122 protein-coding genes, 4 tRNA genes and 2 pseudogenes (2 of these 128 only partly in view) are annotated in these 110,575 nt (G+C 68.7%); 96 read left to right on the top strand and 32 right to left on the bottom strand.

Translation table 11 applies throughout. The annotated features are described in order from the left end of the window. From OG413_RS06560 to OG413_RS06540, 5 genes are all read left to right on the top strand, one after another. Positions 1 to 1,514, top strand: partial view of an NADH-quinone oxidoreductase subunit N gene (locus OG413_RS06560; protein ID WP_266809935.1) — the 3' portion only. The gene continues 43 nt to the left of window position 1, outside the view; the window shows 1,514 of its 1,557 coding nt (coding positions 44-1,557); the start codon falls outside the window, past its left edge; the stop codon is at positions 1,512 to 1,514. Between the two features lie 126 nt (positions 1,515 to 1,640). Next, positions 1,641 to 2,102, top strand: coding sequence for a large conductance mechanosensitive channel protein MscL (gene mscL, locus OG413_RS06555; protein WP_266803438.1), 462 nt, complete (start codon positions 1,641 to 1,643; stop codon positions 2,100 to 2,102). A gap of 338 nt (positions 2,103 to 2,440) precedes the next feature. Further along, positions 2,441 to 3,304 carry a zinc metalloprotease HtpX gene (gene htpX, locus OG413_RS06550; protein WP_266803437.1) on the top strand — a complete coding sequence of 288 codons (864 nt, stop codon included), beginning with the start codon at positions 2,441 to 2,443 and terminating at the stop codon, positions 3,302 to 3,304. Further along, entirely contained in the window at positions 3,301 to 3,693 is a 393-nt protein-coding gene (locus OG413_RS06545) for a YccF domain-containing protein (protein WP_266803436.1), read from the top strand. The genes htpX and OG413_RS06545 overlap by 4 nt, the downstream gene beginning before the upstream one ends. Positions 3,694 to 3,778: 85 nt before the next feature. Continuing rightward, entirely contained in the window at positions 3,779 to 4,051 is a 273-nt protein-coding gene (locus OG413_RS06540; protein ID WP_266803435.1) for a GlsB/YeaQ/YmgE family stress response membrane protein, read from the top strand. Positions 4,052 to 4,081: 30 nt separating this feature from the next. On the opposite strand, the gene OG413_RS06535 is transcribed toward OG413_RS06540, so the two are convergent. The 3 genes from OG413_RS06535 to OG413_RS06525 all read right to left on the bottom strand — a co-directional run bounded on the left by OG413_RS06535 (position 4,082) and on the right by OG413_RS06525 (position 6,169). Further along, positions 4,082 to 4,768: an alpha-ketoglutarate-dependent dioxygenase AlkB gene (locus OG413_RS06535; protein WP_266803434.1), complete on the bottom strand. Its 687-nt coding sequence runs from the start codon at positions 4,766 to 4,768 to the stop codon at positions 4,082 to 4,084. Between the two features lie 104 nt (positions 4,769 to 4,872). Then, on the bottom strand, positions 4,873 to 5,439 hold the full coding sequence (locus tag OG413_RS06530; protein ID WP_266803433.1) for a methylated-DNA--[protein]-cysteine S-methyltransferase: 567 nt from the start codon (positions 5,437 to 5,439) through the stop codon (positions 4,873 to 4,875). A gap of 241 nt (positions 5,440 to 5,680) precedes the next feature. Continuing rightward, positions 5,681 to 6,169 carry a YajQ family cyclic di-GMP-binding protein gene (locus tag OG413_RS06525; protein ID WP_266803432.1) on the bottom strand — a complete coding sequence of 163 codons (489 nt, stop codon included), beginning with the start codon at positions 6,167 to 6,169 and terminating at the stop codon, positions 5,681 to 5,683. A 327-nt stretch (positions 6,170 to 6,496) separates the two neighbouring features. Here OG413_RS06525 and OG413_RS06520 point away from each other — a divergent pair. Then, positions 6,497 to 6,578, top strand: a tRNA-Tyr gene (locus OG413_RS06520). Positions 6,579 to 6,683: 105 nt separating this feature from the next. On the opposite strand, the gene OG413_RS06515 is transcribed toward OG413_RS06520, so the two are convergent. Both OG413_RS06515 and OG413_RS06510 read right to left on the bottom strand, forming a co-directional pair. Next, positions 6,684 to 7,340: an SDR family oxidoreductase gene (locus tag OG413_RS06515; RefSeq protein ID WP_266803431.1), complete on the bottom strand. Its 657-nt coding sequence runs from the start codon at positions 7,338 to 7,340 to the stop codon at positions 6,684 to 6,686. Between the two features lie 34 nt (positions 7,341 to 7,374). Next, positions 7,375 to 8,673 carry an amidohydrolase family protein gene (locus tag OG413_RS06510; RefSeq protein WP_266803430.1) on the bottom strand — a complete coding sequence of 433 codons (1,299 nt, stop codon included), beginning with the start codon at positions 8,671 to 8,673 and terminating at the stop codon, positions 7,375 to 7,377. Positions 8,674 to 8,983: 310 nt separating this feature from the next. Here OG413_RS06510 and OG413_RS06505 point away from each other — a divergent pair. From OG413_RS06505 to OG413_RS06470, 8 genes are all read left to right on the top strand, one after another. After that, positions 8,984 to 9,056 (top strand) — tRNA-Thr (locus OG413_RS06505). Between the two features lie 46 nt (positions 9,057 to 9,102). After that, positions 9,103 to 9,178, top strand: a tRNA-Met gene (locus tag OG413_RS06500). 86 nt (positions 9,179 to 9,264) lie between these two features. Continuing rightward, positions 9,265 to 9,429: a 50S ribosomal protein L33 gene (gene rpmG, locus OG413_RS06495; RefSeq protein WP_003956487.1), complete on the top strand. Its 165-nt coding sequence runs from the start codon at positions 9,265 to 9,267 to the stop codon at positions 9,427 to 9,429. 102 nt (positions 9,430 to 9,531) lie between these two features. Continuing rightward, positions 9,532 to 9,984, top strand: a complete 453-nt coding sequence (locus tag OG413_RS06490; RefSeq protein WP_266803429.1) for a MaoC family dehydratase N-terminal domain-containing protein — start codon at positions 9,532 to 9,534, stop codon at positions 9,982 to 9,984. After that, complete coding sequence (locus OG413_RS06485) at positions 9,984 to 10,412, top strand: MaoC family dehydratase (protein WP_266803428.1); 429 nt, start codon at positions 9,984 to 9,986, stop codon at positions 10,410 to 10,412. The genes OG413_RS06490 and OG413_RS06485 overlap by 1 nt, the downstream gene beginning before the upstream one ends. Before the next feature lie 232 nt (positions 10,413 to 10,644). Then, on the top strand, positions 10,645 to 11,193 hold the full coding sequence (locus OG413_RS06480; protein ID WP_266809933.1) for a TetR/AcrR family transcriptional regulator: 549 nt from the start codon (positions 10,645 to 10,647) through the stop codon (positions 11,191 to 11,193). A 75-nt stretch (positions 11,194 to 11,268) separates the two neighbouring features. Further along, the gene (locus tag OG413_RS06475; RefSeq protein WP_266803427.1) at positions 11,269 to 12,699 is read left to right on the top strand and encodes an MFS transporter; all 1,431 of its coding nucleotides are present in this window, start codon (positions 11,269 to 11,271) and stop codon (positions 12,697 to 12,699) included. A gap of 181 nt (positions 12,700 to 12,880) precedes the next feature. Further along, on the top strand, positions 12,881 to 13,936 hold the full coding sequence (locus OG413_RS06470; protein ID WP_266803426.1) for a UDP-N-acetylmuramate dehydrogenase: 1,056 nt from the start codon (positions 12,881 to 12,883) through the stop codon (positions 13,934 to 13,936). 56 nt (positions 13,937 to 13,992) lie between these two features. Here OG413_RS06470 and OG413_RS06465 read toward each other — a convergent pair whose 3' ends face one another. Next, positions 13,993 to 14,628 (bottom strand): NAD(P)-dependent oxidoreductase, encoded by a 636-nt coding sequence (locus OG413_RS06465; RefSeq protein ID WP_266803425.1) that lies wholly within the window; start codon positions 14,626 to 14,628, stop codon positions 13,993 to 13,995. Positions 14,629 to 14,715: 87 nt separating this feature from the next. Here OG413_RS06465 and OG413_RS06460 point away from each other — a divergent pair, with 87 nt between their 5' ends. Continuing rightward, positions 14,716 to 15,312, top strand: a complete 597-nt coding sequence (locus tag OG413_RS06460; RefSeq protein ID WP_266803424.1) for a TetR/AcrR family transcriptional regulator — start codon at positions 14,716 to 14,718, stop codon at positions 15,310 to 15,312. Here OG413_RS06460 and OG413_RS06455 read toward each other — a convergent pair. Beyond that, positions 15,305 to 16,330, bottom strand: coding sequence for an adenosine deaminase (locus OG413_RS06455; RefSeq protein ID WP_266803423.1), 1,026 nt, complete (start codon positions 16,328 to 16,330; stop codon positions 15,305 to 15,307). The genes OG413_RS06460 and OG413_RS06455 overlap by 8 nt on opposite strands. A gap of 125 nt (positions 16,331 to 16,455) precedes the next feature. Next, complete coding sequence (locus tag OG413_RS06450; RefSeq protein ID WP_266803422.1) at positions 16,456 to 17,682, bottom strand: pyridoxal phosphate-dependent aminotransferase; 1,227 nt, start codon at positions 17,680 to 17,682, stop codon at positions 16,456 to 16,458. A gap of 213 nt (positions 17,683 to 17,895) precedes the next feature. Between OG413_RS06450 and OG413_RS06445 the strand changes: the two genes are divergently transcribed. From OG413_RS06445 to tuf, 16 genes are all read left to right on the top strand, one after another. Continuing rightward, a tRNA-Trp gene (locus OG413_RS06445) sits at positions 17,896 to 17,968 on the top strand. Between the two features lie 106 nt (positions 17,969 to 18,074). Further along, positions 18,075 to 18,362, top strand: a complete 288-nt coding sequence (secE, locus tag OG413_RS06440; RefSeq protein ID WP_266803421.1) for a preprotein translocase subunit SecE — start codon at positions 18,075 to 18,077, stop codon at positions 18,360 to 18,362. Between the two features lie 73 nt (positions 18,363 to 18,435). After that, positions 18,436 to 19,353 (top strand): transcription termination/antitermination protein NusG, encoded by a 918-nt coding sequence (gene nusG / locus OG413_RS06435; RefSeq protein ID WP_266803420.1) that lies wholly within the window; start codon positions 18,436 to 18,438, stop codon positions 19,351 to 19,353. A 176-nt stretch (positions 19,354 to 19,529) separates the two neighbouring features. Beyond that, positions 19,530 to 19,964, top strand: coding sequence for a 50S ribosomal protein L11 (rplK, locus tag OG413_RS06430; protein WP_024494105.1), 435 nt, complete (start codon positions 19,530 to 19,532; stop codon positions 19,962 to 19,964). 80 nt (positions 19,965 to 20,044) lie between these two features. Further along, entirely contained in the window at positions 20,045 to 20,767 is a 723-nt protein-coding gene (gene rplA, locus OG413_RS06425; protein WP_073718410.1) for a 50S ribosomal protein L1, read from the top strand. A 174-nt stretch (positions 20,768 to 20,941) separates the two neighbouring features. After that, positions 20,942 to 21,862, top strand: coding sequence for a hypothetical protein (locus OG413_RS06420; protein ID WP_266803419.1), 921 nt, complete (start codon positions 20,942 to 20,944; stop codon positions 21,860 to 21,862). 276 nt (positions 21,863 to 22,138) lie between these two features. Continuing rightward, a complete protein-coding gene (gene rplJ, locus OG413_RS06415; protein ID WP_073718408.1) occupies positions 22,139 to 22,699 on the top strand; it encodes a 50S ribosomal protein L10 in 561 nt (186 codons plus the stop codon). Between the two features lie 85 nt (positions 22,700 to 22,784). Then, on the top strand, positions 22,785 to 23,168 hold the full coding sequence (gene rplL / locus OG413_RS06410; protein WP_266803418.1) for a 50S ribosomal protein L7/L12: 384 nt from the start codon (positions 22,785 to 22,787) through the stop codon (positions 23,166 to 23,168). 600 nt (positions 23,169 to 23,768) lie between these two features. Next, positions 23,769 to 27,251 carry a DNA-directed RNA polymerase subunit beta gene (gene rpoB / locus OG413_RS06405; RefSeq protein ID WP_073718406.1) on the top strand — a complete coding sequence of 1,161 codons (3,483 nt, stop codon included), beginning with the start codon at positions 23,769 to 23,771 and terminating at the stop codon, positions 27,249 to 27,251. A gap of 128 nt (positions 27,252 to 27,379) precedes the next feature. Continuing rightward, positions 27,380 to 31,279 carry a DNA-directed RNA polymerase subunit beta' gene (locus OG413_RS06400; RefSeq protein WP_266803417.1) on the top strand — a complete coding sequence of 1,300 codons (3,900 nt, stop codon included), beginning with the start codon at positions 27,380 to 27,382 and terminating at the stop codon, positions 31,277 to 31,279. Positions 31,280 to 31,478: 199 nt separating this feature from the next. Next, positions 31,479 to 32,210, top strand: a complete 732-nt coding sequence (locus OG413_RS06395) for a hypothetical protein (RefSeq protein WP_266803416.1) — start codon at positions 31,479 to 31,481, stop codon at positions 32,208 to 32,210. 11 nt (positions 32,211 to 32,221) lie between these two features. After that, positions 32,222 to 32,653, top strand: coding sequence for a hypothetical protein (locus tag OG413_RS06390; protein WP_266803415.1), 432 nt, complete (start codon positions 32,222 to 32,224; stop codon positions 32,651 to 32,653). A 255-nt stretch (positions 32,654 to 32,908) separates the two neighbouring features. After that, positions 32,909 to 33,280 carry a 30S ribosomal protein S12 gene (gene rpsL / locus OG413_RS06385; RefSeq protein ID WP_003948652.1) on the top strand — a complete coding sequence of 124 codons (372 nt, stop codon included), beginning with the start codon at positions 32,909 to 32,911 and terminating at the stop codon, positions 33,278 to 33,280. A gap of 2 nt (positions 33,281 to 33,282) precedes the next feature. Then, on the top strand, positions 33,283 to 33,753 hold the full coding sequence (gene rpsG, locus OG413_RS06380; RefSeq protein ID WP_003966970.1) for a 30S ribosomal protein S7: 471 nt from the start codon (positions 33,283 to 33,285) through the stop codon (positions 33,751 to 33,753). A 38-nt stretch (positions 33,754 to 33,791) separates the two neighbouring features. Further along, positions 33,792 to 35,921, top strand: a complete 2,130-nt coding sequence (gene fusA / locus OG413_RS06375) for an elongation factor G (protein WP_266803414.1) — start codon at positions 33,792 to 33,794, stop codon at positions 35,919 to 35,921. Between the two features lie 161 nt (positions 35,922 to 36,082). Then, positions 36,083 to 37,276, top strand: a complete 1,194-nt coding sequence (gene tuf, locus OG413_RS06370) for an elongation factor Tu (protein WP_266803413.1) — start codon at positions 36,083 to 36,085, stop codon at positions 37,274 to 37,276. Between the two features lie 122 nt (positions 37,277 to 37,398). Here the strand turns inward: tuf and OG413_RS06365 are convergent, their stop codons facing one another. The 3 genes from OG413_RS06365 to OG413_RS06355 form a co-directional block, all read right to left on the bottom strand. Beyond that, positions 37,399 to 38,121: a trypsin-like serine protease gene (locus OG413_RS06365; protein ID WP_266803412.1), complete on the bottom strand. Its 723-nt coding sequence runs from the start codon at positions 38,119 to 38,121 to the stop codon at positions 37,399 to 37,401. A 229-nt stretch (positions 38,122 to 38,350) separates the two neighbouring features. Further along, a complete protein-coding gene (locus OG413_RS06360; RefSeq protein WP_266803411.1) occupies positions 38,351 to 39,907 on the bottom strand; it encodes a hypothetical protein in 1,557 nt (518 codons plus the stop codon). A 78-nt stretch (positions 39,908 to 39,985) separates the two neighbouring features. Next, positions 39,986 to 40,480 carry a GNAT family N-acetyltransferase gene (locus OG413_RS06355; protein ID WP_266803410.1) on the bottom strand — a complete coding sequence of 165 codons (495 nt, stop codon included), beginning with the start codon at positions 40,478 to 40,480 and terminating at the stop codon, positions 39,986 to 39,988. 78 nt (positions 40,481 to 40,558) lie between these two features. Between OG413_RS06355 and OG413_RS06350 the strand changes: the two are divergent. Beyond that, positions 40,559 to 41,352, top strand: a pseudogene (locus OG413_RS06350) (SDR family oxidoreductase). Positions 41,353 to 41,432: 80 nt separating this feature from the next. Beyond that, positions 41,433 to 41,693, top strand: a complete 261-nt coding sequence (locus tag OG413_RS06345; protein ID WP_266803409.1) for a hypothetical protein — start codon at positions 41,433 to 41,435, stop codon at positions 41,691 to 41,693. Positions 41,694 to 41,759: 66 nt separating this feature from the next. Here OG413_RS06345 and OG413_RS06340 read toward each other — a convergent pair whose 3' ends face one another. Continuing rightward, entirely contained in the window at positions 41,760 to 42,818 is a 1,059-nt protein-coding gene (locus tag OG413_RS06340; protein ID WP_266803408.1) for a hypothetical protein, read from the bottom strand. Between the two features lie 313 nt (positions 42,819 to 43,131). Beyond that, positions 43,132 to 43,569 carry an ATP-binding protein gene (locus OG413_RS06335; RefSeq protein WP_266803407.1) on the bottom strand — a complete coding sequence of 146 codons (438 nt, stop codon included), beginning with the start codon at positions 43,567 to 43,569 and terminating at the stop codon, positions 43,132 to 43,134. Positions 43,570 to 43,733: 164 nt separating this feature from the next. Here OG413_RS06335 and OG413_RS06330 point away from each other — a divergent pair, with 164 nt between their 5' ends. From OG413_RS06330 to truA, 33 genes are all read left to right on the top strand, one after another. Next, positions 43,734 to 44,630 (top strand): helix-turn-helix transcriptional regulator, encoded by an 897-nt coding sequence (locus tag OG413_RS06330; protein WP_266803406.1) that lies wholly within the window; start codon positions 43,734 to 43,736, stop codon positions 44,628 to 44,630. After that, on the top strand, positions 44,627 to 44,836 hold the full coding sequence (locus OG413_RS06325) for a DUF397 domain-containing protein (RefSeq protein WP_266803405.1): 210 nt from the start codon (positions 44,627 to 44,629) through the stop codon (positions 44,834 to 44,836). The genes OG413_RS06330 and OG413_RS06325 overlap by 4 nt, the downstream gene beginning before the upstream one ends. Positions 44,837 to 45,306: 470 nt before the next feature. Further along, complete coding sequence (gene rpsJ, locus OG413_RS06320) at positions 45,307 to 45,615, top strand: 30S ribosomal protein S10 (RefSeq protein WP_003948644.1); 309 nt, start codon at positions 45,307 to 45,309, stop codon at positions 45,613 to 45,615. A gap of 13 nt (positions 45,616 to 45,628) precedes the next feature. Beyond that, on the top strand, positions 45,629 to 46,273 hold the full coding sequence (gene rplC, locus OG413_RS06315; protein WP_014047781.1) for a 50S ribosomal protein L3: 645 nt from the start codon (positions 45,629 to 45,631) through the stop codon (positions 46,271 to 46,273). Positions 46,274 to 46,277: 4 nt separating this feature from the next. Next, on the top strand, positions 46,278 to 46,928 hold the full coding sequence (gene rplD / locus OG413_RS06310) for a 50S ribosomal protein L4 (RefSeq protein WP_073718389.1): 651 nt from the start codon (positions 46,278 to 46,280) through the stop codon (positions 46,926 to 46,928). After that, complete coding sequence (gene rplW, locus OG413_RS06305; protein ID WP_266803404.1) at positions 46,928 to 47,260, top strand: 50S ribosomal protein L23; 333 nt, start codon at positions 46,928 to 46,930, stop codon at positions 47,258 to 47,260. Before rplD ends, rplW begins: the two co-directional genes overlap by 1 nt. A gap of 39 nt (positions 47,261 to 47,299) precedes the next feature. Continuing rightward, positions 47,300 to 48,136: a 50S ribosomal protein L2 gene (gene rplB, locus OG413_RS06300; protein WP_073718388.1), complete on the top strand. Its 837-nt coding sequence runs from the start codon at positions 47,300 to 47,302 to the stop codon at positions 48,134 to 48,136. A 12-nt stretch (positions 48,137 to 48,148) separates the two neighbouring features. Beyond that, a complete protein-coding gene (rpsS, locus tag OG413_RS06295; RefSeq protein ID WP_015610726.1) occupies positions 48,149 to 48,430 on the top strand; it encodes a 30S ribosomal protein S19 in 282 nt (93 codons plus the stop codon). Between the two features lie 42 nt (positions 48,431 to 48,472). Beyond that, positions 48,473 to 48,820: a 50S ribosomal protein L22 gene (gene rplV, locus OG413_RS06290; RefSeq protein ID WP_004571827.1), complete on the top strand. Its 348-nt coding sequence runs from the start codon at positions 48,473 to 48,475 to the stop codon at positions 48,818 to 48,820. Beyond that, the gene (gene rpsC / locus OG413_RS06285) at positions 48,820 to 49,656 is read left to right on the top strand and encodes a 30S ribosomal protein S3 (RefSeq protein WP_266803403.1); all 837 of its coding nucleotides are present in this window, start codon (positions 48,820 to 48,822) and stop codon (positions 49,654 to 49,656) included. The genes rplV and rpsC overlap by 1 nt, the downstream gene beginning before the upstream one ends. A gap of 5 nt (positions 49,657 to 49,661) precedes the next feature. Beyond that, complete coding sequence (rplP, locus tag OG413_RS06280; protein ID WP_014047785.1) at positions 49,662 to 50,081, top strand: 50S ribosomal protein L16; 420 nt, start codon at positions 49,662 to 49,664, stop codon at positions 50,079 to 50,081. Beyond that, a complete protein-coding gene (gene rpmC / locus OG413_RS06275; protein ID WP_014047786.1) occupies positions 50,081 to 50,305 on the top strand; it encodes a 50S ribosomal protein L29 in 225 nt (74 codons plus the stop codon). The genes rplP and rpmC overlap by 1 nt, the downstream gene beginning before the upstream one ends. After that, positions 50,305 to 50,589 (top strand): 30S ribosomal protein S17, encoded by a 285-nt coding sequence (rpsQ, locus tag OG413_RS06270; RefSeq protein ID WP_073718385.1) that lies wholly within the window; start codon positions 50,305 to 50,307, stop codon positions 50,587 to 50,589. Before rpmC ends, rpsQ begins: the two co-directional genes overlap by 1 nt. A gap of 109 nt (positions 50,590 to 50,698) precedes the next feature. Continuing rightward, a complete protein-coding gene (gene rplN / locus OG413_RS06265; RefSeq protein WP_003966950.1) occupies positions 50,699 to 51,067 on the top strand; it encodes a 50S ribosomal protein L14 in 369 nt (122 codons plus the stop codon). Positions 51,068 to 51,069: 2 nt separating this feature from the next. After that, entirely contained in the window at positions 51,070 to 51,393 is a 324-nt protein-coding gene (rplX, locus tag OG413_RS06260; RefSeq protein ID WP_266803402.1) for a 50S ribosomal protein L24, read from the top strand. Further along, positions 51,393 to 51,950: a 50S ribosomal protein L5 gene (gene rplE / locus OG413_RS06255; protein WP_073718383.1), complete on the top strand. Its 558-nt coding sequence runs from the start codon at positions 51,393 to 51,395 to the stop codon at positions 51,948 to 51,950. The genes rplX and rplE overlap by 1 nt, the downstream gene beginning before the upstream one ends. A gap of 2 nt (positions 51,951 to 51,952) precedes the next feature. Continuing rightward, positions 51,953 to 52,138, top strand: a complete 186-nt coding sequence (locus OG413_RS06250) for a type Z 30S ribosomal protein S14 (protein WP_024491590.1) — start codon at positions 51,953 to 51,955, stop codon at positions 52,136 to 52,138. 224 nt (positions 52,139 to 52,362) lie between these two features. Next, the gene (gene rpsH / locus OG413_RS06245) at positions 52,363 to 52,761 is read left to right on the top strand and encodes a 30S ribosomal protein S8 (RefSeq protein WP_266803401.1); all 399 of its coding nucleotides are present in this window, start codon (positions 52,363 to 52,365) and stop codon (positions 52,759 to 52,761) included. A 21-nt stretch (positions 52,762 to 52,782) separates the two neighbouring features. Next, entirely contained in the window at positions 52,783 to 53,322 is a 540-nt protein-coding gene (rplF, locus tag OG413_RS06240) for a 50S ribosomal protein L6 (RefSeq protein ID WP_073718381.1), read from the top strand. Between the two features lie 3 nt (positions 53,323 to 53,325). Continuing rightward, complete coding sequence (gene rplR / locus OG413_RS06235; RefSeq protein WP_073718380.1) at positions 53,326 to 53,709, top strand: 50S ribosomal protein L18; 384 nt, start codon at positions 53,326 to 53,328, stop codon at positions 53,707 to 53,709. A gap of 47 nt (positions 53,710 to 53,756) precedes the next feature. Then, positions 53,757 to 54,359: a 30S ribosomal protein S5 gene (rpsE, locus tag OG413_RS06230; RefSeq protein ID WP_073718379.1), complete on the top strand. Its 603-nt coding sequence runs from the start codon at positions 53,757 to 53,759 to the stop codon at positions 54,357 to 54,359. Next, a complete protein-coding gene (gene rpmD, locus OG413_RS06225; protein WP_015610734.1) occupies positions 54,359 to 54,541 on the top strand; it encodes a 50S ribosomal protein L30 in 183 nt (60 codons plus the stop codon). The genes rpsE and rpmD overlap by 1 nt, the downstream gene beginning before the upstream one ends. A 1-nt stretch (position 54,542) precedes the next feature. Beyond that, complete coding sequence (rplO, locus tag OG413_RS06220; RefSeq protein WP_014047794.1) at positions 54,543 to 54,998, top strand: 50S ribosomal protein L15; 456 nt, start codon at positions 54,543 to 54,545, stop codon at positions 54,996 to 54,998. A 222-nt stretch (positions 54,999 to 55,220) separates the two neighbouring features. After that, positions 55,221 to 56,540 (top strand): preprotein translocase subunit SecY, encoded by a 1,320-nt coding sequence (gene secY / locus OG413_RS06215; RefSeq protein WP_073718378.1) that lies wholly within the window; start codon positions 55,221 to 55,223, stop codon positions 56,538 to 56,540. Continuing rightward, positions 56,540 to 57,199: an adenylate kinase gene (locus OG413_RS06210; RefSeq protein WP_266803400.1), complete on the top strand. Its 660-nt coding sequence runs from the start codon at positions 56,540 to 56,542 to the stop codon at positions 57,197 to 57,199. Before secY ends, OG413_RS06210 begins: the two co-directional genes overlap by 1 nt. 123 nt (positions 57,200 to 57,322) lie before the next feature. Beyond that, positions 57,323 to 58,159 (top strand): type I methionyl aminopeptidase, encoded by an 837-nt coding sequence (gene map / locus OG413_RS06205; protein ID WP_073718376.1) that lies wholly within the window; start codon positions 57,323 to 57,325, stop codon positions 58,157 to 58,159. Positions 58,160 to 58,345: 186 nt separating this feature from the next. After that, the gene (infA, locus tag OG413_RS06200; protein WP_014047798.1) at positions 58,346 to 58,567 is read left to right on the top strand and encodes a translation initiation factor IF-1; all 222 of its coding nucleotides are present in this window, start codon (positions 58,346 to 58,348) and stop codon (positions 58,565 to 58,567) included. Between the two features lie 60 nt (positions 58,568 to 58,627). Beyond that, a complete protein-coding gene (rpmJ, locus tag OG413_RS06195) occupies positions 58,628 to 58,741 on the top strand; it encodes a 50S ribosomal protein L36 (protein ID WP_003956441.1) in 114 nt (37 codons plus the stop codon). A gap of 195 nt (positions 58,742 to 58,936) precedes the next feature. Further along, positions 58,937 to 59,317 (top strand): 30S ribosomal protein S13, encoded by a 381-nt coding sequence (gene rpsM, locus OG413_RS06190; protein ID WP_073718375.1) that lies wholly within the window; start codon positions 58,937 to 58,939, stop codon positions 59,315 to 59,317. A 105-nt stretch (positions 59,318 to 59,422) separates the two neighbouring features. Continuing rightward, positions 59,423 to 59,827: a 30S ribosomal protein S11 gene (gene rpsK / locus OG413_RS06185; protein ID WP_006376016.1), complete on the top strand. Its 405-nt coding sequence runs from the start codon at positions 59,423 to 59,425 to the stop codon at positions 59,825 to 59,827. 144 nt (positions 59,828 to 59,971) lie between these two features. Next, on the top strand, positions 59,972 to 60,994 hold the full coding sequence (locus tag OG413_RS06180) for a DNA-directed RNA polymerase subunit alpha (RefSeq protein WP_003966937.1): 1,023 nt from the start codon (positions 59,972 to 59,974) through the stop codon (positions 60,992 to 60,994). Between the two features lie 264 nt (positions 60,995 to 61,258). Then, on the top strand, positions 61,259 to 61,771 hold the full coding sequence (rplQ, locus tag OG413_RS06175) for a 50S ribosomal protein L17 (RefSeq protein WP_073718374.1): 513 nt from the start codon (positions 61,259 to 61,261) through the stop codon (positions 61,769 to 61,771). A gap of 88 nt (positions 61,772 to 61,859) precedes the next feature. Continuing rightward, complete coding sequence (gene truA / locus OG413_RS06170; protein WP_266803399.1) at positions 61,860 to 62,714, top strand: tRNA pseudouridine(38-40) synthase TruA; 855 nt, start codon at positions 61,860 to 61,862, stop codon at positions 62,712 to 62,714. Between the two features lie 103 nt (positions 62,715 to 62,817). On the opposite strand, the gene OG413_RS06165 is transcribed toward truA, so the two are convergent. After that, the gene (locus OG413_RS06165) at positions 62,818 to 63,672 is read right to left on the bottom strand and encodes a hypothetical protein (RefSeq protein ID WP_266803398.1); all 855 of its coding nucleotides are present in this window, start codon (positions 63,670 to 63,672) and stop codon (positions 62,818 to 62,820) included. A 90-nt stretch (positions 63,673 to 63,762) separates the two neighbouring features. Here OG413_RS06165 and OG413_RS06160 point away from each other — a divergent pair, with 90 nt between their 5' ends. From OG413_RS06160 to glmM, 4 genes are all read left to right on the top strand, one after another. Beyond that, the gene (locus OG413_RS06160; RefSeq protein WP_266803397.1) at positions 63,763 to 65,391 is read left to right on the top strand and encodes an ABC-F family ATP-binding cassette domain-containing protein; all 1,629 of its coding nucleotides are present in this window, start codon (positions 63,763 to 63,765) and stop codon (positions 65,389 to 65,391) included. A 228-nt stretch (positions 65,392 to 65,619) separates the two neighbouring features. Further along, positions 65,620 to 66,063 carry a 50S ribosomal protein L13 gene (gene rplM / locus OG413_RS06155; protein ID WP_073718370.1) on the top strand — a complete coding sequence of 148 codons (444 nt, stop codon included), beginning with the start codon at positions 65,620 to 65,622 and terminating at the stop codon, positions 66,061 to 66,063. Positions 66,064 to 66,143: 80 nt separating this feature from the next. Further along, complete coding sequence (gene rpsI / locus OG413_RS06150; RefSeq protein ID WP_266809931.1) at positions 66,144 to 66,644, top strand: 30S ribosomal protein S9; 501 nt, start codon at positions 66,144 to 66,146, stop codon at positions 66,642 to 66,644. Positions 66,645 to 66,856: 212 nt separating this feature from the next. Next, positions 66,857 to 68,215, top strand: coding sequence for a phosphoglucosamine mutase (glmM, locus tag OG413_RS06145; protein ID WP_266803396.1), 1,359 nt, complete (start codon positions 66,857 to 66,859; stop codon positions 68,213 to 68,215). A 64-nt stretch (positions 68,216 to 68,279) separates the two neighbouring features. Here the strand turns inward: glmM and OG413_RS06140 are convergent, their stop codons facing one another. Together OG413_RS06140 and coaA are read right to left on the bottom strand one after the other, a co-directional pair. Beyond that, positions 68,280 to 69,218 (bottom strand): DUF389 domain-containing protein, encoded by a 939-nt coding sequence (locus OG413_RS06140; RefSeq protein ID WP_266803395.1) that lies wholly within the window; start codon positions 69,216 to 69,218, stop codon positions 68,280 to 68,282. 14 nt (positions 69,219 to 69,232) lie between these two features. Further along, complete coding sequence (gene coaA, locus OG413_RS06135) at positions 69,233 to 70,228, bottom strand: type I pantothenate kinase (RefSeq protein ID WP_073718366.1); 996 nt, start codon at positions 70,226 to 70,228, stop codon at positions 69,233 to 69,235. A gap of 269 nt (positions 70,229 to 70,497) precedes the next feature. Between coaA and OG413_RS06130 the strand changes: the two genes are divergently transcribed. The 3 genes from OG413_RS06130 to OG413_RS06120 all read left to right on the top strand — a co-directional run bounded on the left by OG413_RS06130 (position 70,498) and on the right by OG413_RS06120 (position 73,952). Beyond that, complete coding sequence (locus tag OG413_RS06130) at positions 70,498 to 70,917, top strand: helix-turn-helix domain-containing protein (RefSeq protein ID WP_266803394.1); 420 nt, start codon at positions 70,498 to 70,500, stop codon at positions 70,915 to 70,917. Positions 70,918 to 70,927: 10 nt separating this feature from the next. Next, positions 70,928 to 71,344 (top strand): VOC family protein, encoded by a 417-nt coding sequence (locus OG413_RS06125; RefSeq protein ID WP_266803393.1) that lies wholly within the window; start codon positions 70,928 to 70,930, stop codon positions 71,342 to 71,344. A 223-nt stretch (positions 71,345 to 71,567) separates the two neighbouring features. Beyond that, positions 71,568 to 73,952 (top strand): excinuclease ABC subunit UvrA, encoded by a 2,385-nt coding sequence (locus OG413_RS06120; RefSeq protein WP_266803392.1) that lies wholly within the window; start codon positions 71,568 to 71,570, stop codon positions 73,950 to 73,952. A gap of 142 nt (positions 73,953 to 74,094) precedes the next feature. Here OG413_RS06120 and OG413_RS06115 read toward each other — a convergent pair whose 3' ends face one another. After that, positions 74,095 to 74,649 carry a CGNR zinc finger domain-containing protein gene (locus OG413_RS06115; RefSeq protein ID WP_266803391.1) on the bottom strand — a complete coding sequence of 185 codons (555 nt, stop codon included), beginning with the start codon at positions 74,647 to 74,649 and terminating at the stop codon, positions 74,095 to 74,097. 249 nt (positions 74,650 to 74,898) lie between these two features. Between OG413_RS06115 and OG413_RS06110 the strand changes: the two genes are divergently transcribed. The 7 genes from OG413_RS06110 to OG413_RS06080 all read left to right on the top strand — a co-directional run bounded on the left by OG413_RS06110 (position 74,899) and on the right by OG413_RS06080 (position 80,901). Continuing rightward, the gene (locus OG413_RS06110) at positions 74,899 to 76,122 is read left to right on the top strand and encodes an MFS transporter (RefSeq protein WP_266803390.1); all 1,224 of its coding nucleotides are present in this window, start codon (positions 74,899 to 74,901) and stop codon (positions 76,120 to 76,122) included. Between the two features lie 119 nt (positions 76,123 to 76,241). Next, complete coding sequence (locus OG413_RS06105; RefSeq protein ID WP_266803389.1) at positions 76,242 to 76,805, top strand: RNA polymerase sigma factor; 564 nt, start codon at positions 76,242 to 76,244, stop codon at positions 76,803 to 76,805. After that, positions 76,802 to 77,617, top strand: a complete 816-nt coding sequence (locus OG413_RS06100; protein ID WP_266803388.1) for a zf-HC2 domain-containing protein — start codon at positions 76,802 to 76,804, stop codon at positions 77,615 to 77,617. The genes OG413_RS06105 and OG413_RS06100 overlap by 4 nt, the downstream gene beginning before the upstream one ends. A gap of 86 nt (positions 77,618 to 77,703) precedes the next feature. Next, a complete protein-coding gene (locus OG413_RS06095; RefSeq protein WP_073718357.1) occupies positions 77,704 to 78,510 on the top strand; it encodes an ABC transporter ATP-binding protein in 807 nt (268 codons plus the stop codon). Then, positions 78,507 to 79,907 carry a hypothetical protein gene (locus OG413_RS06090; RefSeq protein ID WP_266803387.1) on the top strand — a complete coding sequence of 467 codons (1,401 nt, stop codon included), beginning with the start codon at positions 78,507 to 78,509 and terminating at the stop codon, positions 79,905 to 79,907. The genes OG413_RS06095 and OG413_RS06090 overlap by 4 nt, the downstream gene beginning before the upstream one ends. Then, on the top strand, positions 79,904 to 80,479 hold the full coding sequence (locus OG413_RS06085; RefSeq protein WP_266803386.1) for a hypothetical protein: 576 nt from the start codon (positions 79,904 to 79,906) through the stop codon (positions 80,477 to 80,479). Before OG413_RS06090 ends, OG413_RS06085 begins: the two co-directional genes overlap by 4 nt. A 215-nt stretch (positions 80,480 to 80,694) precedes the next feature. After that, positions 80,695 to 80,901 (top strand): hypothetical protein, encoded by a 207-nt coding sequence (locus OG413_RS06080; protein WP_266803385.1) that lies wholly within the window; start codon positions 80,695 to 80,697, stop codon positions 80,899 to 80,901. A 196-nt stretch (positions 80,902 to 81,097) separates the two neighbouring features. Here OG413_RS06080 and OG413_RS06075 read toward each other — a convergent pair whose 3' ends face one another. From OG413_RS06075 to OG413_RS06060, 4 genes are all read right to left on the bottom strand, one after another. Then, the gene (locus tag OG413_RS06075; protein ID WP_266803384.1) at positions 81,098 to 81,451 is read right to left on the bottom strand and encodes a beta/gamma crystallin domain-containing protein; all 354 of its coding nucleotides are present in this window, start codon (positions 81,449 to 81,451) and stop codon (positions 81,098 to 81,100) included. A gap of 565 nt (positions 81,452 to 82,016) precedes the next feature. After that, entirely contained in the window at positions 82,017 to 82,625 is a 609-nt protein-coding gene (locus tag OG413_RS06070) for a hypothetical protein (RefSeq protein WP_266803383.1), read from the bottom strand. Between the two features lie 330 nt (positions 82,626 to 82,955). Continuing rightward, the gene (locus OG413_RS46870; RefSeq protein WP_323137814.1) at positions 82,956 to 83,648 is read right to left on the bottom strand and encodes a hypothetical protein; all 693 of its coding nucleotides are present in this window, start codon (positions 83,646 to 83,648) and stop codon (positions 82,956 to 82,958) included. After that, on the bottom strand, positions 83,645 to 83,878 hold the full coding sequence (locus OG413_RS06060; protein WP_266803382.1) for a hypothetical protein: 234 nt from the start codon (positions 83,876 to 83,878) through the stop codon (positions 83,645 to 83,647). Before OG413_RS06060 ends, OG413_RS46870 begins: the two co-directional genes overlap by 4 nt. Before the next feature lie 92 nt (positions 83,879 to 83,970). Here OG413_RS06060 and OG413_RS06055 point away from each other — a divergent pair, with 92 nt between their 5' ends. The 3 genes from OG413_RS06055 to OG413_RS06045 all read left to right on the top strand — a co-directional run bounded on the left by OG413_RS06055 (position 83,971) and on the right by OG413_RS06045 (position 85,641). Then, a complete protein-coding gene (locus OG413_RS06055; RefSeq protein WP_266809927.1) occupies positions 83,971 to 84,810 on the top strand; it encodes a helix-turn-helix transcriptional regulator in 840 nt (279 codons plus the stop codon). Further along, the gene (locus OG413_RS06050) at positions 84,807 to 85,016 is read left to right on the top strand and encodes a DUF397 domain-containing protein (protein ID WP_266803381.1); all 210 of its coding nucleotides are present in this window, start codon (positions 84,807 to 84,809) and stop codon (positions 85,014 to 85,016) included. The genes OG413_RS06055 and OG413_RS06050 overlap by 4 nt, the downstream gene beginning before the upstream one ends. Before the next feature lie 133 nt (positions 85,017 to 85,149). Continuing rightward, positions 85,150 to 85,641 (top strand): MarR family winged helix-turn-helix transcriptional regulator, encoded by a 492-nt coding sequence (locus tag OG413_RS06045; RefSeq protein ID WP_266803380.1) that lies wholly within the window; start codon positions 85,150 to 85,152, stop codon positions 85,639 to 85,641. Between the two features lie 26 nt (positions 85,642 to 85,667). On the opposite strand, the gene OG413_RS06040 is transcribed toward OG413_RS06045, so the two are convergent. Then, positions 85,668 to 86,306: a LysE family translocator gene (locus tag OG413_RS06040; protein WP_266803379.1), complete on the bottom strand. Its 639-nt coding sequence runs from the start codon at positions 86,304 to 86,306 to the stop codon at positions 85,668 to 85,670. A 225-nt stretch (positions 86,307 to 86,531) separates the two neighbouring features. On the opposite strand from OG413_RS06040, the gene OG413_RS06035 reads away from it, so the two are divergent. Beyond that, a complete protein-coding gene (locus tag OG413_RS06035; RefSeq protein ID WP_266803378.1) occupies positions 86,532 to 86,741 on the top strand; it encodes a DUF397 domain-containing protein in 210 nt (69 codons plus the stop codon). Between the two features lie 157 nt (positions 86,742 to 86,898). Here the strand turns inward: OG413_RS06035 and OG413_RS06030 are convergent, their stop codons facing one another. Further along, on the bottom strand, positions 86,899 to 87,177 hold the full coding sequence (locus OG413_RS06030) for a helix-turn-helix domain-containing protein (RefSeq protein ID WP_266803377.1): 279 nt from the start codon (positions 87,175 to 87,177) through the stop codon (positions 86,899 to 86,901). Positions 87,178 to 87,238: 61 nt separating this feature from the next. On the opposite strand from OG413_RS06030, the gene map (OG413_RS06025) reads away from it, so the two are divergent. Beyond that, positions 87,239 to 88,006, top strand: coding sequence for a type I methionyl aminopeptidase (map, locus tag OG413_RS06025; RefSeq protein WP_266803376.1), 768 nt, complete (start codon positions 87,239 to 87,241; stop codon positions 88,004 to 88,006). Between the two features lie 106 nt (positions 88,007 to 88,112). On the opposite strand, the gene OG413_RS06020 is transcribed toward map (OG413_RS06025), so the two are convergent. Continuing rightward, a complete protein-coding gene (locus OG413_RS06020) occupies positions 88,113 to 88,841 on the bottom strand; it encodes an SDR family oxidoreductase (RefSeq protein ID WP_266803375.1) in 729 nt (242 codons plus the stop codon). Between the two features lie 75 nt (positions 88,842 to 88,916). On the opposite strand from OG413_RS06020, the gene OG413_RS06015 reads away from it, so the two are divergent. After that, the gene (locus OG413_RS06015) at positions 88,917 to 89,294 is read left to right on the top strand and encodes a MerR family transcriptional regulator (RefSeq protein ID WP_266803374.1); all 378 of its coding nucleotides are present in this window, start codon (positions 88,917 to 88,919) and stop codon (positions 89,292 to 89,294) included. Between the two features lie 44 nt (positions 89,295 to 89,338). Here OG413_RS06015 and OG413_RS06010 read toward each other — a convergent pair whose 3' ends face one another. Continuing rightward, positions 89,339 to 89,926: a DinB family protein gene (locus OG413_RS06010; protein WP_266803373.1), complete on the bottom strand. Its 588-nt coding sequence runs from the start codon at positions 89,924 to 89,926 to the stop codon at positions 89,339 to 89,341. A gap of 147 nt (positions 89,927 to 90,073) precedes the next feature. After that, positions 90,074 to 90,309: pseudogene (locus tag OG413_RS06005) on the bottom strand (MFS transporter); the annotation flags it as partial. A gap of 138 nt (positions 90,310 to 90,447) precedes the next feature. Between OG413_RS06005 and OG413_RS06000 the strand changes: the two are divergent. After that, complete coding sequence (locus tag OG413_RS06000) at positions 90,448 to 90,963, top strand: DinB family protein (RefSeq protein WP_266803372.1); 516 nt, start codon at positions 90,448 to 90,450, stop codon at positions 90,961 to 90,963. A 75-nt stretch (positions 90,964 to 91,038) separates the two neighbouring features. Here OG413_RS06000 and OG413_RS05995 read toward each other — a convergent pair whose 3' ends face one another. Beyond that, positions 91,039 to 91,194, bottom strand: coding sequence for a hypothetical protein (locus tag OG413_RS05995; protein ID WP_266803371.1), 156 nt, complete (start codon positions 91,192 to 91,194; stop codon positions 91,039 to 91,041). Between the two features lie 251 nt (positions 91,195 to 91,445). Between OG413_RS05995 and OG413_RS05990 the strand changes: the two genes are divergently transcribed. Beyond that, positions 91,446 to 91,907, top strand: coding sequence for a hypothetical protein (locus tag OG413_RS05990; RefSeq protein WP_266803370.1), 462 nt, complete (start codon positions 91,446 to 91,448; stop codon positions 91,905 to 91,907). Between the two features lie 814 nt (positions 91,908 to 92,721). Beyond that, a complete protein-coding gene (locus OG413_RS05985) occupies positions 92,722 to 93,651 on the top strand; it encodes a hypothetical protein (protein WP_266803369.1) in 930 nt (309 codons plus the stop codon). A 111-nt stretch (positions 93,652 to 93,762) separates the two neighbouring features. On the opposite strand, the gene OG413_RS05980 is transcribed toward OG413_RS05985, so the two are convergent. Next, positions 93,763 to 94,428 (bottom strand): GNAT family N-acetyltransferase, encoded by a 666-nt coding sequence (locus tag OG413_RS05980; RefSeq protein ID WP_266803368.1) that lies wholly within the window; start codon positions 94,426 to 94,428, stop codon positions 93,763 to 93,765. A 208-nt stretch (positions 94,429 to 94,636) separates the two neighbouring features. Here OG413_RS05980 and OG413_RS05975 point away from each other — a divergent pair, with 208 nt between their 5' ends. Continuing rightward, positions 94,637 to 96,205, top strand: coding sequence for an MFS transporter (locus OG413_RS05975; RefSeq protein ID WP_266803367.1), 1,569 nt, complete (start codon positions 94,637 to 94,639; stop codon positions 96,203 to 96,205). Between the two features lie 161 nt (positions 96,206 to 96,366). On the opposite strand, the gene OG413_RS05970 is transcribed toward OG413_RS05975, so the two are convergent. Beyond that, positions 96,367 to 96,975, bottom strand: a complete 609-nt coding sequence (locus OG413_RS05970; protein WP_266803366.1) for a helix-turn-helix domain-containing protein — start codon at positions 96,973 to 96,975, stop codon at positions 96,367 to 96,369. A gap of 89 nt (positions 96,976 to 97,064) precedes the next feature. Between OG413_RS05970 and OG413_RS05965 the strand changes: the two genes are divergently transcribed. Both OG413_RS05965 and OG413_RS05960 read left to right on the top strand, forming a co-directional pair. Next, entirely contained in the window at positions 97,065 to 97,694 is a 630-nt protein-coding gene (locus tag OG413_RS05965; protein WP_266803365.1) for a cyclopropane-fatty-acyl-phospholipid synthase family protein, read from the top strand. A gap of 65 nt (positions 97,695 to 97,759) precedes the next feature. Continuing rightward, complete coding sequence (locus OG413_RS05960; RefSeq protein ID WP_266803364.1) at positions 97,760 to 98,260, top strand: DinB family protein; 501 nt, start codon at positions 97,760 to 97,762, stop codon at positions 98,258 to 98,260. A gap of 72 nt (positions 98,261 to 98,332) precedes the next feature. On the opposite strand, the gene OG413_RS05955 is transcribed toward OG413_RS05960, so the two are convergent. Continuing rightward, positions 98,333 to 98,908 carry a TetR/AcrR family transcriptional regulator gene (locus OG413_RS05955; protein WP_266803363.1) on the bottom strand — a complete coding sequence of 192 codons (576 nt, stop codon included), beginning with the start codon at positions 98,906 to 98,908 and terminating at the stop codon, positions 98,333 to 98,335. 70 nt (positions 98,909 to 98,978) lie between these two features. Here OG413_RS05955 and OG413_RS05950 point away from each other — a divergent pair, with 70 nt between their 5' ends. The 3 genes from OG413_RS05950 (at position 98,979) to OG413_RS05940 (ending at position 101,671) form a co-directional block, all read left to right on the top strand. Continuing rightward, the gene (locus tag OG413_RS05950; protein WP_266803362.1) at positions 98,979 to 99,872 is read left to right on the top strand and encodes an NADP-dependent oxidoreductase; all 894 of its coding nucleotides are present in this window, start codon (positions 98,979 to 98,981) and stop codon (positions 99,870 to 99,872) included. 153 nt (positions 99,873 to 100,025) lie between these two features. Beyond that, on the top strand, positions 100,026 to 100,376 hold the full coding sequence (locus OG413_RS05945; RefSeq protein ID WP_266803361.1) for a YciI family protein: 351 nt from the start codon (positions 100,026 to 100,028) through the stop codon (positions 100,374 to 100,376). Positions 100,377 to 100,378: 2 nt separating this feature from the next. Further along, positions 100,379 to 101,671 carry an RNA polymerase sigma factor gene (locus tag OG413_RS05940; RefSeq protein ID WP_266803360.1) on the top strand — a complete coding sequence of 431 codons (1,293 nt, stop codon included), beginning with the start codon at positions 100,379 to 100,381 and terminating at the stop codon, positions 101,669 to 101,671. A gap of 217 nt (positions 101,672 to 101,888) precedes the next feature. On the opposite strand, the gene OG413_RS05935 is transcribed toward OG413_RS05940, so the two are convergent. Both OG413_RS05935 and OG413_RS05930 read right to left on the bottom strand, forming a co-directional pair. Beyond that, positions 101,889 to 102,626 carry a hypothetical protein gene (locus OG413_RS05935; RefSeq protein WP_266803359.1) on the bottom strand — a complete coding sequence of 246 codons (738 nt, stop codon included), beginning with the start codon at positions 102,624 to 102,626 and terminating at the stop codon, positions 101,889 to 101,891. A gap of 46 nt (positions 102,627 to 102,672) precedes the next feature. Beyond that, positions 102,673 to 106,179, bottom strand: a complete 3,507-nt coding sequence (locus OG413_RS05930) for a DNRLRE domain-containing protein (RefSeq protein WP_266803358.1) — start codon at positions 106,177 to 106,179, stop codon at positions 102,673 to 102,675. A gap of 637 nt (positions 106,180 to 106,816) precedes the next feature. Between OG413_RS05930 and OG413_RS05925 the strand changes: the two genes are divergently transcribed. Continuing rightward, positions 106,817 to 110,575, top strand: the 5' portion of a protein-coding gene (locus OG413_RS05925; protein ID WP_266803357.1) for a polymorphic toxin-type HINT domain-containing protein. Its footprint extends 4,005 nt past the window's final position; only the first 3,759 of its 7,764 coding nucleotides appear in the window; the start codon lies at positions 106,817 to 106,819; the stop codon falls past the right edge of the window.

The following is a 110,575-nucleotide window of genomic DNA, read 5'->3' as shown; positions in this document are numbered from 1 at the left end:
CCATCGACTGGCTCGCCATCGCGCCCCCCGCCGTCGTGGCCGCGGTCGCCCTGATCGTCCTCGTCGCCGACCTGTTCGTCCCCGGACACCGCAAGTCGCTCCTCGGGTACGGCACCATCGCCGGGCTCGTCGCCGCACTCGCCCTGCTCATCCCGCTGCGCGCCGGGGACCGCTCCACCTTCTGCGTCACCGACGGCGCCCAGGCGTGCAGCTACACCGCCGACCACTTCGCCCTCGTCATCCAGGCCCTCGTGCTCGGCGGCGCCCTGCTCACCGCCCTGCTCTCCCTCGACGACACCCGCAAGCTGCCCGCGGGCGAGTTCTGGTTCCTGCTGCTGTCCTCCGCGGCGGGCGCGGCACTCCTGCCCGCCGCCCGCGACCTCACCACGCTCGTGGTCGCCCTCGAAGTCGCCTCCCTGCCCGCCTTCGCCCTGGTCGGCATCAAACGCGGCGACCGGCGCTCCTCCGAGGCCGCACTGAAGTTCTTCCTCTCCTCGGTCGTCGCGACCGCCGTGATGCTTCTCGGCGTCAGCTTCGTGTACGCGGCCACCGGCACCATGCACCTCACCGAGATCGCCGCCCACCTCGACGACGTGCCCGGTCAGCTGGACACCCTCGCCAAGGCGGGCGTCGCCCTCACGCTCGTCGGCTTCGCCTTCAAGACGGCCGCCGCGCCCTTCCACTTCTGGGTGCCCGACACCTACGTCGGCGCCCCCCTGCCGATCGCCGCCTACCTCTCCGTCGTCGGCAAGGCCGTCGGGTTCTCCGGCCTCATCCTCGTCACCGTGATCGCGTTCCCCGCCTACGCCGACGTCTGGGGACCGGCCCTCGCCGTCCTCGCCGCGCTCACCATGACCATCGGCAACGTCGCCGCCCTGCGCCAGAACGCCACCCGCGCCCGCAGCGCCGTCCGCCTGCTCGCCTGGTCGTCCGTCGCCCAGGCCGGCTATCTCCTGGTCCCGATCGCCGCCGCCGCGTACTCCAGCGACGAACAGATCGGCTCCACCGTCGCGTACGCACTCATGTACGCCGTCGTGAACCTCGGCGCGTTCGCCGTCGCCGCCCTGGTGGCCCGTACGAACCCCGGCAACCGGCTCACCGACTACCGCGGCCTGTACGCCACCCGCCCGCTCGCCGCACTCGCGATGGGCTTCTTCCTGCTCTGCCTGGCCGGTCTGCCGCCCGGCATCATCGGCCTCTTCGCGAAGGTGACGGTCTTCTCGGCCGCAGTCGACGCGGGACTCGACTGGCTCGCCGTCGTCATGGCCGTCAACGTCGTGATCGCCCTCTACTACTACCTTCAGTGGACAGCGGCCCTCTTCCGCACTCCGGAAGCGGCGGACGCACCCGACAACACGGCAACGGACAGCGGCGGCGCCCCGGCGCCCGCCCCGCACCGGCTTCGCGCCCCTGCGCCCCTGGTCACGGCGATCGTCCTCACCACCCTCGCGGGCGTGGTCCTCTCCGGCGCCCCGCAGCTCGTCCTCAGGTTCGCCGCGGTCAGCCTCTTCTGACCGGCCGGGGACGTCACCCGGCCGCCCAAGATCGGTTTGCCCACGGCGGCCCCCACAGGGCAGGGTTCATGCCTGCATACGTCACGTAAAGGACGTCACGTAGCGGGCACGGAAGAGGGAAAAGCAGTGCTGAACGGGTTCAAGGACTTCATCCTGCGCGGAAACGTCATCTCGATGGCGATCGGGCTCGCCGTGGGAGCAGCGTTCACCGCGGTCGTCACCGGCTTCAGTACGGCGTTCATCACCCCGCTGATCGGCCTCGCCACCGGCTCGGTCGGTGACTTCAGCGCGGCGGAGTTCGTGGTGGAGGGCGCCATCTTCCCGTACGGAAAGTTCCTCGCCGCCGCCATCGCCTTCCTCATCACCGCCGCGGTCCTCTACTTCTGCGTCGTCGTCCCCATGGCCAAGGTCCAGAACCGCTTCACGGCCAAGGCCGACGAGAAGGCCGACATCAAGGCCGCCGTGCGCGACTGCCCCCGCTGCTTCACCGAGATCCCCTCCATCGCCTCCCGCTGCGGACACTGCACCAGCGAGGTCGAGCCCGACGCCGAGGCCCTCGTGCTCGCCGGACTCCCCGCCCAGCGCTGACCCGCCCGGCGCTGATCACGCCCGGCACCGACCCCCTCGGCACCGACCCCCTCGGCACCGACCCCCTCGGCACCGACCCCCTCGGCGCCGAACCCGCTTCGGCGCCGCCCCGGCTCACCGCCGGCCCGCCCCACCGCGACACCCGTACGGCCCAGCGGCGGCCCGTACGGGCACGGAGCCCGAACCGGCCGGAACAGCCGGACGGGCCACGCCCTCCGGCCGCGCGCACAAGGGAACTAGCTCTCCTCGCCTGGCGTTGACCAGTACGGGAGGCTCCACTGGAGAGTGGAGCACCACCAAGCAAGGGTTCCCCTGCTGCACCACTTGGAGGGCGTACCGTGCACCGCCGGCACAACGGGCTGAGAACCGCCGTACTCCTCGGGGGCCTGTCCGCACTCATCATCGTCATCGGCAGCTTCTTCGGCCGTACGGGCCTGATCGTCGCGCTCGTCGTAGCGGTCGGTACCAACGCCTACGCGTACTGGAACAGCGACAAGCTGGCCCTCAGGGCCATGCGGGCCCGGCCCGTCAGTGAATTCGAAGCGCCGCAGCTCTACCGCATCGTCCGGGAACTCTCCACCGAGGCCCGCCAGCCCATGCCCCGGCTCTACATCTCCCCGACCCAGGCGCCCAACGCCTTCGCGACCGGCCGCAACCCGCGCAACGCGGCGGTCTGCTGCACCGACGGCATCCTCCAGATCCTCGACGAACGAGAGCTGCGAGGAGTCCTGGGGCACGAGCTCAGCCATGTCTACAACCGCGACATCCTGATCTCGTCCGTCGCCGGAGCCCTGGCCTCCGTCATCATGTTCCTCGTCAACTTCGCCTGGCTGATCCCCATCGGCCGGTCCAACGACGACGAGGGCCCCGGCATCCTGGGCATGATCCTGATCATGATCCTGGGTCCGCTCGCCGCATCGGTCATCCAGCTGGCCGTCAGCCGCTCCCGCGAGTACGAAGCCGACGCCTCCGGCGCCCAGCTCACCGGTGACCCCCTCGCGCTCGCCAGCGCCCTGCGCAAGCTCGACGCCGGTACGAAGCAGCTCCCGCTGCCCGCCGAACCGAGGATCGAGACCGCGAGCCACATGATGATCGCGAACCCGTTCCGTCCCGGCCGGGGAATGGCCAAGATGTTCTCGACGCACCCGCCGATGGCGGAGCGAATCGCCCGACTCGAGCAGATGGCAGGTCATCGCCCGTGAAGACAATCCTGAACGTCATATGGCTCGTCCTGTGCGGCTTCTGGATGTTCCTCGGCTACATCGCCGCGGGGCTGCTGCTGTGCATCACGATCATCGGGATCCCCTTCGGCCTCGCGGCCTTCCGCATCGGCGTCTACGCCCTGTGGCCCTTCGGGTACACGGTCGTGGACCGCCGGGACTCCGGCGCGCCCTCCTGCGTCGGCAACGTCCTCTGGCTGGTCCTCGCCGGATGGTGGCTCGCACTCGGCCACATCTTCACCGGCATCGCGCTGTGCGTCACGATCATCGGTATCCCGCTCGGCATCGCGAACTTCAAGCTGATCCCGGTCTCCCTCATGCCCTTCGGCAAGGAGATCGTCCGCACCGACCAGCCCTTCGCCACCCGGTAGAACACCCGGACAGGGCCACAGGCAACCGTCCGCACGCCCCTGACGTCTTGGATTTCAAGACCAGACAAGGGGTAGGTGCGGCAGCATGAGCATTATCGGTTGGATCATTCTCGGGCTGCTCGCGGGCGCCATAGCCAAAATCCTGCTGCCGGGCCGGGACCCGGGCGGCATCATCGGCACGACCCTCATCGGCATCGTGGGTGCCTTCGTCGGGGGCTGGCTGTCCAGCCGATTCCTCGACCGCCCCATCAGCAACGACTTCTACGACACCGCGACATGGGTGGCCGCCATCGTGGGCTCCCTCGTCCTGCTCATCGCCTACCGGCTGCTCTTCGGCAACTCACGCGAACGCCGTTGACCACGGCCGGCCGCCCCCGGCGCCCGGCCGTTAATGGAGCCCCGTCTCGCGCAGCGTCACATTGAGCCGGCCGGCCCGCAGTCCGGCCGCCGGGTCGGCCGTCCCCGCGTACACCTTCGGCACCCCGTGGAACGCGAAACGTGATGGTCCACCGAAGACGAACAGATCCCCGGACGCCAACTCCACGTCGCTGTAAGGCCGTCCGCGATCCTGTGTGTTCCCGAACCGGAACACACAGGTGTCGCCCACGCTCAGCGACACCACAGGAGCACCGGAGCGCTCCTCCTTGTCCTGGTGCATGCCCATCCTCGCCGCACCGTCATAGAAGTTGATCAGCGCGGTGTCCGGCGCGAACGACGCGGCGGCGTCCGCGTCCCCGTAAGCCTCCGCCACCGCCGCCCGCCCCAGATCGGCCAGCCATTCGGGGAACGGGGCCACGCGCGCCCCGTTCACATCATCGGCGGTACGCCCGTAGCGGTACGGCTGCCAATGCCACCCCAGGCACACCGTGCGCACCGACATCACCCCGCCCCCCGGCAACACCGTGTGCCGCAACGGAACAGGGCCCCGCGCCCACTCCCGGCAGGCGGCCACCAACTCCCGTCGGCGGTCCACCGACAGCCACTCCGGCACATGGACGGCGCCCGGCGCGACGACCCGCCGCGGCCGGGGAAACAGGCCGTCGGACGACGACGGCGGATCCACCCGTGCGACCACGCGGACCACCACCTTCAGACTTCAGAACCTCGTACCGCCCACGCACCGTCCATGGCGCCAGGCAGGGCTCTCGGCACCCACAAGGGTCTCAGGGCCCCACCGGCTCAGCGTCGCGGCACCGAGGCGCCCTCAAGCCCCAGCAGCCGCTCCTTGCTCTCCAGTCCGCCCGCGTAGCCGCGCAGTGCCCCGTCCGCCCCGATCACGCGATGGCACGGGCGCACGACCAGCAGGGGATTGCGCCCGATCGCCGTCCCCACGGCTCGCACCCCCGCGCCGGAGGACCCCACGAGCGCGGCGATCTGCCCGTACGACACCGTCTCCCCGTACGGGATGGTGTCCAGCGCCTGCCAGACCCGCCGTTGGAACTCCGTACCCACCCCGTCCGCGTACGGGATGTCGAAGCGGGTCAGCCGCCCTGCGAAGTACGCCTCCAATTGTGCGGCGATCCCGGAGAACAGCTCGGGAGCCTGCCGCCAGCCGTCCTGGACGACGGCGCCGCCCTTCTGGCCGGGCAGGGACAGCGACACCAGCGCGACACCATCCGACGTACCCGGCGAATCCGCCGCCGTCCCGGCGTCCGCCCCTCCCGTCCCCGCCGTTCCCGCAGGCATCTCGCCGACCAGAAGCAGCTCGCCCAGCGGGCTGCCGACCTTCGCGTACACCGTTGTCATGACTCGTCATCCTCCTTGCCGGGCGAACCGCGCCCGCGGACCGAAGGCCGTGCGCGCTTCCCGTACCGCCAAGTCTGCGCCTGCCACCGTGCGGGCACTGGCGGAATTCGGACATCGCGTCCCGGGCTTCACCAGGCCCCGTCCGCCCCCGGGGACGCCTGCGGGGCGGCCCGCGCCGACCGGCACGCCCGCCCCGCCCCCACATCGCCGCGAACCGCGGCGGCGGGACCGTTCCGCCTGCCTACCGGTAGTTGGCGAACTGCACCGCGAACTCGAAGTCCTGGCCCTTGAGCAGCGCCTGGACAGCCTGCAGGTCGTCCCGGCTCTTCGAGCTGACCCGCAGCTCGTCGCCCTGGACCAGTGCCTTGACGCCCTTCGGGCCCTCATCGCGAATGATCTTCGCCACCTTCTTGGCGTTCTCCTGGGAGATGCCTTCCTCGATCGTGGCGAAGATCTTGTACTCCTTGCCGGAAAGCTGCGGCTCGCCCGCGTCCAGCGACTTCAGCGAGATGCCGCGCTTGATCAGCTTGGACTGGAAGATGTCGAGGATGGCCTTGACCCGCTCCTCGCCGTTCGCCTCCATCAGGATCTTCTCGCCGGACCATGAGATCGAGGCGCCCGTGCCCTTGAAGTCGTAACGCTGGGAGATCTCCTTGGCGGCCTGGTTGAGGGCGTTGTCGACCTCCTGCCGCTCGACCTTCGAGACGATGTCGAAACTGGAGTCGGCCATGACGTGTGGCTCCTTGCGTCGAATGCGTTGGGGTACAGCCCGAAGCCTAAGGGCTGCCCTGCTCATCCCCGGCGGGCGCGCGACGATGGCTGCGGCAGCTCGCGGCGTTGTCGGAACGCCCGAATACCTCCCGTACGCGAACGTCCATCCGCCGTGCGGTGCGCCGCATCCGACGCCACGCGCCGATCCACCAGGGATGACGGGACAGCCGCTGGCCGCCGCCCGCCCCGAGTGCTGATCAATCAGGTGGCGGAGCACCCCTGGGCATCGGGTATCGTTTACGTCGTCGCCAAGGAGCACCCAGTGGGGTTCCGACGCGTCGTTCGAGGCGGTGTGCCCGAGTGGCCAAAGGGAGCAGACTGTAAATCTGCCGGCTCAGCCTACCCAGGTTCGAACCCTGGCGCCGCCACGCGAACAGAGCCCCCGACCAGCACGTCTGGTCGGGGGCTCAGTCGTTTCCGCCTGTCCTGTCCGCAGGCTCGCGCCGCGGACAGGCGGATAGGGGGCGGCCGGATCAGTTGCCCGCGACGTCCTTCACCGCGACCGTCACCGGCACGTTTCCCGAGATCAGTTCCAGCGTCAGGCCCGCCGTCGCGGGGGTGTCCAGCAGCTCCAGCAGGGACGCCGCCACATCGTCGCGGGGCACCGGTCCGCGCCCGGTCGACGCGGCCAGCAGGACCTGGCCGGTGCCCGCGTCGTTCGTCAGCATCCCCGGGCGCAGGATCGTCCAGTCGAGTGCGGTCCTGGAACGTACGTCCGCGTCGGCGGCACCCTTGGCCCTCAGGTAGGCGTCGAAGACCTCGTTGCCCGGGTGTTCCGGGTCGGCGCCCATCGAGGAGACGACGATGTAGCGCCGCACTCCCGCGAGTTCGGCCCCGTCCGCGAACAGCACCGCCGCGCCGCGGTCCACGGAGTCCTTGCGCTCCAGGCCGCTGTTCGGGCCCGCACCGGCTGCGAAGACCGCCGCGTCGGCGCCGCGCAGGACCTCCGCGGCCTGCTCCACGGAGGCCGATTCGAGGTCCAGTACAACCGGTTCGGCGCCCACTGCTCCGAGATCGGCGCTCTGTTCGGGATTGCGGATGATGCCGACGGCTTCATCGCCGCGTGCGGCGAGCAGACGCTCCAGCCGCAGCGCGATCTGACCATGTCCACCTGCGATGACAATGCGCATACTCACGACCGTACGCCGGAGCGCGGCGGCGCGCTCACGGCCTGCCGCCGGGCGCGGAATCGGGGCGGCCCTGACGGGGAAGGCCGAGGGCGACGGTCGCCTCGGAGTCGCAGAACTCGCGTACGGCGCTGGTGCGGGCGACCACGCGGCCCCGGTGCACCACGATCCTGCTGTAGGCGAGCGAGAGGACCGCGGCGATCCGCTCCCCGCGCACGGCGAGGAGTTCGGCCGGGAAACCGGCCTCGACCCGGACCTCGGGAAGGCCCATGGCCGCTCTGGCGGTGGCGGAGACGGTGTCGTAGGCGTGCTCGGCGCGCAGGCCGTTCTGCGAGGCCAGGAGGTAGGCGGCTTCGAGGGGGTCGCCGCGGCCGACCGGGTTGGCCGCGTCGCGCAGCGCGCCGCTGCCCGCCGCCACGCGTACGCCGGCGGCGCGCAGGAGGCATACGGGAGCCGTTCCGCGGCGTTCCGCGCCGGAGCAGCCGCCCTGGGGGAGGCAGATGACCGTGACCCCGGCGGCGGCGAGCTGGTCGGCGGCCCGGGTGGCGGCTTCGAGCGGGAGCTGGGCGAGGCCGGCGCAGGGCCCGACGGAGACGCCGGGGCGGAGCCCGCCGGCCATGGCGGCGAGGCGGGCGAGGCGGGCCGGGTCGTCACCGTCGGTGTGCAGGTCGACGGGGCAGCCGTGCTCGGCGGCGATCTCCAGGACGGCTTCGGTGTAGCCGGTGGGGTCGGGGTCGAGGTCGGGGCAGCCGCCGACGACCCCCGCGCCCATTTTCACGGCGTCGCGGAGCATGGCGAGGCCGTCGGCGCCCGCGATGCCGGTGAGGAGGCGGGGGACGGCCACGGCGGTGAGGTCGGCGAGTCCGCGCAGCGCCCGCCGGGTCTGGAGGACGGCTTCGAGGGCCGCGAGGCCCTGGACGTCGCCGATGCGGACGTGGGAGCGCAGCGCGGTGGTGCCGTGGCCGAGCTGGAGCAGGGCGGCTTCGGTGGCGCGGCGCTGGATGTCCTCGGTGCGGTGGGAGGCGGGGCCGGGGCCGTCGGGTCCCGTGCTGTCGGCGGTGAGCGCGGTGTCGCTGTGGGCGTGGGGTTCGGCGGGCGCCGGGAGCAGGAGGTACCCGCGCAGGTCGACGCGTGGGCTGCGGCTGGTGAGGCTGCCCGCGGTGCCGACGGCTTCGATGCGGCCGCCACTGAGCCGTACGTCCACGGTGCGGCCGTCGGTGAGCCGGGCGCCGGAGAGCACGAGCGCGGGGGTGTCGGCGGTGAAGGCGTCGGAGGTGGCCGCGTCGGCGCTTTCGGGCGCGTTGTCGTCGGGCCGCCGCGGCTGGCTGTCGGGCATCGCGCTCCTGGGAGGGGGTGCAAGATCACATGGAGTGGATCGAGCCTAGGGGGGTGCCAGGCCCACTTCGAGGAAGAGCGCAATAGTCGTACCGGTGTGCCTCGCGGGGGCGTCACGTCTCCGCTCCCGGCCGTTTCGGAAGCCGCGGCCGGGTCGCGATGAGCCCTGATCAAGGCCCGATCAAGGCCCGATCAAGGTCCGATCGAGGCCCGATCAGGGGGTCGGGCAGGGTGTCGATCAGGGGCCGGACGTGGGCCGTCGAAACGGATTTGGGCGATCGGCGGAGGACCGTGTAATGTCTTCATCGCTCGCCCCAATAGCTCAGTCGGTAGAGCGTCTCCATGGTAAGGAGAAGGTCTGCGGTTCGATTCCGCATTGGGGCTCTGGTGATCGGGAAACCCCGCTTCGGCGAGGGGACTCATTCATCAAAGCGGTGTAGCTCAGTCGGTAGAGCAAGCGGCTCATAATCGCTGTGTCACCGGTTCAAGTCCGGTCACCGCTACCAACGGTAGCCGATTGTTGGGTCGGTCCTTCGATCGGCTACTCTTTTATGCGTTCATCCGTCCATCCGTCCGTCCAAGGAGCACTCACGTGGCTGCCACCGACGTCCGCCCGAAGATCACGCTGGCCTGCGTGGAGTGCAAGGAGCGGAACTACATCACCAAGAAGAACCGGCGTAACAACCCGGACCGTCTTGAGATGAAGAAGCACTGCCCGCGCTGCAACTCGCACACCGCGCACCGCGAAACCCGCTGAATCAGGCTCGTACACGAGGCCGTCCCCTCTGGGGGCGGCCTCGTGTCGTTGTATGGGGTAGTCCCTGCCCTTATTCGTCTTTCATCAGGAGGTAGCGAGCTCATGGCGCTCGACCAGTCCTTCGTGGGGCGGACCTATCCGCCCACCCCGGCGTACGAGGTCGGCCGGGAGAAGATCCGCGAGTTCGCCGAAGCGGTGGGCGACACCAATCCGGTGTACGTCGATCCGGCGGCCGCGGAGGCGCTCGGGCATTCCGATGTGATCGCGCCGCCCACCTTTGTCTTCTCGATCACTTTCAAGGCCGCCGGGGTGGTCGTGCAGGACCCGCAGCTGGGCCTGGACTACAGCCGTGTGGTGCACGGTGACCAGAAGTTCACGTATGTGCGTCCGGTGCGGGCGGGGGACCGGCTCACGGTCACGTCGACGATCGAGGGCATCAAGTCCCTGGCGGGCAACGACATCCTGGACATCCGGGGCGACGTGCACGACGAGTCCGGTGAGCTCGTCGTGACGGCGTTGACGAAGCTGGTGGCGCGCGCCGCCGAGGAGGCGTGATGACCGCGAAGATCAGTTACGGGTCGGTCGAGGTGGGGACGGAGCTGCCGTCGCAGTCGTTCCCGGTGACGCGGGCGACGCTGGTGCAGTACGCGGGTGCCTCGGGCGACTTCAATCCGATCCACTGGAACGAGAAGTTCGCCCGTGAGGTCGGGCTGCCGGATGTGATCGCGCACGGCATGTTCACGATGGCCGAGGCGATCCGGGTGGTCACGGACTGGGCCGGGGATCCGGCGGCGGTCGTCGAGTACGGGGTGCGGTTCACCAAGCCGGTCGTCGTGCCGAACGACGACAAGGGCGCACTGGTCGAGGTCAGCGGCAAGGTCGCCGCGAAGCTGGACGGCAACCAGGTCCGGGTGGACCTGGTCGCCATGTGTGACGGCAAGAAGGTGCTGGGAATGTCCCGGGCCGTGGTCAGGCTCGCCTGACACGTCGGGGTCTCGACCCGTCGGCGCTGGGCACGAGGCTGCCGTACATGGGGTGGCTGTGCACGAGGTGGCTGTTTACGAGGTGGCTCCCCGCGAAGTGCCTTGCGTAAGGGGCGTCCCTCCAGAGGGGCGCCCCTTACGCATGCCGCCCGCACCGGGCCGGGACGCTGAGTGGTTTCGCACCGGGCTTGCCAAGTTAGTGATTGAGCAATAACTTACCTGCATGGCAAGAATGAGTGCGGAGGAGCGGCGCGAGAGCGTCGTTCGTGCGGCGATCACCGAGTTCGCGCGCGGTGGCTACAACGGCACGTCGACCGAGGCGATCGCGAAGCGGGTCGGTGTCTCGCAGCCGTATCTCTTCCGGCTCTATCCGAACAAGCGGGCCATCTTCCTCGCCGCCGCCGAGCGCTGCCTCGAAGACACCCATCAGGTGTTCATGACGGCCGCCGAAGGGCTGGAGGGCCAGGAGGCGCTGCACGCCATGGCCGCGGCGTACCAGCGGCTCATCGTCGACGACGCCGACAAGCTGCTGATGCAGATGCAGATCTACGCGGCCATCGCGGCGGCGGAGGCGAGCGGGGACCACGAGTTCGGCGAGACGGTGCGGGCCGGCTGGGGGCGGATGTGGGACGACCTCCATATCGTCCTCGGGGGGGATCTGGGCGAGACGACGACGTTCCTGGCGTACGGGATGCTCGTCAACACGCTCGCCTCGCTCGGCTTCCCGGCCGACCATCGCACCTGGTCGGGGCTGTACGAGTCGGCCAGGCCGCCGGGGTGAACAGCGCGACCCGGGTTCGGCCCGGTTTTCTGTCCGTGAAAGTTAGTAATCAATAACTAATGCTCTGGGGGAGCAGTGAACCAGCACACAGCCAGTCGCGGGAGAGCCGTCTGGGCCCTCGTCATCACCAGCGTCGCCGGGTTCATGGCGGCGCTCGACAACCTCGTCGTCACCACCGCGCTGCCGTCCATCCGCGAGAGCCTCGGCGGTGAGCTGAAGGAGCTGGAATGGACGGTGAACGCGTACACCCTCACCTTCGCCGTGCTGCTGATGACCGGTGCCGCGCTCGGTGACCGGTTCGGCAGGCGGCGGATCTTCATCGCCGGGCTGTCCGTCTTCACCGCCGCCTCGGCCGCCGCAGCCCTGTCGCCCGGCATCGACGAGCTCATCGCCTTCCGCGCGGTCCAGGGCGTCGGCGCGGCGATCATGATGCCGCTGACCCTCACGCTGCTGAGCGCCGCCGTCCCGGCCGCCCGGCGGGGCATGGCGCTGGGCATCTTCGGCGCGGTCACCGGCATGGCCGTCGCGAGCGGGCCGCTGATCGGCGGCACGCTCACCGAGCACATCTCCTGGCACTGGATCTTCTGGCTGAACGTCCCGATCGGCCTGGCGCTGCTGCCACTGGCCCGGTGGCGCCTGGCCGAGTCGTACGCCCCCAAGGCCCCGCTCGACATACCCGGCACGGTCCTGGTCAGCGCGGGCCTCTTCGGCATCGTCTACGCCCTGGTCAGCACCACGAGTCACGGCTGGACCAGCGCCACCGTGCTGACCGGGCTGATCGTGGGCACGGCACTGCTCGGCGCGTTCGTGTACCACGGCTTCCACGCGAAGAACCCGATGCTTCCGATGCGGCTCTTCCGCAGCCGCGCCTTCTTCGGGATCAACATCGCGAGCATGCTGATGTTCCTCGGGATGTTCGGATCGATCTTCCTGCTCAGCCAGTTCCTGCAGAACGGGCTCGGCTACTCGCCCACCGAGGCCGGTCTGCGGATGCTGCCCTGGACCGGGATGCCGATGCTGGTCGCGCCGATCGCCGGTTATCTCTCCGACCGGTACGGCGGCCGTCCCGTCGTGGTGACCGGGCTGGTGCTCCAGGCCACCGGCCTCGCGCTCTTCGCGCTGATGATCTCGCCGGGCATGAGTTACGTCTCCCAGCTGCCCGCCCTGATCATCGGCGGCATCGGCATGGCGATGTACTTCGCGCCCGCCGCCAGCCTGGTGCTCTCCAGCGTCCGTGACGGTGAGCAGGGCATCGCCTCCGGCGCCAACAACGCGCTGCGGGAGGTCGGCGGCGCGCTCGGAGTCGCCGTGCTGGCCTCGGTCTTCTCGGCGCGGGGCGGATACGGATCGGCCCGCGCCCTCGCGGACGGAACCGGTCCGGCCGTCTGGATCGGCGCCGGAGTGGTGGCCCTCGCCGCGCTCGTCGCCCTCCTCATCCCTGCCCGGCGCGGTGCGCAGGTGCCGGAGCCCCGTCCGGCCGAGGCTCCGGCCTCCGTCGCGGCCTGAGCCTCCTGCGGGGCAGGCGCGGTCCGTCGTCCGGGCGCGGTGACGTCGTGCGGTCACGGTGACGTCGTGCGGTCACGGTGACGTCGTGCGGTCCGGCCCGTGCGGCCCGACCGGTCCGTGAGGCTCATGCGGTCCGCGGCCCCGCCGAAGAGGCGGGGCCACGGACCGTACCCTTGTCCCCGTGCTGGAACTCCACGATGCCCCCCTCGCCCCCCTGACCACCTTCCGGCTCGGCGGCCCCGCGGCCCGCCTTCTCACGGCCACGACCGACGCCGAGGTGATCGCCGCCGTGCGCGAGGCCGACGGGAGCGGCACGCCGCTCCTGGTCATCGGCGGCGGATCCAACCTGGTCATCGGCGACAAGGGCTTCGACGGCACCGCCCTGCGCATCGCGACCGAGGGCTTCGCCCTGTCCGGTACGACGCTGGAGCTGGCGGCCGGCGAAGTGTGGACCGACGCCGTCGCCCGCACGGTCGAGGCCGGTCTCGCGGGCATCGAGTGCCTGGCCGGGATCCCGGGATCCGCGGGCGCGACGCCGATCCAGAACGTCGGTGCCTACGGTCAGGAGGTGTCCTCCACGATCACGGAGGTCGTCGCCTACGACCGGTACGCACGCGAAACGGTCACGATCCCCAACGCCGAGTGCGCGTTCTCGTACCGGCACAGCCGCTTCAAGGCGGAACCTGATCGCTTTGTCGTGCTCCGTGTCCGTTTCGAGCTGGAAGATGCGGCAGGCCAGTCCGCGCCCCTCAGGTACCCCGAAACGGCACGGGCCATGGGCGTCGAGCAGGGCGAGCGCGTTCCCGCCGCGGCGGCTCGCGAAACGGTGCTGCGTCTGCGCGCGGGCAAGGGCATGGTGCTGGACCCGGAGGACCACGACACGTGGTCGGCCGGCTCCTTCTTCACCAACCCCATCCTCGAACCGGCGCAGTACGAGGCCTTCCTGGGCCGGGCCGAGCAGCGGCTCGGCGACGGCACGACGCCCCCGGCGTTCCCCACCGGGGACGGCCGTACCAAGACCTCGGCGGCCTGGCTGATCGACAAGGCGGGCTTCACCAAGGGGTACGGCACCGGCCCGGCCCGTATCTCCACCAAGCACACCCTCGCCCTCACCAACCGCGGTGGCGCGACCACCGAGGACCTGCTGGCCCTGGCCCGCGAGGTCGTCGCCGGGGTCCACGAGGCATTCGGCGTCACGCTGGTCAACGAACCCGTGACCGTCGGCGTGAGCCTGTAGAGGACGGGCGGGGGCGGCGGGGCGGCGGCTTCGGGAGCCGGAGCGGGCGCCGAAGCTCAGTAGGCGACGCCCACGCCCTGCTTCAGGGCCGCCGGATCGTCGATCAGCGCCAGCATCGCGTGCGCCACGTCGGCCCGCGCGATGACCCGGCCGCCGCGCGGGGTGCCGCCGACGACCTTCCGGTACGTCCCCGTGCGCGGCCCGTTCGTCAGCCTCGGGGGCCGTACGGACGTCCAGTCCGTCGCCGAGCGGGCCAACGCCGCCTCCATCAGCGCCAGATCGGCGTACACCTCCCGCAGGACCGCCCCGACCACCTTGCGCGTCAGCCGGTCCCGCAGCGGGTCGTCCGCCGGCGCGGGCCCGACCGGCGCCGCGCTCACGACCACCAGCCGCCGCACCCCCTCGGCCTCCATCGCCGCCAGCACCTGCCCGGTCAGCCGCTCCGTGATCCCGTCGGCCTTCCGGCCGCCCGCCCCCAACCCGGAGAGCACCGCGTCCCGGCCGGCCACCGCCCGGCGCACCGCGGCCGTGTCGTCGAACCGCACCACCTCGTGGAACGCGGCCCCGGCCAGCCCTTCCGGGAGCTTCGCCGGGTCACGGGCCACGATGGTCACCTCGTGGCCCGCCTCGATCCCCTGGCGGACGATCTCCTGGCCGATGCCGCCCGTCGAGCCGAACACTGTGAGCCTCATGGCGAGCCCTCCTCGGGTGGGTGAGTATTCACTCACCTCTAGGGTGAGTGGGTACTCACCCGCACGTCAAGGTTGGCTGGAGCACGCATGGAGCAGAAACCGGCCCGTGTCCGCATAGTCGACGCCGCGTACGAGCTGATGCTCGGCATCGGCCTCGCCAGGGTCACCACCAAGGAGATCGCCAGGGCGGCGGGCTGCTCGGAAGCGGCGCTGTACAAGTACTTCGCCGGCAAGGAGGAGCTGTTCGTGACGGTGCTCGGCGAGCGGCTGCCCAAGCTCGGCGCCGTCCTGAGCGCCCTGGCCGCCGAGCCGGGGGAGGGCGACATCGAGCGGAACCTCACCGAGATCGCCCGCCAGGCCGCGCTGTTCTACGAGCAGAGTTTCCCGATGGCCGCCTCGCTGTACGCCGAGCCCCAGCTCAAGCGCCGCCACGAGGAGGCCATGCGCGAGCTGGGCACCGGACCGCACAAACCCATCCAGGGACTCGACGCCTACCTCCGTGCCGAACAACGGGCGGGCCGCGTCCGCGCGGACGCCGACACCTACGCGGCGGCCTCGCTGCTGCTGGGAGCCTGCGCCCAGCGGGCCTTCGCGTACGAGATGGCTCCCGGCGGCACGCCCCCGCAGCCGCTCGACGCGTTCGCCGCCTCGATCGCCCGCACCCTGCTCGGCGGAATCAGCTAGCCGAGGGCGGTCGCAGCCACGCGTCGATCCCGCTCAGCATCTTCTCCGCCACGTCGGCCGGCGCCGCCGACCCCCGCACGGACTGCCGGGCCAGTTCGGCCAGCTCCTCGTCGGTGAAGGCGTGATGGTGGCGTACGAGGTCGTACTGCGCGGCCAGCCGGGAACCGAACAGCAGCGGGTCGTCCGCCCCCAGCGCCAACGGCACCCCCGCGTCGAACAGGGTGCGCAGCGGTACGTCCGCGGGCTTCTCGTAGACCCCGAGCGCCACATTGGAGGACGGGCAGACCTCGCAGGTCACCCCGCGCTCCGCCAGCTTCCGCAGCAGCCGGGGGTCCTCCGCCGCGCGTACGCCGTGTCCGATCCGGGTCGCGCCGAGGTCGTCGAGGCAGTCGCGCACACTGGCCGGCCCGGCCAGCTCGCCGCCGTGCGGGGCCGCGAGGAGTCCGCCCTCGCGGGCGATGGCGAAGGCGCGGTCGAAGTCGCGGGCCATCCCGCGGCGCTCGTCGTTGGAGAGCCCGAAGCCGACGACGCCCCGGTCCGCGTACCGCACGGCGAGCCGGGCCAGGGTCCGGGCGTCCAGCGGGTGCTTCATCCGGTTCGCGGCGATCACCACCCGGATCCCGAGCCCGGTCTCCCGGGAGGCGCTGTCCACGGCGTCCAGGATGATCTCGATCGCCGGGATCAGGCCGCCGAGCAGCGGGGCGTACGAGGTGGGGTCGACCTGGATCTCCAGCCACTGGGAGCCGTCCGCGACGTCCTCCTGGGCGCTCTCGCGCACGAGCCGCTGGATGTCCTCCGGGGACCTGAGACAGGACCGGGCGATGTCATAGAGCCGCTGGAAGCGGAACCAGCCCCGCTCATCGGTCGCCCGCAGCCTGGGCGGCTCGCCACCGGTCAGCGCCTCGGGCAGGTGTACGCCGTACTTGTCGGCTAGTTCGAGCAGGGTGGCGGGCCGCATCGACCCGGTGAAGTGCAGGTGCAGGTGGGCCTTGGGCAACAGACGTACATCACGCTCCATCGGTAGATCCTGCCGCACGAGCGGGCCGGAGCGGAAGCCGCTTTCCCTCTTGGGGCGCCGATCGAACAAAAAGTGCCCCCCGGCCGCGGCCGGGGAGCACTTTCCGGGGTGAGGGAGTGACCGGGTCAGTCCTTGGCCTCGCCCAGCAGCTTCTGGAGCCGGGAGACGCCCTCGACGAGGTCGTCGTCGCCCAGGGCGTACGACAGCCGCAGGTAACCCGGCGTACCGAAGGCCTCGCCCGGTACGACGGCGACCTCGGCCTCGTCCAGGATGAGCGCCGCGAGCTCCACGGAGGTGGCGGGGCGCTTGCCGCGGATCTCCTTGCCGAGGAGCTCCTTCACCGACGGGTACGCGTAGAACGCGCCCTCGGGCTCCGGGCAGAGCACGCCGTCGATCTCGTTGAGCATCCGCACGATGAGGCTGCGGCGGCGGTCGAAGGCGGAACGCATCTCGGCGACCGCGTCCAGCGGGCCGGAGACGGCGGCCAGCGCGGCGATCTGGGCGACGTTGGAGACATTGGAGGTGGCGTGCGACTGAAGGTTGGTGGCGGCCTTCACGACGTCCTTCGGGCCGATGATCCAGCCCACGCGCCAGCCGGTCATCGCGTACGTCTTGGCGACACCGTTGACCACGATGCACTTGTCGCGCAGCTCGGGCAGGATCGCCGGGAGCGAGGTGAACTTCGCGTCGCCGTAGACGAGGTGCTCGTAGATCTCGTCGGTCAGCACCCACAGGCCGTGCTCGACGGCCCAGCGGCCGATCGCCTCGGCGTCGGGCTCGCTGTAGACGGCGCCGGTCGGGTTGGACGGCGAGACGAACAGGACGACCTTCGTGCGCTCGGTGCGCGCGGCTTCGAGCTGCTCGACGGAGACCCGGTAGCCGGTGGTCTCGTCGGCGACGACCTCGACCGGGACACCGCCCGCGAGACGGATGGACTCGGGGTAGGTGGTCCAGTACGGGGCGGGGACGATGACCTCGTCGCCCGGGTCGAGGATCGCGGCGAACGCCTCGTAGATGGCCTGCTTGCCGCCGTTGGTCACCAGGACCTGGGAGGCGTCGACCTCGTAGCCGGAGTCGCGCAGTGTCTTCTCCGCGATGGCGGCCTTGAGCTCCGGGAGCCCGCCGGCCGGGGTGTAGCGGTGGTACTTCGGGTTGCGGCAGGCCTCGACCGCGGCGTCGACGATGTAGCCGGGGGTCGGGAAGTCGGGCTCACCGGCGCCGAAGCCGATCACCGGTCGCCCGGCGGCCTTGAGGGCCTTCGCCTTGGCGTCGACGGCGAGGGTCGCGGACTCGGAAATCGCACCGACGCGGGCGGAGACCCGACGCTCGGACGGAGAAGTTGCAGCGCTCATGCTCCCCATGTTCCCAGACTGGAATTGCCGTCGGCACAGGGGTTTCAGGGACCGGACAGGACCTGGACAGCATGCGGACAGGACCGGTCGGTTCCTGTCTGTTCGACGCGAGGGCCCCGAGCACGTACACTCACCTGTCGTTGGCCTTCACCAGCCGCACCGTTCCCGCACCCGACCACCGGGGAGGATGCGGTAGGTTGGTGGAAACCACAAAGGGTCGTAGCTCAATTGGTAGAGCACTGGTCTCCAAAACCAGCGGTTGGGGGTTCAAGTCCCTCCGGCCCTGCTACACACTCCTTCGCCAGGATGTGTGCGCATGTACGTACTTCATTGCACAGCCGTGCGGCTCCACCGGGCGCGGCACGGCCACGACCCGGAATCAGGTGAGTAGCGTGACGGACGCCGTGGGCTCCATCGACATGCCTGATGCCGAGGATGAAGTCCCCGAGTCGAAGAAGAAGGCTCGGAAGGGCGGCAAGCGCGGCAAGAAGGGCCCCCTGGGGCGCCTCGCGCTGTTCTACCGCCAGATCGTCGCAGAGTTGCGCAAGGTCGTCTGGCCGACTCGTAACCAGCTGACCACGTACACCGCAGTGGTGATTGTGTTCGTCGTTGTCATGATTGGTCTTGTTACCGTGATTGACACGGGATTCGCGCGGGTCATCAAGTACGTTTTCGGCTGATCTGCGGGAGGCGTCCGACAGGGCGCCCCTTTCGCATGTTCCACCCATTTGTATCCAGGAAGAAGCAGCCATCGTGTCTGACCCGAACCTGAACGACGCCGTCGAGCCCAAGGCTGGCGCCTTCGAGTCCGCCGAGGACGAGCTCGACATCGTTGAGGCGGCGGATTCTGTGGAGCCGGACCAGGCCGAAGCTGCTGATGAAGCTGCGGGCGAGCCCGCCGAGCAGGCCGCCGTGCACACCGAGTCGGAGGAGTCCGACGAGGTCGACGCTTCCTCCGACGAGGACGCCACCGACGAGGACGCCGACAGCGACGACGCCGAGGCTGCCGACGACGAGAGCGCCGACGAGGAAGAGGCCGAGCCGGCCGCCCCCGTCGACCCCGTCACCGCCCTGCGCGACGAGCTTCGCGGTCTTCCCGGCGAGTGGTACGTCATCCACACGTACGCCGGGTACGAGAAGCGCGTGAAGGCCAACCTGGAGCAGCGCGCCGTCTCGCTCAACGTCGAGGACTTCATCTACCAGGCCGAAGTGCCCGAGGAAGAGATCGTCCAGATCAAGAACGGCGAGCGCAAGAACGTCCGCCAGAACAAGCTCCCGGGTTACGTCCTGGTGCGCATGGACCTGACGAACGAGTCCTGGGGTGTTGTCCGCAACACTCCCGGCGTCACCGGCTTCGTGGGCAACGCCTACGACCCGTACCCGCTGACCCTGGACGAGATCGTCAAGATGCTCGCCCCCGAGGCCGAGGAGAAGGCGGCCCGCGAGGCGGCCGAGGCCGAGGGCAAGCCGGCTCCGTCCCGCAAGGTCGAGGTCCAGGTGCTGGACTTCGAGGTCGGGGACTCGGTCACCGTCACCGACGGCCCGTTCGCGACGCTCCAGGCGACGATCAACGAGATCAACGCCGACTCGAAGAAGGTCAAGGGCCTGGTCGAGATCTTCGGTCGCGAGACCCCGGTCGAGCTCAGCTTCGACCAGATCCAGAAGAACTAGCACCTCCCGCCGGTTTCTGGACACATGCCTACCGAGCAGGTCAGACAGGCTTCGCAGCCCGTCTGACCTGCTCGGTTTTTGGTCGCGCAGCTATACCCGTTATCGTTGTGCGGTATGCCTCCATCCGGATGACCGGACTGGCGGCGAAAAACTCTCAACTGGACCCGGAGAGAGCAATGCCTCCCAAGAAGAAGAAGGTCACGGGGCTTATCAAGCTCCAGATCAACGCCGGTGCGGCCAACCCGGCGCCGCCGGTCGGCCCCGCACTGGGTCAGCACGGCGTCAACATCATGGAGTTCTGCAAGGCCTACAACGCCGCGACCGAGTCGCAGCGTGGCATGGTCGTGCCGGTGGAGATCACGGTCTACGACGACCGCTCCTTCACCTTCATCACCAAGACTCCGCCGGCCGCCAAGCTGATCCTCAAGGCCGCAGGTGTGGACAAGGGCTCCGGCGAGCCGCACAAGACCAAGGTTGCCAAGCTCACGGCTGCCCAGGTCCGCGAGATCGCCACGACGAAGCTCCCCGACCTGAACGCCAATGACCTCGACGCCGCGTCGAAGATCATCGCTGGCACCGCCCGTTCCATGGGCATCACGGTCGAAGGCTGATTCAGCCCCGTAGCCCTCAGTGGTAGGACCAAGCGCTGGTCCGCACCACGACTCCACACCCTGAAACCACAGGAGTAGAAGTGAAGCGCAGCAAGACCCTCCGCGCTGCGGACGCGAAGATCGACCGGGAGCGCAACTACGCCCCCCTCGAGGCCGTCCGTATCGCCAAGGAGACCTCCGCCACCAAGTTCGACAGCACCGTCGAGGTCGCGTTCAGCCTGGGTGTTGACCCTCGCAAGGCCGACCAGATGGTCCGTGGCACCGTGAACCTGCCGCACGGCACCGGCAAGACCGCCCGGGTCCTGGTCTTCGCGACCGGTGACCGTGCTGCGGCCGCGGAAGCCGCGGGCGCCGACATCGTCGGCTCCGACGAGCTCATCGACGAGGTGGCGAAGGGCCGTCTGGACTTCGACGCCGTCGTCGCCACTCCGGACCTCATGGGCAAGGTCGGCCGCCTCGGCCGCGTGCTCGGTCCGCGTGGTCTGATGCCGAACCCGAAGACGGGCACCGTCACCCCCGATGTCGTGAAGGCTGTCAACGACATCAAGGGCGGCAAGATCGAGTTCCGCGTCGACAAGCACTCGAACCTGCACTTCATCATCGGAAAGGTCTCCTTCGACGAGACCAAGCTGGTGGAGAACTACGCAGCGGCGCTGGACGAGATCCTCCGTCTGAAGCCGTCCGCCGCCAAGGGCCGCTACATCAAGAAGGCCACGCTGGCCACCACGATGGGCCCCGGCATCCCGCTGGACTCCAACCGCACCCGCAACCTCCTCGTCGAGGAGGACCCGGCCGCCGTCTGAGCCACCGTGCTCACCAGGTAGTCGCGTCACACGCGTGCTTTGTGACGGGCCCCGCAACCTTTCGAGGTGCGGGGCCCGTCCTCGTATCCGAAGGATGCGTCCGGTAGTACGACCAACTGTCGGTCCTCTGTGCCAGTGTGGGACGTCAGGACGAAGCGAGGGGTGGAGCGGCAGATGACGACGACCAGGACTGTACGGCGGGTGTGCGTGGCCTTCGCGTCGGTGGCGGCGCTGACTTCGGTGGCGGCCTGCAGCGGTTCCAACGACGCCGGTGGCACCGGCAAGGAGGGGACGGGCGCGGGCGGCGCGGTGAAGGGCGAGCAGGTCGCCGCGCTGCGCCAGGTGCAGGAGAAGACCGGTGGAGCCAAGTCGGCCAAGGTCGAGGGCACCACCGTGATGGGCAGCGACATGTCGATGACGCAGAGCGGAGTCATTGACTGGAGCAAAGGGCTCACGGGCTCCCTGAAGATCACCTACACCGGGGGCACGATGGGCGATGCCCTGAAGAAGTCCGGTGGCGACGGCTCGATGCAGGCCCGGTACCTCAAGGACGAGTACTACGCCAACATGGGCGACGCCTTCGCCGCCAACATCGGCGGCAAGCACTGGGTCCGGTACGCCTACAAGGACCTCGCCGAGATGTCCGGGGCCTCCGGCGGGGTGATGAAGGACCAGATGGAGAGCAGCACCCCCGAGCAGGGCGTGAAGGCGCTGCTGGCCTCCGGCGACGTGAAGAAGGTCGGCCAGGAGGACGTACGGGGGGTGCCCACGACGCACTACTCCGGGACGGTCGACGTGGCGGAGCTGACCGCGAAGAGCGGGGCCCTGGACAAGGCACAGGTCGCGGCGCTCAAGAAGCAGCTCGACCAGGCCGGCATCACCACGGAGACCGTGGACATCTGGGTCGACAAGAACGACCTGCTGGTGAAGAAGACCGAGCGCGGTCAGATGAAGACCGGCGAGCTCAATACGACGGTCTACTACAGCGACTACGGGACCGAGGTCGCGGTGGAGAAGCCCCCGGCCGCCGACACGGTCGACTTCGCGGACATCCTGAAGCAGCAGGGCGCCGCCGCGGGCGCGGACGCGTCCTAAACCTCACGCACCCACCCGATCCGGGACGGATTTGCCCGACGCGGCCCCGGTCGCGTACTCTCGTGAAGAAGCCAAAGACCGCTGGTCGTCGCTGTGCTCTCGCAAGAGGGAACAGTGACCGAAGGATCCGCTGAGAACGGACGACCTGCGCAGGTGACTGTGGAAAGCTCCCGGACTCTGTCCGGTCGAGCTACGCCCTGGCACTTGTGCTGGGGCGTTTCGTCTTTTACGGCACCTTCTGAGCGGTCCTCATCACCCGGAAGGAGGCCGACGCTCATGGCAAGGCCCGACAAGGCTGCCGCGGTAGCCGAGCTGACGGACCAGTTCCGCAGCTCGAACGCCGCCGTGCTGACCGAGTACCGGGGTCTCACCGTGGCACAGCTCAAGGAGCTGCGCCGTTCGCTCGGTGAGAACGCCCAGTACGCCGTGGTGAAGAACACGCTGACCAAGATTGCGGCCAACGAGGCCGGGATCAACACGCTGGACGACCTGTTCTCGGGTCCGACGGCGGTTGCCTTCGTCACCGGTGACCCGGTGGAGTCGGCGAAGGGTCTTCGTGACTTCGCCAAGGACAACCCCAACCTCATCATCAAGGGCGGTGTCCTTGACGGTAAGGCGCTGTCCGCCGATGAGTTCAAGAAGCTCGCGGACCTTGAGTCCCGCGAGGTTCTGCTCGCCAAGGTGGCCGGTGGAATCAAGGCGTCGATGGCCAAGGCCGCGGCGACGTTCCAGGCCCCGCTGTCGGAGTTCGTCCGCACCGCGGACGCCCTTCGCGCCAAGGTCGAGCAGGGCGGTGCCGGTACGCCGGCTCCCGCCGACGCCGAGGTGGCGGAGTAACCCTCCGCTCCACGGCTCGCAGCGGGCCCGTACGCCCGCCTTCATATACACCCGGCACCTGCCGACTTAGTGGAAGGACGCCATCATGGCGAAGCTGTCCCAGGACGACCTGCTCGCGCAGTTCGAGAACCTGACCCTCATCGAGCTCGCTGACTTCGTCAAGGCCTTCGAGGAGAAGTTCGACGTCAAGGCTGCCGCCCCGGTCGCCGTCGCCGCCGCCGGTGGCGCTGCCGCCGCCGCGGACGCCCCGGAGGAGCAGGACGAGTTCGACGTCGTCCTCACCGGCGCCGGCGAGAAGAAGATCCAGGTCATCAAGGTCGTGCGTGAGCTGACCTCGCTGGGTCTCAAGGAGGCCAAGGACCTCGTCGACGGCACCCCGAAGCCGGTCCTCGAGAAGGTCGCCAAGGAGGTCGCCGAGAAGGCTGCCGACTCCCTCAAGGCCGCCGGCGCTTCCGTCGAGGTCAAGTGACCCTGCGAGTCATCTGACTCCTCAGGACCGTCTCTGCCGCAAGGCGGGGATGTCACATCGCAAAGGGCGATCACCCATCCGGGTGGTCGCCCTTTGGCGTGCCCGTGGCGGGTGCCTTGCTCTTCCGGCGGTGACGAGTATGGTGATCTTCGCCGTGCGCCTCTCAGGGGGCCTCCTACGGCGTCCAGGGGCGGCTGGAGAGGATCGCTGGGGATCGGTCCCGGCTCGGGGGCCTTGACGAACCGCACGAGGCGCGCAATTCTCAGGGGCGCGTCATCACATCGATCCGAATCCGAGGCATGGATCGAGAGTGAAGAGGGCAGTAAAGAAGAGCGCACCCCGCGCAAGGACTAGGCATAGGTGTTGAGAACAGCTGTTGAGAGCAACGTGGGTCTCTGAGAACCCCGACTGGACATCAGTGTGGCGCTTGGCTACACTGACCCTTTGCGCTGCCTGTTAGCTGCCTCCTGCCCGTCACCAGGGGCATGCCCACGCTTGAGCACCGATGGCTGATCCTCCCTTACCTGGGATATCTGTCTTTGTGTCCAACTTGGGACCGGTACGCGCGTAGTGAGTCCGAGCCCTCGGAAGGACCCCCTCTTGGCCGCCTCGCGCAACGCCTCGACCGCGAATACGAACAACGGTGCCAGCACCGCCCCGCTGCGCATCTCTTTTGCAAAGATCAAGGAGCCCCTCGAGGTTCCGAACCTCCTCGCGCTGCAGACCGAGAGCTTTGACTGGCTCCTCGGTAACGCCGCCTGGAAGGCTCGCGTCGAGGCTGCTCTGGACAGTGGACAAGACGTCCCCACCAAGTCCGGCCTGGAGGAGATCTTCGAGGAGATTTCGCCGATCGAGGACTTCTCCGGGTCGATGTCGCTTACGTTCCGCGACCACCGCTTCGAGCCCCCGAAGAACTCGATCGACGAGTGCAAGGAGCGCGACTTCACGTTCGCCGCGCCGCTCTTCGTCACGGCCGAGTTCACCAACAACGAGACCGGCGAGATCAAGTCCCAGACGGTCTTCATGGGCGACTTCCCGCTCATGACCAACAAGGGCACCTTCGTCATCAACGGCACCGAGCGTGTCGTCGTGTCGCAGCTGGTCCGCTCGCCGGGTGTCTACTTCGACTCCTCCATCGACAAGACGTCCGACAAGGACATCTTCTCGGCCAAGATCATCCCGTCCCGGGGTGCCTGGCTGGAGATGGAGATCGACAAGCGCGACATGGTCGGTGTCCGCATCGACCGCAAGCGCAAGCAGTCCGTGACCGTTCTCCTCAAGGCTCTCGGTTGGACCACCGAGCAGATCCTCGAAGAGTTCGGCGAGTACGAGTCCATGCGCGCCACCCTGGAGAAGGACCACACCCAGGGCCAGGACGACGCGCTGCTCGACATCTACCGCAAGCTGCGTCCGGGCGAGCCGCCCACGCGCGAGGCCGCTCAGACGCTGCTCGAGAACCTCTACTTCAACCCGAAGCGCTACGACCTCGCGAAGGTCGGCCGCTACAAGGTGAACAAGAAGCTCGGCGCGGACGAGCCGCTGGACGCCGGTGTGCTCACCAGCGACGACATCATCGCGACCATCAAGTACCTGGTGAAGCTGCACGCCGGGGAGCTTGAGACCGTCGGTGAGTCCGGCCGGACGATCGTCGTCGAGACCGACGACATCGACCACTTCGGCAACCGTCGTCTGCGTAACGTCGGCGAGCTCATCCAGAACCAGGTCCGTACGGGTCTCGCCCGTATGGAGCGCGTCGTGCGTGAGCGCATGACGACCCAGGACGTCGAGGCGATCACGCCGCAGACCCTGATCAACATCCGGCCGGTCGTCGCCTCCATCAAGGAGTTCTTCGGCACCAGCCAGCTGTCGCAGTTCATGGACCAGAACAACCCGCTGTCGGGTCTCACCCACAAGCGCCGCCTGTCGGCTCTTGGCCCGGGTGGTCTGTCCCGTGAGCGGGCCGGCTTCGAGGTCCGTGACGTGCACCCGTCCCACTACGGACGCATGTGCCCGATCGAGACCCCTGAAGGCCCGAACATCGGTCTGATCGGTTCGCTCGCCTCGTACGGACGCGTCAACGCGTTCGGTTTCATCGAGACGCCGTACCGCAAGGTCGTCGACGGTCAGGTCACCGACGAGGTCGACTACATCACGGCCGACGAGGAAGACCGTTACGTCATCGCCCAGGCGAACGCGACGCTCTCCGACGAGCTGCGCTTCACCGAGCCCCGCGTCCTGGTCCGCCGTCGTGGCGGAGAGGTCGACTACGTGCCCGGCACGGACGTCGACTACATGGACGTCTCGCCGCGCCAGATGGTGTCCGTCGCCACCGCGATGATTCCCTTCCTGGAGCACGACGACGCCAACCGTGCCCTCATGGGCGCGAACATGATGCGGCAGGCGGTGCCGCTCATCAAGTCGGAGGCCCCGCTCGTCGGCACCGGCATGGAGTACCGCTGCGCCACCGACGCCGGTGACGTGCTCAAGGCCGAGAAGGACGGTGTGGTCCAGGAGGTCTCCGCGGACTACATCACCGTCACGAACGACGACGGCACGTACACCACGTACCGCATCGCCAAGTTCATGCGCTCCAACCAGGGCACCTCGGTCAACCAGAAGGTTGTCGTCTCCGAGGGTGACCGGGTCATCGCCGAGCAGGTCCTCGCCGACGGTCCGGCCACCGAGAACGGCGAGATGGCCCTCGGCAAGAACCTCCTCGTGGCGTTCATGCCCTGGGAGGGTCACAACTACGAGGACGCGATCATCCTGTCGCAGCGCCTCGTGCAGGACGACGTCCTCTCCTCGATCCACATCGAGGAGCACGAGGTCGACGCCCGTGACACCAAGCTCGGCCCGGAGGAGATCACCCGGGACATCCCGAACGTCTCCGAAGAGGTCCTCGCCGACCTCGACGAGCGCGGCATCATCCGTATCGGTGCCGAGGTCGTCGCCGGTGACATCCTCGTCGGCAAGGTCACGCCCAAGGGTGAGACCGAGCTGACCCCCGAGGAGCGCCTGCTCCGCGCGATCTTCGGTGAGAAGGCGCGCGAGGTGCGCGACACCTCGCTGAAGGTCCCGCACGGCGAGATCGGCAAGGTCATCGGCGTCCGCGTCTTCGACCGCGAAGAGGGCGACGAGCTGCCGCCGGGCGTGAACCAGCTGGTCCGCGTCTACGTCGCGCAGAAGCGCAAGATCACCGATGGTGACAAGCTCGCCGGCCGTCATGGCAACAAGGGCGTCATCTCGAAGATCCTGCCGATCGAGGACATGCCGTTCCTGGAGGACGGCACCCCGGTCGACATCATCCTCAACCCGCTGGGTGTCCCGTCCCGAATGAACCCGGGACAGGTCCTCGAAATCCACCTCGGCTGGCTCGCCAGCCAGGGCTGGAAGGTCGAGGGCAGCGAGGAGTGGATGGAGCGTCTGAAGGCGATCGGTGCCGACGACGTCGCCGCCGGTACCAACGTCGCGACCCCGGTCTTCGACGGTGCCCGCGAGGACGAGATCTCCGGCCTCTTCGAGTCCACGATCCCGAACCGCGACGGCAACCGGATGGTCCAGCCCTCCGGCAAGGCCAACCTGTTCGACGGCCGCTCCGGCGAGCCGTTCCCCGAGCCGGTCTCGGTCGGCTACATGTACATCCTCAAGCTCCACCACCTGGTCGACGACAAGCTCCACGCCCGTTCGACCGGTCCGTACTCCATGATCACCCAGCAGCCGCTGGGTGGTAAGGCTCAGTTCGGTGGACAGCGCTTCGGTGAGATGGAGGTGTGGGCGCTGGAGGCTTATGGCGCCGCTTACGCCCTCCAGGAGCTGCTGACGATCAAGTCCGACGACGTGACCGGCCGCGTGAAGGTCTACGAGGCGATCGTCAAGGGCGAGAACATCCCCGAGCCGGGCATCCCTGAGTCCTTCAAGGTGCTCATCAAGGAAATGCAGTCGCTCTGCCTCAACGTGGAGGTGCTGTCCTCGGACGGTATGTCCATCGAGATGCGTGACACGGACGAGGACGTCTTCCGCGCGGCGGAGGAACTCGGTATCGACCTGTCCCGGCGCGAGCCGAGCAGCGTCGAAGAGGTCTGACGGGTTGGCCGGCCGGATCCCTGTGATCCGGCCGGCTCTCCCCGGACCCGTTCAGACCATTGCTGAAGTGCCCCATTTCTCGCTTTGACGCGAGGGGCTCGAACCCCCGAAAGAGGGATTGACGACAAGTGCTCGACGTCAACTTCTTCGACGAGCTGCGGATCGGCCTTGCCACCGCGGACGACATCCGGACCTGGTCGCACGGCGAAGTGAAGAAGCCGGAGACCATCAACTACCGCACGCTCAAGCCCGAAAAGGACGGACTCTTCTGCGAGAAGATCTTCGGTCCTACCCGGGACTGGGAGTGCTACTGCGGCAAGTACAAGCGTGTCCGCTTCAAGGGCATCATCTGTGAGCGCTGCGGCGTCGAGGTCACTCGCGCCAAGGTGCGTCGTGAGCGGATGGGCCACATCGAGCTTGCCGCTCCCGTCACCCACATCTGGTACTTCAAGGGCGTCCCGTCGCGCCTCGGCTACCTGCTGGACCTCGCGCCGAAGGACCTCGAAAAGGTCATTTACTTCGCCGCGTACATGATCACGTTCGTGGACGAGGAGCGTCGTACCCGCGACCTGCCGTCCCTGGAGGCGCACGTCTCCGTCGAGCGTCAGCAGACCGAGAACCGTCGCGACTCCGACCTGGAGGCCCGCGCCAAGAAGCTTGAGACCGACCTGGCCGAGCTTGAGGCCGAGGGCGCCAAGGCCGACGTACGCCGCAAGGTGCGCGAAGGTGCCGAGCGTGAGATGAAGCAGCTGCGTGACCGTGCGCAGCGCGAGATCGACCGTCTCGACGAGGTGTGGAACCGCTTCAAGAACCTCAAGGTCCAGGACCTGGAGGGCGACGAACTCCTCTACCGCGAGCTGCGTGACCGCTTCGGCACGTACTTCGACGGCTGCATGGGCGCCGCCGCGCTCCAGAAGCGCCTGGAGTCCTTCGACCTGGATGAAGAGGCCGAGCGGCTTCGCGAGATCATCCGCACCGGCAAGGGCCAGAAGAAGACCCGTGCGCTCAAGCGCCTCAAGGTCGTCTCCGCGTTCCTGCAGACCAGCAACAAGCCCAAGGGCATGGTGCTCGACTGCGTGCCGGTCATCCCGCCGGACCTGCGTCCGATGGTGCAGCTGGACGGTGGCCGCTTCGCGACCTCCGACCTGAACGACCTGTACCGCCGTGTGATCAACCGCAACAACCGCCTCAAGCGTCTCCTTGACCTCGGTGCCCCCGAGATCATCGTGAACAACGAGAAGCGGATGCTGCAGGAGGCCGTCGACGCGCTGTTCGACAACGGCCGCCGCGGTCGCCCGGTCACCGGTCCCGGTAACCGTCCCCTGAAGTCCCTCAGCGACATGCTGAAGGGCAAGCAGGGCCGTTTCCGTCAGAACCTCCTCGGCAAGCGCGTGGACTACTCCGCGCGTTCCGTGATCGTCGTCGGCCCGCAGCTCAAGCTGCACCAGTGCGGTCTGCCGAAGGCCATGGCGCTGGAGCTCTTCAAGCCGTTCGTGATGAAGCGCCTGGTGGACCTCAACCACGCGCAGAACATCAAGTCGGCCAAGCGCATGGTCGAGCGTGGCCGCACCGTCGTGTACGACGTCCTCGAAGAGGTCATCGCCGAGCACCCGGTGCTGCTGAACCGTGCACCCACCCTGCACCGCCTCGGCATCCAGGCCTTCGAGCCGCAGCTGGTCGAGGGCAAGGCCATCCAGATCCACCCGCTCGTCTGCACCGCGTTCAACGCGGACTTCGACGGTGACCAGATGGCCGTGCACCTGCCGCTCTCAGCGGAGGCGCAGGCCGAGGCCCGCATCCTGATGCTGTCCTCGAACAACATCCTGAAGCCGGCCGACGGTCGTCCCGTCACCATGCCGACCCAGGACATGGTGCTGGGGCTGTTCTTCCTCACCACCGACGGTGAGCTCCGTGACACCAAGGGCGAGGGCCGCGCGTTCGGCTCCACGGCCGAGGCGATCATGGCGTTCGACGCCGGTGAGCTGGCGCTCCAGTCGACCGTCGACATCCGCTTCCCGGTGGGCACCATGCCGCCGCGTGGCTGGGTGCCGCCGGTCGCCGAGGAGGGCGAGCCGGAGTACCAGCCGGGCGACACCTTCCGGCTGCGTACGAGCCTGGGCCGCGCGCTCTTCAACGAGCTGCTGCCCGAGGACTACCCGTTCGTCGACTACTCGGTGGGCAAGAAGCAGCTCTCCGAGATCGTCAACGACCTGGCCGAGCGCTACCCCAAGGTCATCGTGGCGGCGACGCTCGACAACCTGAAGGCGGCGGGCTTCCACTGGGCGACGCGTTCCGGCGTCACCGTGGCCGTTTCGGACATCGTCGTGCCCGAGGCCAAGAAGGCCATCGTCAAGGGCTACGAGGAGCAGGACGAGAAGGTCCAGAAGCAGTACGAGCGCGGTCTGATCACCAAGGACGAGCGCACGCAGGAGCTCATCGCGATCTGGACCAAGGCGACCAACGAGGTTGCCGAGGCGATGAACGCGAACTTCCCGAAGACGAACCCCATCTTCATGATGGTTGACTCGGGTGCCCGAGGAAACATGATGCAGATGCGTCAGATCGCCGGTATGCGTGGTCTGGTGTCGAACGCGAAGAACGAGACGATCCCGCGTCCCATCAAGGCGTCGTTCCGTGAGGGCCTCACCGTTCTGGAGTACTTCATCTCCACGCACGGTGCCCGTAAGGGTCTGGCGGACACCGCCCTGCGTACCGCCGACTCGGGTTACCTGACCCGTCGTCTGGTGGACGTCTCGCAGGACGTGATCATTCGCGAGGAGGACTGCGGCACCGACCGCGGCCTCAAGCTGAAGATCGCGGTCAAGGGTGCCGACGGCGTGCTCCGCAAGACGGACGACGTCGAGACCTCGGTCTACGCCCGCATGCTCGCCGAGGACGTCGTCGTCGACGGCAAGGTCATCGCGCCTGCCAACGTCGACCTCGGTGACGTCCTGATCGACGCCCTCGTGGGCGCCGGCGTCGAGGAGGTCAAGACCCGTTCGGTCCTGACCTGTGAGTCCGCGGTCGGCACCTGTGCCTTCTGCTACGGACGCTCGCTCGCCACCGGCAAGCTGGTCGACATCGGTGAGGCGGTCGGCATCATCGCCGCCCAGTCCATCGGTGAGCCCGGTACCCAGCTGACGATGCGTACCTTCCACACCGGTGGTGTGGCCGGTGACGACATCACCCAGGGTCTGCCCCGTGTCGTCGAGCTCTTCGAAGCCCGTACGCCCAAGGGTGTCGCCCCGATCTCGGAGGCGGCAGGCCGCGTCCGGATCGAGGAGACCGAGAAGACCAAGAAGCTCGTCGTCACCCCGGACGACGGCAGCGAGGAGACGGCGTTCCCGATCTCCAAGCGTGCCCGTCTGCTCGTGGGCGAGGGCGACCCGGTCGCGGTCGGCCAGAAGCTCACCGTGGGTGCCACCAACCCGCACGACGTGCTGCGCATCCTCGGCCAGCGTGCGGTCCAGGTCCACCTGGTCGGCGAAGTCCAGAAGGTCTACAACTCGCAGGGCGTGTCGATCCACGACAAGCACATCGAGATCATCATCCGGCAGATGCTGCGCCGTGTGACGATCATCGAGTCCGGCGACGCGGAGCTGCTTCCGGGCGAGCTCGTCGAGCGCTCGAAGTTCGAGGTCGAGAACCGTCGTGTGGTCACCGAGGGCGGTCACCCCGCCTCCGGCCGTCCGCAGCTGATGGGTATCACCAAGGCTTCGCTCGCCACCGAGTCGTGGCTGTCGGCGGCGTCCTTCCAGGAGACGACCAGGGTTCTGACCGACGCGGCGATCAACGCCAAGTCGGACTCCCTGATCGGCCTCAAGGAGAACGTCATCATCGGTAAGCTCATCCCGGCCGGTACGGGTCTGTCCCGCTACCGCAACATCCGGGTCGAGCCGACCGAGGAAGCCAAGGCCGCGATGTACTCGGCCGTCGGCTACGACGACATCGACTACTCGCCGTTCGGCACGGGCTCCGGCCAGGCCGTTCCGCTGGAGGACTACGACTACGGTCCGTACAACCAGTAAGCGAGTCGTCAGCGACTGACCACAGGGCGGTCACCCCGGACAACGGGGTGGCCGCCCTGCGGCGTGGGTAGGCCCTCGGTGACCCGTACGCGCAGCCGGGAGCCGTTGAGGGCTTCACGGGCGGATATGGCCGGCGGGGCAGGCCAGGCTTGGGGACGGTGGGGGGACCGCTGTGGAGACGGCACGAGTCTTTTTCGGGATGGCAGCTGCGCTGGCAGTGCCCTGGGGCGCCGGATGGCACCGCTCCAGGCCGGGCGCCGGCCTTCTCTTCGTGGGCCTGTACGGGCTCTACTGCATCGCCCCCTACACCGGCCACGTCCAGGCCTGGTCGGCCCTCGGAACAGCCGTGCTGGTCATGCTCGGGTCCTTTCTGTGGCAGCACCCGCCGGCGCTGCCTTCTCTCGGCTTCTCGCTGCAGGTGCCACTGACCTCGGGTTCCGGAGCCCGTACGCGCAGAGCGGGAGCGGTTCTGATGGCAGGCGCGGCGTTACTGGCTGCGTGGACCGGCGGCGTGAAGACGGCCTCGCTCGTGTCCGACCTGGTGCTCAGCGACCGAGCCGCGGTTCAGGTGTCCGCGCTGCTGCTGGCCGTCTTCGGTGGCGGTGCCCTGGCGAAGGCGGCGACGGCCTCCGTACGGGCCGAGGTCGAGGCGATGCCTGAAGGGCCGGAGAAGAGCAAGGCCGTGGAGTTCATGGGCGGGAGCCGGCGCATCGGACTGCTGGAGCGCGGGTTGCTCTTCGTCTTCATCGCGGCGGGCCAGCCGGAGGCCGCAGCTCTGGTGCTGGCGGCGAAGTCCCTGGCGCGGGTGCCCACGAACGACCACGGCAAGCATGCTTCCGAGTACTTCCTCATCGGTACGCTGGCCAGCGTCATCGCGTCGCTGGCGATGGGGATGGCCGCGCGTGCCGCGGTGGGGCTGCCGGTCCTCTAGAAGGAGAGCCATTGAACCTCTGCGATCATCCGCTCGTCGGAAAGCTCACCTCGCTGGGGCTGGCGCGGGGGGACTTCGTGGTGGCCGGCAGCGGCCCGCTGCTGGCACACGGACTCAGGAGCTCGGTGGGCGATCTGGACATCGTCGCCAGAGGTTCTGCCTGGAAGCGGGCCATCGAGCTGGCCGACCCGGTGCCGGCCCCCTCCGGGCACGGGCAGATGGTGCTGCTGTTCGACGGTGGCCTGGAGATCTTCGACCGCTGGCTTCCGGGATCGGCGGGACCCGATGAGCTCATCGACGGCGCCGAGTGGGTGCAGGGCCTCCCCTTCTGCCCGCTGCGGGAGGTGCTGAAATGGAAGCGGACCTCGCTGCGCCAGAAGGACCGGGAGGACATTCTCCTGATCCAGAAACACCTGGACGGGGAAGTACTGGATCTTGAATGAGCCCCGGCGTGTCATGGTGGACAGCATTTGTTTTGACCGGAGTGCGTGAGGTAGGTACGCTCAAGCCTTGTGCCTGGGGTGTGCCTGGGCTCGGGTGCGTGTCCTCAACCGCATGGCGAGTCCGTAAGTGGCCACCGCAATCTGCGCCCCTTCTGCCCCTAGGGCAGGAGCCTGCAGTATTCGACACACCCGACCGCGTGGGTCGGCGATGTTCCAGGTTAGTTTCACGAACGGCACACAGAAACCGGAGAAGTAGTGCCTACGATCCAGCAGCTGGTCCGGAAGGGCCGGCAGGACAAGGTCGAGAAGAACAAGACGCCCGCGCTCGAGGGTTCGCCCCAGCGTCGTGGCGTCTGCACGCGTGTGTTCACGACCACCCCGAAGAAGCCGAACTCGGCCCTCCGTAAGGTCGCGCGTGTGCGTCTGACCTCCGGTATCGAGGTCACGGCCTACATCCCGGGTGAGGGACACAACCTGCAGGAGCACTCCATCGTGCTCGTGCGTGGTGGCCGTGTGAAGGACCTGCCGGGTGTTCGTTACAAGATCATCCGCGGCTCCCTTGACACCCAGGGTGTCAAGAACCGCAAGCAGGCCCGCAGCCGCTACGGCGCCAAGAAGGAGAAGTAAGAATGCCTCGTAAGGGCCCCGCCCCGAAGCGCCCGGTCATCATTGACCCGGTCTACAGCTCTCCTCTTGTCACCTCGCTGATCAACAAGATCCTGCTCGACGGCAAGCGTTCCACCGCCGAGCGGATCGTGTACGGCGCCATGGAAGGCCTCCGCGAGAAGACCGGCAACGACCCGGTCATCACGCTGAAGCGCGCGCTTGAGAACGTCAAGCCCTCGCTCGAGGTCAAGTCCCGCCGTGTCGGTGGCGCCACCTACCAGGTGCCGATCGAGGTCAAGCCCGGTCGCGCGTCCACCCTCGCTCTGCGCTGGCTCGTCGGTTACTCCCGCGCGCGCCGCGAGAAGACCATGACCGAGCGCCTCATGAACGAACTGCTCGACGCCTCCAACGGCCTCGGCGCTTCGGTCAAGAAGCGTGAGGACACCCACAAGATGGCCGAGTCGAACAAGGCCTTCGCGCACTACCGCTGGTAGTCGCTACCCACATCGAGACCGAGAGAAGATTGAGCCTTATGGCCACCACTTCGCTTGACCTGGCCAAGGTCCGCAACATCGGGATCATGGCCCACATCGACGCGGGCAAGACGACCACCACCGAGCGGATCCTCTTCTACACCGGCGTTTCGTACAAGATCGGTGAAGTCCACGACGGCGCTGCCACGATGGACTGGATGGAGCAGGAGCAGGAGCGCGGCATCACGATCACGTCCGCCGCGACGACCTGCCACTGGCCGCTCGATGATGTTGACCACACCATCAACATCATCGACACCCCGGGTCACGTCGACTTCACCGTCGAGGTGGAGCGTTCGCTCCGCGTCCTCGACGGTGCTGTCACCGTGTTCGACGGTGTCGCGGGCGTCGAGCCCCAGTCCGAGACTGTCTGGCGTCAGGCGGACCGCTACGGCGTGCCGCGTATCTGCTTCGTCAACAAGCTCGACCGCACCGGAGCCGAGTTCCACCGCTGCGTCGACATGATCGTCGAGCGCCTGGGCGCGGTTCCCCTCGTCATGCAGCTCCCCATCGGCGCCGAGGCCGACTTCAAGGGCGTCGTCGACCTCGTGTCGATGAAGGCCTTTGTCTGGCCCGAAGAGGCCGCCAAGGGTGAGATGTACGACACCGTCGACATCCCCGACACGCATGTCGAGGCTGCCGAGGAGTGGCGCGGCAAGCTGCTCGAGGCCGTCTCGGAGAACGACGACCAGATGATGGAGCTGTACCTGGAGGGCGTCGAGCCCACCGAGGAGCAGCTGCACGAGGCGATCCGTCGGATCACCCTGGCGTCGAAGGGCAGTGCCGACTCGGTCACCGTCACCCCGGTGTTCTGTGGCACGGCGTTCAAGAACAAGGGCGTTCAGCCCCTGCTCGACGCCGTTGTGCGCTACCTGCCTTCCCCCCTGGACGTCGAGGCCATCGAGGGCCACGACGTCAAGGACCCGGAGAAGGTCATCCAGCGCAAGCCCTCGGACGACGAGCCGTTCTCCGGCCTGGCGTTCAAGATCGCGAGCGACCCGCACCTGGGCAAGCTCACCTTCGTCCGGATCTACTCCGGTCGCCTCGAGGCCGGCACCGCGGTGCTGAACTCGGTCAAGGGCAAGAAGGAGCGCATCGGCAAGATCTACCGCATGCACGCGAACAAGCGTGAGGAGATCGCGTCGGTGGGCGCCGGTGACATCATCGCCGTCATGGGCCTGAAGCAGACCACCACAGGTGAGACGCTGTGTGACGACAAGAACCCGGTCATCCTGGAGTCCATGGACTTCCCGGCGCCGGTCATTCAGGTCGCCATCGAGCCCAAGTCCAAGGGTGACCAGGAGAAGCTGGGTGTTGCCATCCAGCGTCTCTCGGAGGAGGACCCCTCCTTCCAGGTGCACTCCGACGAGGAGACCGGCCAGACCATCATCGGTGGTATGGGCGAGCTTCACCTCGAGGTGCTCGTCGACCGCATGAAGCGCGAATTCCGCGTCGAGGCGAACGTCGGCAAGCCCCAGGTCGCGTACCGCGAGACGATCCGCAAGGCCGTCGAGCGCATCGACTACACGCACAAGAAGCAGACTGGTGGTACCGGCCAGTTCGCGAAGGTGCAGATCGCCCTTGAGCCCATCGAGGGTGGCGACGCCTCCTACGAGTTCGTCAACAAGGTCACCGGTGGCCGTATCCCCAGGGAGTACATCCCCTCGGTGGACTCGGGTGCCCAGGAAGCCATGCAGTTCGGCATCCTGGCCGGTTACGAGATGGTCGGCGTCCGCGTCACCCTTCTCGACGGTGGTTACCACGAGGTCGACTCCTCGGAGCTCGCCTTCAAGATCGCCGGTTCGCAGGCGTTCAAGGAGGGTGCCCGCAAGGCCTCTCCCGTGCTCCTTGAGCCGATGATGGCCGTCGAGGTCACCACGCCCGAGGACTACATGGGCGATGTCATCGGCGACCTGAACTCCCGCCGTGGCCAGATCCAGGCCATGGAGGAGCGCAGCGGTGCTCGCGTCGTGAAGGGCCTCGTGCCCCTCTCGGAGATGTTCGGCTACGTCGGAGACCTCCGCAGCAAGACCTCGGGTCGCGCAAGCTACTCGATGCAGTTCGACTCCTACGCCGAGGTTCCGCGGAACGTCGCCGAGGAGATCATCGCGAAGGCCAAGGGCGAGTAGCTCACCCGAGTTCACGCTTTAGGCTTGTCACCGGAGCCCGGTGCGGCATTCGACGCAGAGCGCAAGCAATCGTGTCGAATGCCCCCGGCCCCGGCATCCCAGCAAAGATCACCTGGCGCCGATGAAGCAAGGCGTACAGAACCACTCCGCAGGAGGACCAAGTGGCGAAGGCAAAGTTCGAGCGGACTAAGCCGCACGTCAACATCGGCACCATCGGTCACATTGACCACGGTAAGACGACCCTTACGGCCGCCATTACCAAGGTGCTGCACGACGCGTACCCGGACCTGAACGAGGCCTCGGCCTTCGACCAGATCGACAAGGCTCCCGAGGAGCGCCAGCGCGGTATCACGATCTCGATCGCGCACGTCGAGTACCAGACGGAGTCGCGTCACTACGCGCACGTCGACTGCCCGGGTCACGCCGACTACATCAAGAACATGATCACGGGTGCGGCGCAGATGGACGGCGCCATCCTCGTGGTCGCGGCCACCGACGGCCCGATGCCGCAGACCAAGGAGCACGTGCTCCTGGCCCGCCAGGTCGGTGTCCCGTACATCGTCGTCGCCCTGAACAAGGCCGACATGGTGGACGACGAGGAGATCATGGAGCTCGTCGAGCTCGAGGTCCGTGAGCTCCTCTCCGAGTACGAGTTCCCGGGCGACGACCTTCCGGTCGTGCGTGTCTCGGCGCTCAAGGCTCTTGAGGGCGACAAGGAGTGGGGCCAGTCGGTCCTGAACCTGATGGCCGCCGTGGACGAGGCCATCCCGCAGCCCGAGCGTGACGTCGAGAAGCCGTTCCTCATGCCCATCGAGGACGTCTTCACGATCACCGGTCGCGGTACGGTCGTCACCGGCCGCATCGAGCGTGGTGTCCTGAAGGTCAACGAGACCGTCGACATCGTCGGTATCAAGACCGAGAAGACCACCACCACGGTCACCGGCATCGAGATGTTCCGCAAGCTGCTCGACGAGGGCCAGGCCGGTGAGAACGTCGGTCTGCTCCTCCGTGGCATCAAGCGCGAGGACGTCGAGCGCGGCCAGGTCATCATCAAGCCGGGTTCGGTCACGCCGCACACCGAGTTCCAGGCGCAGTCCTACATCCTGTCGAAGGACGAGGGTGGCCGTCACACCCCGTTCTTCAACAACTACCGCCCGCAGTTCTACTTCCGTACCACGGACGTAACGGGCGTTGTGACCCTCCCCGAGGGCACCGAGATGGTCATGCCGGGTGACAACACCCTCATGGACGTCGCGCTGATCCAGCCGGTCGCCATGGAAGAGGGCCTGAAGTTCGCCATCCGTGAGGGTGGCCGGACCGTGGGCGCCGGCCAGGTCACCAAGATCATCAAGTAGTTTCTGCTTGATCGTCTGACCTGGTAGCTCGCTGAGCTGCAAGAAGGGCCCCGTACCTCTCGCAAGAGAGGTACGGGGCCCTTCGCTTTGTGCCGGGGACCGGTACGGCCGAAGGCCGAAGGTCAGACGCCCGCGACCGACTGGATCCAGGATCGGTACGCGGTGACATTCGTGTACGCGGTCGTGGTCTGCCGGTCACTGGTCGAGGCGACGCCGACCTGGACACCGCCCGCCGTCATCGGGCCGCCCGAGTCGCCGCCCGCGGTGATGCCGTTGCCGCGGCGCGCGCAGATCGCCGAGCCCCCGTACGCGTCGGTGCAGCCGCCGCTCACGGTCACATTGGCCACCTTCAGGTAGCGGGACTGGCAGTTGATCTCGGAGCCGCACTGCGAGGTGGCACCCCAGCCGAACACCTGGACGCTCTGCCCGACGCTGACCGAGCCGGGCTGGCCCAGCGGGGAGTAGGTGCCCTGTACGGAACGGTCCAGGCGCACCAGCGCCAGGTCCGCGCTGTGGGTGTAGGTCTGGACGCCGTTCGCCACCGTGCCGCCGCTGTGCTGGTCGAGGCTGCCGATACGGAACGACAGCCCGCCGCCCGCGACGCAGTGCTTCGCGGTGAGGATCCACGTCGGCGCGATGATCGTGGACGAACAGGTCTCCTGGCCGTTGGAGAAGAGGCGCGCGGCCCAGGGGGCGTTCTGCGCGTAGCCGCCTCCGATGATCGGCTGGACGGCCTGGGCCGAGGGGGCGGGGGTGGCCTGGGAGGCCGAGGCGGTGGGTGCGAGGAGGGCGAGGACGGAGACCGCCGCGGCGGCGAGGGCGGGCACGAACCTGGCTATTCGCATGGTTCCTCTTTCGGGGGGAGGCACGCCGGAGGCGTGTCCGTGGGGGTCGGTCGGCCCCCAGGGTCCCGAAGTCGGAGTGAACCGGGTACTCACGCTTGGTCACAACGCGGCGTTATACCCCGCTCGCGCGCGGTCACCGGCAGGGCTCGTCGCCCGTGCCGGGCGGTGGTACCCGACGTACGGGGCTGGTCGCCCGTACGGGGCGGTGGTTACGGCGGGACGGACGCCGTTACCCGGTCACGGCCGCGACGACCGACGCGATGATCGCGAGGGCGGGCTGCGCGATGTCGGCGGCACCGGCGAGCATCTCCCGCAGCCGTTCCGCCCGCAGCCGGACGCCGGGTGCGTCCGGTTCGGGTTCCGCGGTGAGCCGGGCCAGGTCGTGCACGGCGGCTGCGGCCTCCTCGCGTTCGGCGTCGGCGAGGTCGGTGCTGGAGAGGGTCAGCCGGAGCAGGCTGCGCAGCTCCTCGTGGCACGGGGCCGTTCCGTGCTGGTTCTGGAAGTCCTGGACGACGGTGTCCACGGGGCGGTTGATGAAGGTGGTGTTCTGGCCGTGGAAGTGGAAATTCTCGGTCACGGATGCTCCTGGGGTGAGAACGACCCGGCAGTTGTCGAGGTGGTAGTCGGTGCTGGGCGCGGGGGCGGGCCGCAGCGCGTCCCTGATCGCCCGCTGGGCCGCTTCGACGGCGGCGAAGGCGGCGCCGTCCAGGTCAGGGCCCCGGCCGCTGTGCAGCAGTGCGCGCAGTGCGGTCCGGGTGTCGCTCTCGGCACTGTCCGGCCGGCTCGCGAACGACAGCGGCCCGCGGCGGCCGTCCGACGGCGGCTCCCCCTCCGGAGGGGCACTTTCGAGGACCTTGGCGATGCGGCCGAAGAGGGTGCGGAAGTACCGCGGGGTGACGTCCTCCACCGGGAAGACGATCTTCCGCTCGCCCCAGGGCAGTCCGGGGCGGCTGTCGAAGAAGACCAGACAGGGCAGGAGTTCGGGGTCCACCTTCAGTACGGCGGCGATCTTGTAGGCGCCCTGGGGGTCGTACGGCTGCCAGTGCAGCCACCGCATGGACGAGAGCACCCGGTACGGTTCCGGCTCCAGGCGGGTCCGCCAGTACTTCCGTGCCTCGGCCCATCTGGCCTGCCGCTCGACGACGAAGACCCGGGTGTTCGGCCCGGACAGGGCGTTGAGGTCCTCGAAGTGCGTCCGGACGTACGTCGCCAGCTCCACGTCCGCCGTGGTGTAGAGGAGCACGCCCCACAGCCGAGGCCCGTCGGCGGGGGCGGTCCCGTTCATCGCGAGCTGCAGATGCTCCAGCAGGACGGCCGGATTCGCGGCCGGGCCCATGCGGTAATCGCCCTGCGCGGTGCGTTCGACGCACAGGACGACGAGGTCGTCCTCGGCCAGACCGGCCCGCTCCAGCGTCAGCCCGTCCTCGTAGCGCTCGTCGGTGACGGGATCGGCCAGCCAGGTCCGCAGCACCCGGTCGCTCAGGAACGGGTCCGCTCCGTCCGCCGGTGGCTCCGTATCCGGCTGGGCGACACCGCGATGGCGGGCCTCGCCCAGCGCGTACGCCAGGCATTCGGCCACGGTCATGGACGGCGGTACGGAGATCTCGAAGGCATGACCGAGCGTGGCCTCGTACAGCTCGTGCCAGCGGGCCGATGTGTCGTCCGTGCCGCGGGAGGAGGCGGGGCCGAAGGACTCCAGACGGTCGAGCCGCCATGCGGTCCGGTTCCCGTAGCGGCCGTAGAAGGTGGCCCAGTCACCTTCTAGGACATCGATCAGCAGACGCACCGAGCCTCCCCCGAGAGCCGTGGAGGATCAGGCTAGGCCGCCGGACCGGGCACGTCCGGGCGAATGGGGAAAGTGGGGTCAGGCCGCCGGTTCGCGGACCATGAACACGTCGATCGGGTCCTGGCGCTCCTCGATGAAGCCGTGCCGCTCGTACAGCGCCCGCGCGGCGCTGCCCTGGAGCACGTCCAGCCGCACGGTGACGCGGTCGCGGTCGGCCCGCGCGAGGAGGGAGCGCAGGACACTCGTACCGATGCCCCGGCCCTGGAGCGCGGGGGAGAGGTAGAAGTTCTCCAGCCACCACCCGCCCGCCGTGCCGTCCGCCGCGCCGCCCGTCGCGGCGTCCTGTACGGGGCGCAGGGTCACGCACCCCGCGAGCGCTCCGTCCACGAGGATCACCGAGGTGTGCTCCGGCGCGTACACATCGCGCAGCCGCTGCCGTACGCGGTGCTCGTCGTACCGGCCCAGCCGCTCCAGGTCGGGGCGCATCACCAGGGCCCGGAGCTCGGCTATGGGCTCGACGTCGTCGGGGGTGGCGGCGCGCAGGGCCCAGCCGGACTTGGTGCTCGTGGACATGGCCGGATTCTGTCAGGTGAGCTGTTTCATCCATCCGCCGGTCCGCCGGGACGGCTGATGCCTAAGGGGGAGCCGATCATGGGGGAACCGGACGGCAGGGTTGCACCGGTGACGGGCGGCTCGCGGGGGATCGGGCGGGCGGTCGCCCTGCGGCTCGCTTCCGAGGGGGCGCTGGTCGCGGTCCACTACGGCAGCGACGACCCGGCCGCCGCAGAGACCGTGGCGCGGATCGCCGAGGCCGGAGGCCGGGCGTTCGCGGTGCGGGCCCGGTTCGGCGAGAGCGGTGCGGTGCGGTGGACCAGTTGTTCACCGGGCTCACCGCCGGGCTGGTGGACCACGGCGTGGACGGCGTGGACGGCCTGGACATCCTGGTCAACAACGCGGGCATCCACTCAACCCGTTCGATCGGGCAGCTCACCGAGGAGGAGTTCCAGCGGCTGCTGGCGGTCAACGTGAGCACCCCGCTCTTCGTCATCCAGCGGGCGCTGCCCCTGCTGCGGGACGGCGGACGGATCGTGAACATGGGCTCCGCGGCGACCCGGATCGCGGACCCCGGCCAGATCGGCCACACCGTCACCAAGGCGGCGCCGGCGGCCCTCGGCCCGTCGCTCGCCAACCAGCTGGGCCGGCGGGGGATCACCGTGAACACGGTCGAACCCGGGGTGGTGCTGACCGACATGATCGCCCCCTACGCCGCGGTTCCCGAGGCGGTCGCCGCACTGGAGTCGATCACCGCGCTCGGGCGGATCGGCGAGCCGGAGGACGTCGCGGATGTGGTGACTTTCCTCGCGGGCCCGCAGGGCCGCTGGGTGACCGGCCAGACCATCGATGTCTCCGGCGGTACCTGCCTGGGACCGATCGCGCCTGAGTGAGTCGTCCGGAGCGCGTACCCGGCGACGGTGTGCACTGTCTGTTGTCGAACGGGCCATAGCCCTGGCACCATGCCGTGGCTATGGCGAGAAGAGTCTCCTTTCCGGTCCCGGTACTCACTGTCGACAACCCCCAGCGGACGGACCGCTCCGTCACCAACAGCTGGGTCGTCTGGGGCGACCAACAGGTCTTCCCCGGCGAAGCGTTCTCTTCTCTGAGCGTGAACGCGGCAGGGGTCGGGGCCGACGAGGTCATCGGCGCACGCCTGACGGCCATCCAGAACGGGGTGGACGCTGGTTCCTGGTACCTGGTGGCGTACGGGACCGCGATCTCGTACGGATAGGTCAAAAGCTGATGGGGCCCGCAGCCGCTGCGGGGATTGCCGCCCACCCGGCTCGTCGGGCAACGCTCAGGCGGCTGTCCGCGCGCCTTCCGCCCGGCAGTCGCGGCAGTGGCCGGGCGTGGGGGAGCGGAAGGCGCGCTCGCAGCCGTCGCAGGTCTGGAGAGGGGTGGCGGGGGCGCGGCGGACGGGGGCGAGGCCGTGGGCGCCGGGGAGCGGCGGTGGCAGCAGGGCGGTCAGGCGGTGCCTGAGAAGTTTCGCGGGTTGCCTGAGGGGCTGGGGAGGGTCGTCGGTCAGCGCATGGCGGATGGTGTCGGGGTGGGCCTCGCGTTCGAGCCAGGCGGCGACACCGGGCACCAGATGCCGCACATCACTCTCGGACAGCACGAACTGCGGTGCGTGACGGCGCAGGTCGCTCAGGAGCGCGGCGGCGGCCCGGTGCAGCTCCGGGGTGAGCTCGCGGGGCTGGGGGAGAGGCCGGGGCGGGGGCTTGGGTGCGGTGGACAGCGGTACGAAGGGCGGTGACGCCGGGGCCGGGGGCGGGACCATGACCGGCATCGGGACGACCGGCGGGCGGGGCTCCGGGGCGGCGGAGGGCCGGTCGGAGGCTTCCGGCACGGGGGCGGGGCCGGGAGCCTCCGGTACGGCGAGAGCTGCGGGCGCCTGTGGTGCCTGTGGTTCGGGTGACGCGGGCGTCGGAGCCGGTGCCGGGACCAGCGGCGCGGGAGGCGGTTGCGGGGCCGCCGTGCGGGGTCGCAGCAGAGCCGTCGGCTGGTTGCAGAACACCGTGCGGGTGACGACCCGGCCGCTCGGCAGGCGGTTACGGGTCCGTCGCAGATAGCCGTGGGCCTCCAGCTCGCGCAGGGCGGCGGCGATGCGGGTCTCCCCTTCGGGGAAGCGGGCGGCGAGCGCCTTGATCCCCACGTCGGCCCCCTGGGGCAGCGACTGGATGCGCACGGCGATGCCCACGGCGGTGGAGCTGAGGCCGGGGTGCTGGGCGAGGTGGTTGCCGACGACCGTGAAGCGGCTGGTGTGCGGGATCACGATGTGGATCACGCCGGAGGCCGGGAGGGGGCCGGGAACCTCTGCCAGGGCGCACGTGAGGGCGTTATTCTGCTGGGCATCCATCAGGAAGGTGTCGCTTCCTCGGTGGTCAGGCCCTCGATCGGGATTGCAGTCCTGATTGGGGGCCGACGTATGTCTGGTGTTGTGGCGCGAGCATATGCCTGCCAACCGGCCCGAAATCCAGCCCAGTTGCCAAACCTCACCCGTGTGAGTGACGAGCCATGGGGGGTGGGTCAGGTAGAGGCCGGGTGGGGTCGGGTGGGGTTATTTCTCCTGGTTCTTTACGTAGTTGATGTCGTGGGCCACCGCGTCGTGGCCGCCCACGACGCGGTCGTGAGGTACCGGGTCGTGACCACGCACGACCCGGTGGATGCCGTCAGCGCGCGAGGTCGAGCTCGGCCCACACCGTCTTGAGCGGGACGGGTCCGGGGACGACGCCCCAGTGGTCGGCCAGAGCCTCGACGATGAGCAGGCCCCGCCCGCCCTCCGCGTCGTCCTCGGGCGCTTCGACGGACCCCGGGCCGGACGGAACGCTGTCGCCCCGGGTGTCGGTGACCTCGATCCGCAGCAGGACCTCGTGGTGGACCGCGAGGCGCAGCTGGAAGTCACGGCCCCGTACGCGGCCGTGCACCGAGGCGTTCGCCGCCAGCTCGGCGACGATGTGCGCCGCCGACTCCGAAGGGAGCCCCCAGGCCCCGAGATGGGCCACGGTGAGCAGCCGGGCGAGCTGGGCCCCTCGGCGGGTGGGCGAGAGCAGCACGGTGAACGTCCGGCTCGCGGCGGGGCGCTGGGTGCGGACGATTTCTAGGTTCATGTCACTCAGCGTGGCCGCCTCTGCGTACCGTGCCCAGTGACAGAGCGCTTGCGTACGGTGATTGTCCGGGGCTTGTCCGGCGCTGTCCTGGCTGTCCGGCGTGACGCACCGGGAACGGACGCGGTTGGGAAAAGATCGGCACGCACGTCGGAAGTGGGGCTCGCATGAGCGTGGTTGGCGACGGTACGGGGCACGGGGACGGTACGGAGCGCGGGGACGGCGGGGCGGACGAGCCCGGCTGGGACGTCGATCCCGACGACGAGTCGGGGGCGGCGGTGGTCGCCGCCGTGGGCCGCCAGATCAAGGCGTGGCGCGAGGCGGCGGGGATGCGGGCGTGCGAGCTCGGGGCGGCGATGGGGTACGGCGAAGACCTCATCTACAAGGTGGAGGGCGGCCGGCGCATCCCCCGCCCGGAGTTCCTGGACGGGGCGGACACGGTACTGGGGGCGGGCGGCAAGCTCGCGGCGATGAAGCCGGATGTCGCGGAGGTGCGGTACCCGAAGAAGATCCGAGAACTGGCGAAGCTGGAGGTTCAGGCGGTGGAGCTTCTGGCCTACGGCAATAGCAGCGTCCACGGTCTGTTGCAGACGGCCGAGTACGCGCGTGCGTTGTTCGCAATGCGACAACCTGCGTATCCGCAGGACGAGATCGAACGAGGAGTGGCCGCGCGTATGGCTCGACAGGCCATCTTCGAGCGGTCACCCGCTCCAACGGTCGGATTCGTCCTGGAAGAGGTGGTGCTCCGGCGTCCGCTCGGAGGCAAGATGGTGTTGCGCCGCCAGCTCGAACACCTTCTGGGCTTCGGTGAGTCGCGGAACGTGACGGTCCAGGTAATGCCGATGGACCGCGAGGAGCACGCAGGAATCGACGGGGAGATCCAGGTGCTGAAGTTCAGGGACGGTACGGCGGTGGGACGCTCAGAAGGGGCGTTCGGCGGACGGCCTGTCTCGGATCCGAAGCACATCAGGATCCTTGAGTTGCGGTGTGGCATGATCCGGGCCCAGGCTCTCCCCCCTCGGGAGTCGATGGCCTTCATCGAGAGAGTGTTGGGAGAGACATGATTCGCAAGCTGTCTGCCAGGGACGCTTCCGAGCTGCGGTGGTTCAAGAGCAGCTACAGCGACAGCAGCAACGGCAGCGAGTGCGTCGAGGTTGCCGCTGCCTCCGGCGCCGTCCATGTTCGTGACTCCAAGGACGTCCAGGGCCCGCGTCTCGCCGTCGCCCCCGCCGCCTGGGCTGGCTTCGTCTCGTACGTCGCCGGGCACTGACCCCTCTACGCACGCGCGCCCCAGCCCATGGCCGTCGCCGGGCCATCGCCGGGCCGTGGGCGCGCCGAATGCGTGCCCGCGTTTGACCGCTCCCTCGCGGGGGGTAAGATCCTCGGCCCGATTGGCCAGGCCAGCTCCCCGTATGGCACACTGACCAGGTTGCTCGGTTGAGTGTCAATGCTGCGCGCCTCCCGCCGGGAGGACCGGAAGCGAGTCCCACAGTACTCGTCGGCCCTGTAGGGCCGGACGTACGGGAATCTTCCGGGAAGTAAAGCAGGGCATAAACCAGGCACCCGGTGGGTGTTCCGCCCCCGGTTCCGCGGTCCTTGGGCCCGCACCCCCTTGGTTGGGATCTCCTTCGGGAGATTTTCGTAGAGGGGATGCGACACGCCCGACCGCGTGGGTCGGAGGAGGAGTCGGTAGAACCCTCGGGTTCCAGAGCGTTTCGAGAGACAGGACTACTAGTAGCCATGGCGGGACAGAAGATCCGCATCCGGCTCAAGGCCTACGACCACGAGGTCATCGACTCCTCGGCGAAGAAGATCGTCGAGACGGTGACCCGCACTGGTGCGTCGGTCGCGGGCCCGGTGCCGCTGCCCACTGAGAAGAACGTGTACTGCGTCATCAAGTCGCCGCACAAGTACAAGGACTCGCGCGAGCACTTCGAGATGCGCACGCACAAGCGCCTCATCGACATCCTCGACCCCACGCCGAAGACGGTTGACTCGCTGATGCGTCTCGACCTGCCGGCGGGCGTCGACATCGAGATCAAGCTCTGAGGTGACGCGCGAGATGGCTAAGAACATTAAGGGCGTCCTGGGCGAGAAGCTCGGCATGACCCAGGTCTGGGACGAGAACAACCGGGTTGTCCCGGTGACCGTCGTCAAGGCCGGGCCCTGCGTCGTGACCCAGGTCCGCACCAACGACAGCGACGGCTACGAGTCGGTCCAGATCGCCTTCGGCGAGATCGACCCGCGCAAGGTGAACAAGCCCCTCAAGGGCCACTTCGCCAAGGCCGACGTGACCCCCCGCCGCCACCTGGTGGAGCTCCGCACCCCTGACGCCAGCGAGTACACGCTGGGCCAGGAGGTCACTGCCGAGGTGTTCGAGTCCGGCGTCAAGGTTGACGTCACGGGCAAGAGCAAGGGCAAGGGCTTCGCCGGTGTCATGAAGCGTCACAACTTCAAGGGCCTCGGCGCCGGTCACGGCGTGCAGCGCAAGCACCGTTCGCCTGGCTCCATCGGTGGCTGTGCCACCCCCGGCCGTGTCTTCAAGGGCATGCGCATGGCGGGTCGCATGGGCAACGAGCGGGTCACCACCCAGAACCTGACCATCCACGCGGTTGACGCGGAGAAGGGTCTGCTCCTCATCAAGGGCGCGGTCCCCGGTCCGAACGGCGGCCTCGTCCTGGTCCGTACCGCGGCCAAGGGGGCTTGAGGTAATGAGCACCATTGACATCCTTTCGCCGGCAGGCGACAAGGCCGGTACCGTCGAGCTCCCCGCGGAGATCTTCGACGCCAAGACCAGCGTTCCGCTGATCCACCAGGTCGTCGTCGCACAGCTGGCAGCTGCCCGTCAGGGCACGCACAAGACCAAGACCCGCGCCGAGGTCCGAGGCGGTGGCCGCAAGCCGTACCGCCAGAAGGGCACCGGCCGCGCGCGCCAGGGTTCGACCCGTGCGCCGCAGTTCGCCGGCGGTGGCGTCGTCCACGGCCCGCAGCCGCGTGACTACTCGCAGCGCACCCCGAAGAAGATGAAGGCCGCCGCTCTGCGCGGTGCCCTCTCGGACCGGGCGCGTCACTCCCGCATCCACGTCGTCACCGGCGTGGTCGAGGGTGCGATCTCCACGAAGGCCGCGAAGACGCTGCTCGGCAAGATCAGTGAGCGCAACAACGTGCTCCTGGTCGTCGACCGCGCCGACGAGGCCGCGTGGCTGTCCGCACGCAACCTGCCCCAGGTGCACATCCTGGAGCCGGGCCAGCTGAACACGTACGACGTGATCGTCTCTGACGACGTGGTCTTCACTCAGGCCGCCTTCGAGTCCTTCGTGTCTGGCCCCCAGACCGCTGAGACCGAAGGGAGCGACGCCTGATGAGCGAGGCGACCGTTACCAGCATTACGAGCAAGACCTACTCGGACCCCCGCGACGTTCTCGTCAAGCCGGTTGTCTCCGAGAAGAGCTACGCGCTGCTCGACGAGAACAAGTACACGTTCATCGTCGCGCCCGGCTCCAACAAGACCCAGATCAAGCAGGCCGTGGAAGCGGTCTTCTCGGTCAAGGTCACCGGGGTCAACACGATCAACCGGCAGGGAAAGCGCAAGCGGACCAAGACCGGTTTCGGCAAGCGTGCTGACACCAAGCGCGCCATCGTGACCCTCGCCGAGGGCGACCGTATCGACATCTTCGGCGGCCCGACCTCCTGACGGAGGTCGAGTCGTCCGGAATCGGACGAGGACTGAGAAATGGGTATCCGCAAGTACAAGCCGACGACCCCGGGCCGTCGTGGCTCCAGCGTCGCCGACTTTGTCGAGATCACGCGGTCCACGCCGGAGAAGTCGCTGGTCCGCCCCCTGCACAGCAAGGGCGGCCGTAACAACGCCGGTCGGATCACCGTTCGCCACCAGGGTGGCGGACACAAGCGCGCCTACCGCGTGATCGACTTCCGTCGTCACGACAAGGACGGCGTGCCGGCCAAGGTCGCGCACATCGAGTACGACCCGAACCGCACCGCGCGCATCGCGCTGCTGCACTACGCGGACGGCGAGAAGCGTTACATCGTCGCCCCGCGTGGCCTGTCGCAGGGTGACCGTGTCGAGAACGGTCCGGCCGCAGACATCAAGCCGGGCAACAACCTGGCGCTGCGCAACATCCCGGTCGGTACGACCATCCACGCCATCGAGCTTCGGCCCGGCGGCGGTGCGAAGTTCGCCCGTTCCGCGGGTACGTCCGTGCAGCTGCTGGCGAAGGAGGGCACCATGGCCCACCTTCGTATGCCGTCCGGTGAAATCCGGCTGGTCGACGCCCGCTGCCGCGCCACCATTGGCGAGGTCGGCAACGCCGAGCAGTCGAACATCAACTGGGGCAAGGCCGGCCGTATGCGCTGGAAGGGCGTACGCCCGACCGTCCGCGGTGTCGCGATGAACCCGGTTGACCACCCGCACGGTGGTGGTGAAGGCAAGACCTCCGGTGGACGTCACCCGGTCTCGCCGTGGGGTCAGAAGGAGGGTCGTACTCGCTCGCCGAAGAAGGCATCGAGCAAGTACATCGTCCGCCGCCGCAAGACGAACAAGAAGCGCTAGGAGCGGGTTTAGATGCCGCGCAGTCTCAAGAAGGGGCCCTTCGTCGACGGCCACCTCGTCAAGAAGGTGGACGTACAGAACGAAGCCGGCACCAAGAACGTCATCAAGACCTGGTCCCGTCGCTCGATGATCATCCCGGCCATGCTGGGTCACACCATCGCGGTGCACAACGGCAAGATTCACGTCCCGGTGTTCGTCACCGAGTCGATGGTCGGCCACAAGCTCGGCGAATTCTCGCCGACTCGCACCTTCCGCGGCCACGTCAAGGACGACCGGAAGTCGAAGCGCCGCTAGCGCGGGGTGGAAACGACTATGACTTACACCGAAGGGACAACCATGGAAGCCAGGGCCCAGGCGCGGTACATCCGCGTCACGCCCATGAAGGCCCGCCGAGTGGTGGACCTCATCCGTGGCATGGATGCCACGGAGGCTCAGGCGGTCCTGCGTTTCGCCCCGCAGGCCGCGAGCGTGCCGGTTGGCAAGGTGCTGGACAGCGCCATTGCCAACGCTGCACACAACTACGACCACACCGACGCCTCTTCGCTGGTCATCAGCGAGGCGTACGTGGACGAGGGTCCGACCCTGAAGCGGTTCCGTCCGCGTGCTCAGGGCCGTGCCTACCGGATCCGTAAGCGGACCAGCCACATCACCGTGGTCGTCAGCAGCAAGGAAGGAACCCGGTAATGGGCCAGAAGGTAAACCCGCACGGGTTCCGGCTCGGCATTACCACGGACTTCAAGTCCCGTTGGTACGCCGACAAGCTGTACAAGGACTACGTCAAGGAAGACGTTGCCATTCGTCGCATGATGACGAAGGGCATGGAGCGAGCCGGCATCTCGAAGGTTGAGATCGAGCGCACCCGCGACCGCGTCCGCGTTGACATCCACACCGCCCGTCCGGGCATCGTCATCGGCCGCCGCGGCGCCGAGGCCGATCGCATCCGTGGCGAGCTGGAGAAGCTGACCGGCAAGCAGGTCCAGCTGAACATCCTCGAGGTCAAGAACCCCGAGGTGGACGCTCAGCTGGTGGCCCAGGCCGTCGCCGAGCAGCTCTCCTCCCGCGTCTCCTTCCGTCGTGCGATGCGCAAGAGCATGCAGAGCACGATGAAGGCCGGCGCCAAGGGCATCAAGATCCAGTGCGGCGGTCGCCTCGGCGGCGCCGAGATGTCCCGCTCGGAGTTCTACCGCGAGGGCCGTGTGCCCCTGCACACGCTCCGTGCGAACGTCGACTACGGCTTCTTCGAGGCCAAGACGACCTTCGGCCGCATCGGTGTGAAGGTCTGGATCTACAAGGGCGACGTCAAGAACATCGCCGAGGTCCGCGCCGAGAACGCCGCAGCCCGTGCAGGCAACCGTCCGGCTCGTGGCGGCGCTGACCGCCCGGCCGGCCGCGGTGGCCGTGGTGGCGAGCGTGGCGGTCGCGGCCGCAAGCCGCAGCAGTCGCCGGCAGCCGAGGCCCCCAAGGCCGACGCTCCCGCCGCCGCTGCTCCGGCTGCTGAGAGCACCGGAACGGAGGCCTGACCGAAATGCTGATCCCCCGTAGGGTCAAGCACCGCAAGCAGCACCACCCGAAGCGCAGCGGTATGTCCAAGGGTGGCACGCAGGTTGCGTTCGGCGAGTACGGCATCCAGGCGCTGACTCCGGCGTACGTGACGAACCGCCAGATCGAGGCAGCTCGTATCGCGATGACCCGCCACATCAAGCGTGGCGGCAAGGTCTGGATCAACATTTATCCGGACCGCCCCCTGACGAAGAAGCCTGCCGAGACCCGCATGGGTTCCGGTAAGGGTTCTCCCGAGTGGTGGATCGCGAACGTCAAGCCGGGTCGGGTGATGTTCGAGCTGTCCTACCCGAACGAGAAGATTGCTCGTGAGGCGCTTACCCGCGCTGCTCACAAGCTTCCGATGAAGTGCCGGATCGTTCGGCGCGAGGCAGGTGAGTCGTGATGTCGGCCGGTACCAAGGCGTCCGAGCTGCGCGAGCTGGGCAACGAGGAGCTTCTCAACAAGCTCCGCGAGGCCAAGGAAGAGCTGTTCAACCTCCGCTTTCAGGCGGCGACTGGGCAGCTCGAGAACCACGGCCGGCTCAAGTCCGTCCGTAAGGACATCGCCCGGATCTACACCCTGATGCGCGAGCGCGAGCTGGGCATCGAGACGGTGGAGAGCGTCTGATGAGCGAGAAGACTGTGACTGAGACCAACACCGACCGCGGTTTCCGCAAGACCCGTGAGGGTCTGGTCGTCAGCGACAAGATGGACAAGACCGTCGTCGTCGCTGTCGAGGACCGCGTCAAGCACGCCCTGTACGGCAAGGTCATCCGCCGTACGAACAAGCTCAAGGCCCACGACGAGCAGAACGCTGCCGGCGTCGGCGACCGTGTCATCATCATGGAGACCCGGCCGCTGTCCGCCTCGAAGCGCTGGCGCATCGTCGAGATCCTCGAGAAGGCCAAGTAATTCCTGAGGGGCATTCCCCTCAGGCAAGTTCCGCCAGGCTCGGTGGGGAGCTTCGTAAGACATTTGCGAAGTTCCCCACCGGGAACCGGCAGACGATCAGGAGATAGACGTGATCCAGCAGGAGTCGCGACTGCGCGTCGCCGACAACACGGGTGCGAAGGAAATTCTCACCATTCGTGTTCTCGGTGGCTCGGGTCGCCGCTACGCGGGTATCGGTGACGTCATCGTCGCCACCGTCAAGGACGCGATCCCCGGTGGCAACGTGAAGAAGGGTGACGTCGTCAAGGCCGTCATCGTTCGCACCGTCAAGGAGCGTCGTCGTCAGGATGGCTCGTACATCCGCTTCGACGAGAACGCCGCCGTCATTCTGAAGAACGACGGCGACCCCCGCGGCACCCGCATCTTTGGCCCGGTTGGCCGAGAGCTGCGCGAGAAGAAGTTCATGAAGATCATCTCGCTCGCGCCGGAGGTGCTGTAAGCATGAAGATCAAGAAGGGCGACCTGGTTCAGGTCATCACCGGTAAGGACAAGGGCAAGCAGGGCAAGGTCATCGTTGCCTACCCTGTGCAGAACCGCGTCCTCGTCGAGGGTGTCAACCGGGTCAAGAAGCACACGAAGGCCGGTCAGACCGCTCGCGGTTCGCAGACCGGTGGCATTGTGACGACCGAGGCTCCCGTCCACGTCAGCAACGTGCAGCTGGTTGTTGAGAAGGACGGCAACAAGGTCGTTACTCGCGTCGGCTACCGCTTTGACGACGAGGGCAACAAGATCCGCGTTGCCAAGCGCACCGGTGAGGACATCTGATGACTACCACCACTGCGCCGCGTCTCAAGACGCGCTACCGCGAGGAAATCGCCGGCAAGCTGCGTGAGGAGTTCTCGTACGAGAACGTCATGCAGGTTCCCGGTCTGGTCAAGATCGTGGTCAACATGGGTGTGGGCGACGCCGCCCGCGACTCCAAGCTGATCGACGGGGCCGTCAAGGACCTCACCACGATCACCGGTCAGAAGCCGGCCGTCACCAAGGCCCGCAAGTCCATCGCGCAGTTCAAGCTGCGCGAGGGCCAGCCCATCGGCTGCCACGTCACCCTCCGCGGTGACCGGATGTGGGAGTTCCTGGACCGTACGCTGTCGCTCGCGCTGCCGCGTATCCGTGACTTCCGCGGCCTGTCGCCCAAGCAGTTCGACGGCCGTGGTAACTACACCTTCGGTCTCACGGAGCAGGTCATGTTCCACGAGATCGACCAGGACAAGATCGACCGGGTCCGGGGCATGGACATCACCGTGGTCACCACGGCGACCAACGACGACGAGGGTCGTGCCCTCCTTCGTCACCTCGGCTTCCCGTTCAAGGAGAACTGACCGTGGCGAAGAAGTCTCTGATCGCTAAGGCCGCCCGCAAGCCGAAGTTCGGCGTTCGCGGGTACACCCGCTGCCAGCGCTGCGGCCGGCCCCACTCCGTCTACCGCAAGTTCGGCCTGTGCCGCGTGTGCCTTCGTGAGATGGCTCACCGTGGCGAGCTGCCGGGCGTGACCAAGAGCTCCTGGTAATTCTCCTTCGCCCCTTGGGCGTTGGGATTACCCGGAGACTCTCGGTAAGTATCTGGTCGGCAGGAGCCCCTCCTTTCATGCCGTAGGCTTGAAGGGTTGGGCGCCTGCCGCCCTAGACCGACTTACTACGCCGTAGGTCCCCGCACCGCACCCGTCCCGCCACTGAGTGGGGAGAGGGATGGCGCATACAGGAAACCCCGGCGAGAGAGGCCGAAGGCCAACTCATGACCATGACTGATCCCATCGCAGACATGCTCACGCGTCTGCGTAACGCGAACTCGGCGTACCACGACGGTGTCGCGATGCCGCACAGCAAGATCAAGTCGCACATCGCGGAGATCCTCCAGCAGGAGGGCTTCATCACCGGCTGGAAGGTCGAGGACGCTGAGGTTGGAAAGAACCTCGTCCTCGAGCTGAAGTTCGGCCCGAACCGCGAGCGCTCGATCGCCGGCATCAAGCGAATCTCGAAGCCGGGTCTGCGTGTATACGCAAAGTCCACCAACCTGCCGAAGGTTCTCGGCGGCCTGGGCGTGGCGATCATCTCCACGTCCCACGGTCTCCTGACCGGCCAGCAGGCCAGCAAGAAGGGCGTAGGTGGGGAAGTCCTCGCCTACGTCTGGTAGTCGGGAACGGAGGAATAGCTCATGTCGCGAATCGGCAAGCTCCCCATCCAGGTTCCCGCCGGTGTGGACGTCACCATCGATGGCCGCACGGTCGCGGTGAAGGGCCCCAAGGGCACCCTCTCGCACACCGTCGCAGCGCCGATCGAGGTCACCAAGGGCGAGGACGGCGTGCTCAACGTCGTTCGCCCTAACGACGAGCGTCAGAACAAGGCCCTTCACGGCCTGTCCCGCACGCTGGTGGCGAACATGATCACCGGCGTGACCGCGGGATACAGCAAGGCGCTCGAGATCAGCGGTGTCGGTTACCGCGTCCAGGCGAAGGGCTCCAATCTGGAGTTCGCCCTGGGCTACAGCCACTCGATTCTCATCGAGGCCCCTGAGGGCATCACCTTCAAGGTCGAGTCGCCCACGAAGTTCAGTGTCGAGGGCATCGACAAGCAGAAGGTCGGCGAGGTCTCCGCGAAGATCCGCAAGCTGCGGAAGCCGGACCCGTACAAGGCCAAGGGCGTCAAGTACGCCGGCGAGGTTGTCCGCCGCAAGGTCGGAAAGGCGGGTAAGTAAGCCATGGCATACGGTGTAAAGATTGCCAAGGGTGACGCCTACAAGCGTGCCGCCCTCAAGCGCCGCCACATCCGCGTCCGCAAGCACATCTCCGGTTCGCCGGAGAGGCCGCGCCTGGTTGTGACGCGTTCCAACCGCCACATGGTGGCTCAGGTCATCGACGACGTCGCGGGCCACACGCTCGCTTCCGCGTCGACCCTGGACGCTTCCATCCGTGGTGGCGAGGGTGACAAGAGCGCCCTGGCCAAGCAGGTTGGGGCCCTGGTCGCCGAGCGCGCCAAGGCCGCAGGCGTCGAGGCCGTCGTGTTTGACCGCGGTGGTAACCAGTACGCCGGGCGGATTGCCGCTCTGGCTGACGCCGCCCGTGAAGCCGGGCTGAAGTTCTAAGCCCCGGTTCCTACGCACAGCGGACGTAACAGAGAGAGGTAATTCCAATGGCTGGACCCCAGCGCCGCGGAAGCGGTGCCGGTGGCGGCGAGCGGCGGGACCGGAAGGGCCGTGACGGTGGCGCCAGCGCCGCCGAGAAGACCGCGTACGTCGAGCGCGTCGTCGCGATCAACCGCGTCGCCAAGGTTGTGAAGGGTGGTCGTCGCTTCAGCTTCACCGCGCTGGTCGTGGTGGGCGATGGTGACGGCTCCGTCGGTGTCGGATACGGCAAGGCCAAGGAAGTTCCCGCGGCCATCGCCAAGGGCGTTGAAGAGGCCAAGAAGAGCTTCTTCAAGGTTCCGCGTATCCAGGGCACCATCCCTCACCCGATCCAGGGCGAGAAGGCTGCGGGCGTCGTTCTGCTCAAGCCTGCTTCCCCCGGTACCGGTGTGATCGCCGGTGGCCCCGTGCGCGCCGTTCTGGAGTGCGCGGGCGTTCACGACATCCTGTCGAAGTCGCTCGGTTCTTCGAACCCGATCAACATCGTGCACGCGACCGTGGCGGCCCTTCAGGGTCTGCAGCGTCCCGAGGAGATCGCGGCTCGCCGTGGTCTGCCCCTCGAGGACGTCGCCCCCGCGGCTCTTCTCCGTGCTCGCGCGGCAGGTGTGTGATGGCTCGCCTCAAGATCACGCAGACCAAGTCGTACATCGGCAGCAAGCAGAACCACCGCGACACCCTGCGTTCGCTCGGGCTCAAGCGCCTGAACGACTCGGTTGTCAAGGAGGACCGCCCCGAGTTCCGCGGAATGGCTAACACCGTCCGCCACCTCGTGACGGTTGAGGAGGTTGACTGACATGGCGGAGAACAGCCCGCTGAAGGCCCACAACCTCCGGCCTGCCCCGGGCGCCAAGACCGCCAAGACCCGTGTGGGTCGTGGTGAGGCGTCCAAGGGTAAGACCGCAGGCCGTGGTACCAAGGGTACGAAGGCCCGTTACCAGGTTCCGGAGCGCTTCGAGGGTGGCCAGATGCCCCTCCACATGCGTCTCCCGAAGCTCAAGGGCTTCAAGAACCCGTTCCGCACGGAGTACCAGGTCGTGAACCTGGACAAGCTCGCGACGCTCTACCCCGAGGGTGGAGAGGTCACGGTGGCCGATCTGGTCGCCAAGGGCGCTGTGCGCAACAACCACCTCGTCAAGGTCCTTGGACAGGGCGAGATCTCCGTGGCACTGCAGGTTTCGGTTGACGCCGTCTCCGGCTCCGCCAAGGAGAAGATTGCCGCCGCCGGCGGCACCGTCACCGAGCTCGTCTGAGACAACTCGGACAACTCGATGTACTGAACACCCGACCGGGGATGCCTCTCATATGGGGCATCCCCGGTTGGTCGTTCCTAGGCGGGCATGGTCGCCGGTAAGGTGGCGTGCGTTGTTGTGCTATCTCTCCGGGCAACTGCCCGGGGATCTTTGACTGTTTCGTATTCGTCGATCCTCAAGACCGTCACCTCTACGCATTGCGCGGGGGTCGCAGGAGGCACCGTGCTCACCGCGTTCGCCCGGGCGTTCAAGACGCCCGACCTGCGCAAGAAGCTGTTCTTCACGCTCGGCATCATCGTGCTCTACCGGCTCGGGGCACACATCCCGGTACCCGGTGTGAGCTACGAGAACGTCCAGACCTGTGTTGACCAGGCAAGTAAGGGCAACAACAGCCTCTTCGGCCTGGTGAACATGTTCAGCGGTGGTGCACTGCTGCAGATCACGATCTTCGCGCTCGGCATCATGCCGTACATCACGGCCAGCATCATTCTTCAGCTGCTGACCGTCGTCATCCCCCGACTGGAAGCCCTGAAGAAGGAGGGGCAGTCCGGCACGGCCAAGATCACGCAGTACACGCGTTATCTGACCGTGGCGCTCGCCATCCTCCAGGGCACCGGCCTGGTGGCAACCGCTCGCAGCGGTGCGCTGTTCAGCAGCTGCTCCGTGGGCGACCAGATCGTCCCGAACCAGTCGATCTTCACGACGGTCGTCATGGTGCTCACCATGACCGCCGGAACCGCCGCCGTCATGTGGCTCGGTGAGCTCATCACCGACCGCGGTATCGGCAACGGCATGTCGATCCTGATGTTCATCTCCATCGCCGCGAGCTTCCCCGGTGCCCTGTGGGCCATCAAGGAGAGCGGCAAGCTGGCCGATGGCTGGATCGAGTTCGGCACGGTCATTCTCATCGGCTTCGTGATGGTCGGTCTCGTCGTCTTCGTCGAGCAGGCCCAGCGCCGTATTCCGGTGCAGTACGCGAAGCGCATGATCGGCCGCAGGTCGTACGGCGGTACGTCCACATACATCCCGCTGAAGGTGAACCAGGCGGGTGTGATTCCCGTCATCTTCGCTTCTTCGCTGCTCTACATCCCGGCCCTGATCGTCCAGTTCTCCAACTCCCAGGCGGGCTGGGCGACCTGGATCCAGGACCACTTCGTCAAGGGTGACCACCCGTACTACATCGCGACGTACTTCCTGTTGATCGTGTTCTTCGCCTTCTTCTACGTGGCGATCTCGTTCAACCCCGAAGAAGTTGCCGACAACATGAAGAAGTATGGTGGCTTCATCCCGGGTATCCGGGCTGGTCGACCTACTGCCGAGTACCTGAGCTACGTGCTCAACAGGATCACTTGGCCGGGCTCGCTGTACCTGGGTCTGATCGCTCTGGTGCCGACGATGGCGTTGGCAGGCTTCGGCGGTGCAAACCAGAACTTCCCGTTCGGCGGGACAAGCATCCTGATCATCGTGGGTGTGGGTCTGGAAACCGTGAAGCAGATCGAGAGTCAGCTCCAGCAGCGCAATTACGAAGGGTTCCTCCGCTGATGCGAATCGTCCTCGTCGGGCCTCCTGGTGCCGGCAAGGGAACGCAGGCTGCGTACCTTGCCAAGAACCTGTCGATTCCGCACATCTCCACGGGCGACCTCTTCCGCGCCAACATCAGCCAGGGCACCGACCTTGGCAAGCAGGCCCGTTCCTTCATGGACGCGGGCCGGCTGGTGCCGGACGAGGTCACCATCGGGATGGCCAAGGACCGCATGGCCCAGTCGGACGCCGTGAACGGCTTCCTGCTCGACGGCTTCCCGCGCAATGTGGGTCAGGCCGAAGCCCTTGACGCGATGCTCAAGGACGAGGGCGTAAAGCTGGACGCGGTCCTCGATCTGGAGGTCCCCGAGGACGAGGTCGTGAAGCGGATCGCGGGTCGCCGCATCTGCCGCAGCGACAGCGCGCACGTCTTCCACGTGACGTACAACCCGCCGAAGACCGAGGGTGTCTGCGACACCTGCGGTGGCGAGCTGTACCAGCGGGACGACGACAGCGAGGAGACGGTCCGTACCCGGCTGGAGGTCTACCACACGCAGACCGAGCCGATCATCGACTACTACCGGGCCCAGGGCCTGGTGGTGACCATCTCCGCGCTCGGCAAGGTCACGGATGTGACCGCGCGTGCCATGGAGGCGCTCCAGAAGTCCGACCAGGACTGAGCGACGCCCCGCATTACCTTCACAGTCGGCCGCGGCGCCCTTCAGGCGCCGCGGCCGACTGTTTGCGCCGTATCGTTGAGTACGCCGCAGCCGTCATCCTTCGATGCAGAGAGGCGCCGAGCAATGGTGCAGATCAAGACCCCCGAGCAGATCGCGAAGATGCGCGAGGCGGGCCTGGTGGTCGCTGCCATTCACGCCGCCACCCGCGAGGCGGCCGTGCCGGGCGCCACCACGAAGGACCTGGACGAGGTCGCACGCAAGGTGATCGCCGATCACGGAGCGAAGTCGAACTTCCTCGGGTACGGCGGGTTCCCCGCGACCATCTGCACCTCGGTCAACGAGGTCGTCGTGCACGGCATCCCCGACGAGAAGACCGTCCTCAAGGACGGCGACATCATCTCGATCGACGCCGGCGCGATCATCGACGGCTGGCACGGCGACGCCGCGTACACCGCCTTCGTCGGCACCGGTCACGCCCCGGAGCTGATCGAGCTCTCCCGGGTGACCGAGGAGTCGATGTGGGCCGGGATCGCCGCGATGAAGGTGAACAACCGCCTGGTCGACATCTCGAAGGCGATCGAGACCTACATCCGCCGCCAGCCCCGCCCGGCCACCGGCAAGTACGGGATCATCGAGGACTACGGCGGCCACGGCATCGGCACCGAGATGCACATGGACCCGCACCTGCTGAACTACGTCTCCCGCAAGCGCGGCAAGGGCATCAAGCTGGTCCCGGGCGTCTGCCTGGCCATCGAGCCCATGGTCTCGCTCGGTACGGCGCAGACCGAGGTGCTCAGCGACGACTGGACGGTCCTCACGACCGATGGCACCTGGTCCTCGCACTGGGAGCACTCGATCGCCCTGACGGAGCAGGGGCCGCTGGTCCTGACGGCCCCGGACTGCGGCCGGGCCAAGCTGGCGGAGTACGGCATCACGGCGGCTCCCGACCCCCTGGGGTGAGTCCGGACCTCCGCGGTGGTCCAAGGATCATCCCGGAGAGGTCTAAGGATCATCCAGGCTGGGCAAACTTGACGGATTCGTCTTTTGGGTTCCGCTGACGTAGACTGACTCGTCGGCTCTCGTGCATCCGTGTGTCTCCATGCGGAAGTCGGAGTCGATCAAGGTAGCCGATTCGAAAGGCGAAGCGTGGCCAAGAAGCAAGGTGCCATCGAAATTGAGGGCACCGTGATCGAGTCCCTCCCGAACGCTATGTTCAGGGTGGAGCTCCAGAACGGTCACAAGGTCCTCGCGCACATCTCCGGCAAGATGCGGATGCACTACATCCGTATCCTCCCGGATGACCGGGTCGTGGTGGAGCTTTCCCCGTACGACCTGACGCGTGGCCGGATCGTCTACCGGTACAAGTAGATCTTGCCGCCATCCCGCTTCGGCGTGGTGAGGGCACTGACCCGGAGAACCTGACATCCCATGAAGGTCAAGCCGAGCGTCAAGAAGATCTGCGACAAGTGCAAGGTGATCCGCCGTCACGGCCGGGTCATGGTCATCTGCGACAACCTGCGCCACAAGCAGCGCCAGGGCTGACGCACGACCACCTGCATCTCGCAGCTCTTCGCGCGACGCACGTAAATACGTACATACGCAGAGCCCGTCCAAGCCACGGCTGACGACACCTCCGGCGGGGGCCGGGGACCCGGACGTACCACCTCTCCCAGCGAGAGGTCGGCGGCCGGGAGTGGCACTGCGGAAGACCCCCGATCTAACAACTGGAGCCATTGAATGGCACGCGTTTCAGGTGTTGACATCCCGCGCGAAAAGCGCGTGGAGGTTGCCCTCACCTACGTCTTCGGTATCGGGCGCACCCGGTCCAAGGAGATCCTCGCCACCACCGGTGTCGACCCGAACGCCCGCGTTCGTGACCTGGCCGAAGAAGACCTGGTCAAGATCCGCGAGTACGTCGACGCCAACCTCCGCACCGAGGGTGACCTTCGACGCGAGATCCAGGCCGACATCCGCCGCAAGGTCGAGATCGGCTGCTACCAGGGCATCCGTCACCGTCGCGGTCTGCCCGTCCACGGCCAGCGCACCAGCACGAACGCGCGTACCCGCAAGGGCCCGCGTCGCGCCATCGCCGGTAAGAAGAAGCCGGGCAAGAAGTAGTCCTCAGCGGACGCACTGCGCACGTCCGGAATCCCGGACATCCGCAGCATCCAGCGGTCTTCGCTGTAGGACCGATCACCTCCCCTCTCCATCTGGAGTCAAGACATGCCCCCCAAGGGTCGTCAGGGCGCAGCCAAGAAGGTGCGTCGCAAGGAAAAGAAGAACGTCGCTCACGGCCACGCGCACATCAAGAGCACGTTCAACAACACCATCGTCTCGATCACGGACCCCGCGGGCAACGTGATCTCCTGGGCCTCCGCCGGCCACGTCGGCTTCAAGGGCTCGCGCAAGTCCACCCCCTTCGCCGCGCAGATGGCCGCCGAGTCGGCCGCCCGCCGCGCGCAGGAGCACGGCATGCGCAAGGTTGACGTCTTCGTCAAGGGTCCGGGCTCCGGCCGCGAGACCGCGATCCGCTCCCTCCAGGCCACGGGCCTTGAGGTCGGTTCGATCCAGGACGTCACCCCGACGCCGCACAACGGCTGCCGTCCGCCGAAGCGTCGTCGCGTCTGACGCACGGACGCCGGTAACGGCTGTTCGCGCGTTGTCGCAAGTGTGGGGCCGGGCGGTACATCTCTTCGGGGGTGTGCCGCCCGTACCCTTGTTTCATCTGTCGGGCATCAAATAGTGGGTGCCCACGACTGAAGGATTTTCCTCATGCTGATCGCTCAGCGTCCGTCGCTGACCGAAGAGGTCGTCGACGAGTTCCGGTCCCGGTTCGTCATCGAGCCGCTGGAGCCGGGCTTCGGCTACACCCTCGGCAACTCCCTGCGCCGCACGCTCCTCTCCTCGATCCCCGGCGCTGCTGTCACCAGCATCCGGATCGACGGTGTCCTGCACGAGTTCACCACCGTGCCGGGCGTCAAGGAGGACGTGACCGACCTCATCCTCAACATCAAGCAGCTGGTCGTCTCCTCGGAGCACGACGAGCCGGTCGTGATGTACCTGCGCAAGCAGGGCCCCGGCCTGGTCACCGCTGCTGACATCGCCCCGCCGGCCGGTGTCGAGGTCCACAACCCGGACCTGGTCCTGGCCACGCTGAACGGCAAGGGCAAGCTGGAGATGGAGCTGACCGTCGAGCGCGGTCGCGGCTACGTCTCCGCCGTCCAGAACAAGCAGGTGGGCCAGGAGATCGGCCGGATTCCGGTCGACTCCATCTACTCGCCGGTGCTCAAGGTCACGTACAAGGTCGAGGCGACCCGTGTCGAGCAGCGCACCGACTTCGACAAGCTGATCGTCGACGTCGAGACCAAGCAGGCCATGCGCCCGCGTGACGCCATGGCGTCCGCCGGTAAGACCCTGGTCGAGCTGTTCGGTCTGGCGCGCGAGCTCAACATCGACGCCGAGGGCATCGACATGGGCCCGTCGCCGACGGACGCGGCGCTGGCCGCCGATCTGGCGCTGCCGATCGAGGAGCTGGAGCTCACGGTCCGCTCGTACAACTGCCTCAAGCGCGAGGGCATCCACTCCGTGGGTGAGCTCGTGGCTCGTTCCGAGGCCGACCTGCTCGACATCCGCAACTTCGGTGCGAAGTCGATCGACGAGGTCAAGGCGAAGCTGGCCGGTATGGGCCTCGCGCTGAAGGACTCGCCTCCCGGCTTCGACCCGACCGCCGCGGCGGACGCGTTTGGCGCGGACGATGACGCGGATGCCGGTTTCGTGGAGACCGAGCAGTACTAGTACGCCTCCGGCTGGGGTGCCCGGGATTGCTGGGTGCCCCGGACCGGGCGAGGGCTTTGTCCTCAATCGCCGGACGGGCTGGATTTGGCTCGGGCGCGAGGGCTTTGTCCTCAATCGCCGGACGGGCTTGATTTCGGCTCGGCCTCGAACGTTGGGCGGGCTGGGTTTGGCTCGTCCAGTACCTGGACTTCCGTGTGGCGACCGCCGCGCGGGAACTGACACCGGTACCTGATACGGCCGGTGCAGCACACAAGGAGAAACACCATGCCGCGTCCCGCAAAGGGTGCCCGTCTGGGCGGCAGCGCCGCGCACGAGCGTCTGCTTCTCGCCAACCTGGCGAAGTCGCTGTTCGAGCACGGTCGCATCACCACGACCGAGGCCAAGGCCCGTCGCCTGCGTCCGGTCGCCGAGCGCCTGGTCACCAAGGCGAAGAAGGGCGACATCCACAACCGTCGCCTGGTGCTGCAGACGATCACGGACAAGAGCATCGTGCACACGCTCTTCACCGAGATCGCCCCGCGGTACGAGAACCGCCCCGGTGGCTACACCCGCATCACCAAGATCGGCAACCGTCGTGGCGACAATGCCCCGATGGCGGTCATCGAGCTGGTCGAGGCGCTGACCGTGGCGCAGCAGGCCACCGGTGAGGCCGAGGCCGCGACGAAGCGTGCGGTCAAGGAAGACTCCCTCAAGAAGGACGAGGCCCCGGCCGAGTCCGCCGAGGTCGTCGAGGACGCCAAGCCGGCCGAGGCCGACGCGGAGTCCAAGGACGCCTGAGCGTTCTGAGACCACTGGACGGGCCCGCATCACCCTTCGGGGCGGTGCGGGCCCGTTCTGCTGTGAAGGGTTCGAGAGGGGACGCGTGGTGAGTGACGAGGCGGAGCCCGGTTTCGTACGGGTGCGGCTGGACCTGTCGTACGACGGGAAGGACTTCTCCGGCTGGGCGAAGCAGACCAGCAGGCGCACCGTGCAGGGGGAGATCGAGGACGCGCTGCGGACCGTGACGCGGTCCTCCCGTACGTACGACCTGACGGTGGCCGGGCGCACCGATGCCGGGGTGCACGCGCGGGGGCAGGTGGCGCATGTCGACCTGCCGGCCGAGGTGTGGGCCGAGCACGAGGAGAAGCTGCTGCGGCGGATGGCCGGGCGGCTGCCGCTGGACGTCCGGGTCTGGCGGGCGGCCGAGGCGCCGGCCGGGTTCAACGCGCGGTTCTCCGCGATGTGGCGGCGCTACGCCTACCGGGTGGGGGACAGGACCGGCGGGGTGGATCCGCTGACGCGCGGTCATGTGCTGTGGCACGACCGGCCGTTGGACGTGGACGCGATGAACGAGGCCGCCGCGCTGATGGTCGGGGAGCACGATTTCGCGGCGTACTGCAAGAAGCGCGAGGGTGCTACCACCATTCGTACGCTGCAGAAGCTGAGTTGGGTACGGGACGAGGCGTCGGGGGTGCTGACCGCGACCGTGCAGGCCGACGCGTTCTGCCACAACATGGTGCGGGCGCTGATCGGTGCCGCGCTGTTCGTGGGGGACGGGCGCCGTCCGGCCGGGTGGCCCGCCGAGGTGCTGGCGGCGAAGGTGCGGGACCCGGCGGTGCACGTGGTGCGGCCGCACGGGCTGACGCTGGAGGAAGTGGCTTACCCGGCCGACGAGTTGCTGGCGGCGCGGGCGGTCGAGGCCCGGAACGTCAGGACGCTGCCGGGGGCGGGCTGCTGCTGACCCCGGCGGGCGGGTGTGGTGAGGCGCGTTGCCGGGCCGGGGGGTGGGGCTGCGGGTCGGGGCCGGGGTTCGGTGCGCGCCCCGACCGCGACTCCGCGGGGCGTCAGGTGGCGGGGTTCGCCGCCTGCGCGGCCTGGACCTCGCCCCGGTGCCGGATCTGACGGAACGTGAACTCCGTGAGGTCGTCGCCGACCGCGTACACCTTCTTGTCGGACGTGGTGACGCGGGTTCCGTCGGTGAAGCCGCTGACGGTGAAGTACGCGTAGCGGCCGTAGGAGTTGGCGGTGCGGCGGCAGACCGTACCGGCGCGGCAGAAGGTGGGTACGCCCTCGCCGCCGAGGGAGGCGATGCCGCCGGACGACTGCTGGGCCGCCTTCTTCGCCCGCGCCTCGGTCTTGAACACCGCGACACCGACGGTGACCGCGATGCCCTCCTTGCGGTACGTGGCGCGGATGAGCTGTTGGCAGCCGTTGTTCGTGAGGACCGCGCCGAGTGCGCCCTGGGTGCCCGCGGCGCAGCTCGTGGTGCGGTTCGTCGCGCCCTTGATGTGGACGCGGTCGCCCATCGTCAGCTTCTTGCCCGGGAAGAAGCCGTCGACGGTGATCGGCGCCTTGTCCTTCTTGGCATCGGATATGTAGTCCTTCGGGTCCGGCGGGGGCGGCGGCGCCACCGAGGAGAAGGACGGTGCGGGCTCGGAGGTGTCCGGGGGCAGATCGGCCGGTGCGGGCAGATCGCTCGCGTTCTTGTCCGAGCCGGCGCGCTTGTCGCCGTTGTTGTTGGTCGAGATGACGGCCGTGGCCACGATCGCGCCGACCGCGGCGGTGGCGAGCACGCCGCCGCCGATCATCAGCCACCTCTTGCGGCGGCCGCGTGCGGCGGATTCGTCGGCCAGCGCCGACCAGTCAGGCGTCTGCTGATCTCCCGGCCCCCAGGAGGGCCCCCCTTGCCCAAAGCTCATGCGGCGAATCTTAGACCGACCGAGCCTCGGTGGGCCCGATTCCCAGGGCCTCGGTAAACCGGTTGGGCCAGGGCTTCGCAGGGCGTGACAATGATGTGTATGGGACATCTTGAAGCGGGCCATCTGGAGTACTACCTACCGGACGGGCGGGTACTGCTCGGCGATGCTTCGTTCCGGGTCGCGGACGGGGCCGTCGTCGCCCTCGTCGGCGCCAACGGTGCGGGCAAGACGACACTGCTGCGTCTGCTCGCCGGAGAGCTCCAGCCGCACGGCGGCACGGTGTCGGTGAGCGGCGGGCTCGGGGTGATGGCCCAGTTCGTGGGCTCCGTGCGGGACGAGCGGACCGTACGGGACCTGCTGGTGTCCGTGGCGCAGCCCCGCATCCGGGAAGCGGCGAAGGCCGTGGACGTGGCCGAGGAGCTGATCCTCTCCGTCGACGACGAGGCCGCGCAGATGAAGTACGCGCAGGCCCTGAGCGACTGGGCGGAGGCCCGGGGGTACGAGGCCGAGACGGTGTGGGACATGTGCACCATGGCCGCGCTCGGTGTCCCGTACGAGAAGGCGCAGTGGCGGGAGGTGCGGACGCTCAGCGGTGGTGAGCAGAAGCGGCTCGTCCTGGAGGCGCTGCTCCGGGGGCCGGACGAGGTGCTGCTGCTCGACGAGCCGGACAACTATCTGGACGTCCCCGGGAAGCGCTGGCTGGAGGGGAAGCTGAAGGAGACCCGTAAGACGGTGCTCTTCGTCTCCCACGACCGGGAGCTGCTGGCGCGGGCCGCCGAGAAGATCGTCAGCGTGGAGCCGAGCCCGGCGGGCAGCGATGTGTGGGTCCACGGTGCGGGCTTCGACACGTACCACCAGGCGCGCAAGGACCGGTTCGCCCGGTTCGAGGAGTTGCTGCGGCGCTGGGAGGAGGAGCACGCCCGGCTGAAGGCGCTCGTCCACCGGCTGCGGCAGCAGGCGGCGATCAGCCCCGACATGGCGTCGCGCTACCGGGCGATGCAGACCCGGTTCAAGAAGTTCGAGGACGCCGGGCCGCCGCCGGAGCCGCCGCGCGAGCAGGACATCAGGATGCGGCTGCGCGGCGGACGGACCGGGGTGCGGGCCGTGACCTGCGAGGGGCTGGAGCTGACCGGCCTCATGAAGCCGTTCGACCTGGAGATCTTCTACGGGGAACGGGTCGCCGTCCTGGGATCCAACGGGTCGGGGAAGTCCCACTTCCTGCGGCTGCTGGCGGGGGAGCCGGTGGCGCACACCGGCAAGTGGAAGCTCGGGGCGCGGGTCGTGGCGGGGCACTTCGCGCAGACGCACGCCCATCCGGAGCTGCTGGGCAAGACGCTCGTCGAGATCCTGTGGACGGAGCACGCCAAGGACCGGGGCGGGGCGATGTCGGTGCTGCGGCGCTACGAGCTGGAGCGGCAGGGGGACCAGCCCTTCGAGAAGCTGTCCGGGGGGCAGCAGGCACGGTTCCAGATCCTGCTCCTGGAGCTGGCGGGGACGACCGCGCTGCTGCTGGACGAGCCGACGGACAACCTGGACCTGGAGTCGGCCGAGGCGCTTCAGGACGGGCTGGAGGTGTACGACGGGACGGTGATGGCCGTCACGCACGACCGGTGGTTCGCGAAGTCCTTCGACCGGTATCTGGTCTTCGGATCGGACGGGGTGGTCCGGGAGACGACGGAGCCGGTGTGGGACGAGCGGAGGGTGGAGCGGGCGCGGTAGGGGAGGCGCGTTTTGACCCGTCCGGGGCACGACGGGTAGTGTCGGTGATTGTTATGCGTATTGGCTTCGTCGTTCTCACGCGAAGGGCCCTTACGTAGGTTCTCTGGAGCAGTTACCAGTGGCTCGCATACGGACAGTGTTTCCGGCTTTTGTGAGCCCCAGCTGCATGATCGCTTCAGAGGTGCCATGTGTCTGGACCCATCCACTGAAGAAGCGAAGGCTACGACCGTGCGTACGTACAGCCCCAAGCCCGGAGATGTGACGCGCCAGTGGCACATCATTGACGCTCAGGACATCGTCCTGGGCCGTCTGGCCACCACGGCCGCGAACCTCCTCCGAGGCAAGCACAAGGCGATCTACGCCCCCCACATGGACATGGGCGACTTCGTCATCATCATCAACGCCGAGAAGGTTCACCTCTCCGGCAACAAGAAGACCCAGAAGATGGCGTACCGCCACTCGGGCTTCCCGGGCGGTCTCCGTTCGGTGCGTTACGACGAGCTGCTCTCGAAGAACCCCGAGAAGGCCGTCGAGAAGGCCATCAAGGGCATGATCCCCAAGAACACCCTGGGCCGTCAGATGATCTCGAAGCTCAAGGTCTACGCGGGCGACCAGCACCCGCACGCTGCTCAGCAGCCGGTCCCGTTCGAGATCACCCAGGTCGCGCAGTAGTTCCGGCCACACCCTAAGACGTACAGAAAGATCTGAGGAGCATCGTGGCCGAGACCACTGTTGAGACGACCACCGAAGACGTGGCGGGCACCGAGGGCGAAGAGGTTTTCGCCGAGGTGACCACCTTCGAATCGGAGGTTCCCGTCGAGGGCGAGTACACCAGCGAGTCCCTCGCCGGCCGCTTCGGCGACCCGCAGCCCGCCGCCGGCCTTGGCCGTCGCAAGAACGCCATCGCCCGCGTCCGGATCGTTCCGGGCACCGGCAAGTGGAAGATCAACGGTCGCACCCTTGAGGACTACTTCCCCAACAAGGTGCACCAGCAGGAAGTCAACGAGCCCTTCAAGGTGCTTGAGCTCGACGGCCGCTACGACGTCATCGCCCGTATCTCGGGTGGCGGCGTCTCCGGTCAGGCCGGTGCCCTGCGCCTCGGCGTGGCCCGCTCGCTGAACGAGGCCGACGTGGACAACAACCGCGCCACGCTGAAGAAGGCCGGCTTCCTCTGCCGCGACGACCGTGCGGTCGAGCGCAAGAAGGCCGGTCTCAAGAAGGCCCGTAAGGCCCCGCAGTACAGCAAGCGCTAAATCGCCTGCTCGTCTGTTTTACTCGTTCGCCCCGGCGGCACACCTGTGCTGCTGGGGCGTTCGTTTATCGCCCCTCGCGGGCGTATAACGGCATAAGACGCTTATTGGCATTTCCTCGTCCGGTCGCGCGGTGCGCAGCCGTGGCTTGTTGCGTTTTGCCTGTTTCTTGGTTGCTGTGGTTGTGCGGTTTCGGAGCATCTCGGAGGACACCAGTGGGACGACTCTTCGGCACGGACGGCGTGCGCGGTGTCGCCAACGCGGACTTGACGGCCGAGCTCGCGCTCGGACTCTCGGTCGCGGCGGCGCACGTACTCGCCGAGGTGGGCACCTTCGAGGGCCATCGGCCGACCGCCGTGGTGGGCCGGGACCCACGCGCGTCCGGAGAGTTCCTGGAGGCCGCCGTCGTGGCGGGCCTCGCCAGCGCGGGCGTGGACGTCCTGCGCGTCGGGGTGCTGCCCACGCCCGCCGTCGCGTATCTCACCGGCGCGCTCGGCGCCGACATCGGCGTGATGCTCTCCGCCAGCCACAACGCCATGCCGGACAACGGTGTGAAGTTCTTCGCGCGCGGCGGTCACAAGCTCGCCGACGAGCTGGAGGACCGGATCGAGACCGTCTACGACCAGCACCGCACCGGTGCGCCGTGGGCGCGCCCGACCGGTGCCGGCGTCGGCCGGGTCACCGACTACGCGGAGGGCTTCGACCGCTACATCGCCCACCTCATCGCGGTCCTGCCGAACCGGCTCGACGGGCTGACGGTCGTCCTCGACGAGGCGCACGGTGCCGCCGCCAAGGTGTCGCCCGAGGCGTTCACGCGGGCCGGGGCCGAGGTCATCACGATCGGCGCCGACCCCGACGGCCTCAACATCAACGACGGCTGCGGCTCCACCCACCTGGAGCTGCTGCGCGCCGCCGTCGTCGAGAACGGTGCCGACCTGGGCATCGCGCACGACGGCGACGCCGACCGCTGCCTGGCCGTGGACGCGGCGGGCGAGGAGATCGACGGCGACCAGATCCTGGCCGTGCTCGCCCTCGCCATGCGGGAGGCCGGGAAGCTGCGCAAGGACACCGTGGTCGGCACGGTCATGTCGAACCTCGGCTTCAAGATCGCCATGGAGCGGGAGGGCATCCGGCTCATCCAGACGGCCGTCGGCGACCGCTACGTCCTGGAGTCGATGAAGGCCGAGGGCTTCGCGCTCGGCGGCGAGCAGTCCGGCCACGTCATCGTCCTGGACCACGCCACGACCGGCGACGGCACCCTGACCGGCCTGATGCTGGCCGCCCGGGTCGCCGCGACCGGCCGGAGCCTGGCCGAGCTGGCCGGGGTCATGCAGCGCCTGCCGCAGGTGCTCATCAATGTGCCGGACGTCGACAAGTCCCGGGTGAGCACGTCCTCCGAGCTGGCCACGGCGGTCATCGAGGCGGAGCGGGAGCTGGGTGCCACCGGGCGCGTACTGCTGCGCCAGTCGGGTACGGAGCCGCTGGTACGGGTCATGGTCGAGGCGGCCGACATCGAGCAGGCGCGGGCCGTGGCCGGGCGCCTGGCCGATGTGGTGAAGTCCGCCCTCGGGTGACGGAGGCCGCACGCGCAGGCGGCGTGACGTCAGGTGAGGTGTGAGGTGTCGTGCCCCGGCCGGTTCAGACCGGCCGGGTGCGGCGGAGGTGGGCCGACCACAGGACCTTCTGGGCCAGCAGGGTGAGCGTGCCCGCCACGATGATGCCGCCCAGGTTGGCCAGCAGTTGCTGCACGGAGCCGACCGTCTGGGTGTAGTCCGTGTAGCTGAACGCGACCGCCGCGTTCGCCGCCGCCGGAACCGTCGTCACCGAGATCGCCACGCCGATCAGCGCCCCGGACTTCGCCGAGGTGAGCGACAGCGTCCCGGCGATGCCCGCCAGGAACGCGACCACGAACGACATCCAGTCCGGCTTCCAGATGAAGGCCGTGTTGGGCCGGTCCCCCTCGACCATCGAGCGGGTGAACAGCCCGAAGGAGTCCATCAGCCAGGCGAAGCCCACCGTCAGCACCATCGCGATGGCGAAGCCGCCGATCAGCGCCCACAGCGAGCGCCACACCAGGCGCGGGGCGCGCTGCACCAGGGCCGTGGAGATCCCGGCCAGCGGGCCGAACTCCGGGCCGACCGCCATCGCGCCCACGATCAGGATCGCGTTGTCGAGCATCACACCGCAGGCGGCGAGCATCGTGGCGACGGTGAGGAACGCCAGGTACGTGACGCTGAACGTCGACTCCTCGTGGGTGACCTCCGTCAGCTCCTCCCACAGCACCGCGTCCGCACCCTCGCCCGGTGCCTCCTCCTCCGCCCGGTCGGCGTGCGCGGAGAGCGTCAGATCCATGTTCTCGACGGTGATCGAGCCGGACTTGTCGATGCCCAGGTCGCGTAGCTCGCCGATCAGTTCGTCGCCCGCCTCACGGGCCACGTCGCACAGGATCACATCGCCGACGGGACTGCGTGCCGCGCCCGTCAGGACCGCCAGATGGGTGGTGCCCACGGTGGTCTCCAGAAGGTGGACCACCTCGTCCGTGGCGTCGGCGGGGACGATCAGGCGCAGATGCAGCACGGCGCTCCAGGGGGTCAGAGTTTGCGCAGGGACAAACGCTGGACCTTGTGGTCCGGCCCCTTGCGGAGCACCAGGGTGGCACGGCCGCGCGTCGGCGCGACGTTCTCCAGCAGGTTGGGCTTGTTGATGGTCCGCCACATCGTGCGCGCGTAGTCCATGGCCTCCTCCTCGGAGACCTGGGTGTACTTGCGGAAGTACGAGGACGGGTTCTGGAACGCCGTCTCGCGCAGCTTGCGGAAGCGGTTGAGGTACCAGGTCTCGATGTCCTCGGCGCGCGCGTCCACGTACACGCTGAAGTCGAAGTAGTCGGCGAGCCCGACCCTGGTCCGGCCGTCCTTGCCGGGCATGGCGGGCTGGAGCACGTTGAGGCCCTCGACGATGAGGATGTCGGGGCGGCGCACGGTGAGGCGTTCGTCCGGCACGATGTCGTAGATCAGGTGTGAGTAGACGGGGGCGGTCACCTCGTCCTTGCCGGCCTTGATGTCGGCGACGAAACGGGTCAGGGCGCGCCGGTCGTACGACTCCGGGAACCCCTTGCGGGACATCAGGCCGCGCGCCTGGAGCTCCTTCATCGGGAGCAGGAAGCCGTCGGTGGTGACCCGTTCGACGCGCGGGTGCTCCGGCCAGCGGGCCAGCAGCGCCTGGAGGATACGGGCGCTGGTGGACTTGCCCACGGCGACACTGCCCGCGACCCCTATGACGAACGGGGTGCCGCGCTGCTCGCCGTGGCCGTTGCCCGCGTCGCCCAGGAAGGTGTTCAGGGCGCCGCGCAGGCCGGAGGTGGCCTGGACATAGAGGTTGAGGAGCCGCGAGAGCGGCAGATAGACGTCCCGTACCTCGTCCAGGTCGATGACGTCGCCGAGCCCGCGCAGCGCCTCCACCTCCTCGGCGGTCAGCGGCAGCGGGGTCTTGTCCCGAAGAGCGCTCCACTCGGCACGCGACAGGTCGACATAGGGCGTCGGCGCGTGGTCGGTGCGACGGGAGCTGCTCCGGGACGGCGAAGTGATCACAGGTTCATTGTTGCGGGAGTTTGAACGGAGTGGAGGGTGGGCTCGGTCACGTAGGTGCGTAGCGGGGTTACGGGGAGTGCGGGGCGGGGCGGGGCGTGGCGGGTGCGGGGGTACGGGGGTACGGCGTCGGGCCCGCGTCGTGGTGGTCGTCCGGACACAGAGCGCCTCCAGGGGGGTGGTCGGTCGGTGAGTCCGGCACCCCCTGTTGCCCGCAGCGGCCGGAAAGGTTCACGGGGGCGGGCCACCGCGACCGTGCGATGCTGGGGTGTATGAACCTGGAGGACCTGGTACGGCTGCGCCGGGCCCGGGACGCGATGGACCGTGATTACGCGCTGCCGCTGGACGTCCCGGCGCTGGCGAAGGTCGCCCTGATGTCGTCCGGCCACTTCTCCCGCAGCTTCCGTGCCGCCTACGGGGAGACGCCCTACCGCTATCTGATGACCCGCCGTGTCGAGCGGGCGAAGGCGCTGCTGCGCCGGGGCGACATGAGCGTGACGGAGGTCTGCTTCGCGGTGGGATGTACCTCGCTGGGGTCGTTCAGCTCACGCTTCACGGAGCTGGTCGGCGAGAGCCCCAGCGCCTACCGGGCCCGCCGTCACGAGGCCGGTGCCGCGATCCCGCCGTGCGTCGCCAAGGTCCGCACGCGACCGGTCAGGAATGGAGAAGCGGAATCCGCCGCCTCCTCGTAGCGTCGAAGGCATGAACATCAAGCTCACACAGTGCTTCATCGCCGTCGACGACCACGACAAGGCGCTCCCCTTCTACCGCGACGTCCTCGGCATGGAGGTCCGCAACGACGTCGCGTTCGAGGGGATGCGCTGGGTGACCGTCGGCTCACCGTCGCAGCCGGACGTGGAGATCGTCCTCGAACCCCCGCTCGCCGACCCCAACGCCGCGCCCGCCGATCGGCAGGTGATGGCGGAGCTGCTGGCCAAGGGCCTGCTGCGCGGCGTGATCTTCTCCACCGACGACGTCGACGCCACCTTCGAGAGCATTCGGGCCGCCGGCGGGGACGTCGTGCAGGAGCCGATCGACCAGCCGTACGGCGTCCGCGACTGCGCCTTCCGCGACCCGGCGGGCAACATGCTCCGCTTCAACCAGCCCCGCAAGGCGTGAGGACCGGCGCTCAGCCAGGGACCGGCCTGCGGCAGGAAGTCCTGCGGTAGGGTCCCGGCCCATGGCTGAGCGCCCCCGCCCGTAAGGGAGGCAGCGGACCCTCACCACGATCACAGGCCGACTTACCAGAAGCCGACGACGCGCGAGCCGACGAGGCCCGAACCGACGTACCAGAAGCCGACGAAGCGCAAGCCGACGACGCAGAAGCCGGAGAACGACCAGCATGGCCACGAAGAAGGACCCGCAGTCGCCCGCGCCGCACGCTGCCGACAGCCACGACCTGATCCGCGTGCACGGTGCGCGGGAGAACAACCTCAAGGACGTCAGCATCGAGATCCCGAAGCGCCGGCTGACGGTGTTCACGGGTGTCTCCGGTTCGGGCAAGAGTTCGTTGGTGTTCAGCACGATCGCCGCGGAGTCGCAGCGGCTGATCAACGAGACGTACAGCGCCTTCGTCCAGGGCTTCATGCCGACGCAGGCGCGGCCCGAGGTCGACGTCCTCGAAGGGCTGACGACGGCGATCATCGTCGACCAGCAGCGGATGGGCGCCGACCCGCGCTCCACGGTCGGCACCGCCACCGACGCCAACGCGATGCTGCGCATCCTCTTCAGCCGGCTCGGGAAGCCGCACATCGGCCTGCCGAGCGCGTACGCGTTCAACGTCCCCTCGGTCAGGGCCAGCGGTGCGATCACCGTCGAGCGCGGTGCCAAGAAGGCCGTGAAGGCGACCTTCAACCGCACCGGCGGCATGTGTACGCGCTGCGAGGGCCGGGGAACCGTCTCCGACATCGACCTCACCCAGCTCTACGACGACTCCAAGTCACTCGCCGAGGGCGCGTTCACCATCCCCGGCTGGAAGTCGGACAGCCAGTGGACCGTGGGGCTCTACGCCCAGTCGGGCTTCCTCGACCCGCACAAGCCGATCAGCAGGTTCACCAAGAAGGAGATGCGGGACTTCCTCTACGGCGAGCCGACCAAGGTCAAGGTCAACGGCATCAACCTCACCTACGAGGGGCTGATCCCCAAGATCCAGAAGTCGTTCCTGGCCAAGGACAAGGAGGCGATGCAGCCGCACATCCGGGCGTTCGTGGAGCGGGCGGTCACCTTCACCACCTGCCCCGAGTGCGACGGCACCCGGCTCAGCGAGGGGGCCCGGTCCTCGAAGATCAAGCGGATCAGCATCGCCGACGCGTGCGCGATGCAGATCAGCGACCTGGCCGAATGGGTACGCGGCCTCCGCGAGCCGTCGGTGGCGCCGCTGCTCGACGCGCTGAGCCAGACGCTCGACTCGTTCGTGGAGATCGGTCTCGGCTATCTCTCGCTCAACCGGCCCGCGGGCACGCTGTCGGGCGGCGAGGCGCAGCGCGTCAAGATGATCCGCCACCTCGGCTCCTCGCTCACCGACACCACCTATGTCTTCGACGAGCCCACCATCGGGCTGCACCCCCATGACATCCAGCGGATGAACGACCTGCTGCTGCGGCTGCGGGACAAGGGCAACACGGTGCTCGTCGTGGAGCACAAGCCGGAGACGATCGCGATCGCCGACCATGTGGTCGACCTGGGGCCCGGCGCCGGTACGGCGGGCGGCACCGTCTGCTTCGAGGGCACCGTCGAGGGGCTGCGGGCGGGCGGCACAGTCACCGGCCGCCACTTCGACGACCGGTCCTCCTTCAAGGAGACGGTGCGCAAGCCCACCGGCGCGCTGGAGATCCGCGGCGCGACGGAGAACAACCTGCGCGACGTCGACGTCGACATCCCCCTCGGGGTCCTGGCCGTCATCACGGGTGTCGCCGGTTCCGGCAAGAGCTCGCTCGTGCACGGGTCGATTCCCACCGGTGAGGGCGTGGTGTCCATCGACCAGGCGCCGATCAAGGGCTCGCGGCGGAGCAATCCGGCGACGTACACCGGACTGCTCGACCCGATCCGCAAGGCGTTCGCGAAGGCCAACGGCGTGAAGCCCGCACTGTTCAGCGCCAACTCCGAGGGCGCCTGTCCCACGTGCAACGGTGCCGGTGTCGTCTTCACGGACCTGGGGATGATGGCCGGTGTCGCCAGCACCTGCGAGGAGTGCGAGGGGAAGCGGTTCCAGGCATCGGTGCTGGAGTACCGCTTCGGAGGCCGTGACATCAGCGAGGTACTCGCGATGTCGGTGAGCGAGGCGGAGGAGTTCTTCGGCTCCGGCGAGGCGAGTACGCCCGCCGCGCACCGCGTCCTCGTCCGCCTCGCCGATGTCGGGCTGGGCTACATCAGCCTCGGCCAGCCGCTCACCACGCTGTCCGGCGGCGAGCGGCAGCGGCTCAAGCTGGCCACCCACATGGGGGAGAAGGGCGGTGTCTACGTCCTCGACGAGCCGACCACCGGACTCCACCTCGCCGACGTGGAGCAGCTGCTCGGCCTGCTCGACCGGCTGGTCGACTCCGGGAAGTCGGTCATCGTCATCGAGCACCACCAGGCGGTCATGGCGCACGCCGACTGGATCATCGACCTCGGCCCCGGCGCCGGTCACGACGGCGGCCGGGTCGTCTTCGAAGGCACCCCCGCCGACCTCGCCGCCGACCGCTCCACCCTCACCGGCGAGCACCTGGCGGCGTACGTCGGGGTCTGAACGGGGCGCATTCAGGCCCGCGCGGGCCTGAATGGGTCTGAACAGGTCTGAACGGGTCTGAACAGGATCGGCGCGCCCGTCACGGGCGCGCCGATTCCCGTTGTACCGGCCTTCGGATGACGCGGCCGCTCCGGCGGGAGCCTCAGTCGCTGCCGACGGCATGCTTGGCCGCGTACCGGCGGGCCTTGGTCCGGTTGCCGCAGACCCGCATGGAGCACCAGCGGCGGCTGCGGTTCTTGGAGACGTCCCAGAACACCCAGGCGCAGGCGTGCTCGGCACAGCGCTTGAGGCGGGCGACCTCGCCGGTGGCGAGCAGTTCGCTCCACGCGATGGCGATCGTCGCCAACGCCTGCTTGGCGGGCGGGAGTTCGGGGTCGGGAATCAGGGACGTGCCCGCTCCTCGTCGTACGGTGGCGAGAAGCGGCAGCTCGCGCAGGGCCTCCTCGGCCGCCGCCACGCGGCGCGCGTCGGGGGAGTCGCCCGCGTGTACGCCCAGTTCCTCGCGGATTCCGTCGCGCAGTCGCAGCGCCAGATCGTGGTCGGCGGGAGCGATCCGGCCGCCGGGCGGCAGGAGCCCCCGCTCGGTCAGCCAGGCGGCGAGCTGCGCGGGCTCGGTCACGTCGTCGGTGCCGAGTTCGACGTCGACGGTGTTGGCGAACGCTTCGACCAACCGGGCCGAAGGCGGTGCTTCGAGCATGGGTCACCTCCTGGTCCCGGTCAGTCTACCCCTCGCGTAACCGGCTAAGCGCTTGACTGGTTCGCGCCGGTGATGTCAGGCTGCGTACCGATAACCGGTCAAGCATTTAGAGGGTTAGGGGAATGCTTCATGGGTGCTCAGGCTCCATCGGCCGCCGAGGACGCGGCATCAACCGTGCCGCCTGTACCGTCCGTATCGCTTGCGCCGTCCATAGCGCCTATAGCGCCCATACCGCCCGTTCCTCCCGCAGTGGATGCGCACGGCACCCGCAACACCCGCGTCCTGCTCGCCCTCACCGCGTTCACCAACCTCGCGGACGGGATCATCAAGATCGCCCTGCCGGTGCTGGCCACCCGGATCACCAGCTCGCCCGGCCCGGTCGCCCTGGTCGCCCTCACCCTCACGCTGCCGTGGCTGCTCGTCTCCCTCCCGGTCGGCCTCCTCGTGGACCGCGTCGACCGTCGGCGGCTGCTCTGGCTGGCCAACGGAGTGCGGCTCCTCGCGGTCGGCTGGCTGTTCCAGACCGTCACCGCCGGACAGGTCACCCTCACGTCCCTGGCCGTCACGGGCGCGGCGCTCGGCATCGCCGAAGTCGTCGCGCAGACCGCGGAGTCGGCACTGATCCCCACCCTGGTCCCGCGTGCCGCACGTGAACGCGCCAACGCGTGGATCACCGGCGTCGAGACCGCTGCCAACGAATTCTGCGGCCCCATGGTCGGCGGCCTGCTCCTGGCCGCCGGGACGGGAATCGCGCTCGGCGCGACCTGGGCCGGGTATCTCGCGGCCGTACTGCTGCTGTTCCTGCTCGTCGGCCGGTTCCGCGCCGAGCGGCCCGCCGCCGCCGCGCCGCGGAAGGACGCGGGCCGGGCGGGCGGCCGGCTCACCGAAGGGCTGCGCTACCTGTGGCGGCACCGGCTGCTGCGCACCATGAGCCTGATCCTCACGGTCCTGTGCGCGAGCTGGGGCGCCTGGCTGGCCCTGATGCCACTGATCGCGAAGGAGCTGATGGGGCTCTCCACCCAGGAGTACGGCATCGTCCTCAGCGCCCTCGGCGTCGGCGGGCTGGTCGGCACCCTGGCCGTGGTCCGGGTCAACCGGCTGCTCGGCCGTCGGTGGGCGATGTTCGCGGACCTGCTCGGTACGTTGGCGATGATGGCGGTCCCCGTCCTCACCGCGAACCTCTGGGCCGTCGCCGTCGCGGCCTTCCTCGGCGGCATGGGCGGCACCCTCTGGACGGTCAACGCCCGCCTCATCTCCCAGAACCTGGTCCCGGACGCCCTGATGGGCCGCTACTCCAGCGCCTCCCGCCTGCTCACCTGGGGCGGCATGCCGGTGGGCGCGGCCCTCATCGGCCTGCTGGCCGAGTGGTTCGGGATACGGGCGGCGTTCCTCGTCTTCGCGGCCGCCATCGCCCTCACGATCCCGCCGTTCCTGCGGATCGTGACCACGGACGAACTGCGCCGAGCGCTCTGAGCGGGGGCTCAGCGGCTCACCGGTTGCCCGAAGGCCGCCGGAGCGGCAGCACCACCTCGAATGTGACCCGGATCACTCCCCAGGGAAAACCTGCGGCCCCGGCAGGGCGTCTAGCAGGTGTGAAACGGCTCAGGGCGGCAGCGCCGCAGGAACTGGACGAGGAGCGCCTCCTACGACGGGTGGCCCGGGGCGACCGGGCCGCCTTCGAGGAGCTGTACCGGCGCACGTCGCCGTGGCTGGCGGTGCGGCTGCGCCGCCGCTGCGCCGACCCGCAGATCGTCGCCGAGGTCATGCAGGAGACGTATCTGGCGGTGTGGCGGGCGGCGGGCTCCTTCGCCGGGAGCCACACCGGCGGAACGGCCGTCGGCTGGCTGTGGACGATCGCGGCCCGCCGCCTCGTCGACGCGTTCCGGCGCAGGGCCCACCACGCGGAGCCGCCGCCCGCCGCCGCTCCGCACCCCGTGGCGCCCGCGGCCGAGGAGGAGGCGCTGGTGGCCACCGTCGGCGGTGACGTCGGGGACGCGCTGCGGCGGCTCGCACCGGAGCTCAGAGAAGTACTGCAGGCCATGGTGCTCGACGGACTGTCCGTCCGGGAGACCGCCGTTCTGCTCGGAGTGCCCGAGGGAACGGTCAAGACCCGCGCCCGACGGGCCCGGATCATGATGCGGGAGGCGCTGGCATGAACGTGGAACACGCGTCGGCACGGCTCATCGACGGGTACGCGCGCGGCGACACGGAGCTCGTCGCGGACGAGGTATGGGCCCTGGAGGCCCATCTGGAGGGGTGCCGGGTCTGCCGTGACCGGCTGTCGGCGGCCGTCACGGTCGAGGCCCCCGCACTGGTGGCGCTGACCGACGCCGTCTGGTCCGATCTCGAACACGAACTGGCCGCGGCCGTCCCGGCACCGTCGCGCCGGCGCCGTACGAGGCTGTCGGCATGGGCGACGCCCGCCATGACGCCGTGGCTGGCCATGGTCCTGGCCGTGACGGCGCTCGCACTGCTGCTGGACCTGGTGGGACCCGGCCCCGGCCAGGTGTCCCTGGTGCTGCTGGTCGCCCCCCTCCTGCCCGTGTGCGGTGTGGCCGCCTCGTGGTCGCGCGGCCTGGACCCGGCGTACGAGCTGACGGCCTCCACGCCGAGAGCCGGGCTGCAACTGGTGCTGCGGCGCACCGCCTCCGTGCTCGCCGTGGTGATCCCCGCGCTGCTGGCGGGGGGATGGGCGACCGGGGTGACGGCCGCGCAGTGGCTGCTGCCCTGTCTGGCCTTCACCTCGATGACCCTCGCGCTCGGCGGCGTGATCGGCGTGACACGCGCCGCCGTCGCCATGGTGGCCGCATGGGCCGTGGTGGTGGCGGCGCCGACCCTGGCCACCAGCCGTACGGCCGCCGCCCTTCAGGAGGGCGGACTGCCGGTGTGGGCGCTGATCCTCGCGCTCGGCGTCGCCGTCGTGATCGCCCGCAGGGGCGCGTACACCGTGCTGGCAGCGAACCGTTGAACCCCCCTCTCGGAACCCCGGGAGAACCCCAACAGAACCAACAGAACCAACAGAACCAACAGAACCAACAGAAGAGGAAGCGCACGATGCCCGCAGTGAGTAGGGCCGACATCGCGCCCACGGCCTACGCCTGGGAGATCCGGGCGACCGGACTGAAGGTGAAGGTCGGCAGGAACCGGATGGCCGTCGACGGGCTCGACCTGTCGCTGGGCACCGGAGTACACGGACTTCTCGGCCCCAACGGGGCGGGCAAGACCACCCTCATCCGGGCGCTGGCCACCGTACTGCGCCCCGCCGGGGGTGAGCTGGAGCTGCTCGGGGAGTCCGCGGGCGGGCTGGGCGAGCACCGGGCGCTGCGTCGCCGGATCGGCTACCTGCCGCAGGACTTCGGCTACTACAAGCGCTTCACCGTGCGCGAGTTCGTCGAGTACATGGCGTGGCTCAAGGAGGTGCCCAAGGCGGACATCCCCGGGGCGACGCAGCGCGCCGTGGAGCGGGTCGGTCTGGCCGACCGCGCCGACGACCGGATGAAGGCCCTGTCGGGCGGGATGGTGCGACGGGCCGGCATCGCCCAGGCCATCGTCAACGACCCGTCGATCCTGCTCCTGGACGAGCCGACGGTCGGCCTGGATCCGGCGCAGCGGCTGCGCTTCCGCGACCTGCTCCAGGAGTTGGGGACGGACGCCTGTGTGGTCGTCTCGACCCATCTGGTGGAGGACGTGGCCGCCGCCTGCACCGACGTGGTGCTCTTCGCCGAGGGGCGGCTGGTCTTCCAGGGCACCCCGGACGAGCTGGCCGCGGCGGGCGGCCCGGAACACGTGGGCGACAGCCCGCTGGAGCGCGGTTACTCGGCACTGCTGGCCGACCCCGCACAGACGAAGGGCGCCTGGTGAACCTCCGTATTCTGCGCATCGAACTGCGGCGGTCCGTCGCCCCGTGGGCCGGCGCCGTCATCCTGGTGGCCGCGCTCGCGTTCCTCCTTCTCATCCCCGGAGCGTGGTCGAAGGGCTCCGTCCTGTGGACCGCGCAGTGGACCTCCATGGCCCTGTGGATCCGGTACCTGCTGTTCTTCCTCTGGCCGCTCGCGGTGGGGCTCGGGGCGCTCCAGGGGCTGCGCGACCACCGCTCGAAGATGCCCGAACTGCTGACCAGCACGCCACGGCCCGCACGGCACCGCGCGGCGACCGTGGCGGGCACGACGGCATTCGCGCTGTTCGTGGCCTTCGCTCTTCTCGTCGTCGTGGGCGCGGTACAGGTCCTGGCGGGCGACGCCTCGTACACCCACATCGGCTGGCTGCCCATCTCGCTGGTGGGGGCGCTCGCGCTGGCTGCCGGGGCGGTCCTCGGCATGGGGGTCGCGCGGGCCCTGCCCTCCGTCCTCACCCCGCCCGCACTGGCCGTGGCCGCCCTGGTGTTCAACAACTTCTTCCGGCAGATGCAGACTTCGGACGCCCCGCAGCCGACCGCCGGGTTCATGTCGAACGCTCTCTCGCTGCTGTCACCGGCGACGGCCGACGTACGCGAAACGCTCCTCACGCTCTCCGGCTCCGTGCAGCTCGGGCAGACGCTCTGGCTGCTCGGCATGGCCGCGACGGGTCTGGTCCTGCTGGCCGCCACCCGCCCGCGCACCCGGCTGCTCGCCCTCACTCCCCTGGTGGCGGGCGGGGCGCTCGCCCTGCTCCTGCTGCCGGCCACCGCCCGCGACACGTACGTCGTCGACCGGGCCGCGGCGAAGCAGGTGTGCGACGGCCCGGTGTGCGTGACGACGCTCCGGCAGGCGAGGCTCGACGCCCTGGCGGGTCCCGGCAAGGAGGCGCTTCGGCTGATGCGCGGCGCCCTGGGTGACCGGGCCCCCGTCGCCATCCGTGAGACCGCCGTTCCGAGGGCGATCGCCGGCGTGCCGGAACGGCCGCGCGACTCCGTGCTCCTCGACTTCGACGACCGGACGATCGGCGAGGCCGAGGGCGAGCGCCCGGTCACCCGGGCCCTGGTCGCCCAGGGCATGGTCCCGCTGTGCAGCCCCCGCAGCGAGACCGAGAGCGGCACGCAGGAGGAGGCCGCCGCGCAGAGCATCGCGACCGCGTGGGTCCTCGGGGAGGACCTCCGGCCGCTCGCCGGGACCATGTATCCCGTGAAGGACCAGAACGACCTGGCCCGCCCGGTGTGGAAGAAGTTCGTCGCGCTGCCGAAGGCGGAGCAGCAGCGGCGGATCGGCGCCATGCACGCCGCCGCGGTCTCCTGTTCGTCGGAGGACGCGCTGACCGTACTGAACGGTGGTGCGCTCCGGTGAGATGGCTGACGCTGTACGCGCGCTCGCGGCAGCTGCCCGCCTCGCTCGCGGCGGTGGTGATCGGCGCGCTGGTGGTGTGGGCACTCGCCGGGATCGGCGGCGGCACGCTGGGGGACCCGCGGCTGATCATGCTCATCCTCACCGCGGGAGCCATGGCGTTCTCGGTCGGTCTGGGCGGCCAGGACCGCGCGTTGGACCGGACGGCCGCGATCCGCTGGATGCCCCGCAGGGCGGCGCACGTGCTGCTCTGCGGCGTGCTCATCGGCGCGGTGCTGCTGGCGGTGCAGACGATGAGCGGCCAGTCGGCCTCCGCCGCCTTCGTCGTGCGCAACAGCGCGGGGCTGATCGGACTCGTCGCCATGGGGGCGGCCTGGTGCGGGGCGCAGTACGCGTGGATCCCGCCGTTCGCGTGGCTGTCGGTCTCCTTCGTCGTCCCGCCCGCGTCGGGTGTGGGGACGCAGGTGCTGACCTGGATGATGCTGCCGACCGGCACGGCGACCGCCACCTGGGCGGCCCTCGTCCTGGTCGTCGCCGGTACGGCGGTCTACGCGGTCGGGGGACCCAGGCGTTAGCGGCGGTGGGGGGCCGGTTCCAGGGGGAGAGGCTCCAGGAGGAGAGGGTCCTCCACCACCCGATCGATGTGCGCATGGAACCGTCCGCGTCGGGATACGCGTCGAAATAACTGGCCGGAGGAGCGACGGGCAGCAACCCGCGCCGGGTCCGGGGAGCGTCTGCCGGTCCTGGGACAATCTGTGGGACCGGCGGACTGAACGCGAAGGTGGGAACCATGGTGCTTCCGGTACTGCTCGTCGTCCTGGCCGTCTGCGTCGGTGGGTGCGTGTGTGTGGTCTGGGCGGGGCGCGGTGGGCCCCGCTGGGTCCGCGCCGTGGCGGCCGTGACGCTGGCCGCAGGGACGCTGGTACGTGACGTGAGGGGAAGGAACCGGCGCCGGAACAGGTGGTCCATCGGCGGCGGCACCAGCGGGGACGGCTGAGCGTGAGCGGTGACACCGGAACCGTTACGGAACATGCCGGTACAGGCCACGCGGAAAGCGCGTGGCCTGTATCGATGAACCGGGCAGCGGTTAATTCAACCGTGCGATGAATTCAGGTTCATTCGGTAAGGGGAGGGAATCTGTGAAGGGCCGTGAGTCGGTGCGGCCTTTCCTGGGGAACTGGCCCGCTCGTCAGCTAAAGGATTTCGATGTCCTTGACCAGCGGGGGGTGGTTCGGGAAAGTGATGTCGGTCCATCGATTGATGCGTACCGAGTCGCCGTTCTCGTCGTAGTAGATGAGATCGTTGTTGCCCGTCGAAATACGGTCGACCCACCAGCTGCCGAAGTTGGTCCGGCCCTTGTTGGCGTAGCAGTCCACGCTGGACCTGCCGTCCAGGTGCGACCAGATCTTCAGGAAGTTCTCCCCACCACGGCACTCGACGTGGTCGATGGCGAAGGCGTTGCCCGTGGGCATGGCCATCGTGACCCCGACGGTGGCGGCGAACGCCACGGCCGCGGAACGGGCGAACCTCTTCGTCTTTGAGATCACAAGTTCTCCTTCATTCGATATTCGAACGGGGAGGCGACGGTGCGGCCGGACAAATGAAGGTGCGTCGAAAACATATTCGCCTGCCTTCGTGCGGACCTTCCGTCGTCTCGTCTCTCGTGCTTGCTCTACGAAGATCCTGTAAGGCAGCTGTGTATGGCAATCATTCGCGACTCCCTGGGCCGGAATGCACCCCTAAATGTCTAGATCGAGAGTGCGTGGGGGAGTTAACACGTTTCAATCTCGTGGCTGCCGTGGGCCTTTCCCGGTTTCGGTGCGCGCCGGTCGGGTGCGGCGTCCGGCAGGGATCGGATGTGCCGATACGAGTGGGTGGAGCGTGGGGCCGGGGCGGGTGCCTGGAGCAGTGGGACGGCTTCACCTTCGTGATGCTCGGTACCGCACCGATCCGGTCTCGTCGTGCTGCCGATCGCACGGACCGGTCGGCTGCCCTCTCTCTGCAAAAGGCAGCCGACCGGCGTTGGTCTCCGCCCCCGCGCGGCGCGTCGTCCCGATGGACGGGCGACGCCACCGTGCGACAGGGGCGGAAGTCTCGTCGTGGTGCTGGGGGTTACGGAAGTTCGGCGACTTTCACTCCGCGTAGTTGGCGGAGGAGGAGGAAGGCGAGCATGCCGGGGTGGCGGGGTTTGCTGTAGGGGGAGAGTTGTCCGTTTTCGGTGGAGATCCAGCCGGTGGTGGTGAGGCGGTAGAGGGTGCCGGATACCCCGTAGAGGTGGGGTTTGCGTACGCGGAGGAGGACGTGTTCGCCGCGGCGGAGGAAGGGGCATTGTCGCAGGGAGATGCGGGCGTGTTCCGTACAGAGCGGGGGCATGGTGGTGAGTGATTTCTCGGGCCAGGTGGGGGGTGAGTCCTCGCGCTGCCAGTCGATGAAGAGCCAGCCGTCTTTGTTGCGGTCGGCGGGCTGTGCGCAGATCTGGCAGAGGAGGTGTTCCATGCAGGTGCGTTGGCGGGTGGAGTGGAGGGAGTCGTACTGGACGTGTCCGGGGTCGGGGGACTCCTCGACGCGTACCCAGAGGTTTCCGTGCTTGTCGCGGTCTTCGGGGCGTGGGTTCCGGTAGGTGAGCCGGGGGCCGTTCGCGGTGAATTCGACGGTCAGGGTGGATTCCGGCATGCCTTTGTCGGTGCTCCGTGAGGCGACGTACGGGGTCAGGAGAGGCATGGGTTCCTCCTCGTGGGGGTGGTGGGGCCGCCCGGCTGCCGCCGTCCCCGTGACAGGGGGCAGCCGGGCGGGGTCTGGGGGTTACTGGGCAGGCAGAGGTGTGCGCGGGGTGCGGGGTGTCGCGATGGGTGGGGCGGTTTTCGCGTGGGGGCAGCCGGGTTTGGTGCTGGTGCAGAGGTTGCGGTGGGGGCAGTCCTGGATCCGGGTCTCGGGGCTGTTTTCCACGGGGATCGCTCCATGCCTTGTGGGGTGGTGCCCGTCCTGGCCGCCCGTGGGGGAGCCACTGCGAACGCGGCCAGGACGGGGGTCTGTGGGGTGCTGGAGGCCGGGCTAGGCGGGTCGGCCGGTGAGGGTGACGTGCAGTCCGACGGCCGGGTCGGTCACGGTGAGCAGGGTGCCGGGGCCGGTTTCCAAGTGGCGTAGTGCGTCGGTCTGGCGTTGGTCGTCGGTGGCCCAGGCGCGGAGGTTTTCGGGGGCGTCGGAGCTGTGGAAGGTGACCGGCCGGACGTCGTTCTTCGCCCGTGTCCAAGGGGTGGTGTCGGGGGGTTCGGGGTGTCCGTGCCCGTCCGCGAGCCGTAGTGCCTGTCTGCGGAGCCATCGCAGGGCGAGGCGGCGGTTGGGTGCGGTGATCCGGCCGAGCGATGTCGCGCGCCTGGTCCCGGCGCTCACGGTGACCTCGGCGACGTAGTCCGTGCCTGCGGCGGCGGCACGTTCGCCGGAGCCGTGGCGGGGGCCGGGGGCGGGGCGGACCAGGCGCTGGAGGAGGTCGGCCGCCGCTTCGACCGCGTGCTGCCGGGCGGTGCGTTCCGCGTCGTGCCGGGCGATCGCGGCGTCCAGCCCGGCGAGGAACAGGGCCCGGTAGGCGGGGTCGGTCTCGATGCGTTGCAGCTCGGCGAACAGGGGTTGTGGCGGTGGTGGTTGTGGGGCGAGTGCCCGGATGATCCGGGGGAGGTGCCGGCGCAGGAGGATTCCGGCGGCTCCGAGGGCGAGGGCGAGCCGGACCATCACGAACCCCGGCCTCATGACGGCGCTCCGTGCTCGGCGGTCTCGTGGCGCCGGCGCGAGGCCCGGCAGGCGGCCTGTTTGGAGGCATCGCGCTCGGCACCGGCCACGGCCTCGGCGTGGTCGATCTCCTGGCAGCCCCGGCACGGCTCCGGCGCGGGCAGGCCGTCGTGGACGACCGGCCGTACGAGGGTGCCGGGGGCGGGTACGTGGGGGGTACGTCCGTTCGGAGAACCGTTTTTCGTAGACACGATCGTTCCTCTCCGTGGTCATTTCGCTACCAGGTGAGATGAGCGTGACCTAGGGTCGGCCCGTATTCAACGTGGCAGAAACGGAGAACACATTGGTAAACATCAAGGAGTTGAACCCGGAGTCGTCACCGGAGGCGGCGTACGGCGCACGACTACGCAGGGCACGAGAGGCGCGCGGCTGGAAGCAGGATGACCTAGGTGTACGGATCGGCTACACGGGGCGGCATGTCTCGGGGGTCGAGAACGGCCGCAAACCGCCAACCCGCAGGTTCTCGATCGGTGTGGATGCCGCACTCGGGACCGAAGGAACAGCCGATTCGTTCGAGCGCGAGTGGCGCGAGATCAGCCATGGCAGCCTGCTGGAAGGCTTCCCGGAGTACGTGGGGTACGAAGGCCGGGCGGTAGAGATCCGGCTGTATGAAATCGGCATCATTCCGGGGCTGTTGCAGACACCCGAGTACGCACAGGTGCTGGCTGACAGTGCCGTGCGCAGGGGAGCGATCACGTCCGAGCAGGCGGCCGAGCGAGTTTCGTTCCTCGCGGAGCGCCAGGCGGCGTTGGTGCGGAGCCGCCCTCCCATGGTGTTCGTTACCATCGACGAAAGCTGCATCCGTCGGCCCGTCGGCGGGACCAGCATCATGGATGCCCAGTTGGCGCGCCTGATCGAGTTCGCCGAACTGCCGAACACGATGATTCAGGTGGCACCGTACGAGATAGGCGAGCGCCGCACGTTCGACCTTCCGGTCAACCTCCTGACGCTGTCTGATCGGTCCGTGATCTGCTACGCGGAGTCTCAAGCACAGGGTCACTTGGACCGCGAAAGTACGTCCGTGCTGCCTATGTTGACGGCCTACCATCAACTACAGGCCGAAGCGCTGTCCCAGGCGGCGACCGTCGCCATGATCAGCCAGTTACGAAAGGGCACCCCGTGACGACCGAATCCCCCCGCTGGTTCACGTCCTCGTACAGCAACAACGGCGGCAACTGCGTCGAGGTTGCCGCCAACCTCGCCGCCTCGCGCGGCATGGTCCCCGTACGTGACTCCAAGGATCTGAGCGGTCCCACCCTGGACCTTCGTGCCGATGCGTTCGCTTCCTTCGTGGCGGGCGTCAAGGCCGGAGAGTTCGGCACCGTCTGAACACCCGGTTCCTCACCGAGCCGGACAGCCCCGTCGTGCGCCGCATGGTGGGGCTTCGTGCTGTCCCGGCCCGACACCGTCACGTGCCGCAATCGCCCCGCCCCGAGGCGCTTTTGGGATGTAGCGTCGGATCATGGAGCCGCCGACTGACACCGCCACCGATCAGGCACCGGCCGATCCGGCCGCCACGGACGACATGCTGGCCACGCAGCCCGTCGGGTACTGGAGCGGCCTTGCTCATGGGGTCGTCCCCCGGCACCTGCGTGATGCGATGGCCAGGATCGACGTGACGCAGCCGCAGTACTGGGTGTTGAACCGTCTGAACGGCGTTTCCTCGGCGCCGAGTCGTGAGCAGGTCGTCGTCCAGCTGACGCCCCTCGCGGACGGGCCGCACGAGATGGGGCGGGTCGTCGACCAGCTGGTCCACCGTGGCTGGCTGCGGTGCGACGCCGGGCACCGTCTGTACCTCACCGAGGCCGGGGAGGCGGCCAGGGTGCGGCTGCGCGAGCTGGTGACCGAGGTGCGCGCCGTGGTCCACGCGGGCATCAGCGACGAGGAGTACGTGGCCGCGCTCAAGGTCCTGCGCAGGATGGTGGCCAACGTGGAGGAAGCCGGAGTCTCCTGACGAACGGACCGTGGCGGCGCGGGTGTTCAGTCGCCGAGAGCCAGTCGGATACCGAATGCGGCGATGACGGTGCCGGTGATCCGGTCGAGCAGGCGGCGGGCCCGGGGCTTGCGGAGCCAGCCGTGCAGCACCTGGGCGAAACCGATGAGGACGGCCGACCAGATCAGGCCGATGAGGATGTGCACCGTGGTGAGCAGGAGTCCCATGGTGAAGTGGTTCGCGCCGACGGGGATGAACTGGGGCAGGACGGCGACGTAGAAGGCACCCATCTTGGGGTTGAGGAGGTTGGTGAGTGTTCCCTGCCGCCAGCCGTCGCTTGCCGAGTCCGTACCGGCGAGCAGCCCGGATTCGTTCGTGTCCGGGGCCCGTAGTTTCTGGAAGGTGTCCCGGAGCATGCGGACACCCATCCAGACCAGGTAGGCGGCGCCGACCCAGCGCAACGCCGTGTAGGCGAGGTGGGAGGCCGTGAGGAGTGCGGTCACTCCGAGGGAAGTGAGCGCACCCCAGAGGAGGGTGCCGGTCTGGATTCCGAGGACGACGCCCCACGCTCTCCTGCGGCGGCCGAGGGCCGAGGTGCGCAGGATCAGAGCGGTGTCGAGACCGGGAGTGAGAGTGAGGAGCCCTACAACCAGGGCGAAGGACCACAGCGCAGTACTCATTGCCATGGAATGCCAGGCTACCTCCACCCGATCCGCTGTTTCGCTCCTCCATCCCGCTTAGTGACCTAATACACGTACATCAGGTGCTGCCCATCGGGTTCGGGCGGGTCACCTGGGCGGGAAAACGCCTCACTTCCGCCCGTGTGGGCGGCCTACTGTCGGAGGCGGGCCGAAGCCGCTGTCCCGGGCGTCGACCGCTGCCATGATCAGTCGGCCAGGAAAGGGCACTCCGTGATGACCGAATCCCCCTGCTGGTTCACGTCTTCATACAGTGAGAACGGTGGCGCCTGCGTCGAGGTCGCCGCCAACCTCGCCGCCTCGCGCGGCGTGGTCCCCGTACGTGACTCCAAGGATCTGAGCGGTCCCACCCTGAACCTTCGCGCCGATGCGTTCGTCGGCTTCGTGGCGGGCGTCAAGGCCGGAGCGTTCGGCACCGTCTGAGCAACCGGCCGACTGGTCGGCGTATACCTCTCGAAGAGGGCCCCACCGTGCGTCGCACGGTGGGGCTTCGCGCTGCCCTGGGTGCGTGTGGGCGAGAGCGCTTCTGCCGTGGTGCGTCAGGGAGTTCTGCCCCCGCCGCCGGTCGGCGCGGGGCGGGTCACGCCGCCGTCGCCTGCTCGCCGCCCTCGGCGTCTTCTTCCGCGCAGGCGACGGCCAGGCCGTCCAGCGACAGGCCCAGCGCGTGGGCCAGGGCCGCCACGGTGAAGAAGGCCGGGGTCGGGGCCCGGCCGGTCTCGATCTTGCGGAGGGTTTCCGCGGACACCCCGGCCGCCGCTGCCACGTCCACCATGCTGCGGTCGCCGCGGGCCTCGCGGAGCAGGGCCCCGAACCGCTGCCCACGTCGACGCTCCTGCGGGCTCAAAGGAACTCTCACCATGTCCGTGATACTAATACCGGTATAATTATTGGGTAGCGGCGCATCGCAAGGAGTCTGGAACATGGTGGAGATCAAGACCGACACGGCAATGGAAGCGATGCGGGAGGCGGGACGCGTCGTGGCCCACGCCCTGGCGGCCGGTCGCGCGGCGGCAGCCGTGGGAGTCCGCCTGAGTGAGCTCGACGAAGCCGCCCGCGCCGTTCTCGACAAGGCCGGAGCGCGCTCTCCGTTCCTGGGATACCGGCCGTCCTTCGCCCCCACCCCCTTCCCCGCCGTGATGTGCGTGTCCGTGAACGACGCCGTCGCACACGGCATCCCCGGCGACTACCGCCTGCGCGACGGCGACCTGGTCGGCCTCGACTGCGGAGCCGAACTCGACGGCTGGACCGGGGACGCGGCGATCAGCTTCATCGTCGGCACCCCTCGCCCCGCCGACCTCGAACTCATCGCCGCCACCCAGCGGGCCCTGGACGCGGGCATCGCCGCCGCCACCACCGGCCACCGGATCGGAGACATCTCCCATGCCATCGGCGCGGTCGCCCGCAAGGCCGGCTGCGGCATGCCCTCCGACTTCGGCGGCCACGGCATCGGCCGCACGATGCACGAAGACCCCCACGTCCCCAACCACGGACGGCCCGGCCGCGGTTTCCCCCTGCGCCACGGCCTCACGCTCGCCATCGAGCCCATGCTCATGGCCGGAGGGCACAACGACTACTACACCGACCCCGACGGATGGACCCTGCGCACGATCGACGGCAGCCGGGCCGCCCACATCGAACACACCATCGCCATCACCGAGGACGGCCCCCGCATCCTGACCCTGCCCTGATCACGGATCCGCTCACATCCGGGGGATGGGCACGGCACCGCCGTACGCGGGTTGACCGACCTCAGGAGCAACCGCGGACCGGAGTCGGTGCGGCCCGAGAAGCCCCTCAGGCCGCCGTCAGCGCCGCCAGCGCGCGGTCCATCGCGGCGTTGAACTCTTCCGGCGTCAGCGGCAGCCGGGACTTGACGTCCCGGCTCCACTGGTCGGCGAGGACCTCGGCGGACCCCGCCTCGACACCGTCGAGCGCCGCGTCGGCCAGGTCCGACGGCGCGATCTTGTCCACGGGCCAGCCCGCGGCCATGTCGGTGTCGGCCAGGCCGAGGTGCACCGCCGTCACGAGCGTGCCCTGCTCGGCGAGCTCCAGGCGGACGCCGTTGGTCATGGCCCAGGCGGCGGCCTTGGTCAGGTGGTAGGCGTTGGCGCCCTTGCCCCCGAACCACGACATGGCGGAGAGCACGTTGACGATGGCGCCCCCGCCGTTCCCGGCGAGCGTGGGCGCGAACTCCCGGATCATTCCCAGGTGGCCGAACACGTTGGTCTCCAGCTCGTGCCGCACCGCGTCCAGCGAACCGGTGACCAGGTCGGTCCCCGTCTGGATCCCCGCGTTGTTGATGAGCAGCGAGACGTCCGGGGCGGCCTCGGCGGCGGCCCGCACGGCCGCAGGATCGGCGATGTCGAGCGACAGCACCTCGACCCCGGGCAGGTCCACGGTCTCCGGCCGGCGGGCCGTCGCGTAGACCTTGCGGGCGCCCCGTTCGAGCAGGCGCTGGGCGAAGGCGCGGCCCAGGCCGCGGTTGGCTCCGGTGACAAGGGCGACTGAGTTGTTGATGTCCATGCCCGGTACGCTAAAACCTGACGTTGACGTCAGGGGCAAGCGTTGGTCAGCAGGACCGGGGTGAGAGGAATCACCATGACCGTCACAGAGACCGCGGCCGAGCGGCTGATCCGCATCGGCGAGGTGGCACGGGGGGCCGGCGTCTCGGTACGCGCCGTGCGCTACTACGAGCAGCAGGGGCTGCTCATCGCGGAGCGCAGCCCATCCGGCCAGCGCCTCTACCGACAGGACGCCATCTCCCTGGTCCGCTTCTTCCAGCAGATGTACGCCGCCGGCCTGACCAGCCGAAGGATCACGGAACTCCTTCCGTGCTGGGACTCCGGGCACACCGACGCCGAGCAACGGGCCATGCTGCGCGCCGAGCGCGACCGGATCCAGGCCAAGGCCGACGACCTTCAGGCTGCCCTGGACCGCCTCGACGAGGTCATCGCGGTCACGGACACGCACCCGTAGGCGCGGTCGGCCGGACGCCGCTCCGGCGATCTGCGGGTGGCGTGCTAGGCGTTGACCGGTGCGGCCGACCCGGCGGCGGCCTGTTCGATCTTCGCGCAGTGGGCCGCACGGGCTTCCTCGTCGAACGGCTGCTCGTGTTCGGCGCGCAACCCGGTCCGGCCGTCGAGGCCCTCGCGCAGGACATCGGCCTGCCCGGCATGCCGGATGGTCTCGCCGAGGACGTGGACCACGATGGAGAACAGGTTCGTGTCGGCATGAGGCTCCGGCCACCACGGCACGTGGCCGGGGGCGTCGAGGGGAAGCTCGTTGATCGTCGCGTCCGAGTGTTCCCACGTGCGCCGGTAGAACCCGACGATCTCATCGCGGGTCTCGTCCTCGGTCGCCCACAGATCGCTGCCGTCGGAGTCCTGCCACCGGGGCAGCGATTCCGGGGAAGGGCGGTCGAAGACCTCGCCGAAGTACCTGGCCTCGACGTTGGCCACGTGTTTGACGAGGCCGAGGAGGTTGGTCCCGGTCGCCGTCAAGGGCCGGCGGGCGTCGTATTCCGACAGGCCGTCGAGTTTCCAGAGCAGCGCCTCGCGGTCCCGCCGCAGTCTTCCGTGCAGGTTGTCCTTCGCGAATTCATCGATCATGCGGCACGAGCCTGCCATGGGCTGTTCATGGTCTCAAGATCCCTTGCGTGGTCCGCAACGGCTGTCCGCAACGAGGGGCAGAGCCGAGGCCCGGCCATGGCCGCCGCCCTGACCGGCTACCAGAAGCTCGATCCGTAATGCCCCCTTTCAGGCTTGGGGGATATCCGGCCATGTGAGGCGCCGGGCGAACTGGGTCCATACGGCCACGGCCATGAGGGCGGCGGTGATGCCGCCGAGTGTCATGACCGTGGAGGGGAGGTGTGATCCAAGGTGAGCCCTCCGACCGGTGCACCGACCGCGAACGTCGCCTGGAAGGAAGCGGTGAACAGCACCGAGGCCGCCTCGGGCGCGTGCGGGGTGGCTTTGGCGAACCAGGTCCGGGACGTGCAGGGGCGATCGAGCCGGAAGGGCGGTTCCACCGGGAGCCGCGGCCGCCGGTCGTGCTCGCCCGCTCTCCCGCTTGCCCGCGCGGCTTCGAAATCACGCGACACCGCGTCCGGGCTGTGGGAACCTCACCCGCGATGACACAACGAACCGATACACCCCCCACGTGGGACGAACGTACGCAGCTGGCCACCTTCCTGGATTACGCCCGTGACACGGCGCGGGCCAAGTGTGAGGGCGTGTCCGAGGAAGATGCCCGCAGGGCGCCGCTCCCGAATTCACCGTTGATGACGATGTGCGGGCTGATCAGCCATCTGCGATGGGTCGAGCATCACTGGATCCAGGTGATGTTTCTCGGCGAGGAGCCCGAGGGGCCGCTCACGACGGCGACCGACGACGACCCCGACCCCGAGATGCGGACAGCGGTCGACGTCCCACTGCCCCGGCTTCTCGCCGAGTACGAGGAACAGAGCGCCCGCTACCGCCGCCTGGTGGCCGACCGCGACCTGGACTCGACGGCCGAGCGTCCCATCGGCGACGGCCGTCATGTGGACCTGCGCTGGGTGGTCCTCCACCTCATCGAGGAGATTTCCCGCCACAACGGGCACCTCGATATCGTGCGTGAACTCGTCGACGGGCAGACCGGCGTCTAGACCGTCGCGCCACCGCCGCTCGGTGAGGCGGGTGACGGTGACCGTTGCCGCGATCACCCGCCGATTCCCGGCCGGTCAGGCGTCGGCGGCCTCCGAGATGAGGAAGTCCAGGAAGCGGTCGGCCAGTGGTTCGCCCAGGAGGGATTCCAGGAACAGGAACTGTCCCTGGGGGTTGACCTCCAGCCATACCGGTTCGCCGTCCGGCATCAGCTTGATGTCGATGATCCCCATGCGCAGGTCGAGCCGACGCAGGACTGCCGTGACCCCGCCGGGCGAGCGGTTCCGGAACCTCCCACTTGGTGATGGGTACGTTCAGATCGGGGCGCCAGTCGAGCCGGTCCGTTTCGATGAGGGCCGCGCACATGTCTTCGCCGAAGCAGTTGAGCCGGACATGGCGCCTGCCGGGGACGTACTCCTGGTAGACCGCGGGGCACACCCGGAAGGACTCCTCGGGAATCGAGGACGGGTCGTCGAGGTACTGAGTGAACATCAGCGGCCCGCTCGCCCCCAGCACCGGCTTCACGATGACCCGGCCGGTGCGGCGGACGAACTCGATGACCTCCTGGCGCGACTGCGAAACCAGGGTGCGCGGTACCCGGAAGCCTTCCTCCCGTGCGACGGCGAGCTGGTACAGCTTGTCCGCCGCACGGTCGGTCGCCTCCGGGGACGACACCCACCGGCCGGTGAAAGAGGCCGCCAGCATGCCTCCGAGCGCTCCGCGGCAGTCGTTGTTGACCAGCCGCCGCTCGTGGTCGTTCGCCGCGTCCGCGGAGTTCTGCTGGTTCGCCCTCATCCTCCGCCACCACAGCACCGGGACGTCCTCCAGCGGTACCGCGATCCCTTCGGAGGTCAGAACAGTGGCGGGCGAGTCCCGGTGCGAACTCCAACTGAGGCTGGGCCGCCCGCTGATCCGGTCGCATTCGACGACATGGAACGGCGTGTAGTGGCGGCGGGCCGCGGCCTCGCGGATGGCGAGTGTGTGGAGATCATCCTCGATCGATACCGTGAGGATCATTATTCGGGACAGTCCACGCAGCAGTCATCGGTGCAACCGCACGAGCAGGACTCGGACGCCGAGCCCGCCATGTAGCTGGCATCGATCCTGAGGCCCGTCGTGGCCCGAACCCCTTCTTCCCACGCCCGCAACTCCTCCGGGGTCTGAAGGTAGATGTAGGACTCGGGCTGGACACGCAGGACGACCGGGGGCGCTGCCGCCGCAGCCGCGGAAGAGAACTTCGTCAGCCCCCTCCGCTCCTGTTCAACCGGATCTCCGAGCTTGAAGGAGGCCATGATGACCATCTCCGCTGTGCGTTGGTTGGCTGAACACTCCTCTCGCCATCACACCACCGGGGGCCCGTCTCCGCATTTTGAACCAGGCGCGGTTTCAACTTCCTTGGACGTAGGGACTTCAGTGGGGGAGGCGGGGGCGAACCCGGCAGCCGGTGCACCGCGCGGCACCGGATCGTGACCGGCCGCGACCCGGTGTGCCGTGTCGTGGGGCAGGGCGTCGCGGTGGAGCGGGTCGCGGTCGGCCACGACGTAAAAGCTCTTCAAGGACCGAGAGGAAAGAACCCTTCCCCACCCCTGACCCCGGCCATCTGCGGGCGTCACTCACACGGGTGAGGTTTGCCAACTGGGCTGGATTTCGGGCCGGTTGCCTGGCATATGCTCACGCTCACCACCCAGACATGCGACGACCCCCGACCGGGCTGCAATCCCGATCGAGGGTCTGGCCGCCGAGGAAGTAGGAGCTTCCCGATGGATACCCAGCAGATTAGCGTGCCCCCGCGTGCCCCGTCACACGGTGTCGTGCACCTCAACGTCCGGCTGACCGAGCGCTTCTCGGTCATCTCCAACGCCCTTTCCCAGCACGGCGATCTGTCGCTGGTCGCGATCGGCCTCAGCACGTACATCCAGTCGCTGCCCGCCGGAACGAAGGTCGGCATCAAGGTGCTCGCCGAGCGTTTCAAGGAGGGCGAGAGGTGCATCGCCGGTGCGCTGCGCGAGCTGGAGGTTCATGGCTTCCTGCGGCGGGTCCGCGTGCACCTTCGCGACGGCCGCATCGCGACGCGTACGGAGTCCTACAACCTGCCGGAGCGCGACCGGCACCCGCGGGAAGCCCCGAAGAACCTGCGGAACGCCGTCGGTCCGGGATCTCCGAAGGCTCCGAAGCGGGCAGCGCCGCCCGCGCCACCCCGGCCCGTCGCGGCGCCCGCGCCGACGCCCGTACGGGAGCCGACTCCCGCGCCCCGCCTCGTACCGCCGCCCACCGCGCCCAAACCGCCGCCCCCTCCGCTCCCCGTACCGCAGGCACTAACGCCCCAGTTGCACCGGGCGGCCGCCGATCTCCTCGCCGGTCTTCCGCGCACGGTGCCCCATCTGGTCCTCTCCGAGCGCGACGTCCAGGACCTCACGCCCGGCGCCGCCGCCTGGCTCGAACGCGGCGCCACCCCGGCCGCCCTCCGCGCCGCCCTGACCGGTGACCTCCCCGTACCGCTCAAGCACCCGGCGAAGCTCCTGAGGCACCGGCTCATCGCCCTGCTGCCACCCCTGCTGCCGACGGCGCCACCGGTCGTCCCGATGCAGAACTGCGACGACTGCGACCGGGCCTTCCGCTCACCGGTCGCGGGCCCCTGCCGGGACTGCCGGGCCGAAGTCTTCCGCGAACCGGACCTGCTCAGCGCGTGAGGGGATGCTCGCTTCCTGGTACCGCCCTAAGGCCCCTTGTTCCGGGGGAAGTCGGGGAGGCGGTACGCCCACCGGGGCGGTCGACTGCCGACGCCAACGCGTCGGAGCCGTTCAGTGGTCCTGCCCCAATGCCGCACGCACGGCCGACGGGCCCGTGTGGTCCTTGGCGAGGGCGTCCATCATGACATCGTCGCAGACTTCGCCGAGCCAGTACCCGGCCTCGCGCATGGTCCCCGCAGTGCGGAATCCGGCCTTCTCGTAGGCACGGATGCCCGCGGTGTTCGGGGCGAGGACCTTGAGCCAGACCATGCGCAGGTTGGTGATGTGGAAGGCGTAGTCGAGGGAAAGCCGCGTGGCCCGGGTGCCGAGCCCACGGCCGCGAGCTTCGGCGGCGAGCATGATCACGTACTCGGCGGTCCGCACGGAGTGGTCCGGCAGCAGCGTGGCGACGCCGACCGGTGCCGGGGCGCCGGAGCTCAGGTCGTAGATGGTGAAGCGGATGTTCCCGCCGCGAAGCTGGTGGGTCATGCCCTCGGTTCGGGCTTCGAGTGACTCGGGGCTCTGACGGCCGTAGCCGACCAGGAGAGCGGGGTCCTGTTCCCAGCGCCAGTACGTTTCGACCAGGTCGGCGCGGTAGGGGCCGAGAGCGCAGGTGCCGGCGCTGATCCACAGGATCGGCTCAAGGCTGGTGCTGATGATGGCCTCCGATGGTGAGTGCGGTGTGTAGGCAAGCATCGAGGGCGGTTCGGCGACGGGGGTGCCATCCTCAGCCTCCACCCAGGCATGCAGTCGCACGGGGTCAGGCGCGACACCGACGTCGGAGTCCTCGCCGCGCGGCCTGTTACCGTGGTTCGGTAGTGACGCGCGAAAACACGGTTCCCGGTATTGGTTAGTCCGGGCGGGGCTTGCGCTCTCAGCACACCGGCTTTCCGGTAGTGCCCGGTGCGTCTCTTTCTCTCGTGATCTTTCTGAGAAAGGGACCTCTGTGTCTGACTTTTCTGCGGGCGGTATCGCCGTCCACACCCCCGTTCACGCAGCTGGGGAGCAGGTCGCCCATGCGCCCTACCGGTGGCGGTGGGTCGCTCTCTGGGTGCTGCTCGCCGCCGAGGCGATGGACATGCTGGACGCGTTGATCGCCAATGTCGCGGCGCCTTCGATCCGAGGCGACCTGGGCGGCGGTACCGCCACGGTGCAGTGGCTGGGAGCCGCGTACGCGCTGGCGATGGCGGTCGGCCTGATCACCGGTGGACGTCTCGGTGACATCGCGGGCCGCAAGCGGATGTTCCTGATCGGCGCACTCGGCTTCACCGCCGCCTCGCTGCTCTGTGCGGTGTCCTGGTCGCCGGGGATGCTGATCGGCGCGCGCGGACTCCAGGGCCTGTTCGGTGCGGTGATGATCCCTCAAGGTCTGGGCATCATCAAGGAGATGTTCGACGGGCCGGAGACCGGCCGGGCGTTCGGGATGTTCGGCCCGGTGATGGCCCTGTCGACCGTGGGCGGCCCGGTCCTGGCGGGCGTCCTGGTCGATGCCGACCTCTTCGGCTCCGGCTGGCGCATGATCTTCGCCGTCAATCTGCCGCTGGGGCTGCTCGCCCTGCTGGGCGGCTGGAAGTTCCTGCCGGAGTCACGCTCCGCGCGACGGCCCCGGCTCGACCTGGTGGGTGCCGGGCTGGCCTCACTGGCCGCGCTGCTGCTGGTCCTCCCGCTGGTGCAGGGTCGTGAACTCGGCTGGCCCGCCTGGACGTTCCTTTCGATGGCGGCCGCGATCGGGCTGTTCGCGGTCTTCGCCCGGTACGAAGTACGCCTCGCCGAGGCAGGTGGCGACCCGCTCGTGGTGCCGGGCCTGTTCCGCAAGCGGGCCTTCACCGGGGGGCTGGTGACCGGTGCGGTGTTCTTCGCCACGGTGGCGGGCTTCTCGCTGATGCTCAGTCTGTTTTTGCAGTCCGGCCTCGGCTTCGCACCGCTGAGGGCAGGGCTGGCGAGCCTGCCCTGGTCGCTGGGCATGGTGCTCGGCTTCGCCGTCATCCAGGTCGCCGAGCGGTTCGGTGCCGTCGAACGGTTCGGCCGCCGGGTCATCCAGGCGGGGATCGTAGTCATGGCCCTGGGCATCGCCACCCTCGCCGCCACCCTGAACGCGGCCGGTACGGGTGTGACGGCGTGGCACCTCGCTCCGGCGCTGATCGTCACCGGCCTGGGCACGGGCCTGGTCATGGGGCCGTTCTTCGACACCGTCCTCGGCGCCGTCGAACCGCATGAGAGCGGGTCGGCCTCCGGGACGATCACCGCGGTCCAGCAGCTCGGAAGCGCGCTGGGCGTCGCGGTCCTGGGCACCGTGTTCTTCGGCGCGCTCGGTGGGCTCGGCACCCTTGGCGGGCAGATCGCCGGTGCCGTCGGCCACGTCACGCCGGAGACCGATACGGCGGCCCGCTACAACGCAACCATGCAGGTCACGTTGTGGGCCGCGATCGGCCTGCTCGCGGCAGCACTCGCGGCCTCGTTCCTGCTGCCCCGCCCCGGCCGTGCACAGGAACGTCGAACGCAGGGCAACGGGTAGGCCCCGGCACGCCCGTAGGCTCCTGCTCCGGCACGCCTGCGGGCTCCTGCTTCGGGCGTTGAGCCCCCGATTCCGGGCACCCTCGTCCGAGCGTCAAAGGGGCAGCCGTACGCGCGTCGCCGGGTCCGCCGACGACGCGCGTACGGAACCTCTCGCCGGGTTCACCGCCCACTCCCGGTCCCGGGCGACCCGTGAGGGCCGGTGCGTACGTGCGCACGTACCCCTTGCAGGCCGAACAGGATGAGGAGTTCGACCGCGCCGCCGTCGGCGCTGCCCAGCCAGTGGGGCAAGGACGTGTCGAACTCGGCTGCCTCACCGGGCGGCAGCGTCAGGTCGCGCTCGCCGATCACGAGCCGCAGGCGCCCGTTGAGCACGTAGAGCCATTCGAAGCCTTCGTGGGTCTGCGGGGTCGGTTCGAGTGGTTCCGGCCGGGCGGGGATGATCATCTTGAACGCGTGGACACCGCCCGGCCGCCGGGACAGGGGCACGAAGGTCATCCCGAACCGGCTGATCGGCTTGAGGTGCATGCGGGGGTCGCCGGTGCGCGGGGCGCCGACGAGGTCGTCCAGCGGAACGTCATAGGTACGGGCCAGCGGCAGCAGCAGTTCCAGGCTCGGCCTGCGCCGCCCGCTCTCCAGCCGGGACAACGTGCTTTCCGACACGCCGATGGTCGACGCGAGGTCGGCGAGCGTGATGCCGCGTTCACGGCGCAGCGCGCGAAGCCGCGATCCCACCGCGTCGAGCACGTCGTCGTCCCTGTTGCCGTCCATCGGGCCATCTTGCCATTACCGCAAGTTTTCGTGCCGGATCGTGGGGTGCCCGGCAAGACTCCACGTACCTACCGACACAGGGAGTCTTGATGAGCACCACCGAAGCGGTCGCGTTCTGGGACGGCGTCTACGCGGCACGTCCGGCAGCCGACGGACCGCGGCCGAACGCTCGCCTCACCGAGACCGTTACGGGCCTGCCGCCCGGTGACGCGTTGGACCTCGGATGCGGCGAAGGCGGCGACGCGCTGTGGCTCGCCCGCCAGGGCTGGCACGTCACCGCCGTCGACATCTCGGCCGTGGCGGTCGAACGGCTCGCCGCCCTCGCCCGCTCGCACGGCCTGGACGACCGTGTCACCGCCGTGCGGCACGACGTGCACCGGTCTTTCCCGCCCGGCGGATTCGACCTGATCTGCGCCCACTACCTACAGACCCCCTTCGACCTGGACCGGGCAACCGCCCTGCGATCGGCAGCGCACGCACTGCGGCCGGGCGGGCGGCTGCTGGTCGTCGACCACGGCTCGGCCGCGCCGTGGTCGTGGAACCAGGATCCCGACGCCCGCTACCCGGGCCCGCGGGAGATCGCCGCGGACATCGGTTTGGCCCCGGAGACCTGGACGGTCGAGCGGGCCGACTCACCCCGCCGGATCGCGACCGGACCGGACGGGAGCACCGCCGAGGTCACCGACCATGTCCTCCTCCTCCGCCGCCGCTCCGTCTGACACGGAGGTCTGCGCCGCCCGATGCGGTACCTGCGCCACCCCCGATGCCAGTAAAGGAGACGACTGTGCCCAGCACCACGCGCCGCGACCGACGCCGTGACACCCCACCGCCCAGGACCGGGAACAGCGAGATGGAGGTCCTGCGAGGATTCCTCGACTACCTCCGGACTTCGATCGCCGCGAAGGTCGACGGCGCCCCCGAACCGCAGGTGCGAACAGCCGCGGTGCCGTCGGGCACGAACCTGCTCGGCCTGCTCAACCATCTGACCTTCGTCGAGCGCTCGATGTTCCTCGGGGACGAGGTCACCGACTGGCAGGCGACGTTCCGGGCCGCACCGGCGGACAGCGTGGCCGATGTCGTCGCTCGCTACCGAAAGGCGGTCGAGCGCGCGAACGACGTTCTCGACGGGTGCGCCGATCTCGGCGCACCGGTCCCCCGACCGCGGCCGGACCGCCCCGCTCCCAGCGTCCGCTGGGCACTCACCCACCTGATCGAGGAGACCGGCCGACACGCGGGCCACGCGGACATCATCCGCGAACTCATCGACAGCACGACCGGCCGCTGATCCACCTTCTCCAGGACAGGAACACATGGCCACGGCGCCACAGCCGTAGCCGACGCGTCGAACGCGCCTTCTTCAAGGGCGGGCGACCGCCCAGGCCGCCTCGATCATCAGGAAGATCTCGTCCACCGCAGCCTCCGGATCGGCCGCCTCACGGGCCAGTGAATAGGCGTCGATCACGAACCTCGCGATCGTCCGGCAGGCCGTCGTGGGCTGTGACAGGTCGAGATCGGCGGCGATGGCCGCTGCCAGCAACTCCGCATGGCGCAGCCGCATCGACTCCTCGTACTTCCGCAGGGCGGGCGATTCTTCGATCATGCGCCAGATCGGGGCGGCGCCGGCCGCCGTGCAGTGGCGCACCAGGGCCTGGATCTCGCGGCGCAGCGCGGGCATGAGCGGCTCGTGCGGGGCCCGGCCGGTCACCGCCCGCGTGAGGCGTTGCTCGAAGTCCTCGTCCTGCTCGAACACCAGGGCCTCTTTCGAGGCGAAGTGGGAGAAGAGCGTGGTGACGGCCACGTCGGCCTCGGCGGCCACGTCGCGGATGCCCACGGCGTCGTATCCGCGTTCCAGGAAGAGCCGCAGGGCGGTGTCAGCGATCTTCTGGCGGGTCGCGGCCTTCTTGCGCTCGCGGCGTCCGGACTGCACGGTCATGCCCTGACGCTATCAAATGCAAAAATGGAACGGTTCCTAAAAGCTAACCGTTAGTGTTACGTTCGACCGCATGAAGAGAGTGAGCTTCGCCGAGTTCGGCGGTCCGGACGTTCTGCGACTGGTGGACGCCGAGGAGCCCCACGCGGGCCCCGGCCAGGTACGTATCGCCGTACGGGCGGCGGGCGTGAACCCCGTCGACTGGAGGGTTCGTGAAGGCCAGACCCTGAAGGCCCATCCGCTGGAGTTGCCCGCCGGAGTCGGGCTGGACGCCTCCGGGGTGGTGGACGAGGTCGGCGAGGGCGTCGAAGGGGTCGCGGTCGGCGATCACGTGTTCGGCGAAGGGTCGAGCACCTATGCCCAGTTCGCCGTGCTGTCGGCCTGGGCCCGTATGCCCGAGGGCCTGACCTTCGAAGAGGCGGCCGGGTACCCCTCCGTGGTGGAGACCGCGCTGCGCATCATCGGCCAGGTCGGTGTGCGGTCCGGGCAGACGCTGCTGGTCAGCGGCGCGTCCGGGGGAGTCGGATCGGCCGTGCTGCAGATCGCCCGCGAGCGGGGCATCACGGTGATCGGCACGGCCGGGGCCGCGAACCAGGACTATCTGCGCAGCCTGGGTGCCGTCGCCACGACGTACGGCGAGGGCTGGGTCGAGCGGGTGCGGCAGCTCGGCCCTGTCGACGCGGCTCTCGATCTGGCCGGCTCGGGCGTGATCCGCGAGCTTGTCGAGCTGACCGGGGATCCGCGGAAGGTGATCTCCATCGCCGATCTCGGCGCGCCCGAGTTCGGTGTCCGGTTCTCCGGCGTGGCCGGGAGCGTGCCGGAAGCGCTCGTCGAGGCCGCCGACCTCATCTCGCGGGGGAAGCTCCACATCCCGGTCGAGAAGTCGTACACGCTCGCCGAGGCCGCGGCGGCGCACATCGACAGCCAGGCCGGTCACACGCGCGGGCGCCGGGTCATCGTCGTCTGAGCCATTTCCCGCACACAAGGTCATTTCCCGCACACAAGAAAAAATTGTTCAGGGCGTGTCGATCGGGCCCTGTCCCGTTCGTCGTCATGGTGAAAGGCACCCCCCGCGGCGGGGTGCGACGGGACAGGGCAGGACACGACAGGAGCCGGAACCATGAAGTACATGCTGCTGATCCACAGCGGGGCGATCGACGAGAACGGCGGGGCGGCCGAGTGCACCGTCCAGGACTGGATGGACTACGACAAGGCCGTACGCGACGCGGGCATCCACGTCTCCGGGGAGTCGCTGGCCGACCTGGTCACCGCCACCACGGTCCGCGTCGGGCCGACGGGGGAGCGGACCGTGACGGACGGGCCGTTCGCCGAGACGCGTGAGGTGCTGGGCGGGTTTCTCGTCATCGACGTGCCCGACCTCGACACCGCGCTCGACTGGGCCGCACGCTGTCCCGGTTCGCGCGGCAGCGGCGCCGTCGTCGTGCGGCCCGTGGCCGACTTCGGGGCCTGACGGTGACGGGCGGGGGAGCCGGGGCGGCGGGAGCGCGGGCGTCCGTCGAGGCGGTGTTCCGGGAGGAGCGCGGGCTGCTGCTGGCCTCCCTCGTCCGCCGGTTCGGGGACCTCGACCTGGCCGAGGAGGTGACGTCGGAGGCCATCGAGGCCGCGCTGCTGCACTGGCCGGCCGACGGGGTCCCGGCCCGCCCCGGGGCCTGGCTGCTGACGACGGCCCGGCGCAAGGCGGTGGACCGGCTGCGGCGGGACCAGTCGTACGCGGCCAGGCTCGCCGTCCTCCGCGCCGACGCGGAACGGGCGGCGACGGACCGGGCGTACGCCGTGCCCGCCGGTGGCGCCAGCGGTGAGTTGCCCGACGAACGGTTGCAGTTGTTCTTCACCTGCGCCCACCCGGCACTCGCCGCCGAGCACCGGACCGCCCTGATCCTGCGCTGCCTGGCCGGACTCACCACACCGGAGGTGGCACGGGCCTTCCTGGTGCCGACCGCCACCATGGCCCAGCGGATCGTACGGGCGAAGAAGAAGATCCGCGAGGCCCGCATCCCGTTCCGGCTGCCCGGCGCCGCCGAGCTGCCGGAGCGGCTGCCCGGGGTGCTCCAGGCCCTCTACTCGATCTTCACCGAGGGGTACGCCGCCAGCTCCGGGCCCAGTCTCCAACGGCCGGACCTGGCCGAGGAGGCGATCCGGCTGGCCCGGATCCTGCGCCGACTGCTGCCCGCCGAACGCGAGACCGCCGGGCTCCTCGCCCTGATGCTGCTCGTCCACGCCCGGCGCGATGCCCGCAGCGGGCCGGACGGCGAGCCGGTGCTTCTCGACGAGCAGGACCGGGGGCGCTGGGACCGGGCCATGATCGAGGAGGGGCGCGTCCTGGTGGTCGACGCGCTGACCGGTGGACCGGCCGGGCCGTACGGGGTGCAGGCCGCCGTCGCCGCCCTGCACGACGAGGCGGCGGACGTCGCGAGCACGGACTGGCCGCAGATCGTGGCCCTGTACGACGTGCTGCTCGCCCTCACCCCGTCCCCGGTGATCGCTCTGAACCGGGCCGTGGCGGTGGCGATGCGGGACGGCCCGGAGGCGGGGCTCGCGCTGCTCGACGCGCTCGCCGGGGAGCCGAGGCTGCGCGCGTACCCGCCGTATCCGGCCGCGCGGGGCGACCTGCTGCGCCGCCTGGAGCGCTTCGGCGAGGCCGCCGCCGCGTACCGGGAAGCGCTCGAACTGCCGGGCACCGAGCCGGAGAAGGCCGCGCTGCGCCTACGGCTCGCGGAGGCCGAGCGGGGTGGCCACAGCCCTTAGGGCTCCGGCTCGGAAACCGCCCCTGAAGCGCACGGCTCCGGGCCCGTTGTCGCCCCTTCATGGCAGTGCGGGCGTGAAGTTGACCGGAGGGGGCGGGCGCTGCGACTGAGACAGGCGGTGGTGGAGTCGGCCGCGATGCGGAGGGGGACGCTGGGCCGGACGTTGCCCGACCGTGAGCGAAGAGACCCGTCCAAGCCCCGGCCCAGGTCCTGACGTCTCACGCCAGGGCGGCGAGTTGGGCCTCGACCACTGCCGGGGGGACGGCAATACCCTCCGGCGGGGTGGCGCCGTCGGAGACGGTGGTGAGGACGCCGATCGTGGACCCCTTCCGGAAGACGATCACCTTCCGCGTGGTCTTCTTTCCGGCTGTGCGGAGCGTCAGCCCGAACCCCATCGCCTGATCGGTTCCGACGGGCGCGAGCTCCCGCACGGCCCGGGTGACGTTCTGCTCCGCTCCCCGCACCGTCAGGGTGAAGCCCTCCGCACAGGCATCGGCGGACGCGCTCAGGTCGGTCATCGCGGCCACCGCCCGCTCTTCCTTGTACGAGGCGAGCGTCACCGTCGTCACGAGTCCACCGCCTGACACGCGTCGTACCACGGTGTCGTCGGGACTTCCGACCGCCGCGCCCGCCGCGATGCGGGCGAGCGGCCGACAGGGCGGCCCGGCGCCGACGTCCTTGGTCCCGGGCGCCCTGGACCGCCCCGGGGTGGTGACGGTGAGCCCCGGCACGCTGTCGCGTTTCAGAGCCTTCGCGTTCAGCTCGCCCGGAGCGGCGGCAGGGCTGGACGCCGCACCGCGCTGCAGCCCGTGCCCGGTTCCCGCCCCGCCGCCGCTCGCGACGGTGCACGCCGTCGCTGTCAGCAGAAGCGCTGCTGACAGGCCGCCGGCCAGTGCCCCGCGCGCCGTGATCCGTACGCCCGCGTGGGAGCCGTCGCGCCGGTCGTTCTGCTTCATCGTGTCGTTCCTCGAATATGCCTGCCGCGGTCGGTGCGTGGACGGATCAGCCGAGCGCCAACTTCTGCTCCCAGCCGCCGCTGATGACCGTGGTGGCGCTGCCGCCCCAGGTAGGAGTCGCTTTGTAGATGCGCAGCGTGCCGTCGGCCATGAGCGCCCAGATATCGGGGATGCCGTCGCCGGTGACATCCGGGGTGCCGGTCATCAGGGGGATGGCCGCCTTGCCCCATCCCGTACCGAACTCGGCGTCGACGCCGGTCAGGGAGTTTGCCGCGCTGCCGAGAGAGGTCAGGCTCGTTCCACCCCCCGCGTCCGCCTTGCCGAGCCGCAGCAGCAGGCGGTTGGTCACGAACGTCCGGTAGACCAGGTCCGCCGCTCCGTCCTTGTTGAAGTCGCCGACGTTGACCAGATCGCGGTCCGCCCACTCCGATCCGGACAGCCGGGTGGCGGTGGTGAAGGTGGCGCCGGTATAGCCGCTGAAGGCCCATAGCGCGTCACCGGATGTCGCGAACAGCTCCGGCCGTTTGTCGCCGCTGATGTCGTCGACGGCAAGGATCTGGCTGAACGTCGACGGGGCGGGTGCGTTCTCCGGAAGCCTTACCTCGGTGCGCTGTTCGACGTCCACACTGCCGTAGCCGTCGCCCCGGTAGATGTAGAGCTTGCCGTCACCGGTCCGTGCCACCAGGTCCTGGATGCCGTCGCCGGGAAGGAAGTCGCCATGGTGTGTGATCAAGGACGGACGGCCCTGCTTGTCCAGCCAGTAGTCGCCGTGGTCGGAGACGCCGTCCTCGTCCGAGTCGGCCTCCAGGCTGACGCCGTCCATGTGGGCTGCCTGGAGGGAGACATGGATGTCGCCGCCCAGGGTGGCGGGATAGAGCCGCAGATCGCCGGTGGCGTCCAGGAGGTAGAGGTCCGCCACCCCGTCGCCGGTCACATCGCCCGGCTTGTCCGCACCGTCCTTCGGGGTGACGTAGAACAGGTACTTCGTCGGTGAGGCCGAGGTGTTGCCGGAGGCGTCGGATGCCTTGGCGTACAGCATGTTCGGCCCGGCGGCGAGCGGCGGGATCGACACCGTGGCCGACGCGCCCGCAGCGACCGTCACCGACTGCTTATAGCTGGTCGAGTTGACGGAGTACAGGTACTTGACGGTGTCCTTCGAACCGGCGGAACCGAAGGTGAACTTGCCGGTAGTAGGAAACTTGACCTTGCTCCAGTTGGTGCCGTTGCCGTCGTCCTCGGGGTAGTCCGTGGAGGTGATCTCGGGTGAGTTCGGCGCCGAGGAGTCGTAGACGAAACCACAGTTGGCCGTCGTCGGGGGAGCGTAGGTGGAAGCGGCTCCGGAGGAGTCGAGCGCCCGGACCCGCCAGTAGTACGTCTTGCCGTTGACGAACTCGCTCGCCGTGCCGTCCGCCCCGTCGATGGTGATGCTCGCCGCGCCCGCTGAGTCGACCGCACGCTTGTCGTCGTAAATCTTGGTCGAGGCGCCGGACTGCCACACCTCGAAATCGAGGTACTTCAGGTCACCGTCGGGGTCGCTGGACCTCGCGGAGAACGTGACGTCGCTCAGACCCACCGAGGCGTACGGGCTGGTCGTGTCGCAGCCTGTGCCCGGGCTGATGTCGAGCTTGGTGGGCTCGGCGGGCTTCCGGTTGTACGTGATGCTGATGCTTGGCGCTCCCGCGTTCTCCGCCTTGAACTTCTTCCAGGAGTAGGAGGAGTCCTCCGTGCTCGCCTGGAGCCCGATGGTGAAGTTGGTCCAGCCCCCGTCCGCCGCATCCTGTGCGATCGATTTCCCGTCGAACTTCACGTAGGAGTCGGGGCAGGTGGAATTCCACCCGTGCGCGAACGAATCGGTTCCGATCCTCTTCTTCCAGGCCGGCTGGTTGTTCCAGGTGGTCTTGGACGAGATGCCGTCCGTGTGCCAGAGCTGCATCTCCCGTTCGGAGCATGACCAGGCGTACGTCTCGTACAGCCTGATGCTGGCACTGGTGACCGTGGCGCCCTTGATGCTGGAGGACCAGCCGATCCGGAAGAAGGACCGGGACAGGCCGCCGGTCGAGGACTCGTAGCCGACACGGGCCTCGGTGGTGCCCGTGTTGTAGTTGGCGCCGTCGTAGAAGCTGGAGCTGGGGTACTTCTTGTACGCGGTCGTCCAGTTCTTGGTGTGACCGGAGATGGACGGGTCGATGAAGACGGGCCAGACCGTGTCCTCGTGCGTCAGCAGCTCCGGGTCGGGTGTGATGCCCAGCGTCGCCCCGGTGGTGCCGTCCCCGGCGAGCGCCGCCTCGCCCAGGGCTGTCCGCGCACCGATCTGGGGTCCGGCAAGGCCGGGCAGCGTAAACAGGTCTGCGGAGCTGTCGGTGGTGACCGCCGCGCGTGTGATGCCGACGCCAACGGTGGTGCCGGGTGCGTACGCGGACTGCTGGGCGGTGCCCCGAGTTTCGTCGCTCCCAGGGATGGCCGTCGGGACCGAGGACGGACCGGCACCGGTGCCGTCGTCACCGGTGCCGGGTGCGGCGGTGTCATCGGTGTCCGGTGCGTCCGGGTCCGCCGGGCCGTCGGAGATGTCCTCGCCCGGCTCCTCGGAGTATTCGGGGGCCGGGCCCTCGGTCGGCTCCGGGGCCTGCGGGTCGGGCCCCTCGGTCACGGCGGGGCGGCCCGCGGAGTCCCACAGGTAGGGGGTGGGGGCGACAGCGATCTCCGCTCCCCCGGAGTCCTGCGCGGTCACGGCACGGGTGACCGGATCGAGGTGGAAGGTCAGGTCGGGTGAGGTCAGACGGTACGAGAGCCCCGCCTTCCGCAGTCCGGCCGCCGCGGCCGGACTGTGGACCACCAGGACATGCGTGAAGCCGCTGTCCTGTGCGGTCAGCATCATGTCCACGCCGTCCAGCACGCTCCGGTACAGCACGGTGGCCCCCCTGACCTCGGGGGCGGGGAGCTGTCCGGGCCAGCCCATCGTGATCTCGTGACCGGCGGACCGCAGGGTGACGAGATCCTGGTACGAGGCGTCGTCGGACACCGTGGTCGGCGCGCCCGGAGCGGCATCGCGAGACACGGTGTACGAGGCGCGGCTCACAGCGCTGTTGGCGGTGGTGCCGGACGCATTCTTCGTCCCGGTGGCGCCGTCCCGCGTTCCGCCGCTCCTGCCGCTGCCGGCCGAGAACACCACCGGGTCCGCTGTCGCCCGGGGAGCCCAGCCTCTCTTCGTCCGCACCAGGGTGGTGTCGATGGGCTTCCAGGTGCCGCCTACCTTGGCGCGTATCGGCGCCGCGTGCGCGGTCAGCTCGAAACTGCCGTTGGGGAGCGCGGTCGTCGTCGAGGTTGCGTCGCGCAGCGCGGTCACCTCGACGCGCTTTCCCGTGCGGACGGCCTGGCGCTGCGCCGCGCTCTCGTCGAGCGGAGCGGCGGCGCGGGAAGCCGGAGCGGCCGCGGGAGGAGCCGGGGTGTTCCGGTCCGGCCCGAGCAAGGCGAATCCGAGACCGGCCGCGACGACAGCCGCCACTCCTGCCGTGGTGCGCCGGGCGGTGGCCCGGGTAGGACGACGACGTTCCACGGTGCTGGATTCCCTCCCCCAAACGACAGTTGCCGCACCGGGGATTCCATCCCGGGTTCGGCACAGCCGTTTCGCCGGGGCGTTCCGGAACATGCGCACGCCGTCACGTTTTCAGTGAGACCCCTGCCCTGTCACGGAATGTGGCTCGGACGGCTGAAGTGATGCCCGGGCAGGGAGGAGCGAGACAGAAGCATGCCGGATGGATCACATCGCATCCATAGGTGTGTCCATCTTGTGATGGCGGTTGGTCAGTCACCATCCGAGTCGGGTCGACCCCGCTGAGCTGCTGCTCAGGCTCACGCGGAACCCCTGCGCACTCACCCCACCATGCCCAAATGCGATGTAAGTGGACTGATTGAACCGGGCTGGGGGTTGCTTGATGCCTTGGTTTGATGTTTTGTCAGCATCTCAGATGATCTTGTTCTTGATCAGCGCCAATTTCCGCGATGGTGCATATAGGGAAGGTAAAGGGCCCTCAACGGTAAATGTCGTGTGAGTGAGATCACCAGTTGTGCAGAACATTTGACGAGTTGTGAATTTATGGATCAACATTCGCCCCATCAAATAGCCTTCGGAGCAGCGTGTTTCGCGCGGTCCGTCTGGTGGTCGGGATCGACTGTGGGGGGCCGCGGCCGTCATGTGGGGATCGCTTTCGTGGAGCGGCCGGGGAAGCCTGCCCGGTACGGAGGAGCAACGTCGTCGCCGACGCCGGGCGCGGATCGGTGTCATCACGGTTGTCGCCACCGCCGTGACGGTGGGCATGCTGCCGAGTGCGTACGCCATGCCGCTGCCCGGCTCCCGTTCCGGCGTGGAACTCGTCGATCTGCCCAAGCCCAAGCTCGCGGGCGGGCGGGACGGCGGTGACCTGGCCGAGATGACGACCGGTGATGCCCTGCCCGGCGAGGACTACGAGCCGAAGAAGATGGCCTCGCCGGCCGGCACGGGCATCACGACACCGGCCACCGGCACCGTGGACGGGCTCACACCCGGTGAGACCCAGCAGATCAGTTCGCTGCCGATCGAGATCGGCGCCCCTGCGACCGCCGACGCCGCGGAGGCGGCCGCGTTGGAGGGCGACTGGCAGGTCGCTCTCGCCGACCGGGCTGAGGTCGACGCGGCCGACATCCAGGGACTCGTCTTCACCGTCAAGCCGCCGGCCACGGCGACCGGCGACGCCACCGTCGCCCTGGACTACACGGAATTCGCCGAGCTGTACGGCGCCAACTGGGCCGACCGGCTCCAGCTCGTCAAACTTCCCGAGTGCTTCCTGACCACACCCGAAGCCGAGTCGTGCTCCGAGCCGGTCGAGGTGGACACCACCAACGTCGTCGTGCCGAAGGACAGCGATGTCGGTGGTGACGGCATCCTGGACGGCGAACGGCGCGTCGAGGCCATCCTCGACGTGGCCGAGTTCAGTGATCCGGCCGCTCCGGCCACCGGTGCCTCCGCCGTCGGCGCAGGGACGATCACCGATGCGCTGTACCGCGCCCCGCTCACCCACTCGGCCCCGCTCGCGCCCGCGCGGGCCCGTACCGCGGCGAGCGGTTCCGGTTCCTCCGTCTTCATGGCCACCTCCGGTGGCAGCGGGGCCAAGGGCGACTTCTCCGCCACCCCGCTCGCGAGCGCCGGTTCCTGGGCCGCGGGCAGCAGTTCCGGGGCCTTCACGTACACCTACGAGCTCCAGCCGCCCTCGGTCCCCGGCGGGCCCGCCCCGAGCCTGGGATTCGGGTACAACTCCCAGGGTGTCGACGGCCGTACGTCCTCCACCAACAACCAGGCGTCCTGGATCGGGGACGGCTGGGAGTACAACCCGGGCTCCATCACACGGACTTATCGCACCTGCCGTGACGACACCGAGAACGGCAACAACACCAAGCGCAAGACCAGCGACATGTGCTGGGGCTCCGACAACGCCACGCTCACCCTCGGCGGGACAACGACCGAACTCGTCAAGGACGACAACGAGAAGGGCGACGCGTGGGTCACCGCCAACGGCGACGGTTCACGGGTCCGCCTGAAGCGGGACACCTCCCTCGACAACGGTGACGATCTCGGCGAGTACTGGGAGGTCACCACCCGCGACGGCACCGTCTACTCCTTCGGCAGGCACAAGCTTCCCGGCTGGAGCGGCAACGGCGACGCGGCCGACGATCCGGTGACCGACTCCGTCCTCACGGTTCCGGTATCCGGCAATCAGCCCGGTGAGGACTGCTACGACGCCGACTTCAGCAAGTCGTTCTGCACTCGTGGCTGGCGCTGGAACCTCGACTATGTCGTCGACACCAGCGGCAGTGCCATGTCCCTGTGGTGGGACAAGGAGGAGAACCTCTACGCGCAGAACATGAAGTTCAAGAAGCCGGTCTCCTACGACCGGGGCGGCTACCTCAAGCGCATCGAGTACGGGCAGCGTACGAACACGCTCTTCAGCGCGGCACCGCTGGCCCGTGTCGACTTCACGGTGGACGAGCGCTGCTTCATGGAAGACAGCATCGCCTGCTCCGAGGCCAACTTCACCTCGGGTGACTTCGCCAAGAACCGCATCTGGTACGACACTCCCGCCGACCTTCTCTGCCGGTCCGGCAAGGACTGCTACGTGCCGGTGCCCACCTTCTGGTCACGCGTACGACTGGCTCAGGTCACCACGTACACGCAGCGCACCCAGGGCTCCACCGCTCTTTCCAAGGTGGACAGCTGGACCCTCGGCCAGTCGCTGCCCGCCGAGCGGACCGACGAGGGCACGGCACTGTGGCTGGACTCCATCACCCGCAGCGGCTACGACACGGACGGCGAGAGCATAGCTCTGCGTCCTGTCACCTTCGTCCCCAACACCCAGCCCATGCCCAACCGCGTGCGCCGGGGCCCGAAGGACCCCAACCCCATCTTCGACCGGCTGCGCATCGAGCGGATCGTCAGTGAGTACGGCGGTGAGACGCTGGTCGACTACCGCGCTCCCACCGGACCCTGCAGGACCGGAACGGGGTTCCCCGCTCCCGAGAGCAACACGGAACTGTGTTTCCCGGCCTACTGGCACCCCGACCCGGACAAGGTCGACGAGTCCATCGAGTGGTTCAACAAGTACGTCGTCGACACGGTCCAGGAACTGCCCGCGGTCAAGGGCGTCGCACACGTCAACACCTCGTACGTCTACGGTGACAACGCCGACACCAAGGGTGCCTGGGCGCTGAATCAGGCGGAATTCTCCAAGAAGAAGACCCGTACGTACGACCAGTGGCGCGGCTTCAGCCGTGTCCGTACCGTCAGCGGTGCCGACTCCGCAGACCCGTTCCAGGGCTCCGCACGTTCCATGTCCGAGGTGCGTTTCTTCCGGGGCATGAACGGGGACCCGCTCCCGGAGAACAAGAAGCGCCAGGTCACCGTCCTGGACAGCGACGGCGCGAAGATCGCCGAGGACGATCCCGCCTTTCAGGGCAGGGTCGCCGAGGAGCTCAGCTACACCGGGTACAACGGCACCCTGATCTCCAGGTCCGTCGACTATCCGGTGGCCGTGGAGCTGGCGAGCCGTACCCGCACCGGCGGCATCCCCGCGCTCAAGGCGTACCGGGTGCTGGACGATCACACCCTCACCAAGACGCGCTCCTCGGGGACGTTCGACAAGGACGAGACCCGCCAGTGGCGTTCGCTGCGGACCAACACGACGTACGACGACACCTACGGCCTGCCCGTCACCGTCGAGTCCCTGGGTGACACCGGCAAGACCGGCGACGAGTCGTGCTCGGTCCTCAGCTACGTCCACAACACCACCGCGCACCTGATCGGCCTGGAGAAGGAGACCCTCACCACGGCCGGCACCTGTGCCCAGGCCGCCTCGGCCAAGCCCGCCGCCCGCATGTCCGGCTCCCGCATCGCCTACGACAGCACTGCCTTCGGCGCCGCGCCGTCATCCGGTCTCGCGACCACGACCTGGTCCCTGACCGGCGACGGGGCGGGCTGGCAGCAGACCGCGAAGATCGGCTACGACTCCTACGGGCGTGCCGAGTCCACCACCAACGCCAAGAACGAAACCGAGCACACGACGTACGTTCCGACCACCGGCCAGGTCTACTCGGTGGTCCAGGAGAACGCCAAAAAGCACATCACCACCACGTACGTCGAGCCGGGACGCGGCACCACGCTCAAGGAGGTCGACCCCAACGGCCGGTCGACGCTCTACGCGTACGACGCGCTGGGACGCACCACCGACGGCTGGGGCACCTCGCAGGGCGCCGACGAACCCGCCTCGGTGAAGTTCACCTACAACACGGCGCCGGGCGAGCCGGTCTCCGTCGTCAGCTCGACGCTGAAGGACGACGGCACCGGCTACGACGAGTCGATGGTCTTCTACGACGGTCTCGGCCGCGAACGCCAGCGGCAGGAACCCGCGGTCGGGGACGGCCGG

The organism is Streptomyces sp. NBC_01433, from assembly GCF_026340105.1.
In the GTDB taxonomy this organism is placed as follows: Bacteria; Actinomycetota; Actinomycetes; order Streptomycetales; family Streptomycetaceae; genus Streptomyces.
Note: the sequence above shows the minus strand (reverse complement) of the source record. Positions and strands in the feature narration are given on the sequence as shown.

Coding starts and splice junctions, on each gene's coding strand:
- OG413_RS06540 (WP_266803435.1), top strand. CDS start 3,779: ATGAGCATTATCGGTTGGATCATTCTCGGGCTGCTCGCGGGCGCCATA.
- OG413_RS06530 (WP_266803433.1), bottom strand. CDS start 5,439: ATGACAACGGTGTACGCGAAGGTCGGCAGCCCGCTGGGCGAGCTGCTT.
- OG413_RS06525 (WP_266803432.1), bottom strand. CDS start 6,169: ATGGCCGACTCCAGTTTCGACATCGTCTCGAAGGTCGAGCGGCAGGAG.
- OG413_RS06515 (WP_266803431.1), bottom strand. CDS start 7,340: ATGCGCATTGTCATCGCAGGTGGACATGGTCAGATCGCGCTGCGGCTG.
- OG413_RS06510 (WP_266803430.1), bottom strand. CDS start 8,673: ATGCCCGACAGCCAGCCGCGGCGGCCCGACGACAACGCGCCCGAAAGC.
- OG413_RS06490 (WP_266803429.1), top strand. CDS start 9,532: ATGGCGCTCGACCAGTCCTTCGTGGGGCGGACCTATCCGCCCACCCCG.
- OG413_RS06485 (WP_266803428.1), top strand. CDS start 9,984: ATGACCGCGAAGATCAGTTACGGGTCGGTCGAGGTGGGGACGGAGCTG.
- OG413_RS06480 (WP_266809933.1), top strand. CDS start 10,645: ATGAGTGCGGAGGAGCGGCGCGAGAGCGTCGTTCGTGCGGCGATCACC.
- OG413_RS06465 (WP_266803425.1), bottom strand. CDS start 14,628: ATGAGGCTCACAGTGTTCGGCTCGACGGGCGGCATCGGCCAGGAGATC.
- OG413_RS06460 (WP_266803424.1), top strand. CDS start 14,716: ATGGAGCAGAAACCGGCCCGTGTCCGCATAGTCGACGCCGCGTACGAG.
- OG413_RS06455 (WP_266803423.1), bottom strand. CDS start 16,330: ATGGAGCGTGATGTACGTCTGTTGCCCAAGGCCCACCTGCACCTGCAC.
- OG413_RS06450 (WP_266803422.1), bottom strand. CDS start 17,682: ATGAGCGCTGCAACTTCTCCGTCCGAGCGTCGGGTCTCCGCCCGCGTC.
- rplK (WP_024494105.1), top strand. CDS start 19,530: ATGCCTCCCAAGAAGAAGAAGGTCACGGGGCTTATCAAGCTCCAGATC.
- OG413_RS06420 (WP_266803419.1), top strand. CDS start 20,942: ATGACGACGACCAGGACTGTACGGCGGGTGTGCGTGGCCTTCGCGTCG.
- rplJ (WP_073718408.1), top strand. CDS start 22,139: ATGGCAAGGCCCGACAAGGCTGCCGCGGTAGCCGAGCTGACGGACCAG.
- rplL (WP_266803418.1), top strand. CDS start 22,785: ATGGCGAAGCTGTCCCAGGACGACCTGCTCGCGCAGTTCGAGAACCTG.
- OG413_RS06395 (WP_266803416.1), top strand. CDS start 31,479: ATGGCAGCTGCGCTGGCAGTGCCCTGGGGCGCCGGATGGCACCGCTCC.
- rpsG (WP_003966970.1), top strand. CDS start 33,283: ATGCCTCGTAAGGGCCCCGCCCCGAAGCGCCCGGTCATCATTGACCCG.
- fusA (WP_266803414.1), top strand. CDS start 33,792: ATGGCCACCACTTCGCTTGACCTGGCCAAGGTCCGCAACATCGGGATC.
- OG413_RS06365 (WP_266803412.1), bottom strand. CDS start 38,121: ATGCGAATAGCCAGGTTCGTGCCCGCCCTCGCCGCCGCGGCGGTCTCC.
- OG413_RS06355 (WP_266803410.1), bottom strand. CDS start 40,480: ATGTCCACGAGCACCAAGTCCGGCTGGGCCCTGCGCGCCGCCACCCCC.
- OG413_RS06345 (WP_266803409.1), top strand. CDS start 41,433: ATGGCGAGAAGAGTCTCCTTTCCGGTCCCGGTACTCACTGTCGACAAC.
- OG413_RS06340 (WP_266803408.1), bottom strand. CDS start 42,818: ATGGATGCCCAGCAGAATAACGCCCTCACGTGCGCCCTGGCAGAGGTT.
- OG413_RS06335 (WP_266803407.1), bottom strand. CDS start 43,569: ATGAACCTAGAAATCGTCCGCACCCAGCGCCCCGCCGCGAGCCGGACG.
- OG413_RS06330 (WP_266803406.1), top strand. CDS start 43,734: ATGAGCGTGGTTGGCGACGGTACGGGGCACGGGGACGGTACGGAGCGC.
- OG413_RS06325 (WP_266803405.1), top strand. CDS start 44,627: ATGATTCGCAAGCTGTCTGCCAGGGACGCTTCCGAGCTGCGGTGGTTC.
- rpsJ (WP_003948644.1), top strand. CDS start 45,307: ATGGCGGGACAGAAGATCCGCATCCGGCTCAAGGCCTACGACCACGAG.
- rplC (WP_014047781.1), top strand. CDS start 45,629: ATGGCTAAGAACATTAAGGGCGTCCTGGGCGAGAAGCTCGGCATGACC.
- rplD (WP_073718389.1), top strand. CDS start 46,278: ATGAGCACCATTGACATCCTTTCGCCGGCAGGCGACAAGGCCGGTACC.
- rplW (WP_266803404.1), top strand. CDS start 46,928: ATGAGCGAGGCGACCGTTACCAGCATTACGAGCAAGACCTACTCGGAC.
- rplB (WP_073718388.1), top strand. CDS start 47,300: ATGGGTATCCGCAAGTACAAGCCGACGACCCCGGGCCGTCGTGGCTCC.
- rpsS (WP_015610726.1), top strand. CDS start 48,149: ATGCCGCGCAGTCTCAAGAAGGGGCCCTTCGTCGACGGCCACCTCGTC.
- rplV (WP_004571827.1), top strand. CDS start 48,473: ATGGAAGCCAGGGCCCAGGCGCGGTACATCCGCGTCACGCCCATGAAG.
- rpsC (WP_266803403.1), top strand. CDS start 48,820: ATGGGCCAGAAGGTAAACCCGCACGGGTTCCGGCTCGGCATTACCACG.
- rplP (WP_014047785.1), top strand. CDS start 49,662: ATGCTGATCCCCCGTAGGGTCAAGCACCGCAAGCAGCACCACCCGAAG.
- rpmC (WP_014047786.1), top strand. CDS start 50,081: ATGTCGGCCGGTACCAAGGCGTCCGAGCTGCGCGAGCTGGGCAACGAG.
- rpsQ (WP_073718385.1), top strand. CDS start 50,305: ATGAGCGAGAAGACTGTGACTGAGACCAACACCGACCGCGGTTTCCGC.
- rplX (WP_266803402.1), top strand. CDS start 51,070: ATGAAGATCAAGAAGGGCGACCTGGTTCAGGTCATCACCGGTAAGGAC.
- rplE (WP_073718383.1), top strand. CDS start 51,393: ATGACTACCACCACTGCGCCGCGTCTCAAGACGCGCTACCGCGAGGAA.
- rpsH (WP_266803401.1), top strand. CDS start 52,363: ATGACCATGACTGATCCCATCGCAGACATGCTCACGCGTCTGCGTAAC.
- rplF (WP_073718381.1), top strand. CDS start 52,783: ATGTCGCGAATCGGCAAGCTCCCCATCCAGGTTCCCGCCGGTGTGGAC.
- rplR (WP_073718380.1), top strand. CDS start 53,326: ATGGCATACGGTGTAAAGATTGCCAAGGGTGACGCCTACAAGCGTGCC.
- rpsE (WP_073718379.1), top strand. CDS start 53,757: ATGGCTGGACCCCAGCGCCGCGGAAGCGGTGCCGGTGGCGGCGAGCGG.
- rpmD (WP_015610734.1), top strand. CDS start 54,359: ATGGCTCGCCTCAAGATCACGCAGACCAAGTCGTACATCGGCAGCAAG.
- rplO (WP_014047794.1), top strand. CDS start 54,543: ATGGCGGAGAACAGCCCGCTGAAGGCCCACAACCTCCGGCCTGCCCCG.
- OG413_RS06210 (WP_266803400.1), top strand. CDS start 56,540: ATGCGAATCGTCCTCGTCGGGCCTCCTGGTGCCGGCAAGGGAACGCAG.
- map (WP_073718376.1), top strand. CDS start 57,323: ATGGTGCAGATCAAGACCCCCGAGCAGATCGCGAAGATGCGCGAGGCG.
- rpmJ (WP_003956441.1), top strand. CDS start 58,628: ATGAAGGTCAAGCCGAGCGTCAAGAAGATCTGCGACAAGTGCAAGGTG.
- rpsM (WP_073718375.1), top strand. CDS start 58,937: ATGGCACGCGTTTCAGGTGTTGACATCCCGCGCGAAAAGCGCGTGGAG.
- rpsK (WP_006376016.1), top strand. CDS start 59,423: ATGCCCCCCAAGGGTCGTCAGGGCGCAGCCAAGAAGGTGCGTCGCAAG.
- OG413_RS06180 (WP_003966937.1), top strand. CDS start 59,972: ATGCTGATCGCTCAGCGTCCGTCGCTGACCGAAGAGGTCGTCGACGAG.
- rplQ (WP_073718374.1), top strand. CDS start 61,259: ATGCCGCGTCCCGCAAAGGGTGCCCGTCTGGGCGGCAGCGCCGCGCAC.
- OG413_RS06165 (WP_266803398.1), bottom strand. CDS start 63,672: ATGAGCTTTGGGCAAGGGGGGCCCTCCTGGGGGCCGGGAGATCAGCAG.
- OG413_RS06160 (WP_266803397.1), top strand. CDS start 63,763: ATGATGTGTATGGGACATCTTGAAGCGGGCCATCTGGAGTACTACCTA.
- OG413_RS06130 (WP_266803394.1), top strand. CDS start 70,498: ATGAACCTGGAGGACCTGGTACGGCTGCGCCGGGCCCGGGACGCGATG.
- OG413_RS06125 (WP_266803393.1), top strand. CDS start 70,928: ATGAACATCAAGCTCACACAGTGCTTCATCGCCGTCGACGACCACGAC.
- OG413_RS06120 (WP_266803392.1), top strand. CDS start 71,568: ATGGCCACGAAGAAGGACCCGCAGTCGCCCGCGCCGCACGCTGCCGAC.
- OG413_RS06115 (WP_266803391.1), bottom strand. CDS start 74,649: ATGCTCGAAGCACCGCCTTCGGCCCGGTTGGTCGAAGCGTTCGCCAAC.
- OG413_RS06100 (WP_266803388.1), top strand. CDS start 76,802: ATGAACGTGGAACACGCGTCGGCACGGCTCATCGACGGGTACGCGCGC.
- OG413_RS06095 (WP_073718357.1), top strand. CDS start 77,704: ATGCCCGCAGTGAGTAGGGCCGACATCGCGCCCACGGCCTACGCCTGG.
- OG413_RS06080 (WP_266803385.1), top strand. CDS start 80,695: ATGGTGCTTCCGGTACTGCTCGTCGTCCTGGCCGTCTGCGTCGGTGGG.
- OG413_RS06070 (WP_266803383.1), bottom strand. CDS start 82,625: ATGCCTCTCCTGACCCCGTACGTCGCCTCACGGAGCACCGACAAAGGC.
- OG413_RS46870 (WP_323137814.1), bottom strand. CDS start 83,648: ATGAGGCCGGGGTTCGTGATGGTCCGGCTCGCCCTCGCCCTCGGAGCC.
- OG413_RS06045 (WP_266803380.1), top strand. CDS start 85,150: ATGGAGCCGCCGACTGACACCGCCACCGATCAGGCACCGGCCGATCCG.
- OG413_RS06040 (WP_266803379.1), bottom strand. CDS start 86,306: ATGGCAATGAGTACTGCGCTGTGGTCCTTCGCCCTGGTTGTAGGGCTC.
- OG413_RS06030 (WP_266803377.1), bottom strand. CDS start 87,177: ATGGTGAGAGTTCCTTTGAGCCCGCAGGAGCGTCGACGTGGGCAGCGG.
- map (WP_266803376.1), top strand. CDS start 87,239: ATGGTGGAGATCAAGACCGACACGGCAATGGAAGCGATGCGGGAGGCG.
- OG413_RS06020 (WP_266803375.1), bottom strand. CDS start 88,841: ATGGACATCAACAACTCAGTCGCCCTTGTCACCGGAGCCAACCGCGGC.
- OG413_RS06015 (WP_266803374.1), top strand. CDS start 88,917: ATGACCGTCACAGAGACCGCGGCCGAGCGGCTGATCCGCATCGGCGAG.
- OG413_RS06010 (WP_266803373.1), bottom strand. CDS start 89,926: ATGATCGATGAATTCGCGAAGGACAACCTGCACGGAAGACTGCGGCGG.
- OG413_RS06000 (WP_266803372.1), top strand. CDS start 90,448: ATGACACAACGAACCGATACACCCCCCACGTGGGACGAACGTACGCAG.
- OG413_RS05995 (WP_266803371.1), bottom strand. CDS start 91,194: ATGGGGATCATCGACATCAAGCTGATGCCGGACGGCGAACCGGTATGG.
- OG413_RS05985 (WP_266803369.1), top strand. CDS start 92,722: ATGGATACCCAGCAGATTAGCGTGCCCCCGCGTGCCCCGTCACACGGT.
- OG413_RS05970 (WP_266803366.1), bottom strand. CDS start 96,975: ATGGACGGCAACAGGGACGACGACGTGCTCGACGCGGTGGGATCGCGG.
- OG413_RS05965 (WP_266803365.1), top strand. CDS start 97,065: ATGAGCACCACCGAAGCGGTCGCGTTCTGGGACGGCGTCTACGCGGCA.
- OG413_RS05955 (WP_266803363.1), bottom strand. CDS start 98,908: ATGACCGTGCAGTCCGGACGCCGCGAGCGCAAGAAGGCCGCGACCCGC.
- OG413_RS05950 (WP_266803362.1), top strand. CDS start 98,979: ATGAAGAGAGTGAGCTTCGCCGAGTTCGGCGGTCCGGACGTTCTGCGA.
- OG413_RS05945 (WP_266803361.1), top strand. CDS start 100,026: ATGAAGTACATGCTGCTGATCCACAGCGGGGCGATCGACGAGAACGGC.
- OG413_RS05935 (WP_266803359.1), bottom strand. CDS start 102,626: ATGAAGCAGAACGACCGGCGCGACGGCTCCCACGCGGGCGTACGGATC.